The 86,599-nt window shown below is 72.8% G+C and carries 82 protein-coding genes and 3 pseudogenes; 42 read left to right on the top strand and 43 right to left on the bottom strand.

Annotation, left to right across the window (positions count from 1 at the left end):
• A pseudogene (locus tag ACZ7G1_RS35815) lies at window positions 1-311 on the top strand (hypothetical protein); the annotation flags it as partial.
• A 45-nt stretch (window positions 312-356) separates the two neighbouring features.
• Here the strand turns inward: ACZ7G1_RS35815 and ACZ7G1_RS35810 are convergent.
• The 4 genes from ACZ7G1_RS35810 to ACZ7G1_RS35795 form a co-directional block, all read right to left on the bottom strand.
• Window positions 357-761: an ATP-binding protein gene (locus ACZ7G1_RS35810; protein WP_470878693.1), complete on the bottom strand. Its 405-nt coding sequence runs from the start codon at window positions 759-761 to the stop codon at window positions 357-359.
• 67 nt (window positions 762-828) lie between these two features.
• Entirely contained in the window at window positions 829-2,571 is a 1,743-nt protein-coding gene (locus ACZ7G1_RS35805; RefSeq protein ID WP_470878692.1) for a pyruvate dehydrogenase, read from the bottom strand.
• 27 nt (window positions 2,572-2,598) lie between these two features.
• Window positions 2,599-4,005 (bottom strand): protein phosphatase 2C domain-containing protein, encoded by a 1,407-nt coding sequence (locus ACZ7G1_RS35800; protein WP_470878690.1) that lies wholly within the window; start codon window positions 4,003-4,005, stop codon window positions 2,599-2,601.
• Between the two features lie 153 nt (window positions 4,006-4,158).
• Window positions 4,159-7,920: a S8 family peptidase gene (locus tag ACZ7G1_RS35795; RefSeq protein ID WP_470878688.1), complete on the bottom strand. Its 3,762-nt coding sequence runs from the start codon at window positions 7,918-7,920 to the stop codon at window positions 4,159-4,161.
• Window positions 7,921-8,153: 233 nt separating this feature from the next.
• On the opposite strand from ACZ7G1_RS35795, the gene ACZ7G1_RS35790 reads away from it, so the two are divergent.
• Window positions 8,154-9,137: a helix-turn-helix domain-containing protein gene (locus ACZ7G1_RS35790; protein ID WP_470878686.1), complete on the top strand. Its 984-nt coding sequence runs from the start codon at window positions 8,154-8,156 to the stop codon at window positions 9,135-9,137.
• An 81-nt stretch (window positions 9,138-9,218) separates the two neighbouring features.
• Complete coding sequence (locus ACZ7G1_RS35785; RefSeq protein ID WP_470878684.1) at window positions 9,219-9,701, top strand: DUF456 domain-containing protein; 483 nt, start codon at window positions 9,219-9,221, stop codon at window positions 9,699-9,701.
• On the opposite strand, the pseudogene ACZ7G1_RS35780 reads toward ACZ7G1_RS35785, so the two are convergent.
• From ACZ7G1_RS35780 to ACZ7G1_RS35765, 4 genes and pseudogenes are all read right to left on the bottom strand, one after another.
• Window positions 9,632-11,090: pseudogene (locus ACZ7G1_RS35780) on the bottom strand (DNA-3-methyladenine glycosylase 2 family protein); the annotation flags it as partial. The gene ACZ7G1_RS35785 and the pseudogene ACZ7G1_RS35780 overlap by 70 nt on opposite strands.
• A 135-nt stretch (window positions 11,091-11,225) precedes the next feature.
• On the bottom strand, window positions 11,226-12,365 hold the full coding sequence (gene rsgA, locus ACZ7G1_RS35775) for a ribosome small subunit-dependent GTPase A (protein ID WP_470878682.1): 1,140 nt from the start codon (window positions 12,363-12,365) through the stop codon (window positions 11,226-11,228).
• A gap of 278 nt (window positions 12,366-12,643) precedes the next feature.
• Window positions 12,644-13,192, bottom strand: a complete 549-nt coding sequence (locus ACZ7G1_RS35770) for a hypothetical protein (protein ID WP_470878680.1) — start codon at window positions 13,190-13,192, stop codon at window positions 12,644-12,646.
• A gap of 59 nt (window positions 13,193-13,251) precedes the next feature.
• Window positions 13,252-14,376 (bottom strand): YihY/virulence factor BrkB family protein, encoded by a 1,125-nt coding sequence (locus tag ACZ7G1_RS35765; RefSeq protein ID WP_470878678.1) that lies wholly within the window; start codon window positions 14,374-14,376, stop codon window positions 13,252-13,254.
• A gap of 17 nt (window positions 14,377-14,393) precedes the next feature.
• Here ACZ7G1_RS35765 and ACZ7G1_RS35760 point away from each other — a divergent pair, with 17 nt between their 5' ends.
• Together ACZ7G1_RS35760 and ACZ7G1_RS35755 are read left to right on the top strand one after the other, a co-directional pair.
• Window positions 14,394-16,031, top strand: coding sequence for an acyl-CoA dehydrogenase family protein (locus tag ACZ7G1_RS35760; protein ID WP_470878676.1), 1,638 nt, complete (start codon window positions 14,394-14,396; stop codon window positions 16,029-16,031).
• Window positions 16,032-16,348: 317 nt separating this feature from the next.
• Window positions 16,349-17,650: a GAF domain-containing protein gene (locus ACZ7G1_RS35755; protein ID WP_470878674.1), complete on the top strand. Its 1,302-nt coding sequence runs from the start codon at window positions 16,349-16,351 to the stop codon at window positions 17,648-17,650.
• Between the two features lie 6 nt (window positions 17,651-17,656).
• Here the strand turns inward: ACZ7G1_RS35755 and ACZ7G1_RS35750 are convergent, their stop codons facing one another.
• Window positions 17,657-18,724 (bottom strand): hypothetical protein, encoded by a 1,068-nt coding sequence (locus tag ACZ7G1_RS35750; RefSeq protein ID WP_470878673.1) that lies wholly within the window; start codon window positions 18,722-18,724, stop codon window positions 17,657-17,659.
• A gap of 228 nt (window positions 18,725-18,952) precedes the next feature.
• Between ACZ7G1_RS35750 and ACZ7G1_RS35745 the strand changes: the two genes are divergently transcribed.
• From ACZ7G1_RS35745 to ACZ7G1_RS35685, 13 genes are all read left to right on the top strand, one after another.
• Window positions 18,953-19,522 (top strand): GNAT family N-acetyltransferase, encoded by a 570-nt coding sequence (locus ACZ7G1_RS35745; protein ID WP_470878672.1) that lies wholly within the window; start codon window positions 18,953-18,955, stop codon window positions 19,520-19,522.
• Between the two features lie 142 nt (window positions 19,523-19,664).
• Complete coding sequence (locus ACZ7G1_RS35740) at window positions 19,665-19,748, top strand: putative leader peptide (RefSeq protein WP_349817346.1); 84 nt, start codon at window positions 19,665-19,667, stop codon at window positions 19,746-19,748.
• A 137-nt stretch (window positions 19,749-19,885) separates the two neighbouring features.
• A complete protein-coding gene (locus tag ACZ7G1_RS35735; RefSeq protein WP_470878671.1) occupies window positions 19,886-21,583 on the top strand; it encodes a nitrite/sulfite reductase in 1,698 nt (565 codons plus the stop codon).
• Window positions 21,580-21,759, top strand: a complete 180-nt coding sequence (locus ACZ7G1_RS35730) for a hypothetical protein (protein ID WP_017238256.1) — start codon at window positions 21,580-21,582, stop codon at window positions 21,757-21,759. The genes ACZ7G1_RS35735 and ACZ7G1_RS35730 overlap by 4 nt, the downstream gene beginning before the upstream one ends.
• Window positions 21,756-22,478 carry a phosphoadenylyl-sulfate reductase gene (locus tag ACZ7G1_RS35725; RefSeq protein WP_470878669.1) on the top strand — a complete coding sequence of 241 codons (723 nt, stop codon included), beginning with the start codon at window positions 21,756-21,758 and terminating at the stop codon, window positions 22,476-22,478. The genes ACZ7G1_RS35730 and ACZ7G1_RS35725 overlap by 4 nt, the downstream gene beginning before the upstream one ends.
• Window positions 22,478-23,056 (top strand): adenylyl-sulfate kinase, encoded by a 579-nt coding sequence (cysC, locus tag ACZ7G1_RS35720; protein ID WP_470878668.1) that lies wholly within the window; start codon window positions 22,478-22,480, stop codon window positions 23,054-23,056. Before ACZ7G1_RS35725 ends, cysC begins: the two co-directional genes overlap by 1 nt.
• Complete coding sequence (gene cysD / locus ACZ7G1_RS35715; protein WP_470878667.1) at window positions 23,053-23,988, top strand: sulfate adenylyltransferase subunit CysD; 936 nt, start codon at window positions 23,053-23,055, stop codon at window positions 23,986-23,988. The genes cysC and cysD overlap by 4 nt, the downstream gene beginning before the upstream one ends.
• Complete coding sequence (locus ACZ7G1_RS35710) at window positions 23,988-25,328, top strand: sulfate adenylyltransferase subunit 1 (protein ID WP_470878666.1); 1,341 nt, start codon at window positions 23,988-23,990, stop codon at window positions 25,326-25,328. Before cysD ends, ACZ7G1_RS35710 begins: the two co-directional genes overlap by 1 nt.
• A gap of 207 nt (window positions 25,329-25,535) precedes the next feature.
• Entirely contained in the window at window positions 25,536-26,651 is a 1,116-nt protein-coding gene (locus tag ACZ7G1_RS35705; protein ID WP_470878665.1) for an aliphatic sulfonate ABC transporter substrate-binding protein, read from the top strand.
• 33 nt (window positions 26,652-26,684) lie between these two features.
• Window positions 26,685-27,482 carry an ABC transporter ATP-binding protein gene (locus ACZ7G1_RS35700; protein WP_470878664.1) on the top strand — a complete coding sequence of 266 codons (798 nt, stop codon included), beginning with the start codon at window positions 26,685-26,687 and terminating at the stop codon, window positions 27,480-27,482.
• Window positions 27,469-28,362, top strand: coding sequence for an ABC transporter permease (locus ACZ7G1_RS35695; protein WP_470878662.1), 894 nt, complete (start codon window positions 27,469-27,471; stop codon window positions 28,360-28,362). The genes ACZ7G1_RS35700 and ACZ7G1_RS35695 overlap by 14 nt, the downstream gene beginning before the upstream one ends.
• Window positions 28,363-28,372: 10 nt before the next feature.
• Entirely contained in the window at window positions 28,373-29,116 is a 744-nt protein-coding gene (locus ACZ7G1_RS35690; protein ID WP_470878660.1) for a sirohydrochlorin chelatase, read from the top strand.
• A 150-nt stretch (window positions 29,117-29,266) separates the two neighbouring features.
• A complete protein-coding gene (locus ACZ7G1_RS35685; protein ID WP_470878658.1) occupies window positions 29,267-30,133 on the top strand; it encodes a D-alanyl-D-alanine carboxypeptidase family protein in 867 nt (288 codons plus the stop codon).
• A gap of 64 nt (window positions 30,134-30,197) precedes the next feature.
• Here ACZ7G1_RS35685 and ACZ7G1_RS35680 read toward each other — a convergent pair whose 3' ends face one another.
• The 5 genes from ACZ7G1_RS35680 to ACZ7G1_RS35660 all read right to left on the bottom strand — a co-directional run bounded on the left by ACZ7G1_RS35680 (window position 30,198) and on the right by ACZ7G1_RS35660 (window position 34,671).
• Window positions 30,198-30,818, bottom strand: a complete 621-nt coding sequence (locus tag ACZ7G1_RS35680) for a mycothiol-dependent nitroreductase Rv2466c family protein (RefSeq protein ID WP_470878656.1) — start codon at window positions 30,816-30,818, stop codon at window positions 30,198-30,200.
• Between the two features lie 74 nt (window positions 30,819-30,892).
• Entirely contained in the window at window positions 30,893-31,447 is a 555-nt protein-coding gene (locus tag ACZ7G1_RS35675) for a DUF1697 domain-containing protein (protein WP_470878654.1), read from the bottom strand.
• Window positions 31,448-31,598: 151 nt separating this feature from the next.
• A complete protein-coding gene (locus tag ACZ7G1_RS35670) occupies window positions 31,599-32,891 on the bottom strand; it encodes an ABC transporter substrate-binding protein (RefSeq protein ID WP_470878652.1) in 1,293 nt (430 codons plus the stop codon).
• Window positions 32,888-33,730 (bottom strand): carbohydrate ABC transporter permease, encoded by an 843-nt coding sequence (locus ACZ7G1_RS35665; RefSeq protein WP_470878650.1) that lies wholly within the window; start codon window positions 33,728-33,730, stop codon window positions 32,888-32,890. Before ACZ7G1_RS35665 ends, ACZ7G1_RS35670 begins: the two co-directional genes overlap by 4 nt.
• A complete protein-coding gene (locus ACZ7G1_RS35660; RefSeq protein WP_470878649.1) occupies window positions 33,727-34,671 on the bottom strand; it encodes a carbohydrate ABC transporter permease in 945 nt (314 codons plus the stop codon). The genes ACZ7G1_RS35665 and ACZ7G1_RS35660 overlap by 4 nt, the downstream gene beginning before the upstream one ends.
• 144 nt (window positions 34,672-34,815) lie before the next feature.
• Between ACZ7G1_RS35660 and ACZ7G1_RS35655 the strand changes: the two genes are divergently transcribed.
• Window positions 34,816-35,673, top strand: coding sequence for a phosphotransferase enzyme family protein (locus tag ACZ7G1_RS35655; protein WP_470878647.1), 858 nt, complete (start codon window positions 34,816-34,818; stop codon window positions 35,671-35,673).
• 47 nt (window positions 35,674-35,720) lie between these two features.
• Window positions 35,721-36,551 (top strand): alpha/beta fold hydrolase, encoded by an 831-nt coding sequence (locus ACZ7G1_RS35650; protein ID WP_470878645.1) that lies wholly within the window; start codon window positions 35,721-35,723, stop codon window positions 36,549-36,551.
• On the opposite strand, the gene ACZ7G1_RS35645 is transcribed toward ACZ7G1_RS35650, so the two are convergent.
• From ACZ7G1_RS35645 to ACZ7G1_RS35630, 4 genes are all read right to left on the bottom strand, one after another.
• Window positions 36,548-37,270, bottom strand: a complete 723-nt coding sequence (locus ACZ7G1_RS35645; RefSeq protein WP_470878643.1) for an exonuclease domain-containing protein — start codon at window positions 37,268-37,270, stop codon at window positions 36,548-36,550. The genes ACZ7G1_RS35650 and ACZ7G1_RS35645 overlap by 4 nt on opposite strands.
• Before the next feature lie 88 nt (window positions 37,271-37,358).
• The gene (locus tag ACZ7G1_RS35640; RefSeq protein WP_470878641.1) at window positions 37,359-38,645 is read right to left on the bottom strand and encodes an SAV2148 family HEPN domain-containing protein; all 1,287 of its coding nucleotides are present in this window, start codon (window positions 38,643-38,645) and stop codon (window positions 37,359-37,361) included.
• 110 nt (window positions 38,646-38,755) lie between these two features.
• Entirely contained in the window at window positions 38,756-40,099 is a 1,344-nt protein-coding gene (locus ACZ7G1_RS35635; protein WP_470878639.1) for a copper amine oxidase, read from the bottom strand.
• 52 nt (window positions 40,100-40,151) lie between these two features.
• A complete protein-coding gene (locus tag ACZ7G1_RS35630) occupies window positions 40,152-40,994 on the bottom strand; it encodes a Tat pathway signal sequence domain protein (protein WP_470878637.1) in 843 nt (280 codons plus the stop codon).
• 139 nt (window positions 40,995-41,133) lie between these two features.
• On the opposite strand from ACZ7G1_RS35630, the gene glgX reads away from it, so the two are divergent.
• Entirely contained in the window at window positions 41,134-43,254 is a 2,121-nt protein-coding gene (glgX, locus tag ACZ7G1_RS35625; protein ID WP_470878636.1) for a glycogen debranching protein GlgX, read from the top strand.
• Here the strand turns inward: glgX and ACZ7G1_RS35620 are convergent.
• On the bottom strand, window positions 43,223-44,443 hold the full coding sequence (locus tag ACZ7G1_RS35620; RefSeq protein WP_470878703.1) for an MFS transporter: 1,221 nt from the start codon (window positions 44,441-44,443) through the stop codon (window positions 43,223-43,225). The two genes, glgX and ACZ7G1_RS35620, sit on opposite strands and share 32 nt — an antisense overlap.
• A 90-nt stretch (window positions 44,444-44,533) precedes the next feature.
• On the opposite strand from ACZ7G1_RS35620, the gene treY reads away from it, so the two are divergent.
• Complete coding sequence (gene treY, locus ACZ7G1_RS35615) at window positions 44,534-46,906, top strand: malto-oligosyltrehalose synthase (RefSeq protein WP_470878634.1); 2,373 nt, start codon at window positions 44,534-44,536, stop codon at window positions 46,904-46,906.
• A 38-nt stretch (window positions 46,907-46,944) separates the two neighbouring features.
• Here the strand turns inward: treY and ACZ7G1_RS35610 are convergent, their stop codons facing one another.
• The 3 genes from ACZ7G1_RS35610 to ACZ7G1_RS35600 all read right to left on the bottom strand — a co-directional run bounded on the left by ACZ7G1_RS35610 (window position 46,945) and on the right by ACZ7G1_RS35600 (window position 49,411).
• Entirely contained in the window at window positions 46,945-47,430 is a 486-nt protein-coding gene (locus tag ACZ7G1_RS35610; protein ID WP_470878632.1) for a hypothetical protein, read from the bottom strand.
• A 139-nt stretch (window positions 47,431-47,569) separates the two neighbouring features.
• Window positions 47,570-48,733, bottom strand: a complete 1,164-nt coding sequence (locus ACZ7G1_RS35605; RefSeq protein ID WP_470878630.1) for a cytochrome P450 — start codon at window positions 48,731-48,733, stop codon at window positions 47,570-47,572.
• Window positions 48,734-48,862: 129 nt separating this feature from the next.
• Window positions 48,863-49,411 (bottom strand): FHA domain-containing protein, encoded by a 549-nt coding sequence (locus ACZ7G1_RS35600; protein WP_470878628.1) that lies wholly within the window; start codon window positions 49,409-49,411, stop codon window positions 48,863-48,865.
• A 188-nt stretch (window positions 49,412-49,599) separates the two neighbouring features.
• Between ACZ7G1_RS35600 and treZ the strand changes: the two genes are divergently transcribed.
• Window positions 49,600-51,351: a malto-oligosyltrehalose trehalohydrolase gene (gene treZ / locus ACZ7G1_RS35595; protein WP_470878627.1), complete on the top strand. Its 1,752-nt coding sequence runs from the start codon at window positions 49,600-49,602 to the stop codon at window positions 51,349-51,351.
• Window positions 51,352-51,364: 13 nt separating this feature from the next.
• Here treZ and ACZ7G1_RS35590 read toward each other — a convergent pair whose 3' ends face one another.
• The 4 genes from ACZ7G1_RS35590 to ACZ7G1_RS35575 all read right to left on the bottom strand — a co-directional run bounded on the left by ACZ7G1_RS35590 (window position 51,365) and on the right by ACZ7G1_RS35575 (window position 55,011).
• Window positions 51,365-52,507, bottom strand: coding sequence for an aminopeptidase P family protein (locus ACZ7G1_RS35590; RefSeq protein ID WP_470878625.1), 1,143 nt, complete (start codon window positions 52,505-52,507; stop codon window positions 51,365-51,367).
• 77 nt (window positions 52,508-52,584) lie between these two features.
• Complete coding sequence (locus ACZ7G1_RS35585; protein WP_470878623.1) at window positions 52,585-53,544, bottom strand: DUF1444 domain-containing protein; 960 nt, start codon at window positions 53,542-53,544, stop codon at window positions 52,585-52,587.
• Between the two features lie 49 nt (window positions 53,545-53,593).
• Entirely contained in the window at window positions 53,594-54,475 is an 882-nt protein-coding gene (locus ACZ7G1_RS35580; protein WP_470878621.1) for a LysR family transcriptional regulator, read from the bottom strand.
• Window positions 54,476-54,486: 11 nt separating this feature from the next.
• Window positions 54,487-55,011 carry a tetratricopeptide repeat protein gene (locus tag ACZ7G1_RS35575; RefSeq protein WP_470878619.1) on the bottom strand — a complete coding sequence of 175 codons (525 nt, stop codon included), beginning with the start codon at window positions 55,009-55,011 and terminating at the stop codon, window positions 54,487-54,489.
• A gap of 96 nt (window positions 55,012-55,107) precedes the next feature.
• On the opposite strand from ACZ7G1_RS35575, the gene ACZ7G1_RS35570 reads away from it, so the two are divergent.
• Window positions 55,108-55,845 (top strand): CTP synthase C-terminal region-related (seleno)protein, encoded by a 738-nt coding sequence (locus tag ACZ7G1_RS35570; RefSeq protein WP_470878617.1) that lies wholly within the window; start codon window positions 55,108-55,110, stop codon window positions 55,843-55,845.
• 32 nt (window positions 55,846-55,877) lie between these two features.
• Here the strand turns inward: ACZ7G1_RS35570 and ACZ7G1_RS35565 are convergent, their stop codons facing one another.
• Window positions 55,878-56,243: a peptidoglycan-binding domain-containing protein gene (locus ACZ7G1_RS35565; RefSeq protein WP_470878615.1), complete on the bottom strand. Its 366-nt coding sequence runs from the start codon at window positions 56,241-56,243 to the stop codon at window positions 55,878-55,880.
• Between the two features lie 121 nt (window positions 56,244-56,364).
• Window positions 56,365-57,000 (bottom strand): nucleoside/nucleotide kinase family protein, encoded by a 636-nt coding sequence (locus tag ACZ7G1_RS35560; RefSeq protein ID WP_470878613.1) that lies wholly within the window; start codon window positions 56,998-57,000, stop codon window positions 56,365-56,367.
• Between the two features lie 161 nt (window positions 57,001-57,161).
• On the opposite strand from ACZ7G1_RS35560, the gene ACZ7G1_RS35555 reads away from it, so the two are divergent.
• The 4 genes from ACZ7G1_RS35555 (at window position 57,162) to ACZ7G1_RS35540 (ending at window position 61,616) form a co-directional block, all read left to right on the top strand.
• On the top strand, window positions 57,162-57,578 hold the full coding sequence (locus ACZ7G1_RS35555) for a VOC family protein (protein WP_470878611.1): 417 nt from the start codon (window positions 57,162-57,164) through the stop codon (window positions 57,576-57,578).
• A gap of 314 nt (window positions 57,579-57,892) precedes the next feature.
• Entirely contained in the window at window positions 57,893-59,899 is a 2,007-nt protein-coding gene (gene fusA / locus ACZ7G1_RS35550; RefSeq protein ID WP_470878609.1) for an elongation factor G, read from the top strand.
• Window positions 59,900-60,013: 114 nt separating this feature from the next.
• Window positions 60,014-61,084: a DNA polymerase III subunit beta family protein gene (locus ACZ7G1_RS35545; RefSeq protein ID WP_470878701.1), complete on the top strand. Its 1,071-nt coding sequence runs from the start codon at window positions 60,014-60,016 to the stop codon at window positions 61,082-61,084.
• Window positions 61,085-61,106: 22 nt separating this feature from the next.
• A complete protein-coding gene (locus ACZ7G1_RS35540; RefSeq protein ID WP_470878608.1) occupies window positions 61,107-61,616 on the top strand; it encodes a hypothetical protein in 510 nt (169 codons plus the stop codon).
• A 31-nt stretch (window positions 61,617-61,647) separates the two neighbouring features.
• On the opposite strand, the gene ACZ7G1_RS35535 is transcribed toward ACZ7G1_RS35540, so the two are convergent.
• Window positions 61,648-62,082, bottom strand: a complete 435-nt coding sequence (locus ACZ7G1_RS35535; protein ID WP_470878606.1) for an ATP-binding protein — start codon at window positions 62,080-62,082, stop codon at window positions 61,648-61,650.
• 149 nt (window positions 62,083-62,231) lie between these two features.
• Here ACZ7G1_RS35535 and ACZ7G1_RS35530 point away from each other — a divergent pair, with 149 nt between their 5' ends.
• From ACZ7G1_RS35530 to ACZ7G1_RS35520, 3 genes are all read left to right on the top strand, one after another.
• Window positions 62,232-63,065, top strand: a complete 834-nt coding sequence (locus ACZ7G1_RS35530; protein ID WP_470878604.1) for a helix-turn-helix domain-containing protein — start codon at window positions 62,232-62,234, stop codon at window positions 63,063-63,065.
• A complete protein-coding gene (locus ACZ7G1_RS35525; protein WP_470878602.1) occupies window positions 63,062-63,301 on the top strand; it encodes a DUF397 domain-containing protein in 240 nt (79 codons plus the stop codon). The genes ACZ7G1_RS35530 and ACZ7G1_RS35525 overlap by 4 nt, the downstream gene beginning before the upstream one ends.
• A gap of 127 nt (window positions 63,302-63,428) precedes the next feature.
• Entirely contained in the window at window positions 63,429-63,899 is a 471-nt protein-coding gene (locus ACZ7G1_RS35520; RefSeq protein ID WP_470878600.1) for a MarR family winged helix-turn-helix transcriptional regulator, read from the top strand.
• 13 nt (window positions 63,900-63,912) lie between these two features.
• Here ACZ7G1_RS35520 and ACZ7G1_RS35515 read toward each other — a convergent pair whose 3' ends face one another.
• A complete protein-coding gene (locus tag ACZ7G1_RS35515; protein WP_470878598.1) occupies window positions 63,913-64,866 on the bottom strand; it encodes an AraC family transcriptional regulator in 954 nt (317 codons plus the stop codon).
• Window positions 64,867-64,957: 91 nt separating this feature from the next.
• On the opposite strand from ACZ7G1_RS35515, the gene ACZ7G1_RS35510 reads away from it, so the two are divergent.
• On the top strand, window positions 64,958-65,812 hold the full coding sequence (locus ACZ7G1_RS35510) for an NmrA family NAD(P)-binding protein (protein WP_470878596.1): 855 nt from the start codon (window positions 64,958-64,960) through the stop codon (window positions 65,810-65,812).
• A gap of 132 nt (window positions 65,813-65,944) precedes the next feature.
• On the top strand, window positions 65,945-66,730 hold the full coding sequence (locus ACZ7G1_RS35505; RefSeq protein WP_470878594.1) for an SDR family NAD(P)-dependent oxidoreductase: 786 nt from the start codon (window positions 65,945-65,947) through the stop codon (window positions 66,728-66,730).
• A gap of 18 nt (window positions 66,731-66,748) precedes the next feature.
• On the opposite strand, the gene ACZ7G1_RS35500 is transcribed toward ACZ7G1_RS35505, so the two are convergent.
• From ACZ7G1_RS35500 to ACZ7G1_RS35455, 10 genes and pseudogenes are all read right to left on the bottom strand, one after another.
• Window positions 66,749-67,462, bottom strand: coding sequence for a hypothetical protein (locus ACZ7G1_RS35500; protein ID WP_470878593.1), 714 nt, complete (start codon window positions 67,460-67,462; stop codon window positions 66,749-66,751).
• A 31-nt stretch (window positions 67,463-67,493) separates the two neighbouring features.
• The gene (locus tag ACZ7G1_RS35495; RefSeq protein ID WP_470878591.1) at window positions 67,494-68,390 is read right to left on the bottom strand and encodes an SUKH-3 domain-containing protein; all 897 of its coding nucleotides are present in this window, start codon (window positions 68,388-68,390) and stop codon (window positions 67,494-67,496) included.
• Window positions 68,387-68,782 (bottom strand): YwqJ-related putative deaminase, encoded by a 396-nt coding sequence (locus ACZ7G1_RS35490; RefSeq protein WP_470878589.1) that lies wholly within the window; start codon window positions 68,780-68,782, stop codon window positions 68,387-68,389. The genes ACZ7G1_RS35495 and ACZ7G1_RS35490 overlap by 4 nt, the downstream gene beginning before the upstream one ends.
• A complete protein-coding gene (locus ACZ7G1_RS35485) occupies window positions 68,775-69,248 on the bottom strand; it encodes an SUKH-3 domain-containing protein (protein ID WP_470878587.1) in 474 nt (157 codons plus the stop codon). Before ACZ7G1_RS35485 ends, ACZ7G1_RS35490 begins: the two co-directional genes overlap by 8 nt.
• Window positions 69,249-69,257: 9 nt before the next feature.
• Window positions 69,258-69,854, bottom strand: a complete 597-nt coding sequence (locus ACZ7G1_RS35480) for a YwqJ-related putative deaminase (RefSeq protein ID WP_471204393.1) — start codon at window positions 69,852-69,854, stop codon at window positions 69,258-69,260.
• 126 nt (window positions 69,855-69,980) lie between these two features.
• Window positions 69,981-71,048: pseudogene (locus ACZ7G1_RS35475) on the bottom strand (WXG100-like domain-containing protein); the annotation flags it as partial.
• A 465-nt stretch (window positions 71,049-71,513) separates the two neighbouring features.
• A complete protein-coding gene (gene msrB / locus ACZ7G1_RS35470) occupies window positions 71,514-71,921 on the bottom strand; it encodes a peptide-methionine (R)-S-oxide reductase MsrB (RefSeq protein ID WP_470878585.1) in 408 nt (135 codons plus the stop codon).
• A gap of 17 nt (window positions 71,922-71,938) precedes the next feature.
• Window positions 71,939-73,339, bottom strand: coding sequence for a UDP-N-acetylmuramate--L-alanine ligase (gene murC, locus ACZ7G1_RS35465; protein ID WP_470878583.1), 1,401 nt, complete (start codon window positions 73,337-73,339; stop codon window positions 71,939-71,941).
• A 233-nt stretch (window positions 73,340-73,572) separates the two neighbouring features.
• Complete coding sequence (locus ACZ7G1_RS35460; RefSeq protein WP_470878581.1) at window positions 73,573-74,043, bottom strand: indole-3-glycerol phosphate synthase; 471 nt, start codon at window positions 74,041-74,043, stop codon at window positions 73,573-73,575.
• A gap of 106 nt (window positions 74,044-74,149) precedes the next feature.
• Entirely contained in the window at window positions 74,150-74,938 is a 789-nt protein-coding gene (locus tag ACZ7G1_RS35455; RefSeq protein ID WP_470878579.1) for a pyrimidine reductase family protein, read from the bottom strand.
• 36 nt (window positions 74,939-74,974) lie between these two features.
• Between ACZ7G1_RS35455 and zapE the strand changes: the two genes are divergently transcribed.
• The 5 genes from zapE (at window position 74,975) to ACZ7G1_RS35430 (ending at window position 79,994) form a co-directional block, all read left to right on the top strand.
• Window positions 74,975-76,060, top strand: coding sequence for a cell division protein ZapE (zapE, locus tag ACZ7G1_RS35450; RefSeq protein WP_470878577.1), 1,086 nt, complete (start codon window positions 74,975-74,977; stop codon window positions 76,058-76,060).
• A 33-nt stretch (window positions 76,061-76,093) separates the two neighbouring features.
• Complete coding sequence (locus tag ACZ7G1_RS35445; RefSeq protein WP_470878575.1) at window positions 76,094-76,519, top strand: OsmC family protein; 426 nt, start codon at window positions 76,094-76,096, stop codon at window positions 76,517-76,519.
• 139 nt (window positions 76,520-76,658) lie between these two features.
• Entirely contained in the window at window positions 76,659-78,020 is a 1,362-nt protein-coding gene (locus ACZ7G1_RS35440) for an alkaline phosphatase PhoX (protein ID WP_470878573.1), read from the top strand.
• A 179-nt stretch (window positions 78,021-78,199) separates the two neighbouring features.
• Complete coding sequence (locus ACZ7G1_RS35435; RefSeq protein ID WP_470878699.1) at window positions 78,200-79,054, top strand: PPK2 family polyphosphate kinase; 855 nt, start codon at window positions 78,200-78,202, stop codon at window positions 79,052-79,054.
• A 67-nt stretch (window positions 79,055-79,121) separates the two neighbouring features.
• Entirely contained in the window at window positions 79,122-79,994 is an 873-nt protein-coding gene (locus ACZ7G1_RS35430; RefSeq protein WP_470878697.1) for a polysaccharide deacetylase family protein, read from the top strand.
• Window positions 79,995-80,001: 7 nt separating this feature from the next.
• Here ACZ7G1_RS35430 and ACZ7G1_RS35425 read toward each other — a convergent pair whose 3' ends face one another.
• The 3 genes from ACZ7G1_RS35425 to ACZ7G1_RS35415 are packed head-to-tail and all read right to left on the bottom strand — an operon-like array spanning window position 80,002 to window position 82,225.
• A complete protein-coding gene (locus tag ACZ7G1_RS35425; protein WP_470878571.1) occupies window positions 80,002-80,652 on the bottom strand; it encodes an ABC transporter in 651 nt (216 codons plus the stop codon).
• A complete protein-coding gene (locus tag ACZ7G1_RS35420; protein ID WP_470878569.1) occupies window positions 80,649-81,518 on the bottom strand; it encodes an ABC transporter ATP-binding protein in 870 nt (289 codons plus the stop codon). Before ACZ7G1_RS35420 ends, ACZ7G1_RS35425 begins: the two co-directional genes overlap by 4 nt.
• Before the next feature lie 29 nt (window positions 81,519-81,547).
• Complete coding sequence (locus ACZ7G1_RS35415) at window positions 81,548-82,225, bottom strand: AIM24 family protein (RefSeq protein ID WP_470878567.1); 678 nt, start codon at window positions 82,223-82,225, stop codon at window positions 81,548-81,550.
• 71 nt (window positions 82,226-82,296) lie between these two features.
• On the opposite strand from ACZ7G1_RS35415, the gene ACZ7G1_RS35410 reads away from it, so the two are divergent.
• From ACZ7G1_RS35410 to ACZ7G1_RS35395, 4 genes are all read left to right on the top strand, one after another.
• Complete coding sequence (locus tag ACZ7G1_RS35410; protein WP_470878565.1) at window positions 82,297-82,980, top strand: aminoacyl-tRNA hydrolase; 684 nt, start codon at window positions 82,297-82,299, stop codon at window positions 82,978-82,980.
• An 82-nt stretch (window positions 82,981-83,062) separates the two neighbouring features.
• A complete protein-coding gene (locus tag ACZ7G1_RS35405) occupies window positions 83,063-84,487 on the top strand; it encodes an MbnB/TglH/ChrH family RiPP precursor modification enzyme (protein WP_470878563.1) in 1,425 nt (474 codons plus the stop codon).
• A gap of 2 nt (window positions 84,488-84,489) precedes the next feature.
• Window positions 84,490-85,566, top strand: a complete 1,077-nt coding sequence (locus tag ACZ7G1_RS35400; protein ID WP_470878561.1) for a TIGR04222 domain-containing membrane protein — start codon at window positions 84,490-84,492, stop codon at window positions 85,564-85,566.
• 69 nt (window positions 85,567-85,635) lie between these two features.
• A complete protein-coding gene (locus ACZ7G1_RS35395; protein WP_470878559.1) occupies window positions 85,636-86,382 on the top strand; it encodes a TIGR04222 domain-containing membrane protein in 747 nt (248 codons plus the stop codon).
• The last annotated feature ends 217 nt before the right edge of the window (window positions 86,383-86,599 follow it).

The following is an 86,599-nucleotide window of genomic DNA, read 5'->3' as shown; positions in this document are numbered from 1 at the left end:
CTGCGCCAGCACCCCACTGCACGGCAGCCACACCTGCGTCCTCCACCAGTGCCACCCCCTCCTCCCCCCCCCCCCCCCCCCCCCCCCCCCCCCCCCCCCCCCCCCACCCCGCCATAGCGGACCCCGGACAGCTGCCGCTTCGCCCCCGGCCCTCCCTGCAAGCCGTGAGGGGCGCTGAGTCCCGTACGGCCGATTCCCGCCCCGCGGACTCCCGGACGGTGGACCTCACCGCCGAGGACGACACCCAGACGCTGCCCCGGCTCGACTCCCTGGAGCGCAAGCTCAAGGATCTGGAGCAGCAGTTCGGCTGAGCCCACGGAAGCGTGGAAGACCCGGAAATCCGGTGGGGCCGCCTCTCAGGCGGCCCCACCGTTCAGTTCGAACCACACCACCTTGCCCACCCCGCTGTCCTCGACCCCCCAGGAGTCGGCCAGGGCCTGGACGAGGACGAGCCCTCTGCCGTGCGTACCGTCGTCGGCGGGCGGTACGTGCGGTGTCTCCAGACCGGGCACGAAGTCCCGGACCTCCACCCTGAGTTGTGCCGGGACCACCGTCGCCGTGACGACGGCCCCGTGGTCGGTGTGCACCAGGGCGTTGGTCACCAGCTCGCTGGTGAGCAGTTCGGCCACGTCGGAGGCGCCCGGTCCGCCCCAGGTCCGCAGCAGTTCACGCAAGGCATGCCGTACCTCCGGCACCGCGGTGAGATCGGCGCATCCCACCTTTCTGAGCAGTTGAGTCGGCTGTCGCGCCTCCCCGGCCATATCCCCCACCCACAGTCGTCGAACAGGCTCACGGGGATGCATGCCCCGCCGGGGCGCCCGCATTCCCTCAGAGGCGGGGCACGTTCCGGAGGTTGGAGCGGGCCATCTGGAGCATCCGGCCGACGCCGCCGTCGAGGACGATCTTGCCCGCGGAGAGGGCGAAGCCGGTCACCATCTCGGCGCTGATCTTCGGCGGGATGGAGAGGGCGTTGGGGTCGGTGACGACGTCGACGAGCGCCGGCCCCTTGTGCTTGAAGGCGTCCTTGAGGGCGCCCGCCAGCTGCTTGGGCTTCTCGACGCGGACGCCGTAGGCCCCGGCGGCGCGGGCGATGGCGGCGAAGTCCGGGTTCTTGTTCGTCGTCCCGTACGAGGGGAGCCCGGAGACCAGCATCTCCAGCTCGACCATGCCGAGCGAGGAGTTGTTGAAGACCACGACCTTCACCGGCAGGTCGTACTGCACGAGGGTGAGGAAGTCGCCCATGAGCATGGAGAATCCGCCGTCGCCGGAGAGCGAGACGACCTGCCGGTCCCGGTCGGTGAACTGGGCGCCGATGGCCTGCGGCAGCGCGTTCGCCATGGAGCCGTGGGTGAACGAACCGATGATCCGGCGCCGCCCGTTGGGTGTGAGATAGCGGGCCGCCCAGACGTTGCACATGCCGGTGTCGACGGTGAACACGGCGTCGTCGTCGGCGAGTTCGTCGATGACGGAGGCGACGTACTCGGGGTGGACGGGGACGTGCTTCTCGACCTTGCGGGTGTAGGCCTTGACGACGCCCTCCAGCGCGTCGGCGTGCTTCTTCAGCATCTTGTCGAGGAAGCGGCGGTCGGTCTTGGCGCGCACCCGCGGGGTGACGGCCCGCAGGGTCTCGCGGACGTCGCCCCAGACGGCGAGGTCGAGCCGGGAGCGGCGGCCGAGCCGCTCGGGCCGCACGTCGACCTGCACGATCTTCACGTCGTCGGGCAGGAAGGCGTTGTACGGGAAGTCGGTGCCCAGCAGGATCAGCAGATCGCACTCGTGGGTGGCCTCGTAGGCGGCGCCGTAGCCGAGGAGTCCGCTCATGCCGACGTCGTACGGGTTGTCGTACTGGATCCACTCCTTGCCGCGCAGGGCGTGGCCGACGGGCGCCTTGAGCCGCTCGGCGAACTGCATCACCTCGGGGTGCGCGCCGGCGGTGCCGCTGCCGCAGAACAGCGTCACCCGGTCGGACGCGTCGATCAGGCGTACGAGCGCCTCGATCTCGTCCTCCCCGGGGCGGACGGTGGGCCGGGTGGTGACGAGCGCGGTCCCCGAGGTCTTCTCGGGGGCCGGCTGGGAGGCGATGTCGCCGGGCAGCGAGACGACGCTGACGCCGCCGCGGCCGACGGCGTGCTGGATCGCCGTGTGGAGCAGCCGGGGCATCTGCTGCGGGTTGGAGATGAGCTCGCTGTAGTGGCTGCACTCGCGGAACAGCTGGTCGGGGTGGGTCTCCTGGAAGTAGCCGAGGCCGATCTCGCCGGACGGGATGTGCGAGGCGAGGGCGAGCACCGGGGCCATGGAGCGGTGGGCGTCGTACAGGCCGTTGATGAGGTGCAGATTGCCCGGTCCGCAGGAGCCCGCGCAGGCGGCGAGGCCCCCGGTGATCTGGGCCTCGGCGCCCGCGGCGAAGGCGGCCACCTCCTCGTGCCGCACCTGGATCCAGTCGAGTTCCGGGGTGCGCCGGATGGCGTCGACGACCGGGTTCAGGCTGTCGCCGACCACTCCGTACAGACGCTTGACGCCGGCGCGCACGAGGATGTCGACGAACTGTTCCGCCACGTTCTGTTTGGCCATGGCTCCATCAACACACGGACCGGCGCGTCACGCCTCCCAGACGGCGGCCCCCGTACGGTCGTCGGCGTAGCCGGTCACCCTCAGCTGGGTGTCGGCCAGGAAGGCGGCGAGGCCGGGGGGTTCCCGGTCCGCCCAGCGGTCCGCGAGCGCGTGCGCGAGGGCTGGCTCGCCGCGCATGGGCTCGGCGAGGCCCGGCGAGGCGAGCAGCAGGGTGTCGCCGGGGCGGGCGACGGAGGCGCGGAACCTGAACGGCTCGGGGGGCGGCGGCACGGGGTCCTCGACGAGCGGTCCGGGCGCGGTCGTGATGCCGAGGTCCATGGTCAGCCGGTCGCCCTCCTCGGTCGCCTCCTGGGCCGGCGGCGGCGAGCCGAAGCCGAGGACGGGCGCGCCGACGGCCACCGGTTCGGGCAGCAGCGGCTCCAGGTCCTGCCAGGCCCCGTCGCGCAGCCGGAAGAGGCCTCCGCCGCCGATGCCGAAGAAGACCCGGGTGCGGCACTCGGGGTCGGCCGGCACGAGCAGGCAGCGCAGGGTCGCGGTGTACTCGTCGGGGTTGAGACCGCGTTCGGCGGCGCGGGCCCGCAGCTTGCCGTAGGTGCGGTCGGTCAGCCGGTGCAGACCGGACTTGAGGTCGCCGCGGCGGCCGGATCTGATGTCCTCGGACAGCCGGGCGTGGCTGCGGCAGACGGCCTCGGCGATCCAGTGGCAGGCGTCCGCGGCGGCCAGGTGCGCGTCCTCGGCGGCCCGCGATCCGGCCGCGACGGCGACGAGGATCAGGGCGGTCTCGTCATGGCCGAAGCGGGCGGTGAGCAGCGCGTCCCTGCGGGGCTCGCCCCGGTAGCGGGCGGAGTCGCCGCGCATGGACGCGGCGCGCAGCGTGCAGGTGCCGTAGCGGGCGCCGTCCAGGACGGTGTCGGCGACCAGGTCGGCGAGCTCGCCGGGCCGGGCGACCGGCAGGGCGGTCGGTTCGGCCTCGTAGGTGGGCGGTCTGCTGCCGATGAATCCGGTGCGCGGCCGGGGCAGGTCGACGGGGACGGCCACCTCGACGGTGAGGTCCCTCTCGGCCTCCTCCGCTTCCGGCGGCACCGGCACCTGGACGGTGGGCGTCTCGACGGGCGGCGGCCCGGGGAAGGTCCGCGGTCCCGTCTCCGGCGACTCCCAGGGTGCCCGGCCGGCCGCGGGGGCCGGCAGCGCGGGGAGCCCGCCGGGCGCGGGCGGCGGCCCGACGGGGCGCGGCGGGCCTGCCTGCGGGGCGACGGGGTGGGTCGGGCCGGTCTGGGGCGGGCTAGGCGGTGGTGTGGTGCCCGGTGGGCCGGCCGTGGCGCGGGAGGCCGTGGCGAAGTGGTCGTCGAGCGTGTCGGCCGAGACCGTCGGGGCCGTGTCCGGCGCCGTGTCGTCGTAGAGCTTGTCCCACCAGTTGTCCCCCTGCTGAGTCATGCCCTTATTGTCCACCGCGCGCGGCGCCGGAAAACGGGACACCAGGAAAACCGTTGCTGCAAACGGGTGGTCTCCCCGTCCGGGGTCCTCACAGGGGTGATCCGCCGGGCGGCCCCACCCCCCACGGGAAGGACGCCCGGCGGACCGGCGTGATCAGCGCACGTCGTAAGCGCGGACCACGGTCTGGGTGACGGAGTTGCCGTTGGCGTCCGTCAGTTCGGTCCTCAGTGTGACCTGCTTGCCGGTCGCGCCCGCGTGGTCCACGGTCGCGGTCCAGCCGCCGCCTTGCTGAGAGACCCGCGCTTCCGTCCAGGTCGCGCCCCCGTCGTAGGAGTACGAGAGGGCGGCCGAGGTGAGCGCTGCGGGGGTGTAGCCCGCGTGACCCGTCGCGGTGAGGCCGATCTGCTGGCCGTCTGTCGCGGCGAGGGTCTTGAGTCCGTCCTCCGGAAGGTCGTACCGGGGGAAGAGAATCGGGATGCCCTGAGAATAGACGGTCTCGTCAAGCTTGGAGGTGAATTTCCATACCGAGTTGACCGACGTGGAGCGGGCCCACACCTTACTGCCGAGTTTCATGGTGTTCTGTTCGAGCGTGTACGTCCCGGCTTCGGCCGGTACCTCGAAGACGCCGAACGGCCAGCTGCTCTCGCCGATGAGCTCGCCGTCACGGTGGAGCCGGACGTTGCCGATGTCGCCGAAGGAGCCGGGGACGGCGTAGTGGGTGTTGTCGCCCCACATGGCGTCGGAGAAGCCGATGAGGTTGCCCTGGCGTTCGGCGACGAGCACCGGCTCGCCCGCGGTGTCGCGCGGGGCGGTGGGGGCGATGACGCCGTCGTACCAGCGCTCGGTGCGCTTCTCGCCGGGGGTGTACGTGCGCGGGGTGCCGACCATGATCTCGCCGAACGGGAAGCTGCTGCCGACCATCGGCTCCCAGGTGGTGTCACCGGCCGAGTAGTACTCGGTACGGGTGCCGGGCGCGGGGACGGTCTCCAGCGAGCCGAAGCCGACGCGGACGCCGTCGGGGCGGCGCGCCGCCGGGAAGTCCATGAAGTCGGCGGTGACGCCCGCGGACCCGTAGCGGGAGTCCGTGCGGCCGAGCTCGCCGTCGCGGACGCGGTACGCCTTGTCGTCGCGGATCGCTCCGGCCTCGGGGAACGCGAGGCTGTAGACGTACGGGCTCTTGGCGGTGGCCTGCCAGGACAGGGTCACCTCACCGGCCGTCAGCTTGCCGTGGAGCGCGGTCGCCTCGTCGGCGGGGACGGAGAGGACCGGCAGGCCGAGCCCGGTGAAGCCGCCGCTCGGGTACCAGCGGCCGGGGGCCGCGTGGTACGTGACGACGGCGACGGCCCCGGCGGCCTTGGCGTTACGGGCGAGGACGCCCGCGTTCGTGGAGTCGTCGGGCAGCCGGACGAGGGCGATGCGGCCCTGGACGCCCGCGGCCTTGAGCTCGGCGGGGGTGCCGGTTCCGGCGTCGACGAGACGGGCGGAGCCGGTGCCGTCGAGGTTGTCGGAGGCGATGGAGGCGGTGAGCGGGTGCAGGCTCAGGCCGTCGGCGGTGCGCAGCGAGGTGATCTGCGGGGCCGCGGCCCGCCAGTAGCTGCCGAACTCGAAGTCGCCCTCGTCCGCGCGGCCTTCGACCGAGGCGTAGTAGCCGCGGATGGTGCGCGGGCCCGAGGCGGTTCCGGCGTGCAGCCAGAAGTCGTCCCAGGAGCGGGAGAACGCGAGGGTGGCGCCGCGGAGTTCGGTGGCCTTGTCGGTCTTCACCGACAGCTTGTGGGCCCGCCGGGCGTCGAGGACGACGGTGGTGTCCTTCTTCAGTTCGAGCTGCGGGCGGCCGAGGTAGCTCAGCGAGTCGGTGAGGGTGGCGCCCTCGCCCGCGTCGGGCGTGGTGACGAAGGAGGAGAGGAAGTAGCTGCCGGGGCGCAGGCGGTAGACCTGGTCGGCGGCTCCGTCGTTGAAGCGCCGCTCGCCGGAGGCGTCGTCGGTGCCGATGACGTCGAGGGAGGAGGCGCCGGTGGCGGGGTTGCCCTGACGGTCGATCAATTTCACGCGCAGGGTGACCGTTTCGGGCTCGACGTAGAGCGAGAACGGGGTGGAGACGTGGATGCCGCCGGGGCCGGTGGCGAGGACGCGGCCGGTGACGTCGCCGTACTGGGCGCGCTCCAGGCGGGCGTCGGGGTCGAGCTCCAGCGGGACCTGGACGGTGGCGCCGGCCGGGACGGTGACGGTGCGCGCGCCGAGGCGGGCGAGGCGCGCGCGGACGGCCGTACCGTCGTTGCCGGTGACCTTCTCGACGGCGAGCTTGAGGGTGACGGGCGCGTCGGAGGTGTTGGTGTACGGGACGGATACCGTGGTGCGGTCGCTGCCGTCCTGCGGCCAGTTGAAGGTGCCGCCCTGGACGGCCGGGGCGCCGAGGACCGTCTGGTCGATGGCGGCCTTGACGTCGAGGCGGCCGCCGCCGACCTCGCGGACGTCGCCGGGCAGGTCGCTCTCGGCGGAGGAGACGAGAGCGGCCTTGATCTGCTGCGCGGTCCAGTCGGGATGGCGCTGCTTGACGATGGCGGCGGCGCCGGCGACGTGCGGGGTCGCCATCGACGTACCGGACATGGACTGGTAGGCGTACACGCCCCGGCCGCCGGCGGCGGCGGCGGAGATGCCGACGCCGGGCGCCGCTATCTCGGGCTTGAGGGTGTGGGTGAAGGGCGTCGGGCCGCGGCTGGAGAACCAGGCGGTGGAGTCGTCGCGGTCGGTGGCGCCGACGGTGAGGACGCCGGGCGCGCAGCCGGGCGAGGAGACGGTGTTGTGCGTGGGTCCGGAGTTTCCGGCGGCGATGACGAACAACGTGCCCTTGTTCCGGGCGAGTTCCTCGGCCGCGGCACTCATCGGGTCGGTGCAGTCGGTGGGGAGGGAGCTGCCGAGGCTCATGGAGACGACATCGGCGCCCTGGGCGACGGCCCACTCCATGCCGGCGATGATCCAGGAGGCGGCGCCGGAGCCGGAGTCGTTGAGGACCTTGCCGTTGAGGAGCTGGGCGCCGGGGGCGACGCCCTTCTTCTTGCCGTCGCTCGCGGCGCCGGAGCCGCCGACGGTGGAGATGGTGTGGGTGCCGTGGCCCTGGCGGTCGTCGGCGGTCTCGGAGTCGGTGAAGTTCTCGGAGGCGGCGATGCGGCCCTTGAGGTCGGGGTGTTCGGCGTCGGCGCCGGTGTCGAGGACGGCGACCTTGGTGCCGGTGCCGTCGTAGCCGGCGGCCCAGGCCTCGGGGGCGTGGATCTGCTTCGTCGACTGTTCGAGGGTGGCCTCGACCTTGCGGTCGAGCCAGAGCTTCTTCAGTCCGCCGGTGGTGCGGGCGGCGGGGGCGGTGACCTCGGCCCAGAAGGTGGCGGCCTGCTTCTTGTCCGCCTTGAGGGCGACGCCGTCGACGGCCTTGAGGACCTGGCCGCGCCGGGCGCCGCGCGGGGCGGCGGGCACGGAGCGGGTGAGGTCGGAGCCGTAGACCGCGATGAGGGGCAGGGTGGTGGTGGCCGCGTCGTCGTAGCCCTGGCGGACGAGTCCGGTGACGTTGAAGAGCTCCTCGTCGACGCGTCCGGCGGCGAGCGCGGCGGTGGCGCCCTCGGGGTAGACGTACAGGTCCTTGCCGGCGCGGCGGGTCTGGACGAGGGGGACGGTGCCGTCGTCGCCCGGCAGGGCGGTGGCGGCCGGGTTGCCCTCGGCGTCGCGGGTGACCAGGACCCGGTCGCCGGTGACGAGGGTGACGGTGGCGCCCCCTCCCCCGGCGCGGGCCGAGGCCTGGCTGCCGACCACCGGTCGCTTGCCGGCCGTGTCGTCCTGCGGCTCTTCGGCCATGGACGGCGAGACCGCGGTGACGGCCAGGACGGCGGCGGTCGCCGCCCCCAGGGCCGTACGCGAAATCGGGCGCATCGCTCTCCCCATCTGAATTCGGAAAAAGGCCGCAAAAAGCCCCTAACCGAAGGCTGTTGGTGCTGCGGTGGCGCCACATTGGCAGAGGTGAGGGCGGTGCAGGGATGATGGGCGAGGCGGGAATGCGCCGTGGCCGTTTCCCGCCAGGTCACCAACGGAACGAATGCCTCCGGTGAACGTCCCCGGAAAGATCGGGAACGACCGCCGGCGGTACGGCGAGGGGTGGGGCATCCATGCTGGGAGCGATAGGACTCGACGAGCGCCAGGAGTCCGCGTACCGGGCCCTGGTCGCGCTGGGCGCGGCCGAGGTCACCGATCTCGCGCACCGGCTCGCCCTGCCCGAACGGGACACCGAGCGCGCCCTGCGCCGCCTCGAATCACAGGGACTCGCCGCCCAGTCCTCGGCCCGCACCGGCCGGTGGGTCGCGGCGCCGCCCGGGGTCGCCCTCGGCGCCCTCCTCACCCAGCAGCGCCACGAGCTGGAGCAGGCCGAGCTCGCGGCGGCGCTGCTCGCCGAGGAGTACCGCGCCGAGGCAGAGGCCGTCGCCGTGCACGACCTGGTGGAGGTGGTCACCGGCGCGAGCGCGGTCACCCACCGCTTCCTCCAGCTCCAGCTCGGCGCGACGGAGGAGGTCTGCGCCCTCGTCACCGGCAAGCCCATCGCCGTCACCGGCATGGAGAACGACGCCGAGGAGCAGGCGGCCGGCCGCGGGGTCCGCTACCGGGTGGTCATCGAACGCGAGGTCCTCACCCTCCCCAACGGCCTGCTCGAACTCTCGGCGGCGCTCGGCCGCGACGAACTGATCCGCGTCGCCGACCGCGTCCCCACCAAGCTCGTGGTCGCCGACCGCTCGCTCGCCATGGTCCCCCTCACCGGCCGCGGCGCCGAGCCCGCCGCCATCGTCGTCCACGCCAGCGGCCTCCTCGAATCGCTCATGGGCCTCTTCGAGTCCGTCTGGCGCGAGGCCCTGCCGCTGCGCCTCGGCGCCGGCGCGCAGATCACCGAGGAGCAGGCCTCGGGCCCCGACGCCATGGACCTGGAGATCCTCTCGCTGCTGCTCGCCGGCATGACCGACGCGAGCGTGGCCAAGCAGCTCGACCTCGGACTCCGGACCGTCCAGCGACGCGTGAAGGGCCTGATGGAGCTGAGCGGCGTGACCACCCGCCTGCAGCTCGGCTGGCACGCGTACGAGAAGGGCTGGGTCTCCCGCGGCTGACGCGCCCGCCGCCCCGGAGGACGTCCTCCGTCCGCCCCTCGCGACCTGCGGGAACCTCCGGCATCCGGCACGCTGGGCAGCGTGGGTGTGTGGCAGCTCCTGATGATCGCGACGGTGATGCTGCTCGGCCTGTTCGGGGTACTGGCCCCCGGCGTGCCGGGGACGTGGCTGGTGTGGGCCGCGATGCTGTGGTGGTCGCTGCACGAGCGGACCGACCTCGCCTGGATCCTGCTCGTCTCCTCGACCGGTCTGCTGCTGCTCAGCCAGGTGATCGTCTGGCAACTGCCACCCCGGCGTCTCCGGGGCGTCGGCATCACCCGCAGGATCGTGGCGTACGCGGGAGTGGGCGCCCTCCTCGGCTTCGTCCTCATCCCGGTCGTCGGCGCCGTCCCCGGCTTCGTCGGCGGCATCTACCTCGCCGAACGGCTCCGCCTCGGCGGCCACGGCCAGGCCCGCGCGGCCACCCGGACGGTGATGCGCGCGGCGGGCACGAGCGTCCTCGTCGAGCTCTTCTCCTGCCTCCTGATCGTGGGCGCCTGGGCGGGCGCCGTCATCTGGGGCTGAGCCCGGCCCTCACCCGTTCGGCCGAGCGGGGCCGGGGCGGCGTGCTCAGGCCGCCGCTCTGGCGTACAGCCGGGCGTACGAGCGCCACGGCCGCCACTCCTCCGCGTCCGGCCCGTCCGCCGCGGGCACGTCGGGGTCGCCGAGGGCGCGCATCCGGATCAGGGCGGCGGCCCCGGCCGTGACGCCGGGGACGGCGAGCAGGGAGCGTTCGGCCTCGTCCCGCTCGGCGCCGGGGTCGAGACGGACGCTCCCGTCGGCGAGGGCGCGGGCGAGCGGCCCCGCCACCGGGTGACCGGTCAGCGCGGCGGGCTCGGGGAAGACGTGGGTGAGCGTGCCGCAGGCCTCGGCGAGCGGCGTGCCGTGCGACTCCGCGACCCGCGCCGACTCCTCGGGCCCCAGGACCGTCCGCAGCGCGAACTCCTCCGGCTCGGCCGCCCCCGGGGAGCGCACCCCGGGCCGCGCCGCCACCTCCGCCGCGAGCCCGGGGGCGGCGCCGAGGCGCTCCGCGACCGCGTACGGGTCGGCGTCCAGATCGAACAGGCGGCGCAGCCGGTGCACGGCGGTCGTGAGGTCCCGCAGCTCGGTGAGGTGGATACGGGCGTCGAGCCACCGTCCGCCGGACCGCTCGTCGACGGAGACGACGCCGGTGCCGTACGGGAGCCGGAGGGTACGCCGGTAGGTGCGGGCCCCGGGTGCGCCGACGACCTCCTCGACGCGTGGCACCGCCTCGGCCGCGAGCAGGTCGAAGACCTCGCCGGCCGCGTACGGCCCCCGGTGCGCGAGCCGCAGCGGCACCCCGGCGGCCAGCGCCGTGCGGGCCCCGGCCCCGCTGCCCGCCTCGGCGCGCAGGTCGGTGGGGGTGCGGGCGTAGACGGCCCGGATCGTCTCGTTGAACTGGCGGACGCTGGCGAACCCGGCCGCGAACGCGATCTCGGTCACCGGCAGGCCCGTGGTCTGCAGGAGCAGCCGCGCGGTGTGCGCCCGCTGCGCGCGGGCCAGCGCGACGGGCCCGGCGCCCAGCTCGGCGGTGAGCTGCCGCTGCACCTGCCGGGTGCTGTAGCCGAGGCGTCCGGCGAGGCCGGGCACGCCCTCCCGGTCGACGACCCCGTCGCCGATCATCCGCATCGCGCGCCCCACCACGTCCGCCCGCACGTTCCACTCCGCGGAGCCGGGCACCGCGTCCGGCCGGCAGCGGCGGCAGGCCCGGAAACCGTGGCCCTGGGCCGCGGCGGCGGTCGGGAAGAACGACACGTTCTGCCGCTTCGGTGTCACCGCGGGGCAGCTGGGCCGGCAGTAGATCCCGGTCGTCCGGACCGCGAAGAAGAACTCCCCGTCGAACCGCGCGTCCCTGCTGCTGACCGCCTCATAGCGGGTGTCGTCGTCCCTCATGCCTCCCAGTGTGCGGCCGCCGGCCGCCGGGGACTCGCGGTTTTCGGACACCGCGGTCCCGGCGGCCGTACGCCCGCGGACACCGGAGACGCCGCGACCGCACGACCGCGGGTACGGGGCACAGGCGTGTACGGGCTACCGCAGGCGCCCGCTGCGCTTGAACTCCATCGCGGCGCGGCCGGCGTCGCCCTTGCGCTTCCAGTCCTTCCGGATCTCGTTGCGCAGCCGGGCGTCGGTCTTCGCGACCAGGCGCTGGTTCTCGCGCAGGAGCTTGCGGAAGCTCTCCAGCCGGCGCACCGGAAGCGTGCCGTCGTCGACCGCCGCGAGGACCGCGCAGCCCGGCTCCGCCTCGTGGGCGCAGTCGGGGAAGCGGCACTCCCCCGCCAGCTCCTCGATCTCCGAGAAGACCTGGCCGACGCCGGTCTCGGCGTCCCAGAGGCCGACGCCGCGCAGTCCGGGGGTGTCGATGAGGACGCCCCCGCCGGGCAGGACGAAGAGGTTGCGGGTGGTGGTCGTGTGGCGGCCCTTGCCGTCGACGTCACGGGCCGCCTGGACGGTCATGACGTCATGGCCGACGAGGACGTTCGCCAGGGTCGACTTCCCGGCGCCGGAGACGCCGAGGAGCACGGTCGTACCACCGGCGACGGTCGCCGACAGCACGTCGAGGCCCTCTCCGGTCGTCGAGCTGACGGGCAGCACCTGTACACCGGGCGCGACCGTCTCGACGTCCTCGACGAGGTACGAGAGCCCGACCGGGTCCGGCACCAGGTCCGCCTTGCTGAGGACGATGGTCGGCTGCGCGCCGGACTCCCACGCCAGGGCGAGGAAACGTTCGATCCGGCCCAGGTCGAGCTCGACCGCGAGCGAGACCGTGATCACCGCGTGGTCGACGTTGGCCGCGAGGATCTGTCCCTCGGACCGCTTGGACGAGGTGGAGCGGGCGAACGCGGTACGGCGCGGCAGGCAGGCCCGTACGTAACGCGGATCGCTCGCCCCTTCGGGGTCGACGGCCGCCCAGTCGCCCGTGCACACGACCCGCAGCGGATCGTGCGGCGTCACGAACGCCGTGTCGGCGCGCACGACCCCGTCGGGCGTGGCGACGTCGCACTGGCCGCGGTCGACGCGGATGACCCGCCCGGGGACGAGTCCCTGAGCGGCGTACGGCGCGAAGTCGGCGGCCCAGCCGGAGTCCCAGCCGTGGGCGTCGAGCACCGAGGAGGAGAAGTCGGAGGAATCCGAAGAAGAAGAGGAATCGAGGGAAAGCGAGAAAGACAAGGGGGACCCTTCAAGGGGCGGCCCCGGCGCCGGAGAAGCGAAGTTGAGGTCAGCCGGTGGCCGCGGAGGTGGAGTGGTTGAACATCCGCGTGCGGGCAGTGCCCTTCGTGACGACAGCCATCGGTCACACCTCCTGTGTCTTTTCGCGATCTGGCGACGACGCGATCTCGCGTCGCTCGATCTCGCGTCGCTCGATCTCGCGTCGCTCGATCTCGTCGCGCTCGATCTCGTACGGGGAACACCGTAGCGGGAGCGCTCCGGAACCCGCCACGGGTTTTTCAGGCGACACCGAGCAGCGTCACGGCCACCGCCGTGAGCAGCCCCGTGAGCAGCACCGCCGGGGTCCCCGGGGCGACGCCCTCGTCCCCGGCGCGGTGGGCCAGGCGTACCGCGCCGAGCGCGATCAGCAGGGCGATGGTCCCGTTGAGCCCCAGCATCATGATCCAGCGCGGCCCGTCCAGGGCTCCGTGCAGGAACGCGGTGGCGGTGACGGTTCCGGGAACGGCCGCCCGCAGGCCGGCCGGCGCGACGAGCGTCCGCAGCAGGGCGGGGACGTCCAGGCGCGCACGCGGGCGCGGGGGCATGTCGTCCTCCGCCGTCCGCCCGCGGCGTAGGGCCCGTGCGGCTCCCGACATCACGAGCACCGCCCCGAGCGCCACGAGCCCGTAGGCGACGACGACCGCGTCGTCGCCCTCCCTCCCCAGGAGCAGCCCGAACGCGGCGAGGAAGGCCGCCGGCCCGCCGCCCGCGCGGCCCAGCCACGGCGCCGCGAGCACGGCCGCCGCGGCCCAGGGCCACGGCCTCCGTCCGTACGCGCGCGTGCTCATGCCCAGAACCTAGCCCCGCCGCGGCCCATACGGGGCCCCAAGCCCCCGCGCGGATCGGGTCAGTCCTTCTCCCAGCCCGAGTGGAGGCGGGATTTGACGTCGTCGGGCGGGAGGAACTTGGACCAGCGCTCGGGGAACTCGGAGGGCATGTCGGGGTCGTCCTCGTCGACGTCCTCGGCTTCGGCGCGGACGCGGGCGACGAGTTCGGCGGCCTGGATGGCGCGGGCGCGTTCGTTGGCCTCGCGGGCGGCGGCGGTGGCGACGGAGGGCCAGACGCGGTCGATGGCGGCGTTCACGGCGGCGCCGACGAGGACGGCGAAGGCGGAGATGCCGATCCAGAGGAGGACGGCGATGGGGGCGGCGAGGGAGCCGTAGATGGTGGGGCCCTCGACCTGGCTGGTGAGGTAGATGCGCAGCAGGAAGCTGCCCAGGGTCCACATGGCGAGGGCGACGAGGGCGCCGGGGATGTCCTCGATCCACGGCGATCTGACGGGCACGGACACGTGGTAGAGGGTGGTGAGGAAGGCGATGGAGAGCAGGGTGACGACCGGCCAGTAGAGGACGGCGACGACCTCGGTGCCCCAGGGGACGAGTTCGACGACCCGGTCCGGGCCGACGACGGCGAGTGGCAGGACGACGGCGCCGATGAGCAGCGCCACGATGTAGAGGAGCAGGGCGAGGAGCCGGGTCTTGACGATGCCTCGGTGGCCGTCGAGGCCGTACATGACGGTGATGGTGTCGATGAAGACGTTCACCGCGCGGGAGCCGGACCAGAGGGCGATGGCGAAGCCGAGGGAGATCAGCTCGGGCCGTTTGCCCTGGGTGATGTCGTCGAGGAGGGGTTCGGCGATCTCGCGGACGCCCCGGTCGGAGAGGACCGTGCCGGCCGCGTGGAGGATGTTCTCCCTGATGCTGGCGACGGTGTCGGTGTTGGTCCAGTCGTCGGCGTACCCGAGGACGGCGATCAGGCCGAGGAGCAGGGGCGGCAGGGACAGCAGCGTGAAGAACGCGGCCTCGGCGGCGAGGCCGAGGATCCGGTACTCGATGCACGAGTTGACGGTGTCCTTGAGGAGCAGCCAGACCATCTTCCGCTTCGAGACGTTGCGGTAGAGGACGCGCGCGCGGTGGAGCCTGCTCCAGGGCCGCCGCTCGGGCCGTTCGGGTGTTTCGCTTGCTGCCTGCACCTGCTTACCGTATCGGCATGTCAGGGAGCACCCACACAGTGACCAACCAGGCTCCGCCCCTGGTGGGATACGACGTCTTTGCGTGCGATCGGGCGCTGGCGGAGGCGGTCGAGCGGCACCTCGCCCCGGAGCTCCTCGCGGAGGCGCGGGAGGAGCTGAGCCTGCTGGGCCGGGCGTCGGGGTCGGAGCAGGTACGGGAGTGGGGCGAGCTGGCCAACGCCTTCCCGCCCCGGCTGCGGACCCATGACCGGTACGGCCACCGGATCGACGAGGTCGAGTTCCATCCGGCCTGGCACCGGCTCCTCGGCCGCTCGGTGGCCGCCGGACTCACCGACGCGTGGGGCCGTCCGGGTGGTCATGTGCGGCGGGCCGCCGGTTTCCTGGTGGCCTCGCAGCCGGAGGCGGGGCACGGCTGCCCGCTGTCGATGACGCACGCGGCGGTGCCGGCCCTGCGGGCCGAGCCGGAGCTCGCGGCCGTCTGGGAGCCGGCGGCGACCTCGCACGTGTACGAGCGGGCGCTCGCGCCGGTCGCGGAGAAGCCGGGCGTGCTGCTCGGCATGGCGATGACGGAGAAGCAGGGCGGCAGCGACGTACGGGCGAACACGACGGAGGCCCGGCCCCTCGCGGTCGACGGCGAGTACGTCCTGACGGGGCACAAGTGGTTCTGCTCGGCCCCCATGTCGGACGCCTTCCTGGTCCTCGCGCAGGCTCCGGCCGGGCTGACCTGCTTCCTGGTGCCCCGGGTCCTCGCGGACGGCTCGCGCAATCCCTTCGCGCTCCAGCGCCTCAAGGACAAGCTGGGCAACCGCTCGAACGCCTCCGCCGAGGTGGAGTTCGACGGGGCGACCTGGGCGCGCCGGGTCGGCGAGGAGGGCCGCGGGCTCCGCACGATCATGGGCATGGTGGCGGCGACCCGCCTCGACTGCGTCCTCGGTTCGGCGGCGCTGATGCGGCAGGCGGTGGCCCAGGCCGTGCACCACTGCGCGTACCGCGAGGCGTTCGGCGGCCCGCTGATCGAGAAGCCGCTGATGCGGAACGTGCTGGCCGACCTCGCCCTGGAGTCGGAGGCGGCCACGGCCCTCGGCATGCGTCTGGCAGCGGCCTACGACGCCGACACCCCGGAGGAACGTGCTCTGCTTCGTATCGCCGTTCCGGCGGCCAAGTACTGGGTGACCAAGCGCTGTACGCCGATGGTGGCCGAGGCCCTCGAATGCCTGGGCGGCAACGGGTACGTGGAGGAGTCCGGGATGCCCCGGCTGCTGCGCGAGTCGCCGCTCAACTCCGTCTGGGAGGGCTCGGGCAACGTGCAGGCGCTCGACGTGGTGCGCGCGCTCAGGACCGGTCCGGAGGTCCTCGACGCCTTCCTCCGTGAGGTGGGTGCGGCGCGCGGCGCGGACCACCGGCTGGACCGGGCCATCCGCGGCCTCCTGGTCGAACTGTCCGACCTGGACGGCATCGAGGCGCGCGCCCGGCGGCTCGTGGAGCGCCTGGCGCTGGTCCTGCAGGGCTCGCTGCTCGTGCGCTGGGCGCCGCCGGAGGTGGCCGACGCGTTCTGCGCCGGGCGGCTGGGCGGGGACGGAGGTGCGGCCTTCGGCACGCTGCCGCACACCCTGGACCTGCGGGCGCTGGTGGAGCGGGCGCGGGCGGTGGTGTGACGTTCCGGGGGGGCTCGGGGCCCGGCCGGATACGGGGCTTGGGCCGCGCGTACCAGGGGTGGACTCGGGGGGCCGGTCGGCCTGCCCGGGTCGGCACGCGCGGAAAAGCGGGGGTGGTGCTGCGCCGACACGGCACCACCCGCCGCTGTGTCCACCCTCGCCCAGGGCGCCGGGGGGTCGCCAGAGTTGCAAAGGGTTGCAGGATTGTGCGAACCGGGCCTCGCGGGCGGGTTCAGGACGGCACGATGGGCACCGACACTCCGGACATCTGCCCTGTGCAGAACCGATACAGCATGCCGGGTGGCTGGGAGAGACCGATGAAGAACACGCAGCTCGACATGAGGCGCCTCGCCTCCATGGACGCCGCCCAGGCCACCCGACTGCTGCACCGGGTGCGCGAGGAGACCCTGGCGGGCCGTACGCCCCCGATCGCGCCCCGCCCGGTGATCGACGCGTCCTGGCAGCGGATGGCCCGGCTCGGTCTCGACCCGGACCAGGGCACGAGCAGCGTGCTGCTCCAGCGGGACGAGCTGGAGAAGCGGCGCAGGACGACGCTGCTGTCCGAAGTGATGCAGACGCTGAGCGGCGGGCTCGCCGGGATCGCGGACGCCTCCCTCCAGATCATGGTCGTCACCGACGAGCAGGGCCGGGTGCTGTGGCGCCAGGGGAACCCGGCGGTGCTGCGGAAGGCGAACGGCATCTGCCTGGAGGAGGGCGCGGCCTGGTCCGAGCACACCACCGGCACCAACGCGGTGGGCACCGCCCTCGCCATGGGCCGCGCCGTCCAGGTGCACTCGGCCGAGCACTACGTCCAGGCGCTGCACAACTGGACCTGCGCCGCCGCTCCCGTGCACGACCCGCGCGACCAGCGGCTCCTCGGCATCCTGGACGTCAGCGGTCCGGCGTCGAGCTTCCATCCGGCGATGCTGGCGCTCGTCGGCTCGGTGGCGCAGCTCGCCGAGGCGGAGATGCGGGAGCGGCACCGCGGGTCGATCGAGCGGCTGCGGGCGGTGGCCGCGCCGATCCTGTGCCGGGTGGGCGGCCGGGCGGTCGCGGTGGACGCGCACGGCTGGACGGCCGCGGTGACCGGGCTCGCGCCGGTGGACCGGATCGCGCTGCCCAAGTCCTTCCGGGCGGGCCGGGTCTGGCTGCCGTCCCTGGGGGTGTGCGCGGTGGAGCCGCTGCCGGGCGGCTGGCTGCTGCGGGTCGAGGAGGAGACCCGGCCCGTGGATCCCGGCGCGGAGGCGGCGAGCCGGGTGGTGCTCGACCTGAGCCGGCCGCGCCGCTGGACCGTGGCCGTCTCGGGGGACGCGGGCAGCTGGCAGCAGGAGCTGAGCCCCCGGCACGCCGAGCTCCTCTACGTCCTCGCGCTGCACCCCGACGGGCGGACCGCGGCGGAGCTGGCGGAGGACGTCTTCGGGGACCGTACGAGGACGGTCACCGTCCGGGCCGAGATGTCCCGGGTGCGGCGGAACCTCGCCGGAGTCCTGGCGCACCGCCCGTACCGCTTCCGCGAGGAGGTGGCGGTGCGGGTGCTGCGGCCCGAGCACCCGGGCGACCTGCTGCCGCACTCCACCGCCCCCGCCGTCCGGGCGGCCCGCACGCCGACCGTCCCCTGATCCGCTTCAGGACGCCAGCTGCTGGAAGAGCGTGCCGATCTTCTTCTGGTCCGCCACCAGCGGCAGGGTGTCGAAGTACAGCTCCCACTCGCCGCCCGGGCCGAAGCGCTCCACGATCCCGAACGGGATGCCGGTGCGGGTCGCGGTGCCGTCGGTGACGGAGGCGGTGCCGTGCCATTCGACGTAGGTGGTGGTCTCGCCGACGGCGACCTGGCCGGCCTTGAGGCTGAGGTCGGCGGTGGCGAAGAGGCGCTCCAGGTAGGCGCGCTTGCCGGCCTCGGTGGCGAGCGGGGCGCCGAGGCCGGGGCCGGTGAGGCGCGCGCCTCGGGTGCGGGCGAGGAGCGCGTCGGTGTCCTCGGCGTTCCAGGCGGCGAGCCGCCCGGGCAGCTCCCCGGCGCGGGGGCCGCCCGGGGTGCCGGCCGGGACCGGGTCGCCGTTCCCGGGGGCCGCCGGGTCGGCGACGCCCTCGAAGAGCGGTGCGGGGGCCGTCCCGGGCAGCGTGTCCTGGAAGAGGACGGCGCGGTCGTAGTAGCGGCGGGCCTGGAGGGTGCGGCCCTCGTCGCCGAGGACGTTCCGGGCGATCTGCGGGTAGGCGACGGTCCGGCCCTTCAGGGTGACCTCGTTCCACTGCCCGAACATCACGGTGCTGCCGTCGGCGACGACGTCCGTGCCCCGGTAGCGGAGGCCGGGCGCGAGGGCCAGGGAGCCGGTGATGGAGGTGCCGATGGTGGTGTGGCCGCGCTGCGCGGCGCCGCCGGCCTCCCAGAGGGTGGCCTCGGGGTCGAAGATGTCGAGGTAGGCCCGGACCCGGGGGTGGGTGAGGTCGCCGGGCGCCGGCGGGGTGCCGGTCGGCAGCTCGCCGAAGGTGATCTGCCGCTCCATGAAGGCGCAGGCGTTGGGGGTGATCCGGCCTTCGAGGCGCTCGACCTTCTCCCGCGCGGCCGGGCAGTCGAACCGCGCCGCCGTCGCGGCCCCGCCCGGCAGTGCCTCGGCCGCCGTCACGGTGACGGCCGCCCCCGCGACGATCGCCGTCGCCATCGCGATGCCCACCAGTCCCCGTCGACCCGTACCCATGTCGTACCCCTCGCGTCGTTCACCGCCGGGTGCGGCCCTGTGCCGTCCCGGTGTGATCACCCTGCCGGGAGGCCGGTGCGGGGGTCGATTACCTCGGAGGTCATGCGGCCGCCCCGTGCCCCGTACGAGGTGCCGGGCCCTCCGGGCCGGGTGTCCGCATGACGGACGGCTTGTCCGCCAGGACCGAACAGGGTGGGAATCCGGCGCTCCGCATGATCCGATGGTCCTATGAGCATCACTCTCACCACCTGGTCCCTCGAACAGACGGCGCCGACCGACCTCGTCCCCGCCCGCGTCCCGGAGGGCGACGGCCTCACGATCGCCCGTGCCGAGGTGCCCTCGGCCGAGTACAGCCGCTTCCTCTACACGGCGGTCGGTGGCGACATCCGCTGGAACGACCGCCTGGGGCTCACGTACAAGGAGTGGCAGGCGATCGTCGAGAAGCCGGGCGCCGAGATCTGGGTGGCGTACGACCGGGGGACGCCGGCCGGATACGTGGAGCTCGACCCGCAGGACGACGGCGTCGTGGAGATCGTCTACTTCGGCCTCATCCCCGCCTTCCGAGGGCAGGGCATCGGCGGCCACCTCCTCACCGAGGGCGTGCGGCGCGCCTGGGACCTGGCGGACCGCTGGCCGGGGCGCGAGGAGACGAAGAAGGTCTGGCTGCACACCTGCTCGCTCGACGGCCCGCACGCGATGGCCAACTACCAGCGGCGCGGCTTCCGGCTCTTCGACACCAAGGTGGAGGAAGTGGCGGAGTCGGAGAACCCCGGCCCCTGGCCTGGGGCGTACGCCTGATCCGTACGAAACGCCACGAAGGGGCCCCCGACGGGGCCCCTTTCGCGTGACCCAGAACACAACATCTCACCCAGCGAGACATCTACGTCCAAATCCTGGACGATGCTGGACTGGGTCCAAAGTCCCGTGACACGCTTCCGTCATGTCTGGAACTGGAATTGCCTTGGTGAGTCGGCGGCACGTCGACCTCGGCCGCATGTCCAGCGCCATCTGTCCGGTGCGCTGAGAGAACCAGCACCGCCGCGATTCTCTTTCAGCCCCCACTCTGCCCCACCCTGCTGCGCACTGACGCGCCACCCTCTGACCTGAGCGCGAGTGTGCAGGTCAGAGCCGCCCTCTCGCAGTCCCGAAGGACAAAACGCCATGGCCGCCACCCCGGAAAACCCCACTCCCGCCGCCGCCCGCCGCAAGCCCGGGCGCCACCGTGGCGAGGGTCAGTGGGCCGTGGGGCACCTCACCCCGCTGAACGGCAATGAGCAGTTCAAGAAGGACGACGACGGTCTCAATGTGCGGACACGTATTGAGACGGTCTACTCGAAGCGCGGCTTCGACTCCATCGACCCCAACGACCTGCGCGGACGCATGCGCTGGTGGGGCCTCTACACCCAGCGCAAGCAGGGTCTGGACGGCACCAAGACGGGCGTTCTGGAGCCGGAGGAGCTGGACGACGAGTACTTCATGCTCCGCGTCCGGATCGACGGCGGCCGGCTGACCACCGAGCAGCTCCGGGTCATCGGCGAGATCTCCGAGGAGTTCGCCCGCGGCACCGCAGACATCACGGACCGGCAGAACATCCAGTACCACTGGATCCGCATCGAGGACGTCCCCGAGATCTGGAACCGCCTGGAGGCGGTCGGCCTGTCGACCACCGAGGCCTGCGGCGACACCCCGCGTGTCATCCTCGGCTCGCCCGTGGCCGGCATCGCCGCCGACGAGATCATCGACGGCACGCCCGCCATCGACGAGATCCAGCGCCGGATCGTCGGCAACAAGGACTTCTCCAACCTGCCCCGCAAGTTCAAGTCCGCGGTCTCCGGCTCGCCGCTGCTCGACGTGGCGCACGAGATCAACGACATCGCCTTCGTCGGCGTACGGCACCCGGAGCACGGCCCCGGCTTCGACGTCTGGGTCGGCGGCGGTCTCTCCACCAACCCGAAGCTCGGCGTCCGCCTCGGCACCTGGGTCTCCCTCGACGAGGTCCCGGACGTCTACGAGGGCGTCATCTCGATCTTCCGCGACTACGGCTACCGCCGGCTGCGCAACCGCGCCCGCCTGAAGTTCCTCGTCGCCGACTGGGGCCCGGAGAAGTTCCGCCAGGTCCTGGAGGACGAGTACCTGAAGCGCAAGCTGACGGACGGCCCGGCCCCCGAGCAGCCCGCCGGCCAGTGGCGCGACCACGTCGGCGTCCACCGCCAGAACGACGGCCGCTTCTACGTCGGCTTCGCGCCGCGCGTCGGCCGCGTCGACGGTGCGACCCTGACGAAGATCGCCGAGATCGCCGAGACGCACGGCTCCGGCCGCGTCCGCACCACCGCCGAGCAGAAGATGCTCGTCCTCGACGTCGAGGAGGCGCAGGTCGACGGCATCGTCTCCGCCCTCGAGGCGCTGGACCTGCGCGTCACCCCCTCGCCGTTCCGGCGCGGCACGATGGCCTGCACCGGCATCGAGTTCTGCAAGCTCGCGATCGTCGAGACGAAGGGCCGCGGCTCCTCGCTCATCGACGAACTGGAGCGCCGCATCCCGGAGTTCGACGAGCCGCTGACCATCAACATCAACGGCTGCCCGAACGCCTGCGCCCGCATCCAGGTCGCCGACATCGGCCTCAAGGGCCAGCTGGTCCTGGACGACGAGGGCAACCGCGTCGAGGGCTACCAGGTGCACCTGGGCGGCGCCCTCGGCCTGGAGGCCGGCTTCGGCCGCAAGGTCCGCGGCCTCAAGGTCACCGCGGCCGAGCTCCCCGACTACGTGGAGCGCGTCCTCAAGCGCTTCCAGGCGGAGCGCGAGGACGGCGAGCGCTTCGCCACCTGGACCGCCCGCGCCTCGGAGGAAGCCCTCTCATGAGCGAGCGAGCCGCCCCGTTCTTCTGCCCCTACTGCGGCGACGAGGACCTGCGTCCGAACGAGCAGGGTCACGGCGCGTGGGAATGCGCAGCGTGCAGCCGAGCCTTCCAGTTGAAGTTCCTGGGGCTGCTCGCCCCGGCGACTTCGGGCAACACCCCTGGGAGGGAAGAGATATGACGATCACTCAGCACGAAGAGGGCCAGGAAGCCACCCCGGCCGACCTCAAGGCACTCGCCGAGCAGGCCGGCCGTGATCTGGAGGACGCCACCGCCCTGGAGATCCTCCGCTGGGCCGTGGACACCTTCGGCGACCGCTTCTGCGTCACCTCCTCCATGGAGGACGCGGTCGTCGCCCACCTGGCCTCCCGGGTCCGCCCGGGCGTGGACGTCGTCTTTCTCGACACCGGCTACCACTTCGAGGAGACCATCGGCACCCGCGACGCCGTGGACGCCGTGATGGACGTCAACGTCATCACGCTGACCCCGCGTCAGACGGTGGCCGAGCAGGACGCGGAGTACGGCCCCAAGCTGCACGACCGCAACCCCGACCTGTGCTGCGCGCTGCGCAAGGTCAAGCCGCTGGAGGAGGGCCTGACCGCGTACGGCGCGTGGGCCACCGGACTGCGCCGCGACGAGTCCCCGACCCGGGCGAACACCCCGGTCGTCGGCTGGGACGAGAAGCGGCAGAAGGTCAAGGTCTCCCCCATCGCCCGCTGGACGCAGGAGGACGTCGACGCGTACGTCATGGAGCACGGGGTCCTCACCAACCCGCTCCTGATGGACGGTTACGCCTCCGTCGGCTGCGCCCCCTGCACCCGCCGCGTCCTGGAGGGCGAGGACGCCCGCGCCGGACGCTGGGCGGGCCGCGCCAAGACCGAATGCGGGATCCACGGCTGATGACCACCACCCCTCAGACCTCCCCCACCTCCCAGGAGAACCACGTGACCGGTGCCACCATCTGGCTCACCGGCCTGCCGAGCGCCGGTAAGACGACCATCGCGTACGAGCTGGCCGGCCGGCTGCGCGAGGAGGGCCACCGCGTCGAGATCCTCGACGGCGACGAGATCCGCGAGTTCCTCTCGGCGGGCCTCGGCTTCACCCGCGAGGACCGGCACACCAACGTGCAGCGCATCGGCTTCGTCGCCGAGCTGCTCGCCTCGCACGGCGTGAAGGTCCTGGTGCCGGTCATCGCCCCGTACGCCGACAGCCGCGAGGCGGTCCGCAAGCGCCACCAGGCCGAGGGCACCCCCTTCTTCGAGGTGCACGTGGCCACCCCGGTGGAGGTCTGCTCGGACCGTGACGTCAAGGGCCTCTACGCCAAGCAGGCGGCGGGCGAGATCTCCGGCCTCACCGGCGTCGACGACCCGTACGAGGCGCCCGAGACGCCCGATCTGCGGATCGAGTCCCAGAACCAGACCGTGCAGGAGTCCGCGGCGCAGCTCCACGCGTCGCTCACCGAGAGGGGTCTGCTGTGACCACCGTTGCCCATGCTCACGACACCACGGACAGTCCGTTCGCGCTGTCGCACCTGGACTCCCTGGAGTCCGAGGCCGTCCACATCTTCCGTGAGGTGGCGGGCGAGTTCGAGCGGCCGGTGATCCTCTTCTCCGGCGGCAAGGACTCCATCGTCATGCTGCACCTGGCGCTGAAGGCCTTCGCCCCCGCGCCGGTCCCCTTCACGCTCCTGCACGTCGACACCGGGCACAACTTCCCCGAGGTCCTCGCCTACCGCGACCGCGTGGTGGCCGAGCACGGGCTGCGCCTGCACGTCGCCTCCGTCCAGGACTACATCGACGCCGGAAAGCTGCGCGAGCGTCCGGACGGGACCCGTAACCCGCTCCAGACCGTCCCGCTGACCGAGGCCATCCAGGAGCACCGCTTCGACGCGGTGTTCGGCGGCGGCCGCCGCGACGAGGAGAAGGCCCGGGCCAAGGAGCGCGTCTTCTCCCTGCGCGACGAGTTCTCCCAGTGGGACCCGCGCCGGCAGCGCCCCGAGCTGTGGCAGCTCTACAACGGCCGGCACGCTCCGGGCGAGCACGTCCGTGTCTTCCCGCTCTCCAACTGGACCGAGCTGGACGTCTGGCAGTACATCGCCCGCGAGGGCATCGAGCTGCCGGAGATCTACTTCGCCCACGAGCGCGAGGTCTTCGCCCGCAACGGCATGTGGCTGACCGCCGGCGACTGGGGTGGCCCGAAGGACACCGAGACGGTCGAGAAGCGGCTGATCCGCTACCGCACCGTCGGTGACATGTCCTGCACCGGTGCCGTCGACTCCGACGCCACCACGCTCGACGCCGTCATCGCCGAGATCGCCGCCTCCCGCCTCACCGAGCGGGGCGCCACCCGCGCCGACGACAAGATGTCCGAGGCCGCGATGGAAGACCGCAAGCGCGAAGGGTACTTCTAATGAGCACGTCCACCGAGCAGTTCGCCGACGTCTCGGCCACCACCCTGCTGCGTTTCGCCACCGCCGGTTCCGTCGACGACGGCAAGTCCACGCTGGTGGGCCGGCTGCTGCACGACTCCAAGTCGGTCCTCACGGACCAGCTGGAGGCCGTCGAGGCCGCGTCCATCAAGCGCGGTCAGGAGGCGCCGGACCTGGCGCTGCTGACCGACGGCCTGCGGGCCGAGCGCGAGCAGGGCATCACCATCGACGTGGCCTACCGCTACTTCGCGACCGCCCGCCGCCGGTTCATCCTCGCCGACACCCCCGGCCACGTGCAGTACACCCGGAACATGGTCACCGGCGCCTCCACCGCCGAGCTGGCCGTGGTCCTCGTCGACGCCCGCAACGGCGTCGTCGAGCAGACCCGCCGGCACGCCGCCGTCGCCGCCCTCCTGCGCGTCCCGCACGTCGTCCTCGCCGTGAACAAGATGGACCTCGTCGACTACGCCGAGCCCGTCTTCGCCGCCATCGCCGAGGAGTTCACGACGTACGCCTCCGAGCTGGGCGTCCCGGAGATCACCGCGATCCCGATCTCGGCGCTCGCCGGCGACAACGTCGTGGAGCCGTCCGCGCACATGGACTGGTACGGCGGCCCGACGGTCCTGGAGCACCTGGAGACCGTCCCGGTCAGCCACGACCTGACGGCCTGCCACGCGCGCTTCCCGGTCCAGTACGTGATCCGGCCGCAGACCGCCGAGCACCCGGACTACCGGGGCTACGCGGGCCAGATCGCGGCCGGCGCGTTCCGGGTCGGCGAGCAGGTCACCGTACTGCCCTCCGGCAAGACCTCCACGATCAGCGGGATCGACGCGCTCGGCGAGTCCGTGGACATCGCCTGGGCCCCGCAGTCGGTCACCATCCGGCTCGCCGACGACATCGACATCTCGCGCGGCGATCTGATCGCCCCGGTCGGTGACGCCCCGGCGACCAGCCAGGACGTCGAGGCGACGGTCTGCCACGTGGCCGACCAGCCGCTCTCGGTGGGCCAGCGGGTGCTGCTCAAGCACACCACCCGCACGGTCAAGGCGATCGTCAAGGAGATCCCCTCGCGGCTGACCCTGGACGACCTCTCCCAGCACCCGAACCCCGGGCAGCTGGTCGCCAACGACATCGGCCGGGTGGTCGTGCGTACGGCCGAGCCGCTCGCGCTCGACTCGTACGCGGACTCCCGGCGCACCGGATCGTTCCTCCTGATCGACCCGGCGGACGGCACCACACTCGCGGCGGGCATGGCGGGCGAGTCCTTCGCCACGGCCAAGGCCGTCGTCGCGGTGGACGAAGAAGAAGGGTGGGACTTCTGAGATGAGCCAGGACTTCTACGCCACCTTCGCGAAGGAGGGCGGCCGAGTCGGTTCCGGCGCCCTCGGCGCGGGCCGGGGAGGTGTCGCGCGATGTGCGTGCTGACCTCGATGCGCCGCATGAGCGGCGCGACACGGCTCCACCCGCTCCACCCCGAAAGACATAAACGCAGACTTCGCTGAGAAGCTGAATCGAGGGGAACACTTCCCGTGCCTGCCACCACCCGTACCACCCTGCGCCGCGGCATCGCCGCCGCCGCCGCCCTTCCGCTGCTGATCGGCGCGCTCGCCTCCTGCGGCTACGGCTCCGAGGCCAAGAACGACGAGAAGAAGAACGTGTCCGCCGAGGGAGCCAAGAAGCTCTCCGCCGACACCGTACGGCTCGGGTACTTCCCCAACCTCACGCACGCCACCGCGCTCGTCGGTGACCAGGAGGGCATCCTCCAGAAGGAGCTGGGCGGCACGAAGCTGGTGCCCACCACCTTCAACGCGGGCCCGTCCGAGATCGAGGCGCTGAACGCCGGCTCGATCGACATCGGCTTCATCGGCCCCTCGCCGTCCATCAACGGCTACGTCAAGACCAAGGGCACCAACCTCCGCATCGTCGGCGGCGCCGCCTCCGGTGGCGTGAAGCTCGTGGTCAACCCGGCGAAGATCAAGACCCTGGACGACCTCAAGGGCAAGAAGATCGCCACCCCGCAGCTCGGCAACACCCAGGACGTGGCCTTCCTCAACTGGATCTCCGAGAAGGGCTGGAAGGTCGACGCCCAGAGCGGCAAGGGCGACGTCTCCGTGGTCCGCACGGACAACAAGGTCACCCCGAACGCCTACTCCTCCGGCGCCATCGACGGTGCCTGGGTGCCCGAGCCGACCGCGTCGAAGCTGGTCAGCGAAGGGGCGAAGGTCCTGCTCGACGAGTCCGACCTGTGGCCGGACAAGAAGTTCGTCATCACGAACATCATCGTGTCGCAGAAGTTCCTCAACGAGCACCCGGACGTCGTCGAGGCGTTCCTGCGCGGTTCGGTGAAGACCAACGAGTGGATCAACGCCAACCCGGACAAGGCGAAGGCCTCGGCCAACGCCAAGCTGAAGGACCTCTCCGGCAAGGCGCTCGGCGCCAAGGTGATCGACGCGGCCTGGCCGTCCATCCAGTTCACCAACGACCCGCTGGCGGCCACCCTCCAGGCCCAGGCCGATCACGCGGTGAAGGCCGGTCTCCTGAAGCAGCCCGAGCTGAGCGGCATCTACGACCTGAAGCAGCTCAACAAGGTCCTGAAGGCCGCGGGCCAGCCCGAGGTCTCCGACGCCGGTCTCGGCGCCAAGTAAGACGTCCGCAGCTCAACCCAGGAGGTGACGACCATGGCCACGACCACGACGCTCGCCAAGGCCGAGGACCGCGCCGAGGCTCCCGGTCACGCCGCGCGCATCGCGCACGTCTCGAAGTCCTTCGGCGGGCCCTCCGGTGGGCAGCTCGTCCTCGACGACATCTCGCTCGATGTCGCCCCGGGCGAGTTCGTCACCCTCCTGGGCGCCTCGGGCTGCGGCAAGTCCACCCTGCTCAACCTGGTCGCGGGACTCGACCGGCCGTCCGCGGGGTCCATCGAGACCCCCGGCGGCCGGCCGGCCCTGATGTTCCAGGAGCACGCCCTCTTCCCGTGGCTCACCGCGGGCAAGAACATCGAACTCGCCCTGCGGCTGCGCGGGGTGCCCAAGGCCGAGCGGCGCACCGAGACCGAGCGGCTGCTCGAGCTGGTCCGCCTCGGCGGCTCGTACGACAAGCGGGTCCACGAACTGTCCGGCGGCATGCGCCAGCGGGTCGCCCTGGCCCGGGCGCTCGCCCAGGACAGCGACCTGCTCCTGATGGACGAGCCGTTCGCCGCGCTCGACGCCATCACCCGGGACGTCCTGCACGACGAGCTGACCCGGATCTGGCGGGAGACGAAGCTGTCGGTGCTCTTCGTCACCCACAACGTCCGCGAGGCCGTGCGCCTCGCCGAGCGCGTCGTCCTCCTGTCGTCCCGGCCGGGCCGGATCGCCCACGAGTGGACGATCGACATCCCGCAGCCGCGCCGCATCGAGGACGCCGACGTCGCGGAACTGTCCCTTGAGATCACCGAGCACCTCCGTGGGGAGATCCGCCGTCATGGCCAGCACTGATACCGCCGCCACCGCCGTCAAGGCCGACGACCTGGCCGGGCTCGAAGCCGGCCTGGACGCCCTCGACAGCGTGCAGATCCGCCGGACCCCGGTCCGCGAGGTCCTGGTCAAGAAGGTGCTTCCGCCCTTCATCGCCGTCGCGCTCGTCCTGGTGGTCTGGCAGCTCCTCGTCACCTTCGAGGTCACGGACTCGTACAAGCTCCCCGCGCCCTCCGAGGTGTGGGACAGCCTGGCGGCCATGTGGAAGGAGGGGACGCTCCTCAGCGTCCTGTGGACCAGCGTGTCCCGGGCCCTGTACGGCTTCGTCCTCGCCCTCGCCATCGGCACCCCGCTCGGACTGCTCGTCTCCCGCGTGAGGTTCGTGCGGGCGGCGATCGGCCCGATCCTCGCGGGCCTCCAGTCGCTGCCGTCGGTCGCCTGGGTGGCGCCCGCCGTCCTGTGGCTCGGCCTGAACGACAGCATGATGTACGCGGTGATCCTGCTCGGCGCCGTCCCGTCGATCGCCAACGGCCTCGTCGCCGGCGTCGACCAGGTCCCGCCGCTCTTCCTGCGCGCGGGCCAGACGCTCGGCGCGACGGGGCTCAAGGGCGCCTGGTACATCGTGATGCCGGCCGCGCTGCCCGGCTACCTGGCCGGTCTCAAGCAGGGCTGGGCGTTCTCCTGGCGTTCGCTGATGGCCGCGGAGATCATCGCGTCCTCTCCCGACCTGGGCCTCGGCCTCGGCCAGCTCCTGGAGAACGGCCGCAACAACATCGACATGGCCGGCATCTTCCTGGCGATCATCCTGATCCTGATCGTCGGCATCGCCATCGACCTGCTCATCTTCAGCCCGCTGGAGCGCGCGGTGCTCCGCCGCCGCGGCCTGCTCACGAAGGCCTGAGCCCCACGCCATGAACCGTCCCGTCCTCCTCGTCGTCGCCCACGGCAGCCGCGACCCGCGGCACGCGGCGACCGTCCAGGCGCTGGTGCGCCGGGCCGGTGCGCTGCGGCCGGGGCTGCGCGTGGAGACGGCGTTCCTGGAGTTCAACCTGCCGTCGGTGCCGGGGGTGCTCGACCGGCTCGTCGCCGAGGGGGTGCGGGAGGTGGTGGCGCTGCCGCTGCTGCTGACCCGCGCCTTCCACGCGAAGGCCGACATCCCCGCCGTACTGCGCCAGGCTCCCCCGTCCCTGGACATCCGCCAGGCGGAGGTGCTCGGGCCCTCGCCGCTGCTGCTCGCGGCGGTGGAACGGCGGCTGTACGAGGCGGGGCTCACGCCCGCCGACAAGGGCTCGACCGGGGTCGTCCTGGCCTCGGCGGGCTCCACAGACCCGGAGGCGATCGCGGTGATCGCAGAAACGGCGCGGGAGCTGCGGCGCACCGGTTGGTGCTCCGTGCGGCCCGCTTTCGCCTCCGCATCCCTTCCGCGTACGGAGGACGCCGTACGGGCGCTGCGCGCCGAGCCGGGCGTCCGGCGGGTGGCCGTCGCCCCGTACGTCATCGCCCCCGGCCGGCTCCCGGACCGCATCGCGGCGGGCGCGGCGGAGGCCGATGTCCTGGCCGGTGTCCTCGGTCCCTCGCCCGAGCTGGCGCGGCTGCTCCTGGAGCGGTACGACGGCGCTCGGGCGGCGCGGTGGCCGGTGGCCCGTACCGCCTGAGGCCCCCTTTCCCGGATGCGAGGAAGATCACGGCTCCAACCGTGCATCCATACAGCCCCCTTGAGCGTCTTGTGTGCGCGGGTCCGTCACGGACCCGCGCACACCGACTCCTACCAAGGGCAGAACACTTTGCTGACTTCGTCACTCCGCGTGCGCGGTGCCGTGACCGTCTCCCTCACGGCCTCGGCCGTACTGGCCGGAGGTCTCTTCGCCGGCCAGGCTCACGCCGCGCCGGCCGTCCCGTCGATCACCGCCCCCGGCGGCTTCGTCATGAACAACGGGACGGGCGCCACGCTGTACGGGAAGGCCGCGGACACCCGCCGCTCGACCGGTTCCACCACGAAGATCATGACCGCGAAGGTGGTGCTGGCTCAGCGCGGCCTGAACCTCGACGCCAAGGTCACCATCGACAAGGCGTATAGCGACTACATCGTCGCCAAGGGCGCCTCGTCCGCCCGGCTGATCGTCGGCGACAAGGTGACCGTCCGCCAGCTCCTCTACGGCCTGATGCTGCCGTCGGGTTGTGACGCGGCCTACGCGCTGGCCGACAAGTTCGGCACCGGCACCACCCGGGCGGCCCGGGTCAAGTCGTTCATCGGGAAGATGAACGACGAGGCCCGGAAGCTCGGCATGCGGAACACCCACTTCGACTCGTTCGACGGGATAAGCAACGGCAGCAACTACTCCACTCCGCGCGATCTGACGAAGCTCGCGAGCAGTGCGATGAAGGACGCCACGTTCCGCACCGTCGTCAAGACGAAGTCCACCTCGCAGAAGGTGACCACCAAGTCCGGTGGCTACCGCTACATGGCGTGGACCAACACGAACAAGCTCCTCAGCACGTACAGCGGCGCGATCGGTGTGAAGACCGGTTCGGGTCCGCAGGCCAAGTACTGCCTCGTCTTCGCGGCCACCCGCAACGGCAAGACGGTCATCGGCGCGGTGCAGGGCGCTCCGTCCGAGGCGAACCGGGCGGCCGACGTGAAGAAGCTGCTCGACTACGGCTTCGCCCGCTAGCAGCCGGTGGGGCTGCCTCCCGTTCAGGCGGGAGGCGGTCCTGGCCGAAGTCCCGGCCGAAGTCCTAGCCGAAGTCGAGGCCGCCCGTGCGGGTGCGCTTCAGTTCGAAGAAGTCGGGGTCGGCAGCCAGGACGCGGAAGCTGTCGAAGAGTTCGGCCGCCTTCTCGCCGCGCGGGATCGCGCGCAGGACGGGCCCGAACCAGGCGGTGCCGTCGACGTGGATCGTCGGCGTGCCGACGTATCCCCCGGCCTCGGGGTCCACGCCCTCGGCGTGCCGGCGGCGGACGGCCTCGTCGTGGGCCGGGTCGTGGGCGGCGGCGGCGAGTTCCGGCGGGAGGCCCACTTCGGTGAGCGCCTCGGCGACGACCGCGTCGAAGTCCTTCTGCTTCTTCTCGTGGATGCGGGTGCCGTAGGCGGTGTAGAGCGGGCGCAGGATCTCCTCGCCGTGCCGCTCGGCGGCGGCGGCCGCGACCCGCACCGGTCCGATGGAGGCGTCGACGAGTTCGCGGTACCAGTCGGGCAGGGTGTTGCCCTCGTTGTGGACGTACAGGCTCATGACCTTGAACCGCAGGTCGATGTCCCGGTGGCGCTCGACTTCGAGCATCCAGCGCGAGGTGATCCAGGCGAAGGGGCAGGCGGGGTCGAAGTAGAAGTCGACGGTGGGCCGGGTCTCGGTGGTCGTCATGCGGTCGAATCTAGCCAGCGGATGGCCTGCCCGCGTGGTCCATTCACGGGCCGTCTCGCTGGGCCACTTCGGGTTCAGTCCCCCGTGGTCATCTCGACGAGCTTGACCACCGTGTTCCAGTTCCGCCCGGTCGCGACCAGCCCCTTGACCACGGACGGGCGGGAGACCGCCTCGCCCAGCTTGGACTTTCCGAGGCCCTCGGGGGCGTAGAGGTAGAGCACCCGGTCGCCGAGGGCGAAGTCCTCGGGGAGGAAGGCCTCCCGGTCGATCGCGGCGAAGCGCTCGGGGCCGACGGGCTCGGAGTAGTAGACGGCGTGCAGCTGCTTGCCCTCCAGCTCCGCGGCCGGGAAGGGGCAGGCCTCGGCGACGGCGGCGAGATAGGCGGCGTCGCGCACGAGGCAGTCGACGCGGAAGCCGAACCGCTCCTCGATCGCGTCTTCGAGCGCGGCCACGAGTTCGCCCTCCCCCGCGCCGGAGTCGGTGGTGAACACCGCGTTCCCGCTCTGGAGGTAGGTGCGCACGCCCGTGTGCCCGAGGCCTTCGAGAAGCTCCCTGAGCTCGGCCATGGGCACCTTGCGGTGGCCGCTCACGTTGATGCCGCGCAGCAGGGCCGCGTACGTCTTCGTCATGCCCTCAATCTAGGCGGCCACCGCGCCTCGTGGGGGGCGGCACGGTGGCCGGTTCGAACACTGTCCGATGAAGGGGAGCCCGGAGAAGACCCTTCACCCATCTGTGACTTATTCAACAAGGTTTCGTAATGACCAATACGAGAGGAATCCGTCATCCACGCTGATAGCGGGCGAGGACCCGGTTGCCGTCCGTGACCAGTCGTCTCCGTAATTCGTCCGCGTCGATCGCGCCGCTGTAGTACTCCTGGAAGGCCGGGGTGGCGACCTTGTCCTTCCATTCCGGATAGCCGCGCACGCCCTGCGCGGGGGCCGGCCGCAGCTGTGCCGCGAGGGCCGCGCCGGTGGCCCAGCCGTCCCGTGCGGTGTGCAGGGAGGGGTCGGCGAGCGCGGTGGTGCCGGTGGGAAGCATCCAGTCGCCGCGGGCGAGCCGGACCATGTTCCCGGGGCGCAGGAAGAAGTCGAGGAAGGCGGCCGCCTCCTTCTTGTGCGGGCTGGCCGCGGCGATCGACAGGGTCTGCGGGGAGACGCCCTGGGCGAGCCCGGCGCTGCCGGCGGGGGCGGGCAGCACCGTCCACTCGAAGCCCTCCGGGGCCTGCTGGGCGATCTGCTGCCGGTAGGCGAAGCCGAGCGGGACCATGGCGTACTTGCCGGCGAAGAAGCCGGGCAGGGTGTCGGAGCCCCCGCTGCCGAGCGTGGTGCGCGGGGCGGTGCGGTCGGTGACCACCTGGTCGTGGATGGTGCCGGGGACGACGGTGTCGGCCTCGGTGAGGTCGACCGTGACCCGGCCGTCCGCGCCGCGGTGGAAGAGCCGGCCGCCCGCCGAGAGCCCGAGGTTGAGGCTGACGGAGACGGGCTCCTTGAGCGGCCAGGCGACGGCGTACCGGCCGGGGCCCATGGACCGGGTGAGCTCGCGGGCGACCTCCCGGAACTCGGTCCAGGTCCAGGGGTGTTCCGGGGTGGGGATCCGGACGCCGGAGGACTCCAGGATCTTCCGGTTGGCGATGATCACGCGCGGTTCCTGGAGGAAGGGCACGCCGTACACGCCCTCGCCGAAGGTCGTGGTCTCCCAGCCGCCGGCGGGGATGTCGGCGCGCAGCCGCGCGGAGAGCAGCGGGCGGAGGTCGGCGAGGTCGCCGCCGTAGGCGAAGTCGCCGAGGTCGTCGGAGGCGTCGTGGATGATGTCGGGCGCCTCGCCGCCTTCGAAGGAGGTGAGGAGCTGGTCGTGGACCGAGTCCCAGCTGCCCTGGACGTACTCGACCTGGACGGCGGGGTGGCCGGCGTTCCACTCCTTCACCAGCTGCTTGTTGGCCTCGACGGACTCCTGCTGCCAGGCGAGCGACTGGAAGCGGAGGCGTACGACGCCGTCGTCCGGCCCGTCGTCCGCGGCGGCGCAGCCGGTCAGGAGCAGGGCCAGGGAGGCGGCGAGGGCGAGGAGCCTTCTCATGACTTCACCGCCCCGGCCATCATGCCGCCGGTGATCCGGCGCTGGAGGACGGCGAAGACGACGAGGGAGGGGAGGGTGGCGAGGAAGGCCGCGGCGGCCAGCGGGCCGAGGTCGGCGACGCCCTCGGCGCCGAGGAAATGGGTGAGGACGACCGGCAGGGTCTGCTTCTCCGGGGTCTTGAGCAGGACCAGGGCGAAGAAGAACTCGTTCCACGCGGTGACGAAGGCGAACAGCGCGGTGGCGACGATGCCGGGTCCGAGCAGCGGGGCGGTGACCGAGACGAGGGTACGGAGCCGGCCGGCGCCGTCGACGGCCGCGGCCTCCTCCAGTTCGGCCGGCACGGCCCTGACGTATCCCATCAGCATCCAGAGGGCGAAGGGCAGCGACCACACGACGTAGACGAGGACGAGCCCGGCGACGCTGTTGATCAGGTGGAGGTTCTTGAGGATCAGGAAGAGCGGGATGATCACCAGGACGAAGGGGAACGCCTGGCTGATCACCACCCAGCCGGTGGCGGCGGTGGCGAGCCGGCCGCGGTGCCTGGCCGTCACATAGGCGAGCGGGGTGGCGACGGCCACCGCGATCACGGCCGCGGCGACGGCGGCGACCAGGCTGTTCGCGGCGGCCCCGAGCAGCGGCTGCTCGTCGAAGGCCTGCCGGAAGTTGTCGAGCGTGGGGTCCTTCGGGATCCAGGTGGGGTGGAGCGAGGCGAGTTCGGGGGCCGGTTTGAAGGCGGTGGAGACCAGCCAGAGGAAGGGGAAGGCGAGGAAGACCAGGTACGCCAGGAGGGCGAGGTACTGGCCGGCCCGCGCGGCTCCGCTCGTCTTGAGGGCGCTCACCGGTCCTGGTCCCCTTTCAGCCGGCGTACGAGGGAGAGGGCGATGAGCACCGAGACGGCGGCGATCATCACGCAGCCCATCGCGGCGGCGTAGCCGAACTGCCCGTAACGGAAGGCCTCTTCGTAGGCGAAGAGCATCGGGAGCCGGGTCCGGCCGCCGGGTCCGCCGCTGGTCAGCACGTAGACCAGGGCGAAGGAGTTGAAGTTCCAGATGAGGTTGAGCGCGGTGATGGCGAGGGCCACCGGTCTCAGTGCCGGCCAGGTGACGGCGCGGAAGCGGCGCCAGGCGCCGGCGCCGTCGAGGGCGGCGGCCTCGTGGAGTTCGCGCGGGGTGTTCTGGAGTCCGGCGAGGAGGGCGACGGTGGTCTGCGGCATCCCGGCCCAGACGCCGACGACGATCACGGCGGGGAGCGCGGTGGCGAGGCCGGAGAGCCAGTCGTGGCCCTCGCCGAGGCCGAGGTTCCGCAGGGTCTCGTTGAGGATGCCGGCGTCGGGGTTGTAGACGAGCCGCCACATGATGCCGACGACGACCTCGGGCATCGCCCAGGGCACGATGGCGAGCGCCCGCGCCAGGCAGCGGAAGCGGAGGTTCTGGTCGAGCAGCAGGGCGAGGCCGAGGGCGAGCAGGAACTGCGGGACGGTCACCCCGACGGCCCAGAGCACGCCGATCCGGAACGACTCCCAGAACAGGGTGTCGTGCAGCAGGTCCTGGAAGTTGAGGGTGCCGACCCAGCGGGTGGCCTGGGTGCGGCCGGACTGGGCGTCGGTGAAGGCGAGCGCGATGCCGTAGAGCAGCGGTCCGACGCTGAGCACCAGGATCGGCAGCAGGGCCGGGAGCACCAGGAACCAGGCGCCGAGGTCGGGCCCGCGCGGGCGTCCGTCGCGGGCGGCGCGCGGTGGGCGCGTGCGGCCCGGCCGCTTCGTCGCGGTCAGAGAGCTCACCGATCCGACCCCCGTCCGCCCGCTCACGCCGCCGTGGGAACCCCGCCATGGTCCTGACGGCCCGTCGGCCCGTCAAGGCGACCTGCGCGGTGAGCTGCGCGGATGCGAGACTTTGGCGCAAAGACACGGGTGAGGGAGAGGTCCATGGACGAGGCGCGGGCGCGGGAGATCCTGGCGGCGGCGGGGCTGCCGGTCGGGGAGGCGACGCTGCTCGCCCTGGGGGAGAACGCGGTCTTCGCCGTGGGCGGCCTGGTGGTGAAGGTGGGCCGGGACGCCGAGCTGTTCGAGCGGGCCGAGCGGGAGCTCGCGCTGGCCTCCTGGCTCGCCGAGGCGGGCGTTCCCGCGGTCCGGGCGGCCGAGGAGAAGCCGCGTCTGGTGGCGGGGCATCCGGTCACGGTCTGGCACCGGCTGCCCGAGGCGGTGCGGCCGGCGGAGCCCCGCGATCTGGCCCCGCTGCTCCGCGCGGTGCACGCGCTGCCGGAGCCGGCCGGTCCGGCCCTGCCCCGCCGTGACCTGCTGGGCGGGGTCGAGCGGTGGCTGCGGCTCGCGGGAGACGCGATCGACCCGGCGGACGCGGCGTTCCTGCGGGAGCGGCGTGACTCCTTCGCGCCGGCGGCGGCCGCCCTCGTGCCGCGTCTGACGCCGGGGCCGATCCACGGCGACGCCCTCCCGCGCAATGTCCACGTCGGCCCGGACGGCCCGGTCCTGGTGGACCTGGAGACCTTCTCGTCCGATCTGCGCGAGCACGATCTGGTGGTCCTCGCCCTTTCCCGGGACCGGTACGGCCTCGATCCGGCGGCCTACGACGCCTTCACCGAGGCGTACGGCTGGGACGTCCGGGAGTGGGAGGGCTGCGCGGTGCTGCGCGGCGCGCGGGAGACCGCGAGCTGCGCGTGGGTGGCGCAGCACGCGCCCGCGAACCCGAAGGCATTGGCCGAATTCGAGCGTCGGGTGGCCTCGTTGCGGGAGGGTGACCCGGAGGTCCGCTGGTACCCGTTCTGACATCATGAGCCCCGCCTGAACAGGACCGGCGGGAACGGGGTGTCGATATGCGGGTGGAACTGTCCGAGGTGTTCCTCGACGTCGAGGTGAGCGGTGAGGGGCCGGCCGTGCTGCTCGTGCACGGCTTCCCCGACAGCCGCCATCTGTGGCGCCATCAGGTCGCCGCCCTGACCGCGGCCGGCTTCCAGTGCGTCACGCCGACGCTGCGTGGCTTCGGCGCCTCCGACCGTCCGGAGGGCGGCCCGGCGGCGTACCACCCGGCCAAGCACGTCGGCGACCTCCTCCAACTGCTCACCCGGCTCGGCCTCGACCGCGTCCATCTGGTCGGCCACGACTGGGGTTCGGGCATCGTCCAGGGCCTGGCCTCGGTGGTGCCGGACCGGGTGCGCAGCCTGAGCCTGCTGTCGGTGGGTCACCTGGGCGCGATCAGGGCGGCGGGCTGGGAGCAGCGTCAGCTGTCCTGGTACATGGTGCTGTTCCAGCTGTCCGGTGTCGCCGAGGACTGGCTGGCGCGGGACGACTTCGCGAACCTGCGCGAGATGCTGGCCGAACACCCGGACGCGGAGTCCGTGATCGAGCCGCTGCGGGCCCCGGGCGCGCTGACGGCCGCATTGGACATCTACCGCGCGGGACTCCCGCCGGAGGTCCTCTTCGCCGCCGAGGTGCCCCTGATCCCCGTCCCCGCGACCCTGCCGGTGATGGGCCTCTGGTCCACCGGCGACCGCTTCCTGACCGAACGCTCGATGTCCGGCACCGGCGCGTACGTCAAGGGCTCCTGGCGCTACGAGCGGGTCGAGGACGCCGGGCACTGGCTCCAGCTGGACCAGCCGGAGAGGGTGAACGAACTGCTGCTCTCCTTCCTGAAGGAGAACGGCTAGCCCGCGACCGCGACCGCCGCGCGCAGGGGCCACGTGGGGTCGACGACGGCCCGCTCGTCGCCCTTGCCGCGCAGGAAGGCCTGGAAGTTCTCGGCCCAGGCGCGGTACCAGCCGATCTGGCGGTGGTGGAGTTCGGCCGGGTCGAGGGCGGCGACCTCGGGGTGCCGCTCGGCTATGGCGACGGCGACGCGGACGGCGGCGAGGGCGTCTGCGGCGGCCTGGTGGGCGGCTTCGAGCACGACGCCGTACTCCGCGCAGACCGCTTCGAGGGTGCGCTTGCCGCGCCGGTAGCGATCGACGGCACGGTCGATGGTGTACGGGTCGAGGACGGGGCCGACGGTGGTCCCGCCGAGGCGCTCCTCCAGGGACGGGAGGCCGTGGCGGCGCAGTTCGGCGGCGAGGAGTGTCAGGTCGAAGGAGGCGTTGTAGGCGACGACCGGGACGCCCTGGCGCCAGTAGCCGGTGAGGGTCTCGGCGATCTCGTCGGCTACCTCGCGCACCGGCCGTCCCTCGGCGGCGGCCCGCTCGCTGCTGATGCCGTGGATCGCGGAGGCCTGTTCGGGGATGCGGATGCCCGGGTCGGCGAGCCAGTCGCGCTGCCGGACGACGCGCCCGTCGTGGAAGCCGACGATCGAGGCCGTGACGATGCGGGCCTCCAGCGGGTCGGTGCCGGTCGTCTCCAGGTCGAAGCCGACCAGCGGTTCCCCATACCAAGCCATCGGGTCCTCCTTACGTGATCTCCCCCGTGGTGTTGACCACCCTCGCACGCACCACTGACAACGCCTGCGGGGTCCCCCCGTCGAGGGGTCAGGAGACGGGCCGTGAGTCGAGCCAGACCGACTCGAATTCCTCCCGGTACGTCTCGAAAAGTCCGTGATCTCCGTCACGGGAGTGCTGTCCGTGCCGGACGACGTTCCGGCCGCCGCCGCGCAGGACGAGCACCGGGGCCTCCATGCCCCGGGCCCGGCGCAGATAGGACTGGACTACGCCGACGCCGTCCGGGCCGTCGCCGTCCACCAGGTAGGCGGTGAAGCGGGGGGTCTCGTCGAAGACGTGGATCTGGAAGGCGCCCGGGTCGCGGAGCTTCGAGCGGACCCGGCGCATGTGCAGGATGTTCATCTCGACGGAGCGGCTCAGCTCGCCCTTCTTGAGGCCGAGCTCGCGCTCGCGCCGCTTGACGGCGCTGCTCGCGGGGTTGAGGAAGAGCAGCCGGGTGCGGCAGCCGGACTCGGCGAGCCGGACCATGCGGCGGCCGGAGAAGTTCTGCACGAGCAGATTAAGGCCTATGCCGGTGGCGTCGAGGCGGCGGGCGCCGCCGAAGAGGTCCTCGGCGGGCAGCTGGCGCTGGAGCCTGACCCGGTCGGGGTGGACGGAGACGACGTCCGCGTAGCGGTCGCCGACCAGGTCCTCGACGGCGTCGACGGGCAGCCGGTCGGCGGAGGGCACGCCGGCGCCGCTGCCGAGGATCTCCAGGATGCGGGCGGAGGCGCGCTCGGACTGGGCGAGGACGGTGAGCGAGAGGGCCCGGTTGCGGGAGACCACGTTGCGCGTGACCTCCAGCTCGTCGAGGGCGAGCTCGACCTCGCGCCGGTCGTCGAAGTAGGGCTCGAAGCAGGGCCAGTGCTGCACCATCAGCTCGCGGAGCTGGGGCAGCGTGAGGAAGCTGAGGACGTTGTCGTCGGCCGGGTCGAGGAGGTAGCCCTTGCGCCGGGAGACCTCGCGGACGGCGACGGCCCGCTGTACCCACTCCTGGCCGGCGGGTCCCGCCGCGGCCACCACCCATTCCTCGCCGTGCACGGGTTCGTACACGGGCCGCAGGACGGCGGCGACGACGGCCCGCAGCCGCTGTTCGACCAGGTTCAGCCAGATGTACGCGCGTCCGGCCCGCTGGGCGCGGGTGCGGACCTCGCTCCAGGCCTCGGCGCCCCAGTCGAGCTCCGCCCCGATCTCCACGGGGCGGGCGACGGTGACCGCGCCCGGCGGGACGACCTGGCCGGGCGGTGCGACCGTTCCGGCCGGCGCCTCGGCGGGGTCGGCCTGGCCCCCTTCGTGACCCGCGTCACCTGGGGGCAGCTCCAGACCTCCCGAGCTCACCCGCGCACCGCCTTCTGCTCCTGGAAGCCCGTTTCGACCACAACGACAACGATCAAGGAAGGGTACTCCGCGAGCGGGAGGCGGTGCAGCAGGATCGTCAGGCTCCTTCCTCAACTCCCCAGATCGGGCTGCCCGTTCTGGGAGGCGAGATCGGCCGGAGTGAGCGGATTCATAGCGGTTACGTCCCTGGGGGCGAGCTGGAAGCCCTGCCAGTGGACCGGCATCGGCTGCTGGTCCTCGTCCCGGGCGATGTGGTGGAACCCGATGTTGACCCAGACGGTCGGTTTGGTCAGAGTCTCACCGTTGACCCATTTGTCCACGCTGTCACCGGCGTTGGGCGCGCAGTTGCCGATGTTGTCGCTGGCGTACTGCTCGCAGGCGCGGGACTGGGTGAAGTACACGTCGTGCTTGGTGAAGCCGCGTCCCGCGTGGGTGTCGGTGTGGCCCGGCACGATCTCGTAGGAGCGGGCGTGGCCGTCCGCGTTCTTGCCGGTGTCGCTGACCACCCGCCACCAGCGCATGTTCCGGGCGTCTCCGGCGAGTTCCTTGGTGACGGGGGTGCGCTTGGTGGTCACCTTCGGTCCGCCGCCGCCCGCGGGGGCGGGGGTGACGGTGGAGTCGTACTGCTCGATCCGGTCCTTGGTGGAGCCGTCGAGGCCGAAGTCGAGCTTCCAGAAGACGTTGTGGGCGTGGCTGGTGGCGTAGCCGCGGGCACCCTTGCCGATCGGCCAGCCGCGGCCGTCGGTGGCGTCGTAGTCGACGGGCGAAAGGCTGCCGGTGGCACCGACGTTGGCGCCGATGGTGCCGTCGGCGGCGAACCGCCACTCGGTGATGTACTCGTACCAGCCGACCTTGTTCACCGTGTAGACGAGCAGGTCCTTGGCCTGGGCCTGCCAGACCTTGGTGCCGCCGTCGTTGGCCATCCGGTAGGCGTGGCCGCGGGCCCTGGTGGTGGTGCACAGGCCCTTGACGTCGCCGGCCTCGGGCACCTTGATCGTGGTGAGGGTGCCGCCGGGGCATTCGGCGGGCTTGAGGTCCTGCAGGCCCCAGCCGAAGCCGGCGCCGGTGAGGTCGTCGTACTCGGCGCCGCCGTCGTCGTACGGCACGTGGATCTGGGCGAGCCGGGCGGTGCTGAGGACCCGGACGGGCGCGGAGGCGCCGGGCGGCTGGTAGGTGATCTTGTCGAGGATGAGGCCGGCGTCGGTGCTGTAGCGCCAGCACATGCGCCAGGAGGCGCCGCCGTCGAGCTGCTTCGTGATGCGGTACGCGGAGGAGCAGTCGGGCCCCGCCTGGTAGGCGGTGCGCGGCGGGTTCGGCGGGGTGGGTGCGGCGGTGGCGCCGGTCGCGGGTCCGGCGGCGGCGGTGGCGGTGCCGAGGAGGGCGGCCGCGGTCAGGGCGGCGCCCCGCCCCCGGGTGAGCGTCCGCCGGGTGGAATGGCTGCGCTGGGTGGACATGGGAACGTACTCCCTCGTACGTGGATGCGGCGGGAGGACCGGGCGGCGGTGGTCAGCCGACGCGGGTGACGGTCCTCGCGGAGAGGTCGACGATCAGGTTCCTGGTGTTGATCCAGGCCCCGTTGAGCACCTTGCTGACGAGCCGTACGCAGCGGTGCTCGCCGCACTTCGCGAGCGGTGCGGGCACGTCGGCCTCGCGGTAGGTGCGGTAGAGGTCGCCGTTGAACCACAGCTGGGCGGTGGAGGTGAGCTCCTTGCCGGTGGCGTCCGCGTAGTCCTCCTTGACGCCCTTGCCGAGCGGGCTCGCGAGGATCAGCTCCAGGGCCTCGCGCAGCTCCTCGGGGTGGGCGGAGGGCTGGACGCCCTTCTGCGCGGCGGACCTCTCGACCTTCCCGGTGTTCAGGTTGACGGTCCGGGTGATGAGCTCGTCCCGCGCGTAGTCGTAGAAGCGGACGTCGGCGCGGCGCGTGCCGTCGCCCGGCAGCGGGTCGGCGAGCTCGGTGGCGAGGTGCTGCGGACCCCGGCCGCCCTCGACGTCCTGCTGGGCGGAGGCGCCGGGCGGGGTCAGCGCCAGGCGCTCGGCCCTGGCGAGCTCGTCGTCGGTGAGCGGGTCGCTCCCGACGCCCTTCTCCCCCTCGACGGCCGCCGGGACGACGGTGGCGGGCGGCGGCGCGGCCTGCGCCCCGGCCTCGCCCTGCCCGGCGGACGCTCCGGCGGACTCCCCCGTGGCGCCCTTCCCGTCGGCCGCCGCCGACACGGCGCTCCGCCCGCCCGGCGTGTCGTCGGCCCCCGCCGCGGTCGGCAGGGTGATCGCGACCGCGACGGCGGTCCCCGTCACCGCCATGGCCGCTCCGGCCACCACCTTCCCCAGATGGCGGCGTGCTATTTCGTACACGCTTCCCCCTCTATCCCCCTCTTGGTCCTGCGGTCACCCGGTAGGACGGGGCGAAGTCCTAGGAGGTTGCCCCTCTTTCGGGCAGGATCTGGCCGAAGAAGAGCTACAAAACCCGGACAGAAGAGGAAGAGTCGTATCCATGCAGGTCTGGCCGGGACAGGCGTACCCCCTGGGCGCCACCTACGACGGGGCGGGAACCAACTTCGCGGTCTTCTCGGAGGCCGCGCACCGCATCGAGCTGTGTCTGCTGCACGACGACGGCTCGGAGACGGCGGTGGAGCTGCGCGAGACGGACGCCTTCGTCCGGCACGCCTATCTGCCGGGCGTGATGCCCGGTCAGCGGTACGGGTTCCGGGTGCACGGCCCGTACGCCCCCGAGCGCGGGCTGCGCTGCAACGCGGCGAAGCTGCTCCTCGACCCGTACGCGCGCGCGGTGTCGGGCCGGGTGGAGTGGGGCGAGGCGGTGTACGGCTACCCGTTCGGGCGGCCGGACGCGCGCAACGACCTCGACTCGGGCCCGCACACGATGACCTCGGTCGTGGTCAACCCGTACTTCGACTGGGGTGACGACCGGCGCCCGCGCACCGAGTACCACCACACGGTGATCTACGAGGCCCATGTGAAGGGCCTGACCATGCTCCATCCGGACCTTCCCGAGGAGCTGCGCGGCACGTACGCGGGACTCGCGCACCCCTCGGTGATCGGCCATCTGAAGGAACTGGGCGTCACGGCCCTGGAACTGATGCCGGTCCACCAGTTCGTGAACGACCACCGGCTCGTCGACGCGGGGCTCTCGAACTACTGGGGCTACAACACGATCGGCTTCTTCGCCCCGCACAACGCGTACGCCTCCTGGGGCGACCGGGGCCAGCAGGTCCTGGAGTTCAAGTCGGCGGTGCGGGCGCTGCACCAGGCGGGCATCGAGGTCATCCTCGACGTGGTCTACAACCACACCGCCGAGGGCAACCACCTGGGCCCGACGCTCTCCTTCCGGGGCCTGGACAACCCCTCGTACTACCGGCTCTCGAACGACCCCCGGTACTACACGGACACCACGGGCACCGGGAACTCGCTCCTGATGCGCTCCCCGCACGTCCTCCAGATGATCATGGACAGTCTGCGGTACTGGGTGACCGAGATGCACGTGGACGGCTTCCGCTTCGACCTGGCGGCCACCCTGGCCCGCCAGTTCCACGAGGTCGACCGACTCTCGTCCTTCTTCGACCTGGTGCAGCAGGACCCGGTGGTGAGCCAGGTCAAGCTGATCGCCGAGCCGTGGGACGTCGGCGAGGGCGGCTACCAGGTGGGCAACTTCCCGCCGCTGTGGACCGAGTGGAACGGCAAGTACCGTGACTGCGTGCGGGACTTGTGGCGGGGCGAGCCGCGCACGCTCGCCGAGTTCGCCTCGCGGCTGACCGGCTCCTCCGACCTCTACCAGGACGACGGCCGCCGCCCGCTCGCCTCGGTCAACTTCGTGACCTGCCACGACGGTTTCACCCTGCGCGACCTCGTCTCGTACAACGACAAGCACAACGAGGCCAACGGCGAGGGCAACCGGGACGGCGAGAGCTACAACCGGTCTTGGAACTGCGGCGTCGAGGGCGAGACCGACGACCTGGGCATCGCGGAGCTGCGCGCCCGCCAGATGCGCAACTTCCTGGCCACCCTGATGCTGTCGCAGGGCGTGCCGATGCTCAGCCACGGCGACGAGTTCGGGCGCACCCAGGACGGCAACAACAACGCGTACTGCCAGGACAACGAGGTGTCCTGGGTGCGGTGGCCGAAGGAGAACAGCGAGACCGAGGCCACGCTGCTCCGCTTCACGCGCGCGATGGTCCGGCTGCGGCGGGACCACCCGGTCTTCCGGCGCCGCCGTTTCTTCCACGGCCGGCCCGTCGAGGGCACGCACGACGAGCTCACCGACATCGCCTGGTTCACCCCCGAGGGCGAGGAGATGACCTCCCGCGACTGGCAGGCGGCGAACGCCCAGGCGCTGACCGTCTTCCTCAACGGCAACGCCATCTCGGAGCCGGGCCCCCAGGGTGAGCGGATCAGCGACGACTCCTTCCTGTTGATGTTCAACGCCTCGTCGAAGGAGCTGGAGTTCGCGGTCCCCGACAGTCACGGCCGGTGCTGGCGGATGGTCGTGGACACCTCGGACCCGGAGGGCATGCCGCCGCAGGAGGGCCCGGAGCTCGCGGGCGGCGAACGGGTGACGCTCGCGCCGCTCAGCCTGACCGTTCTGCGCCGGCCGGCCTGAGTCCGCGCGCCGGAGCCGTCCCCCGCACCGACCAGGACAGCGCGGCGCAGCCCACGGCCGCCCCCACCGCCACCGCGAAGGCGGCGGGGGCGCCCTGCCCCTCGGCGAGCCGGCCGGAGAGCGCGAGGGCAAGCGCCTGACCGCCGACGATCCCGCTGGTCAGGAACGCCATCGATTCGGCGAGCCGGGCGGCGGGCACGGTCCGCTCGGTGAGTCCGAAGACCGTGATCAGGTGCGGGGCGTAGGCGGCGCCCAGGACGACGACCACCGCGTACAGCGCGCCGAGGGATCCCACGAAGAGCAGCGGTACGGAGAGGACGACGAGCCCGGCGGTCGCGGCCCGCCAGCGGGTCGTCAGCCCGATCCGGGCCGGGACGGCGGCCATCGACAGGCCGACGGCCGCGCTCATCACCCCCATCGCCGCGTAGACGAGCCCGGCCTGGGCGGGCGCCCCGAGCTCCTCGGTGAGCGCGGTGATCCCCGCCTGCGAGGCGCCGAACATGGCGCCCTGGAGCACCATCGTGCCGCGCAGGGCGTACGCGGATCCGGGCAGCCGCGTCCGTTCGGCGGCACTCGTACGGGTGGACGCGACGGGGGCGATCGCCCGCGCGCTCGGGTGCAGGGCGAAGGCGGACCCGCAGACGACGAGCAGCAGCGCGGCCACGAGCAGCGCGGCGGCCGGGTGCGCGAGGGCGGCGGCGAGGCCGACGAAGGCCGGGCCCAGGACGAACGACACCTCGTCGAGGGTGCCCTCGAAGGAGAGCACCGCGCCGACAAGCCGGTCGTCCGCCCCCGACCGTCGGGCGAGCGCCACCGACCGGGTCCGGGCGAGCGGTCCGACCTGGGGGACGGTGGCTCCGGCGAGGACGCCGAGCGCCATGAGGCCGGCGGTGGGCGCCTGGGCGAGCGCCGCGAGGACCAGGGCGGCGACCGCGACGGCGTTCGCCAGGGAGGCGGCGAGGACCACTCCGCGCTGCCCGTGCCGGTCGGCGAGCCGGCCGACCAGTGGCCCGGCGACGGTCTGTCCGGCCGCCAGCGCGCCGCCTGTGAGGCCCGCCGTGGCGAGGGAGCCGCTGGTCTCGGCGACCAGGAGCAGGCTGCCGAGCTGGCACATGGCGGTGGGCAGCCGGCCGAGGAAGGAGAGGACCGGCAGGACGGGGCCGAGCAGGGACAGCGTGTCGCGATACATCCGGAGCATCACGCGAACGTAACGCGATGCACACGAACGGGTGCATGGGGCGATGACACAGAAGCCCTCCGACGGGGTACGTACGTTCGCATGACCTCCCTCCCGGTCCCGCCCGTGCCGTCACCCGCCCCCGTCCCGGCCCCGGTCCCCACCGCGACCTACCGGCTCCAGCTCCAGCCGGAGTTCCCCTTCGCGGCCGCCGAGCGGGCCGTGCCGTACCTCGCCGGGCTCGGGATCTCCCACCTCCATCTGTCTCCGGTCCTGGAGGCGGTGCCCGGCTCGACCCATGGCTACGACGTCACCGACCACCGGTCCGTACGGGCCGAACTCGGCGGCGAGGAAGGGCTGCGGGCCCTGTCCGCGACGGCCCGGGCGCACGGGCTCGGCCTGGTCGTGGACCTGGTGCCCAACCACATGGCGGCCTCCCCGCGCCACAACCACGCGCTGCGCGCCGTGCTCCGCGACGGCCCCGACTCGCCGTACGCCCGCTGGTTCGACATCGACTGGCGGGCCGGGGACGGCCGGCTGCTGCTCCCGGTGCTGCCGGCCCGGCTCCCCGAGGTGCGGGACCGGCTGCGGGTCTCCGGCGGCTCGCTGCACCTGGACGGGCAGGACTTCCCGCTGCGCCCCGGCACCGAGGGCCTGCCGCTGGACGAGCTGCTCGACGCCCAGTGGTACCGGCTCGGCTGGTGGCGTCTTGCCCGTACGGAGCTGGACTACCGGCGCTTCTTCACCGTCTCGGAGCTCATCGGGGTGCGGGTCGAGGACCCCGGGGTGTTCGCGGCGACGCACGCGAAGATCGTGGAACTGGTCGCGGACGGGGTGATCGAGGGGCTGCGGATCGACCACCCGGACGGACTCGCCGACCCGCAGGGCTATCTGGAGGACCTGGCGGCGGCGACCGGCGGGCGCTGCTGGACGGTGGTCGAGAAGATCCTCACCGGCCCCGAGACGCTGCCGGCCGCCTGGCCCGTCGCGGGCACCACCGGCTACGACGCGCTGCGGCAGCTCGACGGCGTCTTCACCGACCCGGTCGGAGCCGACGAACTCGCCGACCTGTACCGGGAGTTCGTCGGCAAGGCCGCCGACCGGGGCGGCCACTGGGAGGAGACCGCGCGGCGTGCCGCGTACGAGGTGGTCACCCACGACCTCGCCTCCGAGACGGCCGCGCTGACCCGGATCGCGGGCCGGATCTGTGCCGCCGACCCCGCGCTCCGGGACCACGCCCCCTGGGCGCTCGCCACCGCGATCCGCGAACTCCTCGTCCGCGTCCCGGTCTACCGCCCCTACCGGACCGGCGGCGAGGAGGTGCTCACCCCGGAGGCGGCGCGCGGCGCGAAGGCCGCCTTCGCGGTGCCGGAGGAGGCGGCGGCGGTCGACGTCGTACGGGACCTGGCGCTCGGCGCGCTCGGCGAAGGGCCCGAACACCGGGCGTTCCGGGCCCGGTTCGCGCAGACCTCGTCGGCGCTGCGGGCCAAGTCCGTGGAGGACACCGCCTTCTACCGGTACACCCCGCTGCTGTCCGCGAACGAGGTGGGCGGGGACGCGGGGCGCCCGGCGGTGCCGGTGGACGAGTTCCACGCGTACTGCCTGCGGATCGCCCGGGACTGGCCGGCCACCGGCACCGTCCTGTCCACCCACGACACCAAGCGCAGCGCGGACGTCCGGGCCGCCGTCGCGGTGCTCGCCCAGTGCCCGGAGGTGTGGGCGGAGCTCCTCGCGGAGGTCGCGGGGGTGCCCGCACCCGATCCGCACGTGGCCTGGACGGCCTGGCAGACGGCCTTCGGCTTCGGCGTCCCGGACGCGGAGCGGCTCGTGCCCGCGATCCTCAAGTCCGTCCGCGAGGCGGGCCTCAGGACCAGCTGGACCGAGCCCGACGCCGCGTACGAGCGGGCGGTCGCCGACTTCGCGGCGGCGGGCCCGGGCCGTATCCCCCTGCGCTCCGCCTCGGAGGCGGCCTTCTCCCTTGAGCCGCACATCCGGGCGCACGCGCTGGGCGCGGCCCTCACGCAGCTGACGATGCCGGGGGTGCCCGAGCTCTACCAGAACACCGAGCGGGAGTACCGGGCCCTCGTCGACCCGGACAACCGGGCCCCGTTCTCGGTCGGCCCGGAGGACGACCGCACGGCCCTGGTCCGGGCGGCGCTCGGCCTGCGCCGCGAGCGTCCCGAGGTCTTCGGCCCCGGCGGCACGTACACCCCGCTCACCGCGACCGGCCCGGCGGCGGCCCACTGCCTCGCCTTCGCCCGCTCGGGCTCGGTGGTGACGGCCGTCACCCGGCTCTCCCGCCGCCTCGCCGAGGCGGGCGGCTGGCAGGACACCGAGCTGGTCCTCCCTGACGGCCGCTGGGCGGATCTCCTGGACGGAGTGCGGGAGTTCACCGGCGGCCCGGCGACGGAGCTCAAGCTCGCGGAGCTCTTCGCGGAGCGGCCGGTGGCCCTGCTCGTGCGGACGGAGGCCTGAGGCGGCGAAGCCGGGCGCCGGCGGCGCGGTGCCGTGCGTCAGGAGCGGGAGGCGCGGGAGACCTCGCACTTGGTGTACTCGGAGCCGTCGCCGGAGCCGGTGTACGGGGTGGTGAGTTCGGCCTTCTTGGTGGCGCCGGCCGCGACGGCGATGCCGGTCCGGGTCGCGGAGGCGGGGGTGGCGGTGCCGCCGGTGAACTTCATCGTGACGCTGTAGTCGTAGTCGAGGGCGCCGTCGTTGTCGACGGTGATCCGGGCGACGAGGTTCTTGGTGGCCGCGTCGTACGTGCACTCGTTGATGGTGACGTCCCGCTCGGCCTTCTTGGCGCTGCTGGAGCCGCCGGGCACGGAGCTGCCGGAGGTGCCGGAGGTGCCGTCGTTGTCGTTGCTGTTGCTACCGCTGTGCGAGCCGCTGCCGGAGCTGCTGCCGCCGCCGCAGCTGCCGCCGTGGGAGCCGCGCGCGCCGGTGAGGGCGACGACCGCGATACCGAAGACGGCGATGGCGCGGACATGACGAATCTTCATATGTGAATCCCCGTGGAAGTGGTGGAGCGAGCGCCCCTTGACGAGCGCACGTCACCCTAACAGCGCTCGCGGGTCCCCTCGTCCACCCTCCTCGTCCACCCTCTCGTCCACCCGCCTCGGCCCGGATCAGCCGCCCGGATCAGCCGCCCGGGCGGACGATCAGGCTGCGCGGGGCGCGGGTGATGATGCCGGTCGACACCGGCCGGAAGCCGTCGGCGAGCCGGAGCCGGGGCATGGCCTCGAAGAGCGCGCGCAGCGCGAACTCGGCCTCCAGGCCCGCGAGGAGGACCGCCGGGCAGCGCCCGCTGCCGTAGGTGAGCTGGTCGGCGTCGTCGCGGAACGGGTCGAAGCGGTCGGGCTCGCGGAAGCGCTCCGGGTCGCGGCCGGCCGAGCCGATGAGCAGGGCGACGGACGAGCCCGCCGGGATCAGGCCGCCGCTCACCCGGACCTCGGCGCGGGTGCGGCGCACCGCGATCTGCACCGGCGGGTCGCGGCGCAGCGATTCGGTCCAGGCGCGGGCCACGAGTCCGTCGGGGGCGTCGCGGAGGGCGGCGACCTGGTCGGGGTCGGTGAGGACGTTGGCGAGGAAGGAGGCGAGGGCCTTCTCCCGTACGGCGATCTGCCCGCCGCACTCCCCCGCGAGGGCTCCGGCCGCCCGGCCGCGCACCAGCCGCATCATGTCCCGGTAGGGCACGCCGATGGCGGCGGCGACGGTCCCGGCGGGCAGCCAGTGGCAGAAGTCGGCGACCAGGTCGGCCTGTTGGCGTTCGGCGATGCGGCGGGCCAGGACGTACGCGGTGCGTTCGGCGACAGCGCTCAGCGCGTCGACCCCGATGTCGACGTGGGCCTCGTCGCAGGGCGGGTCGCCGGGCCGGTGGCCGTGCGTGAAGCGGCTGTCGGTGAGGGCGGAGGCGACGTCCGCGTACCGGCTGAGGACCCAGGCCCGCAGCAGCGGGTCGTAGGTGAGCGGGAAGTCCTCGCGCAGCGTCCGGTGGATCCCGTGCGGGTCGCGCGAGGCGCCGGGGTCGAGCGGGCTCGGCGCGACGGTCCGCCCGGTCGGCCCGACGGGCCCCGCGGCCGCCGGGTCCTCCACCGTCCGCACCCGGCCGGGCACGGTGCCGGAGGCGGGGGTACGGGGCGGGGTGCCGGCCCGGGTGGCGGTGGGGCTCGCGGCCGAGGGCGCGGCGGGCGCCATGGACGGGAGCCGGGTCCACGGGTCGCCCGACCCGGCCCACTGGCCGCCCGACGGTTCCGGTGGGCCGTCCCCGCCGTCCCCTATGCCCCGGTTCGGCTCGTCGCTCATCGCGCCCCCTGTCGATCGGCGGTGGGTGCCGCGGCCGGAGAACGTGGCGCGCGTTCCCCCAGCCCATCACCGCACGGGCCGCACCGCCCGCCACGTACCGCCGAACGGGTGAACGTGCCCGCCGGCGGCTCAGTCGTACGACAGCCGGAACGACATCTGTCCGAAGCCGACGACATCGCCCGGCCTGACCACCACCGCGCCGGTGACCCGGCGTCCGTTCACCGTCGTGCCGTTCGTCGAGCCGAGGTCCCGCAGGATCCACATCCCGCCCTGGAGGGAGAGCTCGGCGTGCAGCCGGGAGGCCGTCTCGTGGCTGAGCCGCAGCCCGTTGACCGGGTCGCGGCCGATCCGCAGCGGGTGCGGGCCCGGCCGGGGCATCAGGAGCTTCGGCAGCCGCTCGGCGTGCCAGGCGCGCCCGAGCCGCGCCGTGAACGCCGACATCCGCTCGACCGCCCCGACCACCCGCCGGGTCCAGGTCCCCTCGGTCCGCAGGTCGGCGGTGAGCACATGGAGTTCGTCGGGGCGCCGCGCCTGGAGCGCGCGCTCCATCCGGAAGACGAACGTGTCGTGCGAGATCCGTCCCTGCGCGGCGCCCTCGCGGAGCAGCACCAGCGCGCGGTCCCGCTCGGCGTCGGTCAACCGAGGGGAGTTCGCCGGAAGCTCGAAAGGGGTCGTCACACCGCTGATTGTCCGTCCGCCGGACCCGCAGTGTCCAGAAGCTCCCCCGGCCCGGACATATCGGCACGACGGGGGCGGGCGCGGGGCGGACGACATGGCGGGCGTGCCGGGCGCGTCGAGGGGTCGGCTGCCAGGATGGTCGGGGTAGTCATGCGGTGTGTGGCAGGTCCGTCGACGAGGGGATTCGCGTGCTCTTCGAGGTGTGGGCGCCGAGCGCCCGTGACCGGGTGGTGCTGGCGCTGAACGGCACCGAGCATCCGTTGGAGCGGGACGCCGAGCGGGCGGGCTGGTGGACGGGGGTCGTGCCCGCCGAGGACGGCGACCGCTACGGCTTCGCCCTCGACCACCGGCCCGTGCTGCCCGACCCGCGCTCGCGCCGGCTGCCCGACGGGCCGGACGGGCTGAGCGCGGTCGTCGACCACTCCGCGTACGAGTGGCGCCACGAGTCGCCGCGGCTGCGGCTGCGCGGCGCCGTCCTGTACGAGCTCCACGTCGGCACCTTCACCCCGGAGGGCACGCTCGACGCGGCGGCGGCCCGGCTCGGGGAGCTGGCGGGCCTCGGCGTCACCCATGTGGAGCTGATGCCGCTGTGTCCGTTCCCGGGGGTGCGGGGCTGGGGGTACGACGGGGTGGCGCCGTGGGCGGTGCACGAGCCGTACGGCGGTCCTGAGGCGCTGAAGCGGTTCACGGACACGGCGCACGGGCTCGGCATGGGCGTGGTCCTCGACGTGGTCCACAACCATCTCGGGCCTTCCGGGAACCATCTCCCCTCGTTCGGGCCGTACTTCACGGAGACCCATCACACGCCGTGGGGCGCCGCCGTGAACCTGGACGCGCCGGGCTCGGACGAGGTCCGCGCGTACTTCCTGGGCAGCGCCCTCGCCTGGCTGCGGGACTACCGGATCGACGGGCTGAGGCTGGACGCGGTGCACGCGCTCGCCGACACCCGGGCGCTGACGTTCCTGGAGGAACTGTCCTCCGCGGTCGACGAGTTGGCGAAGGAGCAGGGCCGCCAGCACTTCCTGATCGCCGAGTCCGACCTCGGGGATCCGCGCACCACGACACCCCGCACGCTCGGCGGCCTCGGCGTCCACGCGCAGTGGAACGACGACTTCCATCACGCCCTGCACACCGCGCTCACGGGCGAGTCCCAGGGCTACTACGGCGACTTCGCGCGCGCCCCGATGGCGGCCCTCGCGAAAACCCTCACCCATGTCTTCTTCCACGACGGCACGTACTCGACGTTCCGGGGCCGCCGGCACGGCCGCCCGGTCGACCGCGAGCGCACCCCCGCCCACCGCTTCCTGGGCTACGCGCAGACCCACGACCAGATCGGCAACCGGGCCCAGGGCGACCGCCTTTCGGCGTCCCTCTCCCCCGGCCTCCTCGCCTGCGCGGCGACCATGGTGCTGACCGGGCCTTCGGTGCCGATGCTGTTCATGGGCGAGGAGTGGGGCGCGACGACGCCCTGGCTGTACTTCACCGACCACACGGACCCGGAGCTCGCGGAGGCCGTACGGCGGGGCAGGCGGCGGGAGTTCGCGTCGCACGGCTGGGCCGAGGCCGACATCCCCGACCCGCAGGAGGCCGCCACCCGCGACCGGTCGGTCCTTGACCGGTCCGAGCGGGAGCGCGATCCGCACCGGCGGCTCCTCGCCTGGCACCGCGAGCTGATCGCCCTGCGCCGCACGCACCCCGACCTCACCGATCCGGACCTGGCCGGGGTCAAGGTGGCCTTCGACGAGGAGGCCCGCTGGCTGGTCTTCCGGCGCGGCGACGTGCGGGTGGCGGTCAACCTCGGCAAGGAGCCGGCGGTCATCCCGCTCGGCTCCAACGGCCGCGACCGGGTCCTCGCCTCCTGGGAGCCGAGCGCGGCGCCGGGCCCGGACGGCGTCCTGCGCCTGCCCGGCGAGTCGGCGATCGTCCTCACCGACGGCTGACCGCGGCGGTCGTCTACTCGACGATGGCCATCTCGTGCGGGGTGTTGTTGAAGCGCCGCCCCGCGCCGTCCTCCGTGGCCGTCACGATGTCCTCGATGCGGACGCCGAAGCGGCCGGGGAGGTAGACGCCCGGTTCGATGGAGAAGCACATGCCGGGGACGATCGGCAGCTCCTCGCCCTCGATCATGTAGGGCGGTTCGTGGGTGGTGACGCCGATGCCGTGGCCGGTGCGGTGGATGAAGTACTCGCCGTAGCCGGCGTCGGTGATGACCTTGCGGGCGGCGCGGTCGACGTCCTGGCAGGCGACGCCGGGCTTCACGGCCTCGAACCCGGCCTGCTGGGCCTCGCGGACGAGGTCGTGGACGCGCCGCTCCTCGTCGGTGGGTTCGCCGACGTGGACGGTACGGGTGGTGTCGGAGCCGTAACCGTGCTTGAGGCCGCCGAAGTCGAGGACGACCATGTCGCCGCGCTCGATGGTCCGGTCGCCGGCCTCGTGGTGCGGGTTGGCGCCGTTGGGGCCCGAGCCGACGACGGTGAAGTCGACCTGGGAGTGGCCGAACTCCATGAGCAGCCGGGCGAGGTCGGCGGCGACGTCGGTCTCCTTGCGGCCGGCGAAGCGGACCTTGAGGATCTCGCCGTACGCCTGGTCGGCGGCGGCGCCGGCGGCGGCGATCCGCGCAAGTTCGTGGGCGTCCTTGACGCCCCTGAGCATCGGCAGGGCCTCGGTGAGGGAGACGTACGAGGTGCCGGGCAGGGCCTTCTGCAGGCCGAGGAGGTGCATGGCCCAGGCGTTGTCGCTGACGCCGAAGCGGCCGTCGACGTCGAGGAGCGGGGAGGTGACGGCGTAGGGGTCCTTGCCGTCGGTCCAGTCCCGCAGGGTGAGCGCGGCGGCCCCGGTGGCCTTCTCCGCGTCGGGCGCCTCCAGGGTGGGGACGACGAGCACGGGGTCCTGTCCGGCGGCGAGGACGAGGACGGTGAGCCGCTCGGTGATCGCGGTCGGCTGGTATCCGGTGAGGTAGACCAGGTCGGGTCCGGGGGCGACGAGGACGCCGGCGAGTCCGGCGTCGGCGGCGGACTCGGCGGCGCGGGCCATCCGCGCCCGGTAGTCGTCCGCGGTGAAGGGCACGACCTCGTCGGTGGCCTGGCTGCTGGGCATGGCTGCTTCTCCTCGGCGTCCTCGTCCGGTGCGTCGTACAGCATCCTGCCGGGCGCCGGGGCGGGCCGCGACCGGGATCAGCGGCGGTCGGGGCCCTGTGCGATGAGCCGCTCCAGGAGTTCCTGGAAGTCGTCGCCGACGACGATCCGCAGGTCGCCCTTCTCCTCGTCGTGCTCGCTGAGCTGGGTGAGGGTGCCGTCGCGCCACCAGAAGACGTACGGGCTGATGGCGCCGGGCACGTCCTCGTACCCGGCGGCGGCGAAGGAGGCCATGGCGCCGAGGGCCGGGATGATCGAGGTGTCGCGGATGGGGTGGAAGGCGAGCTGGTGCCGGAAGGGCAGGGCGACGAGGGCGCCGTGCTCGCCGAGCGGCACCCCGGTGACGCGCCGGACGACGCCGTCGAGGTCGAGGACGCGGCTCGCGGTGTAGAAGGAGTCGCCGAGGATGATCTCGAAGCACATGCCGTCGGCGTCGCGGACGGTCTCGTGCTCCTCGACGGGCAGCTCGCGCAGGTTCCGCAGGGCGCGGTCGCGGAGCCGGGCGTGGTCGCCGAGCCGTTCGAGGGCCTCGTCGGTGAGCATCATGACGCTCTCCGGCAGGTCGAGCGCGAGGATCTCGTAGAGCCCGGGGGCGACGGTCCTGGCGTAGCCGAAGGCGGCGGCGTCGATGCCGTCGCCGCTGACGACCCGGGGGTAGAGCTGGGCGCGGATCTGCTCCGGCGGCAGGGTGTCGAGGGCGGAGGGGCCGTCCATGGCGCGGACGACGAGCCCGATGTGCCGGTGGATCATGCCGGGCCAGACGCGCGGGCCGCGCCGGTCCTGGTGGCAGACGGCGGCGAGGTTCCCGAGCCCGAACCGGCGGCCCTTGTCGTCGACGACGTGGTCGGCGTAGACGGTGACCTCGAGGCCGAGCTCGGCGAAGGTCTCGCGGACCCGGCCGCGGAAGACCGCCGCCTCGCGCTGGGAGAAGTACGCGAACTCGGGGTCCCTCGGTGCGTCGTCGCCGTCCCGCCTGGGTCCTCGTCGCAGCCACCCCACGCCTGTCCGCCTTCCGTCGCCGTTGCGCACAGGGTAGCGACTGCGGGTGTCAGCTCTTGAGCCGTCGGGTGAACTCGGCCACGGGTCCGTCCGCTTCGCGGTGCGTCCCCGCCGGAAGGAGGAGTTCGGTGCGGTGCACGAGCCTCGGCGCGACCAGCGGGACGGCCGTGGCGCCCGGGACTCCGCGGGCCACCGGGAGCGGCAGCAGCGCAAGACCGTGGCCCGCCGCGGCGAGGGCCGCGAGGGTGCGGGTGTCGGTGCCCTCGTAGCGCAGGGCGGTACGGAAGCCCCGGCCGGCCGGTCCGCCGTGGACGGCCCGCAGCCGGTCGAGGGGGATGCCCGCGGCGGGCGCGTCGAGCCAGCGGGCGTCGACGAGGTCGTCGAGGCGGAGCCCGGTGCGCCCGGCGAGCGGGTGGTGGTCGGGCAGGACCACGGCGACCTGCTCCTCGGCGACCCCGGTCGCGGCGAGCGGCGCGATGTCGGGGAGCCGCAGCGGGTCGCTGGGCGCGGCGATCCCGTCGACGAGACCGGCGTCGGCCTCGCCGGTGGCGACGGCCTCGGGCACCCGCTCGCGGGGCATTCCGCGCAGGGTGACGCCGGTGGCGGGCAGCGCGGCGAGGGTACGGGCGTGCAGGGCGAGCGGCGAGGCGGCGACGCTCAGGGTCGCGCGGGGCGCCGCCGCGAACCGGTCGAGGTCGGCGCGGGCCGCGTCGAGGCGGAGCAGCAGCGCCCCGGCGTGTTCGAGGAGCCGCTCGCCGGCCGGGGTGGGCGCGACGGGCCGCCGGGTGAGCAGCGGAAGCCCGAGGTCGTGTTCCAGGGCGGCGACGTGCTGGGAGACGGCCGACTGGGTGTAGCCGAGCGTGCGGGCCGCCTCGGAGAAGGAGGCGAGCCGGGCGACGGTGACGTAGGTGCGCAGCAGGTGGGGGTCCATGCGGGGGCGGCTCAGGACCCGTCGGGTGCGGTGAGCAGGGCGCGCGCGTAGTGGGCGAGGGAGCGGTTGTAGCGCGGGAGCAGCGGGGCGAGGGCGCCGAGCGCGAGGGAGGCGGCTTCGCGGTCGCGTCCGGTGTCGGCGAGGGCGAGGGCGAGGAAGGCGTCGACGGCCCCGGCGAGCGCTGCCTCGTCGGCGTCGAGCCGGTCGGCGGGGATGTCCCGCTCGGCGGTGAGGAGTTCGACGCTTCGGTCGGGCCTGCCGAGGTTCCGCAGGCTGCTGGCGAGCTGGATGACGGCCCGGCGCCTGCGCAGTCCGGTGAGGCCCCGGTCGAGCGCCCGCTGGTACAGGACGACGGCTTCCTCGGGCAGGCCGGTGGAGTCGTGGGCGGCGCCCTGCTCGAACAGGGCGGCGGCGTCGTCCTCGGACCGTTCGGCGGCGAGCTCGGCGACCAGCGCCCGGAACTCGGCGGGGTCGTGGTCGTCGAGCCGCTCCCAGAGCGCGGCGACGCGGCGCTCCCATGTCTGATCGTTCGTCATGGGCCCAGCCTATCCAGCCGGACATAAGCGTTCGTGATGGCGAGTGCAGGAATCATCGTTGGACGTGAACCAGGGCCGCCGCCCAGCATGGACGGCATGACGACGAACACGCTTCCCCGCCCCGCCCACACCCCCCGGATCGCCCTGGTCGGCGACCGCTCCCCGCACGTCAGGTCGCACGTCCGCGTACCCGTCCTGCTCGACGCCCTCGCCGAGCGCGACGGCCTCGCCCTCGACGCGTACTGGATCCCGACCGGCGACGCGGAGGCGCCCGGCGCGGTGAAGGGCTTCGACGCGGTGTGGGTGCTGCCGGGCAGCCCGTACGCGAGCGAGGCGGGCGCGCTCGCCGCGATCCGCACGGCCCGCGAGGACGGCATCCCCTTCCTCGGCACCTGCGCCGGCTTCCAGCACGCCCTGCTGGAGTTCGCCAGGAACGTCTGCGGCCTTGAGCGGGCGGCGCACGCCGAGAACGACCCCGCCGCCGACCCCGAGGACCTCCTCCTCGCCCCGCTCGCCTGCTCCCTGGTGGGCCACGAGGGTCCCGTACGGGTCACCCCCGGTTCCCTCGCCGAGCGGGCCCTCGGCGCCGAGCGGACGACCGAGCGCTACCACTGCGAGTACGGCCCCGACAGCCGCCACCTCGACACCCTCCGCGCCCACGGCCTGCGCTTCACGGGCGCCGACGACGAGGGCGGCCTCCGCATCGCGGAGCTGCCCTCGCACCCCTTCTTCCTCGCCACCCTCTTCCAGCCGGAGCTCGCGGGCGACGGCACCCGCCCGCACCCGCTGGTCCGGGCGCTGGCGGTGGCGGCGGCGAAGCACGCGGCGGCCTAGCCGCCGCGCGCGACCCGTGGATCAGCAGGGGATCAGCAGGCGTACCCGCCGCCGTAGTTGCTCCAGAAGTTCAGCGCGGCCCAGGTCTTGGGGCCGACGATGCCGTCGACGCCGGTGTTGCCACAGCCGCTGCCCTGGAAGCGGATCACGGCGTTGTAGGTCGCCTGCCCGAAGATGCCGTCCACGGTGAGGTGCGTGTTGCTCATGGAGGTGTTCAGCTCGCACTGCAGGGCCTGGACCGCGGCGCCCCGGTCGCCGTACTCCAGCATCGGCTCCGAGGTGGACCACATCCCGCAGTTCATGGGACTGGTCGCCGCGACGGCGGACGTGGCGGTCGACAGACCCACGCCGGCGAGCAGGGCGGTACCGGCGGCGGCGATGGCGAGCTTCTTGATCACGTGGAACCTTTCCTGACGGGATGTCGACGGAAGTGTTCCACGGCCCCTTGCCGCCGCACGGCCCTCCGCCGTCCCGGATGCGGGACGGGACGTCCCGGGACGCCCTCCGCGAAGGTTCCCGCTACGCCATCGGCACGACCAGGTCCGCCCGGCCCCGGCCGCGCTCGACCAGGCGCGCGTTGGCCTCGTCGGACTCGTGGACCCAGCGCTCGGCACGGTCCCGGTCCTTGCCGAAGCGGACGTGGCGCTCGACGAGCCGGGGGACCCGGCGGGCCGCGTCCAGGTCCAGGTACCAGGCCTCGTCGAGCAGCGGCAGGACGCCGGCCCAGGGCCCCTCGTCGTGGAGCAGGTAGTTGCCCTCGGTGACGACCAGCGGCACGTCGGGGTCCACCGCGATCGACCCGGCGACGGGCTCCTCCAGGCCACGGTCGAAGGCGGGGGCGTAGACGGTGGTGCCGGGGACGGGGGTACGGAGGCGGGCCAGGAGCGCGGTGTAGCCTGCCGCGTCGAAGGTGTCGGGCGCGCCCTTCCGGTCCGCCCTGCCGAGCCGCTCCAGCTCCGCCCGCGCCAGATGGAACCCGTCCATGGGCACCAGCACGGCGAGCCCGTCGAGCCGGGCGACCAGGCGCGCGGCGAGGGTGGACTTCCCGGCTCCGGGCGCTCCGGCGAGACCCAGGACCCGGCGCCCGCCGGGCTCGGCGAGGGCCCGCGCGCGAGCCACCAGCCGGTCGAACCCCTCTGCGTCCATGCGGGGCATTGTCGCACCGGGCGCCCACGGCGGCGGGGCCCCGGGGCCACCCCTTCCCCGCACCCCTCCCCCGACCCTCGGTGCGACCCTCGATGCGGCGAGGGTCCGATGGGGTGCGACGCGGGTCGACTCGCATAGATCCTGCCGGTTCCGCGTATTACGTTGGGTTAATGCCGTCCATCGCACTCGTGACCCTGGTCGTCCGTGAATACGACGAGGCCATCGCCTTCTACACCGACGCCCTCGGCTTCGACCTCGTCGAGGACACCGACCGGGGCAACGGCAACCGCTGGGTCGTCGTCCGGCCGCGCAACGCCGCCGGTGTCGGCGGCATCGGCAACGCGGGCCTGCTCCTGGCCCGCGCCAAGAACGACGCCGAGGCCGCCTCGGTCGGCAACCAGACGGGCGACCGCGTCGCCTTCTTCCTCCACACCGAGGACTTCGCCGGCGACCACGACCGCATGACGGCCGCCGGCGTGAAGTTCCTTGAGGAACCCCGCCACGAGCCCTACGGCTCCGTCGCCGTCTTCGAGGACCTGTACGGAAACCGCTGGGACCTCCTCCAGCCCAACGAAGCCGCCGCGTAGGACCCGGCCCGGACGGGGCCGACCCAGCCCGGGCTCGGTAATTCGGTGTCGCCCGCGCGGCGCCGCTCCCTACACTCGCGGCACGGCGCACCGACCGGTGGGCCGTGCCGTCACGCCGACCGAGGGGAGCAGGACCGTGCGTCGCCACCTGTCCGCTCCCCGTTCCCGCCGCTTCGACGTGATCCTCGCCTCTCGCACCGGCCGGTGGCGGCTGCGCGCCCGCCATCGCCGACCCGTGACGTCCTGACCCCGAGGGGGTCCGTCAGGGAATCGCGCTGCCCCGTTCTCCACGCAGCAGCGAAAGGCACGACACCGTGCGTACGAACACCACCACGCCCGTCATCCGCAACCTCGGCATCCTCGCCCACGTCGACGCGGGCAAGACCACCGTCACCGAGCGGGTCCTCTTCCTCACCGGCGCCGTCCACAAGCGCGGCGAGGTCCACGACGGCACGACCGTCACGGACTTCGACCCGCAGGAGCGCGACCGGGGCATCACGATCTTCGCGGCGGCCGTCAGCTGCGACTGGGCGGGCCACCGGATCAACCTGATCGACACACCGGGGCACGTCGACTTCTCCGACGAGGTCGAGCGCTCGCTGCGCGTCCTCGACGGCGCCGTCGCCGTCTTCGACGCCGTCGCGGGCGTCGAGCCGCAGAGCGAGACGGTGTGGCGCCAGGCCGACCGGCACGGCGTCCCGCGCCTCGCGTTCGTCAACAAGCTGGACCGCGCGGGCGCGGAGCTCGACGGCGCCGTCGAGTCGATCCGTACCCGCCTCGGCACCGTCCCGCTCCCCGTGCAGCTGCCCATCGGCCGCGAGGACGGCTTCACCGGCGTCGTGGACCTGGTCCGCATGCGCGCGTACGTGTGGGCCGACGGCGCCGACACCTACGCGGACGTGCCGGTCCCTGACGACCTCCGGGACGAGGCCCGGCGCCGCAGGCGACACCTGGAGGAGACGGTGGCGGAGCTGCATCCGGGCGCCCTGGAAGAGTTCTGCGACCTGTCCGAACTGTCCGAGGGCACGCTCCGGGCCGCTCTCCGCGACCTCACCCTCTCCGGCGACGCCGTCGTCGTGCTCTGCGGCTCGGCGTACCGCAACCGCGGCATCGAGCCGCTGCTCGACGCCGTCGTCGCCTACCTCCCCGCCCCGTCGGACATGCCGCCGGTACGCGGTGAGGTCCCGGCCGACCCGACGGCGCCGTTCACCGCGCTCGCCTTCAAGGTGAGCGCCACCCCCACCGGCCGCATGACCTACCTCCGCGTCTACGCGGGCACGCTCACGAAGGGAGACACCGTGCTCGACACCACCGCCGGCCGCACCGAGCGCGTCGCCCGTGTCCTCCGCGTCCAGGCCGACCGCGCCACCGAGGTCGACACGGCCCGCGCCGGCGACATCGTCGCCGTCATCGGCCCCAAGTCCGCCCGCGCCGGCGCCACCCTGTGCGCCCCCGACGCCCCCGTCGTCCTCGAACCCCCCTCGACGGCCGACCCGGTCGTCTCGGTCGCCGTCGAGGCCCGCCGCAGCACCGACACGGGCCGCCTCGCGACGGCCCTCGCCCGCCTCTCCGAGGAGGACCCCTCCCTCGTCGTGCGCTCCGACCCGGAGACCGGCCAGACCGTCCTGTCCGGCCTCGGCGAACTGCACCTGGAGGTGGCGGTCGAGAAGCTCCGCCGCGACCGGGGCCTTGAGGTGACCGTCGGCCGCCCCCAGGTCGCCTACCGCGAGACGGTGACGAAGGGCATCACCGGTCTGCTGTACCGCCACGTCAAACAGGACGGCGGCTCGGGCCAGTTCGCCCATGTCGTCATCGACGTCACACCCACCGAGGAAGGAGAGGAGTTCGTGTTCACGTCCACCGTCACCGGCGGCCGCGTCCCCCAGGAGTACGTCCGCGCGGTCGAGGCCGGCTGCCGCGACGCCCTCCTTGAGGGCCCCCTCGGCGGCCACCCGGTCACCGGCGTCCGCGTCACCCTCACCGACGGCGCCACCCACCCGAAGGACTCCTCCGAGATGGCGTTCCGCACGGCGGGCCGCTTCGCCCTCCGCGAAGCCCTCCGCGCGAGCACCATGACCCTCCTGGAACCCGTCGCCGACGTCACCGTCACCGTCCCCGCCGACTCCGTCGGCACCGTCCTCGGCGACCTCGCGTCCCGCCGCGGCCGGGTCACGGACTCCACGACCCGTTCCGGTACGGCGATGGTGACCGCCACCGTCCCCCTCGCCGAACTCTTCGGCTACGCGTCCCGCCTCCGCGGCCGCACCCAGGGCCGTGGCACGTTCACCACCCACCCGGCGGGTTACGCCCCGGCCCCGTAGGGCCACGAGGCCCTTAGGAGCTCAAGGCCGGCGGCAGACGTCGCCGGCCTTGAGGTTGGCGTCGCCGCTCGTCGGTGTTGACCTTCAGGTTGGTTGAAGCTCGATGATGCGGTGGTGCCGAATGACGAGCTGATGCCGATCGGGGCCTTCGCCCAACGCAGTGGTCTGACCTCCAGCGCGTTGCGGTTCTATGCCGACTCCGGGCTGCTGCCCCCTGCCGAAGTCGACCCGGTCTCGGGCTACCGCTACTACAGCACTGCCCAGGTGGCCCGGGGGACCAGGTTGCGTCAGCTCCGCGAGCTCGCCATGCCCCTGGCCACGGTCGAGGCTGTGCTCGGTTCCGGGGCTGACGAGGCTTCCCGGCTGCTCGATGAGCATGTCGCGAAGGTCGTCGGGGAGGCGGCGGCCGCGCAGCGGAAGGCGGCTGTCATCAAGTCCGCGCTCGGCAAGGCGCCAGGTCTTCCGATCACGGCGGTGAAGGGGCCCGTGCTGGCGGCCGCAGTCGAGCAGGTTCTGACCGCGGCCGCGCACGAGCGCGGGATGTCGGCACTCGCCGGACTGCGCATCGAGGCGAACCACGAGGCGGTCACCTTGACCGCGACGGACCGGTACCGGCTCTCCACCAGAACGCTGGTGCCGGCTGAAGCGCCGAGGCAGACGTGGGCCGGCACGGTGAACGGCGGCGAGCTGCGATCTGCGCTCACCGACATCCGCCGCAGTCCGCTGGTGCGACTGGAGGCCGTCTCGAACGGGATCTGGTTCCGTGCGGCCGACCACGAGGACCAGTACTGCAGATTGCTGCCCGAGGAGTTCCCCGACTACCGGCTGATGCTCGCCTCACTGAGCGAAGTCACCTCTCGTGCGACCGTCTCGAAGGACCTGCTCCTGCGAGCCCTGGAAGAACAACCCGGCGGGCGCGTCACACTGCACATCACCGACCATGCGGTGAACCTCACGTCAGCGGACGCCGAACACCCCGGCATCCACCTTCCCGCCACCACGACGGGCCCGTCCCTGCGGATCCGGTTCGAGCTGACCACGCTCTATCCCGCCGTGAGCACCGCGATCGGCCCCGACGTACTGCTCGACCTACGAGGCCACGACCAGCCCGTCACGATCCGCTCCGCCGACCGCGGCGATCTCACCACCCTGGCCATGCCCATCAAGTCCGACCATTCCGCCTGAGGAAGACGACGAGGAACACATCATGACCACCGCGCCCGCCGGCCCCGACCCGACCATGGAAGCAATAGGCCACGCCGTCGCCGAGGGCCAAGCCGGTGACACCGCTTCCGCCCGCCGGAAACTCCTGGGCCTGTGGTCCACGATCGGCGTCACCGGTGACCCCCTGCACCGCTGCTCTCTCGCCCACTACCTGGCAGATCTCTACGACGACCCTGCCCAGGCCCTCGCCTGGGACATCCGGGCCCTGGACGCTGCCGATGCCGTGACCGAGCAGCGCGTCCAGGAGCACCACGCCGGCCTCCACATCGCCGGCTTCTACCCCTCCCTGCACCTCAACCTCGCCGACAACTACCGTCGGCTGGGCTCCTTCGAAGCTGCCACCGAGCACATCGACGCAGCCGCATCGCACGCTCCCAGCCTTCCGCGGAATTCCTACGGCGACCTTCTTCGCGGCGCCATCCAAGAGGTCGCCGAAGCCATCGTCAGGCGGGACCGGTCACGGCGAGCCTCCGCGCCTGGTTCCGTCGCGTGACGCACAGGAACGCTCCCGTGGCCTCCTCCACCTAGAGGTCCAGCTCGGCCCGCACGGTCTTCCCCACCGCCACCCGGTCGAGCACCTCCCACCGCGACGCCAGCGCCTCCACGAGGAGCAGGCCGCGCCCGCCCTCGTCGAGGACCCCGGGCACGGCCGGCGAGGCCGGGCGCCGCTCCCCCCTCGTATCGGACACGTCGACCCTCACCCGCAGCCCGGGCGTGTACGAGAGCGTCAGCTCGAAGTCCCGCCCGGGCACCCGGCCATGGGTCACGGCATTCGCCGCCAGCTCCGCCACCAGGAGCGCCGTCGTGTCGGAGATCTCGGAGCCGTACGGAACGCTCCAGCGGTCCAGCTGATGCAACGCCAGTCGCCGGGCCAGCCGGGCTCCGCGTGGCGTCGAGCTGAAACGCTGCGTGAACACACGTACGGTTACGGCGGGTTCGCGGGTAACGGGGGAGGTCATGGGGCCAATGTGGCGCCGACCCCGCGGAGTTACCAGCTCAGAAACTCGTACGCTGCACAGCGTACGAGTTCACACTCTGGACTGTACCGGTGACTATCAGTGAACCTGGATCCGTTCAGCGCGAGCACACGGGTACGGGAGGTGGCGGGGTGACGGACGAGGTTCCGAAGGGGAGCGAACCCGAGACGTCGGAGAGCCTGAAGGGTTTCGGGGAGGTGGTCAAGGCCTTCCGCAAACGGGCCGGCCTGACACAGGAACAGTTCGCCCCGCTGGTGGGCTACTCGGTCCCGATGGTCGCCTCGATCGAACAGGGGCGCCGCCTGCCGTCGAAGGACTTCGTGAGCAGCGCGGAAGAGGTACTGGACGCGTTCGGGGTGATCCGGGCGGCGGCCAGGCAGCTGACACGCAAGGCGGGCCTTGCGAAGTGGTTCGAGGGGTGGGCGGAGCTGGAGCCGCTGGCAGTGACGCTGTACACGTACGAGAACCGGCTTGTCCCGGGCTTGCTGCAGACGCCTGCGTACGCGCGGACGCTGTTCGAGGAGCAGATCCCGGCGATGGGCGACGACAAGATCGAGTCGAACCTGACCCGGCGCATGGAGCGGGCGAGCATCCTCACGGAGCGGTCGGAGACGATCTTCAGCTTCATCATCGAAGAGCACGCCGTACGCCGCCAGGTGGCCTCCCCCGAGGCCATGCGCGAGCAGATCGACCACATCCTCGCCGTCGGTGAGCGACGCAACATCGACATCCAGATCATGCCGCAGTCACGCGGGCACCACGCGGGTCTCGACGGCCCCTTGTGTCTCTTGGAGACCGACGAAAACGCCTGGTACGCGTACAGCGAGGGCCAGCGCACAGCCCAGCTCATCTCCGACACCAAAGAGGTCAGCATCCTCCAGCAGCGATATGCCAGGATGCGAGCACAGGCTCTGTCTGTAGAAGCATCCGCGAGCCTGTTGCGGGAGATCCGAGGAGCACTATGAGCACGACGGAACTGGCCTGGTTCAAGAGCAGCTACAGCGGCGGCGACGGCGACAACTGCGTAGAAGTTGCCCTCTCCTGGCACAAGTCCAGCTACAGCGGCGGCAGCGGCGACAACTGCGTCGAGGTCGCCACCTGCCCCTCCACCATCCACGTCCGCGACTCCAAGAACCCCACCGGCCCCCAGCTCGCCCTCTCCCCCGCCACCTGGACGGAGTTCGTCTCGCGGCTGGGCTGACGCGCAAGATCACGGGCTTGCCCTCAACCGGACTTGAGGTCTTACGGTCGTCGTACGACCTGCACGGACGTGCAGGTCGGGACCGAAGTACTGAGTACCAAGTACCAAGTACCGGGAGGGGACCCCCATGACCACCAACCACCAGATGACCGACGCCGAGCTCGCCGGACAGCCCGCCGCGTACTGGACCGGTCTCGCCTACGAGGCGCTCATCGCGTACACGCGGGAGCAGCAGGTCGCGAAGGGCTACACGCAGCCGCAGTTCTGGCTGTTGCGGAACCTGTCGGAGAACGACCTCTCGCCCGACGGTGAGGGGCGGACGGCGGGCGAGCTGCGGGAGGCCATGGCCTCGTACATCCGCCCGGAGGACGACCTCGTGGCGGAGGCGGCGGTGCTGGTGAAGCGCGGTTGGCTGACCCGGGACGCCGACGAGCGGCTCTGGCTCACCGAGGAAGGCGAGCAGGCCCGGCTCGACCTCAGGCGGAACGCGCCCGCGATCCGCGCCGCGCTCCACGAGGGCATCGACGACGCGGACTACGTCACCACGCTGAAGGTCCTGCGCCGCATGATCGAGAACGCGGGCGGGGCGCTCGCCTGACCGGCGCCGGGGCTCAACGGCCTGGCGCGGTCGTGGCCCGGTGTTCGCTGGGCCGCACCCCGTACACGCGCTTGAAGGCGACGCTGAGGCCGAACGCGCTCTGGTAGCCGACCTGGCGGGCGATGGAGTCGACGGTGGAGTCGGTGCGGCTGAGGAGGTCGGCGGCGAGGGCGAGGCGCCAGCCGGTGAGGTAGGTCATCGGGGGTTCGCCGACGAGGTCGGTGAAGCGGCGGGCGAGGGTGGCGCGGGAGACGCCGGCGGCCTCGGCGAGGGTGGTGGCGGTCCAGGGGCGGGCGGGGCGGTCGTGGACGAGGCGGAGGGCGCGGCCCGCGACAGGGTCGGCGAGGGCGCGGTACCAGGAGGGCGGGTCGGCCTCGGGGCGGGCGAACCATTCGCGCAGGGTCGACAGCAGCAGGAGGTCAAGGAGGCGGTCGAGGACGGCCTGTTGGCCGGGGTCCTCGCGGCTGACCTCGCTGTCGGTGAGGGCGAGGATCGGGGCGAGTTCGCCGTCGTCCTGGTGGACGACGAGGACGCGGGGAAGGCCGCCGATGAGGCGTTCGGAGACGCGGCCGTCGACCTGGTAGCTGCCGGTGAGCAGCAGGGTCGTACCGCCGGGGGCGTTGGCGCAGGTGCGGAGGCCGAGGATGACGTCCTCGCTGATGTCCTCGCCGTCGGCGGTGGTGCAGTGGCCGGGGTGGACGACGTAGAAGGGCGGGGTGTCGGCGGCGGCGTCGTCGGTGACGGAGAAGGGTTCGGCGCCGGTCACGAGGGCGACGTCGCCGGGGCCGAGGGCGACGGGTCGCGCGTCGCCGCCCGGGAGCACCCAACCAGTGCCGCGCAGCATGGTGACGACGGCGAGCGGCGCGCCGCCCGCGAAGCGGATCGACCAGGGCGGCGCCAGGATGTTCTTGCTGAACAGGGCTCCGTCGGAACGGACTTCGTAGAGGAGGCTGGCGAGCGGGTCCACCCGGCCGAGTGTACGGCGTGAGCGCCCGAGACATCGGGATGAGCGGATCGGCCATTCCACGGCTCACCGGTCCCGCCGTTTGATGGAGCACATGACGACGAACACGAACAAGGAAGTCCTGGTGCTCGGCGGTACGGGCAAGACCGGCCGTCGCGTGGTGTCCCGGCTGCGGCAGCGGGGGTACGAGGTCCGGGTGGCCTCACGGAAGGGTCCGGCGCGCTTCGACTGGAACGACGAGAACACCTGGGAGCGGGTGCTCGACGGCGCCGGGGCGGCCTACCTGGTCGATTCGATGCAGGCCGACGCGGCGACGTCGATGAGTGCCTTCGGCAAGCTGGCCGTGGACAAGGGCGTCGAGCGGCTCGTGCTCCTCTCGGCCCGCGACTGGGTGGTCCCCGAGGGCGAGGAGAAGCTGCCGTGCGAGCGCGCGGTGCGGGAGTCCGGGGCGGAGTGGACGATCCTGAAGCCGGCCTGGTTCGCCCAGAACTTCAGCGAAGACCCGTTCTTCCGTGGCCAGTTGCTGGACGGGGAAGTGGTCTGGTCGGCGGGGGCGGGCACCGAGCCCTTCATCGACGCCGACGACATCGCCGACGTCGCCGTGGCCGCCCTCACGGAGGACGGCCACGCGGGCCACGCGTACGAGCTGACCGGCCCCCGGCTGCTCAGCCTCCACGAGGTGGCCGCCGAGATCGCCCGCGCGACCGGCCGGGACATCACGTACCGCCCGGTCTCACCGGAGGAGTTCACCGCCCACGCGGTGGCGAAGGGCATCCCGGAGGACTTCGCCGCCCTCCTGAACTCGCTCTTCGGCTGGATCGGCGAGAACCGTTTCGCCACCCTGGCCGACGGCGTACAGCGGGCCCTGGGCCGTGAGCCGCGCGACTTCGCCGACTATGTGCGGTCCACGGCCGTGACGAAAATCTGGGAGCACGAGGATCTTGAGTGATCTCATGCCCGACGGCCCGCAGGCGCCGGTCCCGGTGCCTTCCGCGATCGGCGATCGTGCCAGGATGCGTGTACCTGCCCGCTACCGCACCCCTTCGGGCCGGTGCCTCACGACGACCCGAGGAGCGACATCATGAGCACCACCCCCGACGGCTACCTGTCCCAGCTGTTCTCCCTCTCCGGCCGCACCGCCCTCGTCACGGGCGGCAGTTCGGGCATCGGCCAGGCCATCGCGGGCGCCCTGGCCCGCGCCGGGGCGAGCGTGGTGGTCTTGGCCCGCAAGGAGGCGGAACTCGCGGAGACCGTCGACGAGTTGACGGCCGACGGCTGCCGGGCCGCCTGGGTGAGCGCGGACCTCGGGACCCGCGAGGGCATCAAGGCGGGGGCGGAGGCGGCCGCCGCCGTCTTCGGCGAACCGGACATCCTCGTCAACTCCGCCGGCATCAACCTCCGCCCGCCGCTCGGCGAGCTCAGCGAGGACGTCTGGGACACCACCATGACCCTCAACCTGGAGGCCCCCTTCCTCCTCGGGCAGCGCTTCGGCCCGGGCATGGCGGAACGCGGCTTCGGCCGCATCATCCACATCACCTCCCAGCAGGCCCACCGCGCCTTCGTCCAGAGCGGTGCCTACGGGGTCTCCAAGGGCGCCCTGGAATCCCTCGCCCGCTCCCAGGCCGAGGCCTGGTCGCCCCACGGCGTCACCGCCAACACCCTCGTCCCCGGCTTCGTCATGACCCCGCTGAACCGCCGCCTGTCCTCCGACCCCGACAAGGTCGCCGCCCTCGCCTCCCGCACCATGGTCGGCCGCAACGGCCTCGCCCCCGACTTCGCCGGCGCCGCCGTCTTCCTCGCCAGCGCCTCCTCCGCCTACATCACCGGCCAGTCCCTCTTCGTCGACGGCGGCTTCTCCGTCCACTGACCGCGCCCGCCGCGTCTGTCAGCGGCCTCCGGCCCCGGCATCGAGCACCTCGGCCGCGGCCGGAGGCCGCACGTCCAGCGGCTTGTCGAAGCCGCTGAACGAGGTAGTGCTCCGGACCTGGCCGCCCTTGTACACGACCTTGAGCAGATACGGCCTCCCCGTCTCCGCGACGAAGAAGACGTAACGCCCGCCTTTGTCCTCCGCGTCGGTGACCGTCACCATCACCACCCGCTTCCCGTCCACCGTGAGCGACGCCCCCTTCACCGCGACGCCGAACGGCGCGAACGGATGGGTGCACTTCGCAAGCCCGTCTCCAGGCCGCGCCTCACTCGCAGGCGTCTTGGCCCAGTACTTCGGGTCGCCCTTCCCCGTCTTCCGGCCCTTCCATTGGTTCAGATAGGCGCGGTCGGGACGGACGTAGTCCGTGTCGCCGATCCGTATCTGTTCGAGGCTGCCGCCGCCCTTGGTCCAGGTCGTCCTGTTCGTGCACCTGTCCTTGAGGTTGGTCGTCAGCCGACCGGAGACACCGCCGGCGGCCGTGGTGGTCGTCGAGTCGACGACCACCGACGTCAGCGCGTTCATCGTCTCGTTCGCCCTCGCGAGCACCTGCTCGCCGGACAGCTCCTTCGGCAGCGAGACCTCGACGGGCTTCTCCTCCAGCCCCCGGCCCGTCGTACAGCCGGCCAGCGCCGCCCCCGCCACGACGCAGACCAGCGCCATCCTCGTCCGCACATGCCCTCCCCTGGATCATGAGCGGCTCAACCTACCCGACGTGTTGCGCCGACCAGTCGGCGAAGGCCTGGGCGCAGGTCTGCAGGGTTCGGGCCGCCGGGCCGAGGGAGGCGGGGAGGCCCGCCGTGAGGGTGAGGGCGGTGCCGTCCGCCTGGGAGGCGACCGTGACCGCGCAGGTCACCGTCGACAGGGGGCCGGTCACGCCGGGCGGCACGGGGAGCGTAAGAACCAGCTCGCAGCCGGAGGCGCGGGCGCCCACGGCGTCGAGCCGCGCGGCCATGGCCGCGGCCAGCGGGTCGGCGTTGTCGTCCAGGCGGCCCGGGCCCAGCGGGAACTCCTCGTCCAGGGCCACGACGCCGATGCCCCGCAGGGTGGTCGCGCGGAGGCGGAGGGCGCGGGCGCTGTAGACGCCCGCGCTGTGGAGCACGTACACGGCGACGAGGGCGGCGCGTACGGCGGCGGGGAGGTCGCCCTCGGGGAGGGGGAACCGCCGGCGGGGGGATCGGAGGGGGACGGGGGCGATGCCCTCGGTGAGGGTGGTGAGGCCGTCGTGGACGGACTCGCCGAGGAGCCAGGGGCCGCCGGGGCCGAGCATGAGGAGGCGGCCGTGCTCGTCGACGGCGAGGGGCGCGTCCGTGTCCGTACGGCCGAAGGGGAAGAGGCGGACGCCGAGGGAGTCGGAGAGCCGGAGGAGGGACGGGATGTCGAAGCGGGCCAGGCGGGGGTCGACGGCGGCGCCGAGGGCCGCGACCTCCCGGCCGCCGGACGCGGCGGGGCGGAAGGTGAGGCCGTGGAACTCGCGCACGGCGCGCTCAGCGGCGGGGAAGGACTCGACGCCGAGGGTCACCGCGACGAGGACGGAGAGCATCGCCGCGTCCCCGGCGTCACGCCCCGGCTTCCAGCCCGCCTCCGTCAGTACGCCGGTCATGCCTGGTCGCGGAGGATCGTGACGCCCAGCCGGTCGAGGAGGGCCGTGCAGGAACGGCAGACGTCCGCCTCGGTGCCGTGCTCGGGGTCGCCGTGCGGGCGGATCTTGCGGGCGACGACCGCCGCGCCCGCGAAGTGCGGGACGGCCTCGTCGAGGGTGGCGGCATGGCCGTCGCCGCGCTGCCGGTCGAAGCCGAAGAGTTCGTCGGAGATGAGGGCGGACTCGGCGCAGTAGCCGATGAAGGGCTCGCGCAGCGCGGGCGGGAGCCCGTCGAAGAACGCGCGCACGGCGGGGTGGAGCTCGGGCTCGCCGTCACCGGTGAGGTTGGTGTGGCTGGTGATGGTGCCGTGGATGAGCAGCGAGGCGGCCGTGCCGGGCATGAGGTCAGACATAGAAATCCTCCGCGTCCTGCATGGGAGACCGGTAGAGGCCGATCATCGCCTCGTGCTTGCCGGTGCCCATGTAGTAGTCGCCGGTGTGGTGCATGCAGAAGAACCGGCCCTGCTCGTCGATGACGAACACCTCGCCGTCGGTGGAGTCCCACCCGACCGGAAACAGTCTCACACCCAGGTTGCCGCTCAGCTCCGCCATGTCCTCGAAGAAGTGGCCCCATTCGGGCACGGCCGTGAAGTCGATGTAGTCGTCACGCTGGACGTCGTGCATCACCCGGAGCCCGGCGTGCTCGGCGAGGAATTCGGTCGCGGCGGGGAACGGCTCGACGGGGAAACCGCGCTTCCGGCTCTCCTCGACGGTCTCCGCCACGATCGCCGCGGCCTGCTCGGCGGCGTTCCGGCCGGGAGACCAGCCGTTGTCGGCGAACCAGGCGTCGACGTCCGCCGGAACTCTGAGATGGGGCAAAGGAGGCTCCTAACCTGCGTAGGCCGCGATGCCGGCCATGTCGAGGGCGACCGCGCACGAGGGGCACGGCGGTTTGTAGTCGTTGTGCGCGAAGATCCCCCGCCGGTCCTTGCCGATCTGCACGGAGTACATCTGCGCGCCGCTCATCGCCTCGCGTACCTGTTCCGGCGTACGGATGTTCGTCCCGGACGGGTCGAGCTGGCGGAGACGGTCCGAGATGAGGTTCGCCTCCGCGCACTTCCCGTGGCCCGCGCCCAGGTTCCGGCCTTCGGCCTCGGCACTGGCCTTCACCTGGTCGTAGATGTCCTGCGCGGCCGGATGCAGGTCGGGCTTGTCCGCGCCCTCCCACTTGGTCGCGCTGGAGTGGCTGGTGATGACGCCGTCGTGGAGCAGCGAGCCGGAGCAGGCGTTGTCCTTGAGGAGGTGCTCGCCGACCGGGAACCGGGTCTTGACGAGGTCGATCTGGTGCTTGGGGTCGTTCGGGTTGTCCGGGTCGGCCCTCCTGGCCCGGTCGGCGAGGTCCCGGGCTTCCTGGACGAGCGCCTCGCGCTGCTGCTCGGGGGTGAGGTGGCTGACGTCGAGGGGGTCGGTGCGGTGGTGGCGCATGGTGCCCGCGGAGCTGCCGTGCCAGGGCGGGGCGGGGGTGATGCGGTTGCCGCCGGGGTTGTTGCCGGAGCCGCCGTTGCCGTTTCCGCCGGGGGGAGTGCCGCCGCCCCCGCCGCCACCGCCACCGCCGCCCTTGCCCGCGCCGTTGTCGTCATGGTCGCCCTTGCGCTGGCGGGCGAAACGGTCGCGGAGGTCGTCGTCGGTGTTCTTGTGGTCGACGGAGATCTGCTTGACGACCTTGGGGAGCGTCTGGCCGACGTGGTCGCCCATGTTCTTGGCGGCCTTGGTGAGGGCCTCCATCGCCTTGTCGGCGACCGGGTCGATGGCGTCCGCGATCGAGTCGCGGCCCCGGGTGCGGCCGTGCGCGGTCTTCGCCTTGGTGAGCTTGCCGGTCGTCTTGCCGTGGATGCTCACGCTGACGGTGTTGAGCTGGGTGGAGGCGTGGTCGTGCTCCTGGTGCTCGATGTGCAGGTTCTTCAGCCCGCCGCCCTTGCCGCCCCCTCCCCCGCCGCCACCGGCCGAGGCCAGGTTCAGGGACTCCTTGCCGGCCTTCACCCCGTCCTTGAAGCCCTCCTCGCCGGCGTCCTTCGTCTGGTCGAGGTCGACACCGTCCTGGAGCCCGATCGCCACCGCACCCAGCTGGACGACGAGGTCCGCCGCCATCCCTTCGAGCGCCGCCACGGCCGGCTCCGTCATCGCCGCCACGACGTACCCGACGGCCTCCTCCACGCACTCCTTGATCAGCCGCTTGATCACTTCCTGCGTGGCCCGCATCGCCCCCGCGCCGATCAGCGCGGAAAGCCCGCCCGTCACCGGGATCAGCGAGATCGCGATGCCCGCCTCCGACGCCAGGTACCCCAGCTGTACGAGCGCCGCCAGCTTCATCGCCTCGATCGCCCCGGCCGCCGTGTCCAGGCCCCCGGCGACCGTCCGCGCCGCCCCCGAGATGTCCTTGATGTGCTTGGACTTGACCTTCGCCCAATGCTCGTTGAGCGCGTCCATCGACTCGCCCTGGCCCGACGACAACAACCTCTCGAAGTGGTTGTTCGCCAGCTGCCCGTCGTCCTCCAGATCCTCCGCGAACTCCCTGAGCGCGTCCGCCATCTCGCGATACGCGTCCTCGTCCACGTTCGGCCACGCCACCCCGATCAGATCGAGAAGCGTGTCCGCCCAGTCCGGAATCGTGACCGCCACGTTCCATCCCCCGTTGCAGCGACTGTTTGCGATACCGAACAGTCCTACCACAGCCTTCCCCTGACGGTGAGTGGGGGTGGCGGCGGCCGCCTCACGGATACACCTCCATGCGGGAGGAGTTCGCCGCCGACCCCGACACGGCCACCTCGTCGCGTACCTCACCGCCCGCGCCACCATGCGCAGCGTCTTCACGAACGGAAAGCAGCGCCGCCCGTACGACGAGATCGCCGACGCCCTCTTCCTGGAGGACGCCCGGAACCGCTCGGCATTCGAGTCGGCGAGCATGGTCGTGCGGCGCGGCGACGACTCGTCCACCTGGAACCAGGCGCACTGGTGCACGGCGTGGCCGTCCCCGACCCCCTCATGGCGAGCGCCCTGCTCCGGGTGGACGCAGGTTCGAATCGTGTCCTTGCCGCCGCTCGCGTCTGCGCCGCCCGGGCCCACGGGGCCCGGGCGATCGTCGGGTCAGCCCTCGGTGGGTTCCAGACGGAGAGAGATGGAGTTGATGCAGTACCGCTGGTCCGTGGGGGTCGGGTAACCCTCGCCCTCGAAGACGTGGCCGAGGTGGGAGCCGCAGCGGGCGCAGCGGACCTCGGTGCGGACCATGCCGTGGGAGGTGTCGGAGAGGAGCTCGACGGCGTCGGTGTCCTTCGGGTCGAAGAAGGACGGCCAGCCGCAGTGGGACTCGAACTTCTCGTTCGAGGTGAAGAGCTCCGCGCCACAGGCCCGGCAGGAGTAGACGCCCTGTGTCTTCGTGTCCGTGTATTCGCCGCGGAAGGCGGGCTCCGTGCCGGCCTGCCGGAGCACCTGGTACTCCGACGGGGTCAGCTCCGCCCGCCATTCCTCGTCGGTCTTCTCGACCTCGTACGCCATCGTTCCGCTCCCTCAGCTCAGCTCGACGGGCGGGCGAGCCGGTCCAGGATCTTCGGACCGAGGTCCGTGACGTCGCCCGCGCCCATCGTGAGAACGAGGTCGCCCGGGCCCGCCATTCCCGCGATGACGTCCGGGACGGAGTCCTTGTCGTGGACGGCCGTGACCACGGCGCCCGCCCGCTCGGCCGCGCCGACGATCAGCTCGCTGGTGATGCCGGGGATCGGGTCCTCGCGGGCCGGGTAGATGTCGAGGACGACCGACGCGTCGGCGAGGGCCAGCGCGTCGCCCATCTCCTTGCCCAGCTCCTGGGTGCGGGAGAACAGGTGCGGCTGGAAGACGACGAGGAGGCGCGATGCCCCGGCGGCGCCGCGCATCGCCTCCAGGTCGGCGGTCATCTCGGTGGGGTGGTGCGCGTACGAGTCGATGACCTGGACGCCGTTCGCCTCGCCCTTGAGCTGGAGCCGGCGGCCGACGCCGGTGTAGGCGGTGAGGGCCTGGGCGAGCTCGGCCGGCTCGATCCCCACGCGCGCGCCGGCGGCGAGGGCCGCGGCGGCGTTGTGGGCGTAGTGGCGGCCGGGGACGGAGACGGTGAACGTGTGCTCGGTGCCGTCCAGGGCGACGGTGACCTCGCTCTTCATCCCGTTCGGGACGATCTTCAGAATGCGGGCGTCGGAGTCCGCGGACTCCCCGACCGTGACCACGGACAGGCCCTCCCGGTCCGCGACCCTGCGCGCCAGCTCACGGGCCCCCGCGTGCTCACCGACCACCAGCGTGCCGCCGGGCCGGATCTTGGCGGTGAACGCCTCGAAGGACTCGTAGATCTCGTCCATGTCCGCGTAGTTCGCGTGATGGTCCAGCTCGACGTTCAGCACGATCGCAACCTGCGGGTCGTACTTCTGGAAGCTGCGGTCACTCTCGTCCGCCTCGGCGACGAACACCTCCCCGGCCCCGTGCCGCGCGTTCGTCCCGGGCCCCGCCAGATCGCCGCCGATCGCGTACGACGGGTCCAGACCCAGCTCGGTCAGCGCGACGGCCAGCATCGAGGTCGTCGTCGTCTTGCCATGCGTGCCCGCGACCGCGATCGCACTCAGGCCGTCCATCAGCGACGCCAGCGCGTCGGACCGGTGCACGACCGGGATCCCGAGCTCCGCGGCACGCGCCAGCTCCGGATTGTCCGCGCGGATGGCACTGGACACGACCACCGCCGAAGCGTCGTCGGCAAGGTGCTCCGCCGCATGCCCGATGTGCACCGTCACACCGAGCGCCCGCAGCGCCTCAGCCGTCTGCGACTCCTTCGCGTCACTGCCCGCGACCTTCGCCCCGCGCTGCGCGAGGATCTTCGCGATGCCCGACATTCCGGCACCGCCGATGCCGATGAAGTGCGGCCGTTCCATGGCGGCGGGAATGGCGGGTGCCATGCGGATCTCTCCCCGGGTGCGTTCCGTAACTGTCTGTTGCGCACGCAACAGGTAGCTCCCACCCTAATGGCTCGCGCCGCTCCGGCCCTGCGGCCGCGCCCCACCCCTTCAGGTGGAGCGCCCCGTGACCGGGCCCCCTGCACGGGGCGCGGACACGGGGCGGTGGGCTCAGCCCTGGGGGCTCAGCCCAAGGGGCAACCCAGGGGGCTCAGCCCAGGGGCAGCCCAAGGGCGTCAGTCGCTGTGGGCGAAGAGTTTGAGGACGGGGACGCCGACTTTGTGGCGGGCGCGGGAGGCCCAGTCGCGGTGGAAGAACTCCTCGACGTAGTGGGGGGCGGTGAGGACGATCACTTCGTCCGCTTCGGATTCTTCGACGACGGCTTTCATCTTGTTGAGCGGGTGGTCCTCGACGACTTGGCCGACGGCTTCGCAGCCGGCCTTTCTGAGGGCTTGGAGCGAGAGCTCCAGGGCCTGCTCGGCGGGGACCCTGGCCGCCTTGCCCTCCGGTTCGTCGCCCTCGTGGGCCGCTTCCTTCAGTTCGCCCATGGCCACGTCGTCGATGGCACGCAGCAGTACATCGGCCTGGTCACCACGCGGCTGCATAAGGACGATGAAGGACACGCCCTCGTCGCCGTGCAGTGTGGTGACGAATTCCACGTCGACGGACGTCAGGGGCTTCTCGATCATCAGAACGCTTGTGAACACCTCAGGAGCCCTTCTGCGGAAACCATCCTTCCCCGTGCCCGCACGGGGTCTGCGACAGTAAGTGTGCCCAGCGGACGGTAAGCGGAACGACAAATTCCGCCGATTGTCAGATCCGACGGTAGCGGGTGAAGAGGAACCCGTCCTGCTCCAGCACGGAAGCCACCTGGAAGCGTGTCGGGACGGCCATCGAAGGGCCCCCGGCGATCCGCTGGGCGTCACCCGCGGTGAGGGTCGGCGAGATCGTCAGGCACAGCTCGTCGAGGACCTCCGCCGCGACGAACTGGCCGAGCAGCCGGGGCCCGCCCTCGGTCAGCTGCCGCCGCAGCCCGCGCGCCGCGAGCGCCCGCACGGCGCGGGCCGGGTCGACCCCGGCGCCGTCGCCCGCGACCAGCACCTCCGCGCCCGCGGCCCGCGCCGCGGCGACCCGGTCGGCGGGGGCGGCGGCCCCGGTCAGGATCAGGGTCGGGACCAGCGGCGAGGTGAAGAGCGGCAGCGAGAAGTCGAGGTCGAGGGAGGCGGTGACGACGGCGATCACCGGCGCCACGCCCTGCCCCGCGGCGGCCCGGCGGGCGGCGAAGGCCTCCCGCGCCTTGGCCGGGCGGTACCCCTCCAGGCGGACCGTTTCGGCGCCCACGACGATCACGTCGGCGAGCCCCCGCAGGGTGCCGAAGATCCTCATGTCGGTCTCGGAGGAGAGCGGCTGGGAGCGGCCGTCGTGCTGGCCGGCCCCGTCGAGCGAGGAGACCATGTTGGCCCGCAGCCACACGGCGTCACCCTCGGGGTACGCGTAGGCGTCGGCGAGCTCGTCGAGCGACCACTCGCGACCGCCGGCGGCGGCCGGACCGGCGGCGGTCTCGGTGGCTGTCATGTCCGTCACAGGGAGCAGGCGTCGCATCCTCGCAGTCTGACATGACGATTACAGTGGGGAACTGTGTCGACCCGCGCCCTCACCGAAGCCGCCTCCTCCCAGGCGGCGCCGCTCTCGCTCTGCTCCCGAGAGCCCCACGTCCCCGCCGACCGTCTCGTCGCGGAGATGGTGCCGCCGCCGCGGTTCGACTCCGTTCGGTTCGACACGTACCTCCCGGACCCGAACCAGCCCAGCCAGACGGACGCCGTCAAGACGCTGAGCTCCTTCGCCGAGGGCCTCGGCGGAGCCCACGCCTCCGGCGCCGGCAAGCGCCGCTGGTTCGCCAGGAAGCCGGCCGCGCCGACCGGGCCCCGCGGGGTCTACCTGGACGGCGGCTACGGCGTCGGCAAGACCCACCTGCTCGCGTCCCTGTGGCACGCGACCCCGGCCGAGCCCTCGCTGAAAGCTTTCGGCACGTTCGTCGAGCTGACCAACCTGGTCGGCGCGCTGGGCTTCCAGCAGACCGTGCGGACCCTCAGCGGGCACCGCCTCCTCTGCATCGACGAGTTCGAGCTCGACGACCCGGGCGACACCGTCCTCGTCTCCAGCCTGCTCGCCAAGCTCGTCGAGGCGGGCGTGGCACTCGCCGCCACCTCGAACACGCTTCCGGGCAAGCTCGGTGAGGGCCGCTTCGCCGCCGCCGACTTCCTCCGCGAGATCCAGGGCCTCTCCGCCCACTTCCTGCCGCTGCGGATCGACGGCGAGGACTACCGCCACCGCGGCCTGCCCGAGGCCCCCGCGCCGTACACCGACCAGGTCGTCACGGAGACCGCGTACGCGACGCCCGGCGCCTCCCTCGACGACTTCCCGCACCTGCTCGAACACCTGGCCAGGGTTCACCCGAGCCGGTACGGCGCGCTCACCGACGACCTCACGGCGGTCTGCCTCACCGACGTCCAGCCGATCCCCGACCAGTCGACCGCGCTGCGGCTCGTCGTCCTGGCCGACCGGCTCTACGACCGCGAGATACCCGTCCTCGCCTCCGGACTCCCCTTCGACAAGCTCTTCAGCGACGAGATGCTGAACGGCGGCTACCGCAAGAAGTACTTCCGGGCGATCTCCCGCCTCACCGCGCTCGCCCGCGACGCGAAGGGGCTGGTCGCGCAGTAGCTTGGGGGCCGTACCCGATCGAAAGGGATTCACATGGCCACCGTGCGTCACGCCCACACCGTCTGGCAGGGCGACCTCCTCAAGGGCTCCGGCGTCGTCACCCTCGATTCGTCGGGCCTCGGCTCGTACGACGTCTCCTGGCCCGCCCGGTCGGAGGAGCCGAACGGCAAGACGAGCCCCGAGGAGCTCATCGCCGCCGCGCACTCCGCCTGCTACTCGATGGCCTTCTCCAACGGCCTGGCCGGTGCCGGTCACCCGCCGGTCCGCCTGGAGACGAAGGCCGACGTGACCTTCCAGCCGGGCCCTGGCATCACCGGCATCCACCTCACCGTGCACGCCGAGGTCCCCGGCCTCGACCCGGAGAAGTTCCAGGAGCTCGCCGCGGACGCCAAGGCGAACTGCCCGGTCAGCAAGGCGCTCACCGGAACGACGATCACCCTCACCGCCACGCTCGCCTGACCACACGTCAGACCACGCGCCACATGAGGCAGTTGTGGCCCGCATGGTTCACGCGCCACGAGGGTGCGTGATACACACATGCGGGTCACACGTCACACACCACCTGTCTGTCCGCCAACAGAAAGTGGGTTGCCGCCTCATGTCCGCAACACGACGTCAGATCCTGTCACGCACCGGCGCGTCCGTCGCCGGCATCGCCTTCACCGGCGCGCTCTCCGAACTCTTCGCCGGCAGCGCGGCCGCCGCCGGGCGCCGCGGCGGCTACGGCCCGCTCGTGCCCGACCCGGCCGGACTCCTCGACCTCCCGGCCGGCTTCCGTTACAAGGTCCTCTCCCGGCAGGGCGATCCGCTCCGCTCCGGCGAGGGGCCGGTGCCCAGCAACCACGACGGCATGGGCGCCTTCGCGGGCCGCAGGGGCCGGGTGCACCTCGTCCGCAACCACGAGAACCGGGTCACCGGGAAGATCGGCGTCCCGACGGTCCCCGGCCTGACGTACGACCCCGCAGCGAAGGGCGGCTGTACGGCCCTGGAGCTCGACGGCCGGAACAACGTCCTGGGCGAGCGGGTCGCCATCGCCGGCACCGCCGTCAACTGCGCGGGCGGGCCGACCCCCTGGAACACCTGGCTGACCTGCGAGGAGACCGAGGACCGGGCCGGGACCAACGGCTACACCAAGGACCACGGCTTCATCTTCGAGGTCGACGGCGCCGACCCGCACCGCACCGGAGCCGTCCCGCTGACCGCCATGGGCCGCTTCCAGCACGAGGCGATCGCCGTCGACCCGAGGAACGGCATCGTCTACGAGACGGAGGACGCCTTCGACCGGCCCTTCGGCCTCTTCTACCGCTTCCTGCCGGACAAGCCGCTCGGCGGCACCGGTTCGCTGCGCGCGGGCGGCGCCCTGGAAGCCATGCGCGTCCCCGGCGTCCCCGACCTGTCCGCCGTCCAGGAGACCGGCGCGCGCTTCGAGGGCGTCGAGTGGGTCCCCGTACCGGACCCGCAGGCCGCCCTGACGCCCATCCGGTTGCAGGACTTCGGGCCGAAGGGCATCACCCACGCGCAGAAACTGGAGGGCTGTTACTGGGGCGGGCGCGCCGTCTACTTCGTCTCCTCCTTCGCGCGCCGGGAGAACGGCTCCGCCGCCACCCACTTCGGCCAGGTCTGGAAGTACGAGCCCGACAGGCGGCGGCTCACCCTCGTCGTCGTCTTCGGCCCCGACACCGACCTCCAGCTGCCCGGCGAGTCCCCCGACAACATCTGCCTCGCGCCCAGTGGCGGCCTGATGGTCTGCGAGGACGGCGAAGGCGCCCAGCACGTCTTCGGCGTCAGCCGGAAGGGCGAGGTGTACGCGGTCGCCCGAGGCGCGCAGAACATCGGCACCCCCGACGCCCCGGAGTGGGGCGAGTTCGCCGGCGTCACGTTCTCGCCGGACCGCTCGACGATGTACGTCAACTGCTACACCCCCGGCACGACCTTCGCGGTGACCGGCCCCTGGTGGTGAGCTGACCCCGCCCGCTCGCGGGCCACCGGGTTCCGTCGCAGGATCGGGAGAGGACGAGCGGCGCGGCGGAAGGGTTAGAGGTGGCGAAGAAGGACGGCGGGAAGCGGGAGAAGGACGGCGGGACGGCGAAGGAGGACCAGGGGAGGAAGGACCAGGGGAAGCGGGAGCGGGAGCGCGCGGTGCCCCGGCTCCGGGAGCCGGTGCTGCGCGAGGTGCTCCGGGTCCCGGAGGGCGAGCGGATCGACCTGGGGTCGTACGACGCCTCGGCGATCCCGGCCGGCCCCGCCGACAAGGCCGCCGGGCTCGCCGCGACCGCCGCCCTCGCCCCGCGGCTCGCCGGACTCCAGGAGCGCCTGTACGCGTCGAGCACGGCCGGCGACCGCAGGCGTCTCCTCCTGGTGCTCCAGGGCATGGACACCAGCGGCAAGGGCGGCACGGTCAAGCACGTGATCGGTCACTTCAACCCGTCCGGCTGCCGGATCCAGGCCTTCAAGGCACCCACGCCCGAGGAGCGGAGCCACCCCTTCCTGTGGCGGATCATGCGGGCGCTCCCCCGCCCCGGCGAGATCGGCATCTTCGACCGCTCCCACTACGAGGACGTCCTCATCGCCCGCGTCCGCGAGCTCGTCCCCCGCCGCAGCCTCGGCAGCCGCTACGGCCAGATCAACCGCTTCGAGAAGTCCCTCGCCGACGACGGCGTCACCGTCGTCAAGGTCTTCCTGCACCTGTCGTACGAGGAACAGCGCGCCCGGCTCCTCGAACGCCTCGACAACCCGGACAAGCACTGGAAGTTCAACCCGGGCGACATCGAGGAGCGTGCCCTCTGGCCGGCCTACCAGGAGGCCTACTCGATCGCCCTGGAGCGCTGCGGCACCGACGAGGCCCCCTGGTACATCGTCCCGGCGGACCGCAAGTGGTACCGCAACTGGGCCGTCAGCAAGCTGCTGCTCGAACACCTGGAGGCCCTGGACCCGAAGTACCCGCCGGGCGACTTCGACGTGGAGCAGTGCCGGGCCCGGCTCCTGGAGACGTGACCGTGTCCGTCACCTGATGGCGACTTTGATCGGTTAACTTCCGATCGTGAACATTCCTGTACGGAAGATGGCGGCGCTCGGGGTCCTGGGCGCCGCTCTCGTCGGTTGCGGCGGCGGTGCCGTCGAAGGCCCCGCCCCCAAGGCGGCCACCCAGACCGTCTCGCCCACCGCTTCCCCCACCGCCTCGCCCAAGGCCAGTGCGGCCGCCGCCGGTCCCAAGCCCGCGCGGGTTCCCCGTACGCCTCCGACCATGGCCCCGGGGCCCGGTGGGCTCACCCCCGTGTACACGCGGCGGGCCAAGGGCACCGAGAAGGTCGTGGCGCTCACCTTCGACGCGGACATGACGGCGGACCAGGGGCCGAGGGCGGCGCGCGGGGAACGCTTCGACAACCCCGAGCTGATCGCCACCCTGCGGCGGCTCAAGGTCGACGCGACCGTCTTCATGACGGGCCGCTGGGCGGAGGAGTACCCCGAGCAGGCGAAGTCCATCGGGGGCGACCCGCGCTTCGAGATCGCGAACCACTCCTACAGCCACTACGCCTTCGCCTCGCCCTGCTACGGGCTGCCGACCGTCGCCGGCCCCGACATGGCCACGGACGTCCAGCGGGCCTTCGACGCCTTCCGGGACGCCGGAGCCGTCAACGTCGTCCCCTACTTCCGCTTCCCCGGCGGCTGCTACGACGACGCCGCCCTGCGGGCCCTCGGCCCCGCCGGGGTGACGGCCGTGCAGTGGGACGTGGTGAGCGGCGACGCCTTCGCCAAGGACGCGGACGCCGTCGCCGAACAGGTGCTCGACGGCGTGAAGCCCGGCTCGCTCGTCGTCATGCACTGCACCCGCAGCGCCGCACCCGTCACCGAGCGGGCGATCCGCCGGATCGTCCCGGAACTCCGCGCCCGCGGCTACCGCTTCGTGAAGGTCTCCGAGCTCATGAGCCGCTGACGCCCGGCTACTCCAGGCGGGCCGTGGCCCGGCAGGACAGCGCCGCCGCGGCCGCCGCGAGGAGCAGGGCGGCGGCGCAGGCGAGCCACGGCGGGTCGGCGGTGGCCGACCGGGCCCCGGTGACCAGGGCGGTCATGGCCTGCTGGGCCGGGGAGCCGGTGGTGACGAGGGCGAGCAGGCAGCCGAGGACGAGGGCCGTGAGCGACCAGCCGGGCGCCTGGACGAAGGGACGGGAGGCCAGCGCGCCGACGGCGGCGCCCGTCAGGGCGCAGGCGAGGGCGCCGAGCAGCCCGGTGACCCCCGCGGCGAGCCCGCCGACCCCGCGCCGGTCGCTCATCGCCGTCACCACGAGCACGGCGACCGTCCCGGCGAGCACCGGCCAGAGCGCCCCGGTCAGCAGCGCCGCGAGATGCGCCCGGCCCCGTCCCGCCGCGCCCGCCACGACGCTCCGCGCGGCGGGCGGCTCCTGCGTGGCGCAGATCCGCACGGACCAGGCCGCGACCGGCAGCAGCGCGGCGGCGGTGAACCCCAGGGCGCCCAGCACGGGTTCGCCCGCGCGCACCCCGACGCCGACGACCGCCACGTACAGGAGCAGCGGCGCCAGCCACCGCTGCGAGCGGATCAGCAGGCCCGACTGGTAGCGCAGGAGCGCCGTCATACCCGTACGCCTTCGCCGTCGAGGTGATGGATGTGCCAGGACGCCGCGAGCAGCGCCCCGAGGAGGGCGTCCGAGTGTGCCGCGCCCACCCGGAGGACGAGGGCGCCGGTCCCGGCGCCCTCGCGGTCGGGTGCCGGGGCGACGGCCGGGTCGCCCGGCAGCCGGGCCGGGAGCGGGCGGCCGCCCGAAGCGGTGATCCGGACGAGGGGGCCGGGAGTCCGGGCCTCCTCGCGTACCGCACGGACGCGGTGGGCCTCGACGACGTACACCGCGTCCGCCTCGCCCGCGAGCCGCCGGGGGTCGTGGTCGACGAAGACGACGGCCGCGCCGGCCGCGAGGCGTTCACGGACGGCGGCGTCCAGCTCCGCGCGGGCGGCGGTGTCGAGCCCGGTCCAGGCCTCGTCGAGGACGAGGAGGGCGGGCACGGCGAGGAGCGCCTGGGCGACGGCCACCTTCTGGCTGGTGCCCTTGGAGAGTTCGGCGAGCGGGGTACGGGCGTGGGCGGCGGCGCCGAAACGTTCCAGCCACTCCCCCGCGCGGGTCCTGGCGGCCGAACGGCCGAGGCCCTGGATCCGGCCGAGGTGGACGAGGTAGTCGACGGCCGTGAACGGCAGGGCGGCCGGGAAGCGCTCGGGGACGTACGCGGTGCGGGCCGGGCGGCCGGTGATCCGGCCCTCGGTGGGCGCGTCGATCCCGGCGAGGAGCCGGAGCAGGGTGGACTTGCCGGTCCCGTTGGCCCCGGTGATCCGGACGAGGCCGGTGGCGGGCAGCGCGAGGCCGACCCCGCGCAGGACCCAGGGGCCCCGGACCCCGTGCCGCCGCCCGACCCCGTCGAGACGCGGCCCCGTGCCCGTACCGGCGCTCATTCCTTGCCCACCCCGGCCGCCCTCCGGTCTCAGTTGGACGAGTTCTTCTGCGGCGTGAGCTCGCTCGGGCGGACGACGACGAAGCCCTGGCCCTCCAGCTTGAGCTGGACCGCCTCGCCCGAACCGCCCCGGATCATCGAGCCGAGGGACTGGGAGCGGTGCAGCGAGGTGTGGAGCTGCTCGCTCCAGCCGACGACGGCGTCGGTGTCGACGAAGACCGGGGCCTGCGGGGTGACTGGGATGACGATCGGGTTGCCCTCGCACATCAGCGCGATCTTGCCGTAGCCGGAGAAGACGGAGTTGAAGAGGCCGCCGCCGGTCATGCCGGCGCCCTTCACGGTCTTGATGTCGTAGTGCAGGGTCGAGTCGAAGCAGAGCACGTTGCGGCCGTTGACCGTGAAGGCCTCGCCCTGCTCGATCTCGACGATGAAGCAGTTCTGCGCCTCGTGGGCGAACCACGCCTCGCCCTGCCCGCGCACGGCCATCAGCGCGAGGCCCTCGCCGGTGACGGCCCGCTTGAGGAGGCCGCCGATCCCCTGGCCCTTGCGCTCGAACTGGAGATCGCCCCGGAAGGCGATCATGGAACCCTGGCGGGCGTGCATCTCACCGTTGACGGTGTACTTGACCGACTTGGCGTTCTGGAGGGTCATCCCCGGAAAGCCGGCCGTCTCGGCGAGGTGTTCGCCGGCGAAAAGATCGCTCTTCATGAGGGGCATCCTGTCCCGGAAGCGATGATTCCCACAAGAATCACTCGTCACCGCAGTGGCAGACTTGCCGAGTGAGCAGCAACGACACCGATCTCCGCGACGAGAAGCCCCAGTTCGTCCTCCCCCTGGTCGTCCGCATCGAGAAGGACGCGCCGCCGGCCCGTACCGACGCTCTGGAGACCGCCGCCCGGGCCGTCCTGGAGATCCTGACCGACGACCGTTCCCTCGGCGACGGCGAGTGGGCCCAGGCCATCACCGACTGGCAGGACGCCCGCATCCGCAAGGTGGTCCGCCGGGCCCGCGGCTCCGAGTGGCGCAAGGCCGCCGCGCTCCCCGGGATCACGGTCGACGGCGCCGGGGCGGAGGTACGGGTCTTCCCGCCCGTCCCGCTCGACGGCTGGCCCAAGGAGCTGGCCAAGCTCCAGGTCTCCGGCACCGACCTCGACGACCCGGCCGCCCCAGGACCCGTCCCGGAGGGCGCCGCGGTGCTCTGGCTCAACCCCGAGCTCGACATGTCCGCGGGGAAGACGATGGCGCAGGCCGGACACGGCGCCCAGCTCCTCTGGTGGGCCATGTCGGAGGACCGGCGCGCCGCCTGGCGGGAGGCCGGTTTCCCGCTCGCGGTCCGTACCGCGGCGGCCGGCGACTGGGCGCAGCTGACCGCGAGCGGGCTGCCGGTGGTCCGGGACGCCGGCTTCACCGAGATCGCCCCGGGCTCCTGCACGGTGGTCTCCGCGTTCCCGAACCTCAAATGAAGCTCTGAACGTCCCCCTCACGGGATTCGAACGCCACCTGCCGGGTCATCACCGGGGTGACTGAGGACCGAAGGAGGGGGACATGACGGAACTCGGCATCGGCATCGGCTGGCGCCCCGAGATCGCGGAGGCCGTGGAGGCGCTGCCCGGCGTCGACTGGGTCGAGGTGGTCGCGGAGAACATCTGCGCCGGCCACCTGCCCGACTCGCTGACCCGGCTGCGGGCCCGCGGCGTGACGGTCGTCCCGCACGGCGTCTCGCTCGGGCTCGGCGGCGCCGACCGGCCCGACCCGGCCCGGCTCGCCGCACTCGGCGAGAAGGCGGTGGCGCTCGGCGCGCCGCTCGTCTCCGAACACATCGCGTTCGTGCGGGCCGGGGGCCCGCTGACCGCCTCGCCCCCGCTCGAAGCCGGCCACCTGCTGCCGGTGCCCCGCACCCGCGACGCCCTCGACGTCCTCTGCGAGAACGTCCGCATCGCCCAGGACGCGCTGCCCGTGCCCCTCGCCCTGGAGAACATCGCCGCCCTCGTCTCCTGGCCCGGCGAGGAGATGACGGAAGGCCAGTTCCTGGCGGAGCTGGTGGAGCGTACGGGGGTACGGCTCCTCATCGACGTCGCCAACCTCCACACCAACCACGTCAACCGCGGCGAAGACCCCGCGAAGGCGCTCGCCCGGCTGCCCCTGGACGCCATCGCGTACGTCCACGTCGCCGGCGGCGTCGAACGCGACGGCGTCTGGCACGACACCCACGCCCACCCCGTGCCCGGCGCGGTCCTCGACGTCCTGGCGGACCTGGCCTCGCGGGTCTCGCCGCCTGGGGTGCTCCTGGAGCGCGACGACGACTTCCCTCCGGCGGAGGAGCTGGCGAGCGAACTGAGCGTGATCCGGGCGACGGCCGTACCGGCCGCGGGCCCGCGTTCCGCCGGGGCGGACCGCAGGGGCGCGGCCCACGCGCACGGCGCCCTCGCGCGGGTACCCGGCCCCCGACGACCCGTCACGGTCCAGGACCAGCCCCTGCTCATAGGCGCCGGAGCCCGCGCGTCGGGCGGGCTCATGCCCAGCGCCGTCCCCGCGGCGGCACCCGCGCCCGTGCCGGGCGACGCCGCCCGCCAGCGCCTCGCCCTGGCCCAGGCCTCCCTCCTCTCCGCCCTCGTCGCCGGCACCCCCGCCCCCGAAGGCTTCGACACCCGCCGCCTCGGGGTCCAGAGCCGGGCGCTGGCGGCGAAGCGCGCGGGCGTGGTCGCGAAGGTCGCCCCGGAGCTGCCGGAGATCCTCGGGAAGGACTTCCGGCCGGCGTTCCTGGCGTACGCGAGGTCCCGCCCGATGACCGGCGGATACCGGCGCGACGCGCTGGACTTCGCCGAGCACCTCCTCGTGGCCGGCCGGCCGGAGGACCCGGCGGCGCGGCGGCTGCTCACGGAGTGGTGGCAGGACCGTTCCGGCAACCGGCCGCCGGGCCGGGCCACCCGGCTCGTACGGGCCGCCCGTCACGCCCTCGTCAGGAGATGACCATGGACGCCGTCGTCACCCTCGTCTACCTCGCGGGCGCCATCGCCGTCGCCCTGCTCATCACCCGGGTCGTCCGGACCCGCCGGGCGCCCGGCGGGCCGCCGGCCGTCATCCACGACCGGTACGAGGCCGCCTTCCTCAACGGCGGCCCGGCCAGGGTCGTCGACACCGCGATCGCCGCCCTCCACGCGGACGGCAGGCTCCAGGTCGGCGGCCCCGGCATCGTGGCGGTCGTCCGCCCGTCCGCGTACGACCCGGTGGAGCGGGCGGTGCTCCAGGAGCACGCCGCCGCTCCGCACGGGGCGCTGCACCACCTGCGGATGGCGGTGATGAGGCACCCGGCCGTCCAGGAGATCGGCGACGGCCTCGCGACGCGCCGGCTCCTCGTGGAACCGGCGGCGCGCCGGGCGACCGTCCGCCTGTGCGGGGCCCTGGCGCTGACGGCCTTCGTCCTCATCCCGGTCTCGATGGTCGTCTCGGTGCTCGACTTCGCCTCCTCCCCGGACTTCTCGGTGCCGTTCGTCTTCAAGGTGGCGCCCGTGCTGTTCGGCGTCCTGATCGCGTCCATGGTCTGCGGCTCGCTCTCCGCCGGGCAGCTCACCTCGGGCGGCCGGCGCGCGCTCGCCGACTACGGCCGCGCGCACGCGCACCTCGCGGACGCCGGTCACCTCGTGGCCCTGCACGGGCTGCGGGGGCTGCCCGACCCCGTACTGCGCGAGCAACTCCTCGCCGCCGCACGGATCTACGGACCGCCGCGCCGGCGCGGTCGCGGCGGCCGGCGCCCGGCCTCGCACGTCTCGTCGGCGGACGCGGCGATGCTCGGCGTCGCCGCGGAGTGGTGCGGGGACAACACCTACTGCGGTGGCGGTGGTGGGGGCGGCGGAGCGGACGGAGGCGGCGGAAGCGCGTGCTCCGCGGGGTCGTGCTCGTCCGGCTCCTGCTCGTCCGGGTCCTGCTCCGGCGGTGGCGGCGGCTCCGGCTGCGGGGGAAGTTCGGGCAGCTCCTGTTCGAGTTCGAGCGGAAGCTCCTGCTCCAGCTCCAGCGGGAGTTCGTGCTCGAGCAGCAGCTCCAGCGGCTGACCACCCGTTCGCACGGCGGGCGCGCCCATTCGAGTGGCGGGCCCGCCCTTCCTCCCGTAGAACTCGGACATGATCTGGGTTCCCCTCTTCCTGGTGGCCTGCGTCGTGGCCGGGATCGGCTGCGCGCGGGTCTGCCGCGCGACGCTCGCGGCGGCCCGGCCGCACCCCGGTGACGTCCTCGAAGGAGCCGGTCCCGACCTCACCCTCCACGAGGCGGCCTACCTCGCCGGAGGGCCGCTGCGGGTCACCGATCTGACCCTGGTGTCGATGCACAGGGCGCGGCGGCTGCTGCTCGCCCACACCGGCTGGGCGACGGTCGTGGACGCGGGCGGCGCCGAGCGGGACGAGGTCGAACGCGCGGTGCTCGGAGCCATCGGGCCCGAGGGGCAGTGCCCGATCCCCGCCGTGCGCCCGATGGTCGCCGCCGACGACTCGGTGCGGTTCATCGAGGAGAGGCTCGTCGGCCGGGGGCTCGCCGTGCCGGCGGCGGGACGCCGGGAAGTGGCGGACGGACTGCGGGCCGTGAAGGCGGGCTTCCTGCTCGGCCTGGTGCTCGGGGCGGCCTCGGCGCTGCTCGTTCCGGACGCCGAACGGGCCCTGGTGATCGCCGCGTTCACGCTGCCGCTGCTCGGCTCGGGGCTCTGTCTGCTGATCGGCGTGACCGAGCGCTACCCGTACACGCGCTGGGCCTCACCGGCCGGTCAGCGGCTGCTCTCCGGCCTCTCCCCCGCCGACCCGCTCACCGCCCTCGCCACCCGCGGACCCGCGGTCCTTGAGCCCGAACTCCGCGCGGCCCTCGGCGGGCACAAGCGCTGAGGGGGCACGGAAAAGGCCCCGGAAATGACGCCGGTGGGGGGGGGGGGGGGGGGGGGGGGCGCGGGGGGCGGGGGGGGGGGGGGGGGGGGGGGGTGGGGGGGGGGGGGGGGGGGGTGGGCGGGGGGGGGGGGGGGTGGGGAGGAAAGGGGGGGGGGTGGGGGTTGTTGTGGGGGGAGGAAAGACCCCCCCTCTCTCTTTGGGCGCTTTGCCCCATCCA

The sequence above is a fragment of the Streptomyces sp. NPDC037273 genome (genome assembly GCF_055603625.1).
Note: the sequence above shows the minus strand (reverse complement) of the source record. Positions and strands in the feature narration are given on the sequence as shown.

What these genes read in the sequence shown, in the direction of transcription:
- ACZ7G1_RS35690 (WP_470878660.1), top strand. Translation starts at nt 28,373, where the DNA reads ATGAACCGTCCCGTCCTCCTCGTCGTCGCCCACGGCAGCCGCGACCCG.
- ACZ7G1_RS35645 (WP_470878643.1), bottom strand. Translation starts at nt 37,270, where the DNA reads ATGGCTTGGTATGGGGAACCGCTGGTCGGCTTCGACCTGGAGACGACC.
- ACZ7G1_RS35710 (WP_470878666.1), top strand. Translation starts at nt 23,988, where the DNA reads ATGAGCACGTCCACCGAGCAGTTCGCCGACGTCTCGGCCACCACCCTG.
- ACZ7G1_RS35520 (WP_470878600.1), top strand. Translation starts at nt 63,429, where the DNA reads ATGACCACCAACCACCAGATGACCGACGCCGAGCTCGCCGGACAGCCC.
- ACZ7G1_RS35415 (WP_470878567.1), bottom strand. Translation starts at nt 82,225, where the DNA reads ATGAAGAGCGATCTTTTCGCCGGCGAACACCTCGCCGAGACGGCCGGC.
- ACZ7G1_RS35735 (WP_470878671.1), top strand. Translation starts at nt 19,886, where the DNA reads ATGGCCGCCACCCCGGAAAACCCCACTCCCGCCGCCGCCCGCCGCAAG.
- ACZ7G1_RS35750 (WP_470878673.1), bottom strand. Translation starts at nt 18,724, where the DNA reads ATGGGTACGGGTCGACGGGGACTGGTGGGCATCGCGATGGCGACGGCG.
- ACZ7G1_RS35495 (WP_470878591.1), bottom strand. Translation starts at nt 68,390, where the DNA reads ATGACCGGCGTACTGACGGAGGCGGGCTGGAAGCCGGGGCGTGACGCC.
- ACZ7G1_RS35395 (WP_470878559.1), top strand. Translation starts at nt 85,636, where the DNA reads ATGATCTGGGTTCCCCTCTTCCTGGTGGCCTGCGTCGTGGCCGGGATC.
- ACZ7G1_RS35650 (WP_470878645.1), top strand. Translation starts at nt 35,721, where the DNA reads ATGCGGGTGGAACTGTCCGAGGTGTTCCTCGACGTCGAGGTGAGCGGT.
- ACZ7G1_RS35510 (WP_470878596.1), top strand. Translation starts at nt 64,958, where the DNA reads ATGACGACGAACACGAACAAGGAAGTCCTGGTGCTCGGCGGTACGGGC.
- ACZ7G1_RS35420 (WP_470878569.1), bottom strand. Translation starts at nt 81,518, where the DNA reads ATGAGCGCCGGTACGGGCACGGGGCCGCGTCTCGACGGGGTCGGGCGG.
- ACZ7G1_RS35790 (WP_470878686.1), top strand. Translation starts at nt 8,154, where the DNA reads ATGCTGGGAGCGATAGGACTCGACGAGCGCCAGGAGTCCGCGTACCGG.
- ACZ7G1_RS35555 (WP_470878611.1), top strand. Translation starts at nt 57,162, where the DNA reads ATGCCGTCCATCGCACTCGTGACCCTGGTCGTCCGTGAATACGACGAG.
- glgX (WP_470878636.1), top strand. Translation starts at nt 41,134, where the DNA reads ATGCAGGTCTGGCCGGGACAGGCGTACCCCCTGGGCGCCACCTACGAC.
- ACZ7G1_RS35605 (WP_470878630.1), bottom strand. Translation starts at nt 48,733, where the DNA reads ATGAGCGACGAGCCGAACCGGGGCATAGGGGACGGCGGGGACGGCCCA.
- ACZ7G1_RS35560 (WP_470878613.1), bottom strand. Translation starts at nt 57,000, where the DNA reads ATGCCCCGCATGGACGCAGAGGGGTTCGACCGGCTGGTGGCTCGCGCG.
- ACZ7G1_RS35540 (WP_470878608.1), top strand. Translation starts at nt 61,107, where the DNA reads ATGACCACCGCGCCCGCCGGCCCCGACCCGACCATGGAAGCAATAGGC.
- ACZ7G1_RS35490 (WP_470878589.1), bottom strand. Translation starts at nt 68,782, where the DNA reads ATGTCTGACCTCATGCCCGGCACGGCCGCCTCGCTGCTCATCCACGGC.
- ACZ7G1_RS35575 (WP_470878619.1), bottom strand. Translation starts at nt 55,011, where the DNA reads ATGACGAACGATCAGACATGGGAGCGCCGCGTCGCCGCGCTCTGGGAG.
- ACZ7G1_RS35770 (WP_470878680.1), bottom strand. Translation starts at nt 13,192, where the DNA reads ATGAGCACGCGCGCGTACGGACGGAGGCCGTGGCCCTGGGCCGCGGCG.
- ACZ7G1_RS35480 (WP_471204393.1), bottom strand. Translation starts at nt 69,854, where the DNA reads ATGCGCCACCACCGCACCGACCCCCTCGACGTCAGCCACCTCACCCCC.
- ACZ7G1_RS35760 (WP_470878676.1), top strand. Translation starts at nt 14,394, where the DNA reads ATGTCAGGGAGCACCCACACAGTGACCAACCAGGCTCCGCCCCTGGTG.
- cysC (WP_470878668.1), top strand. Translation starts at nt 22,478, where the DNA reads ATGACCACCACCCCTCAGACCTCCCCCACCTCCCAGGAGAACCACGTG.
- ACZ7G1_RS35655 (WP_470878647.1), top strand. Translation starts at nt 34,816, where the DNA reads ATGGACGAGGCGCGGGCGCGGGAGATCCTGGCGGCGGCGGGGCTGCCG.
- ACZ7G1_RS35755 (WP_470878674.1), top strand. Translation starts at nt 16,349, where the DNA reads ATGAAGAACACGCAGCTCGACATGAGGCGCCTCGCCTCCATGGACGCC.
- murC (WP_470878583.1), bottom strand. Translation starts at nt 73,339, where the DNA reads ATGGCACCCGCCATTCCCGCCGCCATGGAACGGCCGCACTTCATCGGC.
- ACZ7G1_RS35800 (WP_470878690.1), bottom strand. Translation starts at nt 4,005, where the DNA reads ATGACTCAGCAGGGGGACAACTGGTGGGACAAGCTCTACGACGACACG.
- ACZ7G1_RS35810 (WP_470878693.1), bottom strand. Translation starts at nt 761, where the DNA reads ATGGCCGGGGAGGCGCGACAGCCGACTCAACTGCTCAGAAAGGTGGGA.
- ACZ7G1_RS35445 (WP_470878575.1), top strand. Translation starts at nt 76,094, where the DNA reads ATGGCCACCGTGCGTCACGCCCACACCGTCTGGCAGGGCGACCTCCTC.
- ACZ7G1_RS35590 (WP_470878625.1), bottom strand. Translation starts at nt 52,507, where the DNA reads ATGCCCAGCAGCCAGGCCACCGACGAGGTCGTGCCCTTCACCGCGGAC.
- ACZ7G1_RS35805 (WP_470878692.1), bottom strand. Translation starts at nt 2,571, where the DNA reads ATGGCCAAACAGAACGTGGCGGAACAGTTCGTCGACATCCTCGTGCGC.
- ACZ7G1_RS35730 (WP_017238256.1), top strand. Translation starts at nt 21,580, where the DNA reads ATGAGCGAGCGAGCCGCCCCGTTCTTCTGCCCCTACTGCGGCGACGAG.
- treY (WP_470878634.1), top strand. Translation starts at nt 44,534, where the DNA reads ATGACCTCCCTCCCGGTCCCGCCCGTGCCGTCACCCGCCCCCGTCCCG.
- ACZ7G1_RS35570 (WP_470878617.1), top strand. Translation starts at nt 55,108, where the DNA reads ATGACGACGAACACGCTTCCCCGCCCCGCCCACACCCCCCGGATCGCC.
- ACZ7G1_RS35745 (WP_470878672.1), top strand. Translation starts at nt 18,953, where the DNA reads ATGAGCATCACTCTCACCACCTGGTCCCTCGAACAGACGGCGCCGACC.
- ACZ7G1_RS35505 (WP_470878594.1), top strand. Translation starts at nt 65,945, where the DNA reads ATGAGCACCACCCCCGACGGCTACCTGTCCCAGCTGTTCTCCCTCTCC.
- ACZ7G1_RS35440 (WP_470878573.1), top strand. Translation starts at nt 76,659, where the DNA reads ATGTCCGCAACACGACGTCAGATCCTGTCACGCACCGGCGCGTCCGTC.
- ACZ7G1_RS35795 (WP_470878688.1), bottom strand. Translation starts at nt 7,920, where the DNA reads ATGCGCCCGATTTCGCGTACGGCCCTGGGGGCGGCGACCGCCGCCGTC.
- ACZ7G1_RS35680 (WP_470878656.1), bottom strand. Translation starts at nt 30,818, where the DNA reads ATGACGACCACCGAGACCCGGCCCACCGTCGACTTCTACTTCGACCCC.
- ACZ7G1_RS35670 (WP_470878652.1), bottom strand. Translation starts at nt 32,891, where the DNA reads ATGAGAAGGCTCCTCGCCCTCGCCGCCTCCCTGGCCCTGCTCCTGACC.
- ACZ7G1_RS35405 (WP_470878563.1), top strand. Translation starts at nt 83,063, where the DNA reads ATGACGGAACTCGGCATCGGCATCGGCTGGCGCCCCGAGATCGCGGAG.
- ACZ7G1_RS35635 (WP_470878639.1), bottom strand. Translation starts at nt 40,099, where the DNA reads ATGTCCACCCAGCGCAGCCATTCCACCCGGCGGACGCTCACCCGGGGG.
- ACZ7G1_RS35425 (WP_470878571.1), bottom strand. Translation starts at nt 80,652, where the DNA reads ATGACGGCGCTCCTGCGCTACCAGTCGGGCCTGCTGATCCGCTCGCAG.
- ACZ7G1_RS35620 (WP_470878703.1), bottom strand. Translation starts at nt 44,443, where the DNA reads ATGTATCGCGACACGCTGTCCCTGCTCGGCCCCGTCCTGCCGGTCCTC.
- ACZ7G1_RS35525 (WP_470878602.1), top strand. Translation starts at nt 63,062, where the DNA reads ATGAGCACGACGGAACTGGCCTGGTTCAAGAGCAGCTACAGCGGCGGC.
- ACZ7G1_RS35700 (WP_470878664.1), top strand. Translation starts at nt 26,685, where the DNA reads ATGGCCACGACCACGACGCTCGCCAAGGCCGAGGACCGCGCCGAGGCT.
- msrB (WP_470878585.1), bottom strand. Translation starts at nt 71,921, where the DNA reads ATGGCGTACGAGGTCGAGAAGACCGACGAGGAATGGCGGGCGGAGCTG.
- ACZ7G1_RS35675 (WP_470878654.1), bottom strand. Translation starts at nt 31,447, where the DNA reads ATGACGAAGACGTACGCGGCCCTGCTGCGCGGCATCAACGTGAGCGGC.
- ACZ7G1_RS35610 (WP_470878632.1), bottom strand. Translation starts at nt 47,430, where the DNA reads ATGAAGATTCGTCATGTCCGCGCCATCGCCGTCTTCGGTATCGCGGTC.
- ACZ7G1_RS35580 (WP_470878621.1), bottom strand. Translation starts at nt 54,475, where the DNA reads ATGGACCCCCACCTGCTGCGCACCTACGTCACCGTCGCCCGGCTCGCC.
- ACZ7G1_RS35535 (WP_470878606.1), bottom strand. Translation starts at nt 62,082, where the DNA reads ATGACCTCCCCCGTTACCCGCGAACCCGCCGTAACCGTACGTGTGTTC.
- ACZ7G1_RS35725 (WP_470878669.1), top strand. Translation starts at nt 21,756, where the DNA reads ATGACGATCACTCAGCACGAAGAGGGCCAGGAAGCCACCCCGGCCGAC.
- ACZ7G1_RS35455 (WP_470878579.1), bottom strand. Translation starts at nt 74,938, where the DNA reads ATGCGACGCCTGCTCCCTGTGACGGACATGACAGCCACCGAGACCGCC.
- ACZ7G1_RS35400 (WP_470878561.1), top strand. Translation starts at nt 84,490, where the DNA reads ATGGACGCCGTCGTCACCCTCGTCTACCTCGCGGGCGCCATCGCCGTC.
- ACZ7G1_RS35430 (WP_470878697.1), top strand. Translation starts at nt 79,122, where the DNA reads ATGGCGGCGCTCGGGGTCCTGGGCGCCGCTCTCGTCGGTTGCGGCGGC.
- ACZ7G1_RS35740 (WP_349817346.1), top strand. Translation starts at nt 19,665, where the DNA reads ATGTCTGGAACTGGAATTGCCTTGGTGAGTCGGCGGCACGTCGACCTC.
- ACZ7G1_RS35695 (WP_470878662.1), top strand. Translation starts at nt 27,469, where the DNA reads ATGGCCAGCACTGATACCGCCGCCACCGCCGTCAAGGCCGACGACCTG.